The sequence below is a fragment of the Pantoea trifolii genome, assembly GCF_024506435.1.
GTDB classification, from domain to species: domain Bacteria; phylum Pseudomonadota; class Gammaproteobacteria; order Enterobacterales; family Enterobacteriaceae; genus Pantoea; species Pantoea trifolii.
Map to the genome: position 1 here is coordinate 1,148,215 of NZ_JANIET010000001.1, position 115,343 is coordinate 1,263,557.

The following is a 115,343-nucleotide window of genomic DNA, read 5'->3' on the forward strand; positions in this document are numbered from 1 at the left end:
CATCGGCCTGCGGGAACGCCACGCTGGTGCGCAGAATGCCGTCCTGATGCAGGTTATGCGTCAGCGGATAAAACACCGTGCTGCCATCGTGTCCGCGCGCGCCGACCAGCGATACTTCGCCGCTGAAATTAATGCCCTGCTCAACGATGCATTCGCCGTAGCACTCATCCGGTAGCGCATCGGTTTCATTGGCGCGCAAACGCCACTGACCACGGCCGTCATAGCCGCCGGTACGACGCTTCACAATCGCCAGTTCGCCCAATTTGCTGAACACGTTCGGCCACTCGGCTTTATCGGCCAGCAGCTGCCACGGCGCGGTGGCGAGGTTCAGTTGATCCAGCAGCTGTTTTTGCGTCAGGCGATCGGCCAGACGCGGGAAAATATCGCGATTCACAAAGGCCGGATGGCTCGCCAGTTCGCGGGTTAACGCGGTTTCCGGCCAGCGCTCAATCTCAGCGGTGATCACGCTTTCGGCGATCGGCAGCGCAGAAGGCTCCGCATCCAGACCCACCGGATACACCGCGATGCCCAGCGGTTCACCGGCCTGGCGCAGCATGCGGCCTAACTGACCATTTCCTAATACGCAAACCGGCTTCATGCTTCCTCCCGCGGATCCGGGTTGTTCAGCACTTCATCAGTCTGCGTTTGACGCCAGTTGGCGATGCGCGTTGACAGCGCGCTGTCGTGGATCGCCAGAATCTGCGCCGCCAGCAGGGCAGCGTTAGCGGCACCGGCTTTACCAATCGCCAGCGTTCCGACCGGAATACCGCGCGGCATCTGCACGATGGAGTAGAGGCTATCGACGCCGCTCAGCGCCGCGCTTTGCACTGGCACGCCCAGCACCGGCACCAGCGTTTTCGCGGCCAGCATGCCCGGCAAATGGGCAGCACCGCCGGCACCGGCGATGATCACCTGAAAACCGTTGTCGGCTGCGGTTTCCGCGAAGCTGAACAGTTTGTCGGGCGTACGGTGAGCTGAGACCACTTCAACGTGGAAGGGAACATCCAGGCTGTTAAGAATTTCCTCGGCGAACTGCATGGTAGCCCAGTCACTTTTGGAACCCATGACAATGGCGATACGGGCCGGGGTGGCGTTGGATGACATGCGGTCAACTCCTGTGAATATGCAAACGAACCTGGCCGGGCGGGCAGGCGAAGAAGGGCACAGAGAATAGCATGAGATGGCAGCAAGGAAAACGGTTGCGTAGGCGGAAAACGGGCATTGATGCCCGGATTTCAGAAGGGGAATTCGATCAGGCTGACGCCGTTGGCATCAAGCTGAATCATCGATCCGTTCTCATGCCAGGCACCCAGCACCGCGCGCTCGGCGTTTTTGCCGTGCAGCGTGAAGGTGTGAATGGCGGGACGATGGGTGTGGCCGTGAATCAGAATCGGCACCTGCTGGCGCGTCATCGCGGCTTCCACTGCGGACTGATTGACGTCCATGATGCTGACCGACTTGTGCTGATTCGCCTGCTTGCTGCCATTGCGCATGCGCGCGGCAATGCGCACGCGCAGACGCAGTGGCAACGCGAGGAACAGGCGCTGCAACCAGCGCTGATGCACTTTGGCGCGAAAACGCTGATAACCTTCATCGTCGGTGCACAAGGTATCGCCGTGCATGATCAACACGCGATGTCCGTAGAGATCGAGCACCTTTTCTTCCGGCAGCAACGTCATGCCAGAAGCGCGTGCAAAACGCTGGCCGAGCAGGAAATCGCGATTACCGTGGATAAAGAATTTAGGCACCGGCAGCGCCTTGAGCGCCGCAGCGATTTGCTGATGCAGCGGATTGGGATCGTCGTCGCCGATCCAGGCTTCAAACAGATCGCCGAGGATGTAAAGCGCATCGCAGGAACGCGCTTCTCCCTGCAAAAAATGCAGAAAACCGGCAGTAATTGCCGGTTCTTCATGACACAGATGCAGATCTGCGATAAACAGCGTGCGCGACATTACTCGCTAACAGTCACTTTCTGGATGACAACGTCTTCAACCGGAACGTCCTGATGCATGCCGCTGCGGCCGGTTTTCACCGCTTTGATTTTCTCAACCACGTCCATGCCTTCAACCACTTCAGCGAACACGCAGTAACCCCAGCCTTGCAGGCTTTCGTCACGGAAGTTCAGGAAGTCGTTGTCTGCCACGTTGATGAAGAACTGGGCAGTGGCAGAGTGTGGCGCCTGAGTACGCGCCATCGCCAGCGTGCCTTTGGTGTTTTTCAGGCCGTTGTTCGCTTCGTTGCGGATGTCTGCTTTGGTATCTTTCTGCTTCATGCCAGGCTCAAAACCGCCGCCCTGAATCATGAAACCGTTGATTACGCGATGGAAGATAGTGTTATCGTAAAAACCTTCCGCGCAGTATTCCAGGAAGTTCTTCACGGTAGCCGGCGCTTTGTCATCGAAAGTTTTAATTACGATATCGCCATGGTTCGTCTGGAAAGTGACCATTATTTTCTTCCTGTCAAGGTTGTCGTCAGTATCAACTGCCACGCCAGCAAGGCGGCGAGGCATTTTTGTAGACGCTTCTTATATCACAATTTCCAATAACGCGTCAGTAACCGGACGGCAGTTGGCAACCGAGCGATGCACAAGTCAGAAAAATACGGCACAATAACCGGCTACATTTTTATAATGTTCGAATCCCGCACACGTAATTAAAACGGAACCGTTCAATGCTAAAGATTTATAACACCCTGAGTCGACAGAAAGAGGAATTCAAACCCATCCATGCCGGTCAAATCGGTATGTACGTGTGTGGTATCACGGTTTACGACCTCTGTCATATCGGCCATGGGCGTACGTTTGTGGCATTCGACGTGGTGGCGCGTTATCTGCGTTACGTGGGCTATCAGCTGAAGTATGTGCGTAACATCACCGATATCGATGACAAAATCATCAAACGTGCCAATCAAAACGGGGAAAGCATTGAAACGCTGACCAACCGCATGATCGCCGAGATGCACAACGATTTCGCCGCGCTCGGCATTTTGCCGCCGGATCTGGAGCCGCGCGCCACCCGCCATATCGACGAGATTATCGAGCTGGTCGGCAGGCTGATTGAGCGTAAGCACGCGTACGTGGCGGACAACGGCGACGTGATGTTCGACGTGATGAGCGACAAAGAGTACGGCGTACTGTCGCGTCAGGATCTGGAGCAGCTGCAGGCCGGTGCACGCGTCGAAGTGGCGGATGTGAAGCGCAATCCGATGGACTTCGTGCTGTGGAAGATGTCTAAAGCCGACGAACCGGCGTGGAATTCGCCGTGGGGCAACGGTCGTCCAGGCTGGCACATCGAATGTTCAGCGATGAACTGCAAACAGCTTGGCACCCATTTCGACATTCATGGCGGCGGTTCAGATCTGATGTTCCCGCACCATGAAAACGAAGTGGCGCAATCCACCTGTGCGCACGATGGTCCGTATGTGAATTACTGGATGCACTCCGGCATGGTGATGGTTGATCGCGAGAAGATGTCGAAATCGCTGGATAACTTCTTCACCGTGCGCGATGTGTTGCAGCACTACGATGCCGAAACCGTGCGTTACTTCCTGATGTCGGGCCACTATCGCAGCCAGCTCAACTACGGCGAAGATAACCTCAATCAGGCGCGTGCCGCGCTCGAGCGCTTGTACACCGCGCTGCGTCATACCGATGCCAACGCCACGGCGGCGGGTGGCGAAGAGTTTGAAGCGCGTTTCCGCATCGCGATGGATGACGACTTCAACACGCCGGAAGCCTATTCGGTGTTGTTCGATATGGCGCGTGAAGTCAATCGTCTGAAGACCGAAGACAAAGTCTCCGCTGATGCGCTGGCGGCGAAACTGCGCCAGATCGCTAACGTGCTGGGCATTCTGCAGCAGGATCCCGAGCTGTTCCTGCAAAGCGGAGCGCAGGTGAATGACGATGAAGTGGCGAAAATCGAGCATTGGGTGAAAGCCCGTTCCGACGCGCGTGCGGCCAAAGATTGGGCGCAGGCGGATGTGGCGCGCGATAAGCTCAATGAGTTGGGCGTGATCGTTGAAGATGGGCCGCAAGGTTCCAGCTGGCGACGCAAATAACCGGAGAGGGCGAGAAATCGCCCTTTTTTATTATGGCGATTGAACAGATTCATATTCACGGCTTCCGCTCGGTGCGCGATCTGACGCTGCCGCTGCAGCAGCTCAACGTGGTCAGCGGCCCCAACGGCTGCGGCAAATCCAACCTGTATAAAGCGGTGCGACTGCTGCATGAAGCGGCGAGCGGACGCTTAGCGTTGGCGCTGGCGGAAGAGGGCGGCATCCAGAAAGCGATGTGGGCAGGCGGATTGCGGCGCGGAGATCGTCGGCACGATCCCAAGCGTTTGATCATGGCTGTGGTGATGGACGATATGGATTATCAGCTCGATATCGGTTTTCCTGAGCCGTCTCCGACGCTCTTTAGCCTTGATCCGCTGGTGAAAGAGGAGCGCATCTGGATGAGTGGTCAGCGACGTCGCCCTTCCTCGTGCATTTTGCAGCGGCAAAATCAAACCGCGTTTCTGCATAACGTCGAGGGTGAACGCGTGACCTATCCAGCGGTTTTGCACCCGGAAGAGTCGCTGTTTGGGCAACTGGGCGAACCGCATCTTTATCCCGAGCTTTCTCAGGTGCGCGAAAGGTTGCAGAAATGGCGCTTCTACCACGAGTTTGCCGTGTGGCCAGGTTCGCCAATTCGGGCACCGCAGATCGGTGTGCGTGCGCCGATTCTGGCGCATGATGGCAGTAATTTAGCTGCCGCGTGGGCGACAATTAATGAAGTCGGTCATCGCGAATTGCTGCATCAAGTGATGGCCGAAGCGTTCCCTGACACCGAATTTCACGTTGATGTGCAGAACGGGCGTTTTCAGATGCTGATGTCTCGGCGTGGGATTTTGCGTCCGCTGGAGAGCGCTGAGTTCTCGGATGGCACGTTGCGCTTTTTGTGTTTGGTGGTGGCGCTGCTCAGCCCGCGTCCGCCGGCGTTTATGGCGCTGAATGAACCGGAGAACAGTTTACATGAAGATTTGTTGCCCGCATTGGCGCGCCTGATTGCCGAAGCCAGCCAGTTCAGCCAACTGTGGATCACCAGCCATTCACCGAAACTGGCAACGCTGATTGCGCAGCATACGGCGGTGAACCATATCGAGCTGGCGCAAATCGAAGGGGAAACCCGCGTCTTGTAAGGTCGCCATTCATGGCGACCTTCCGGATGACTACGCTACAACCGTAATTTTAAAACCAGCAAACTCAACCTTCTGGCCTTCAACAATCTTGCAGCGCTTACGCGTTTCAACTGCGCCATCGACGCGCACTTCGCCTTCCGCGATCACGGCTTTCGCCTGCGCACCGCTTTGCACCCAACCTTCGAGTTTCAGCAGGTCGCACAAATCAACGTGGGCATGTTTACCGAGAGAAAAACTGGCCATTATGCCTCCTCAATGTCGTGAAATTCTTCACACGCTGTCAGCGTGTTTTGGATCAGGGTAGCGACCGTCATTGGACCGACGCCGCCTGGAACGGGCGTGATGTACGAAGCGCGCTCAGCAGCCGCTTCGAACTCCACATCGCCGACCACTTTGCCGCTGTCGAGACGGTTGATACCCACATCAATGACTACCGCGCCCGGCTTGATCCAGTCGCCCGGAATAAAGCCCGGCTTGCCGACCGCCACCACCAGCAGATCGGCGTGCTCAACGTGATGACGCAGATCTTTGGTGAAACGGTGCGTCACGGTGGTGGTGCAACCGGCGAGCAGCAGCTCCATGCTCATCGGACGGCCAACGATATTCGATGCGCCAACCACCACGGCGTTCAGGCCGTAAGTATCGATATTGTAGCGCTCCAGTAAGGTGACGATGCCGCGCGGCGTACACGGACGCAGCTTTGGCGCGCGCTGGCACAGACGACCGACGTTGTACGGATGGAAGCCATCCACGTCTTTGTCTGGAACGATGCGCTCCAGCACTTTGACGTTATCGATGCCAGCTGGCAGCGGCAACTGCACCAGAATGCCGTCGATATCGTTATCGTTGTTGAGCGTATCAATCAGCTCCAGCAGTTCGGCTTCGCTGGTGGTGGCGGGCAGATCGTAGGAGCGGGAGATGAAGCCCACTTCATCACAAGCACGACGTTTGCTGGCGACATAGATCTGTGAAGCCGGGTTTTCACCCACCAGCACAACTGCCAAACCGGGCGCACGTTTTCCGGCCGCCAGACGCTGCTGTACTTTTTCGGCAACCTCAAGGCGCACCTGCTGCGCAATCGTTTTACCGTCAATAATTTTTGCTGCCATCAGAGAGGAAATCCATCTGTAGAGGGTTAGATCGGGGATGGCGCCTATTCTGTCAGAAGCGCGTGCGGCTGTCAGGTAGAGATTCGCCATCAACGCCGCTTTCCCGATTTTTCGCCGTGGCGCCCGCCCGCGTTAGCGCTTATGATGCCCGGCAGTGAATGGGATGGATGACGTGATGATTTGGTTAATTCTCGCCACGCTGGCGGTGGTGTTCGTGGTAGGTTTTCAGCTGCTGACGGCCAGCTCGCGCCATGCGGTACAGGCGCTCAATAAACGGTTGCAACTGCCGCCGGTGCATATCGAATCGATGTTGTCGCTGATGGGCAAAGAGGCGGCAAAAGAGTTTACCGACTACATCGCGGGCGATAACGACACACATCTGCACAATGGCGCGGCGGTGCTGCTGATTTGGCAGGTGCTGATCGTCGATGGCAGCGACGAAAATAGGCAGCGCTGGCACGGCATTCTGAGCCGGGCTGGGTTTTCAGCGTTGATTTCACGGCAGCAGCTGTTGCTGGCGTTGGGGTTCTTGCGCCAACTGGAGCCGGACAGCCAGGAACTGCATGCGCTGCGCGACCAGTACAATGCGCACTTCACGCAGCAAGGGATTGAGCTGGAAGGCGAAACGGAGCAGGGCGGAAATCTAGTGTCGATGAGCGAGTGGCGCAAGCGGCATTAAGGGGTTTTGGTTAATCTGCCAGCACTCCGCTGCTCGTGGGAGGCAAAAACGTTGACGCGCGAGCCGCTGGACGTATAATCCGACCCAATCACTATGCGCCCTTAGCTCAGTTGGATAGAGCACCGGCCTTCTAAGCCGTAGGTCACAGGTTCGAATCCTGTAGGGCGTACCATCCCGAATTCTCCTCATCTTTGTCTCTTATTATTTTAAATTCATTCGTCGTTTATCCTTGTCATACAGTTCGCTAGCTGTATTATTTTGCCCAATCCCTTAGATCTACTCTTATATAAAGCAGTTATTGAAGTGCTATTCGCCAATGACCTTTATATATGGCAATCCTTTATACAATTGCCGCAATAGTAGAACTAACCACTTTGCCTTAACTCAGGTTGCATAATGTCCAATCATAATTTTTCTCAAACTGCCGCATTTCTCTGGTCGGTTGCCGACCTTCTTCGCGGAGATTTCAAACAGTCACTTTATGGTCGCATCATCCTGCCATTTACGTTGCTGCGTCGACTTGAGTGTGTGCTTGAGGAGAGTAAAGATGCAGTGTTGTCTCAGGCTGAAAAGCTTGAGTCAATGAAAGACTTGCCTGAAGACGCTAAGGAAAAGTTTCTGCTACGCGCAACTAATGGTCTGTCCTTTTTTAATACTTCTCCCATGAATCTAAGCAAGTTGGGCCAAAGCGATAACGCAGATAATTTGCTGAATTATGTCAAATGCTTTTCTAATGATGCACGTCAGATTTTCGAACAGTTCAAATTTAGCGAATATGTGAGTGAGTTAAAGCAAGCTAACCTACTGTTCAAAGTGGTCAAATTGTTTGCGGTAACTGATCTCAGCCCAAAAAGAATATCTAACCATGACATGGGATTGGTGTTTGAAGAGCTGATCCGCCGCTTCGCTGAAAGTTCCAATGAAACCGCCGGTGAGCACTTTACCCCACGTGATATTGTCCGTTTGACCACTTCTTTAGTGTTCATGGAAGATGACGACGCGCTAAGTAAGCCCGGCATTATCCGTACTATCTATGATCCTACTGCCGGAACCGGCGGGTTCTTATCTTCTGGTATGGAATATGTGCACGATCTCAATCCAGAAGCGGTAATGCGTGCCTTTGGCCAGGAACTCAATCCCGAATCTCATGCTATTTGTAAAGCCGATATGCTGATCAAGGGTCAGGATGTTAGCCGCATTAAGCTGGGTAATACCTTGTCAAATGATCAACTGCCTGCCGACCAGTTTGACTACATGCTGTCAAATCCTCCCTTCGGCGTGGATTGGAAAAAGATTGAAGGCGAGATTAACGATGAACATTCGCAGAAAGGCTTTAAGGGTCGTTTTGGACCGGGCCTGCCGCGTGTCTCCGATGGATCTCTACTGTTCCTGATGCATCTGCTTAGCAAAATGCGCGGCATCAACAATGCTGATGGCTCGATAAGCAACGGTGGCCGCATCGGTATTATCCTTAACGGCTCACCGCTATTTACCGGCGGTGCAGGTAGCGGTGAGAGCGAAATCCGCCGCTATATCTTGGAAGCCGATCTGCTGGAAGGCATCGTCGCGCTGCCAACGGATATGTTCTACAACACCGGTATCGCAACCTACGTCTGGATCCTGTCGAACAAGAAGTCCGCAGAACGCAAAGGCAAAGTGCAGCTGATCGATGGCACCAACCTGTGCGGAAAAATGCGTAAATCGCTGGGCTCAAAACGCAACTTGATGGGTGAAGACGATATCAAGCTGATTACGCAGACTTTCGGCGATTTCAAGGTCGTTGATGCGACCTCGCTGGATGAGCTTGGGCTAGAAAAAGCACCAGAGCAGAAATCTAACCGTGGCCGTCAGTCTGCCTCGGCTAAAACCGAAACAACGAAAACCTTCGCCAGCAAAATCTTTGGCACCACAGAGTTTGGTTATCGCCGCCTGACCATTGAACGCCCACTGCGTTTGTCTGCGCAGGTGACCGATGAAGCAATTGCAACCCTGCGCTTTGCACCGAAGCCGTTTAATGCACCGATGGAGCGTTTATACGAAGCGTTTTCTGCACAGTGGCAGGATGATAATTACGGTGATTTTTCAGCGATCGAAGCTGAAGCTCGCGTGATTATCAAAGCAGAGTTTGCTGAATTGAAAGAAAAGCAGATTAAGGATTTGCTGGACAGCAAGCTGTGGCTGGCGCAACGCACATTGATGGATAAGGCGCGGCAGATTCAGACTGCCTTGAATATTAAGGCGGGAGGCAAAACGCAGGTTAGCGATGACTTTAACCAGTTCCAGCTCACCCTGAAAGGTGCGATTAAAACTGCAGTCGTGAAGCTAGATAACAAAGAGAATAAACAGTTTATCGACGCTATCACCATTAAAAACCCGGCTGCCGAGCCGGTAGTGAAGAAGGTGCTGAAAGAGAATGCCCAGCCGCTCTACGGTGCGTTTGAGTACAAAAGTAAAGTTGTAGAGTTTGAGCAGGATGGCGATTTGCGTGATAACGAGAACGTACCGCTAAATCCGTATGTTGCCACCAGTGATCTGATTGAAAATTATTTCACAGCGGAAGTGCTACCGCATGTGGAGGATGCGTGGATTAATGCCGACAAGCGTGATGCGAAAGATGGTGAGGTTGGTATTGTTGGTTACGAGATTCCGTTTAACCGGCACTTCTATGTTTATCAGCCGCCACGCCCGCTGGAGGACATTGATGCAGATCTGGATGCGGTCAGCGCCGAGATTATGAAGCTGCTGCAGGAGGTGCATTCGTGATGTCTAAGTATAAGGCGTATCCGGAGTATATGGATTCTGGAATTGAATGGCTTGGGTCGATCCCTGACCATTGGAAAACTTTTTCCGGAAAACGAATGTTTAAAAGTGTGCGTATACCGGCTGAAAAGGGTGATGAGCAACTTGCGGCAAGCCAAAGGTATGGAGTTATTCCCCAGTCGCTAATGATGCAACTTAATGACTCAAAAGTGATGCTTGCATTAAAAGGAACTGATTCTTTTAGGCATGTTGCAGAAAATGATTTTGTTATAAGTCTACGTAGCTTTGAAGGAGGTATTGAGCATAGCCAGTACACTGGCTGTGTGTCACCTGCTTACACTGTACTGAAAAATTCTAAACCAATCAGTTACGGTTATTATCGTTATCTTTTTAAATGCATGCCTTTCATTGCTGCATTACAGTCGTCAACAGACAGTTTGAGAGATGGGAAATCAATTAATTATGAGCAGTTTAGCGCAATAGACCTACCACTAACTTCATTGTGTGAACAAAATACTATCGCCGCTTTTCTTGATTTCGAAACAGCAAAAATTGATAAGCTTATCGAGAAGCAAAAACAACTCATTGAACTGCTTAAAGAAAAACGTATGGCAGTTATTAGCCATGCCGTCACCAAAGGTCTAAATCCTGATGTGCCCATGAAAGATTCTGGTGTTGACTGGTTGGGGCAAGTTCCGGAGCACTGGATCGTACGTAGATTAAAACATACGGCAAGCCTACAATCTGGAATCCCTAAAGGAAAAGATCTCACAGGTAAAAAAAGTATTTCAGTACCTATGCTTCGTGTGGCCAATGTTCAAGATGGTTATCTTGACCTTGAAGATGTACATAACATAGATATTGAACCAAGTCAGTTGGGAAGATACTTACTTCGCAATGGTGATGTATTGATGAATGAGGGGGGGGATAATGACCAATTAGGTCGTGGAGCGGTATGGATGGCACCAATCAATAATTGCATTCATCAAAACCATGTGTTTTCAATTAGGCCTAAAAACATTGAATCAGAATGGCTAGATATGCTTACTCGAGCTGCTTATGCGAAATTTTATTTCTACCGAGTGGCGAAGCAAAGTACGAACCTTGCATCCATTTCGTCAACAAATATTAAAGAAACTCCATTGCTTATTCCTCCAGTAGAAGAAAGGAAGGAGATTCTAAAGTTTATTAAACTTCAACTCGAAAGATTAAAAGCGACTGAAGAACTAAGCATTGATCAAATTACCTTATTACGAGAACGCCGCACCGCCCTAATTTCCGCCGCCGTCACCGGAAAAATCGACGTGCGCGACTGGGTTGCACCCGACACGCAGGAAGTTGAGGAGCTACAGGAGACTACCGCATGAGCATGGACAGCACCAAGGAACTGATTTTTCAGGATGAAATGATTGCGCAGATGGTCGATCGTGGCTGGAGTGTTGGCAAAGCCGACGGCTACGATCGCGAGCGCGCGATCTATTCACAGGATGCGCTGACATTCGTGCAAACCACGCAGCCGCAGGAGTGGGAGAAGTTTGCCAAAATTTATCCCACCGACACCGAACGTCACTTCTTTGATGCGCTAGTGGCGCAACTCAAAAAAGCTGATATCAACGCTACCGATATGCTTTCACGCACTTACGGTACGCTCGGCGTATTACGTCACGGCATCAAGAGCCATAGCGCGCGTTTTTCGCTGTGTCAGTTCAAACCGGAACATAACCTCAATCCGGACACGCTGACGCGCTATAAACAAAACATCTGTCGTATTGTGCCCGAGCTGGTTTACAGCCCGCACGCTTCCAAAGCGGTATTTGAAGAGTCAGGCATAAAAGCGAAGAAGTGGCGTATTGATCTGGTGCTATTTGTGAATGGCCTGCCGATTGCCACGCTGGAACTAAAATCTGAATTTAAGCAGGCAGTACAAAACGCCATCACCCAATATAAGAAAACGCGCCTGCCAAAAGACCCCGGCACTAACAAAACGGAACCGCTGCTGACATTCAAACGCGGTGCGTTGGTGCACTTTGCCGTCAGCCAGTATGAAGTGTTTATGGCAACTAAACTCGACGGTGATAAAACCTTCTTTCTGCCGTTTAACAAAGGCACCAAAGAGGGCGGCGCGGGCAATGATATTCCGGAAAATGAAAATGACTACGCCACCAGCTATCTGTGGAATGAGGTCTTGCTGCCGGAAAATCTGCTGAAAATTCTTGCCAGCTTTGTGCATCTGCAAATTGAAGAGAAAGAAGACTGGCAGGGACTTAAGTATAAAAAAGAGAGTCTGATCTTTCCGCGCTATCACCAATGGGATGTGGTTAATAAACTGATCACGGCGGCAGCAGAGGAAGGGACAGGTAATAAATATCTGATTCAGCACAGTGCGGGTTCAGGTAAATCCAATTCCATCGCCTGGACCGCTCATCAGCTATCGCGGCTGTACGATGAGAAAGGTGAGAAGCAGTTCCACTCGGTGATTGTTGTCACTGACCGAACCGTGCTGGACGATCAGCTGCAGGACACAATCTACCAGTTTGAGCATCAGGATGGTGTGGTCGGGCGCATCAACAACAAAGAGGGAGATGGTTCAAAGTCGGAAAAGCTCGCTAGTGCGCTTGAAAACTCGCAGCCGATTATCATCGTCACTATTCAGACCTTCCCGTTTGTGCTCAAAGCGATTGAAAACAGTGTCAGCCTCAAGCTACGTAAATATGCGGTGATTGCCGATGAAGCGCACTCTTCGCAAAGTGGATCCACCGCGCGTCAGCTGAAAGAAGTGTTGATGACTGAAGAAGCGGATGACGATGTCGTGATGTCGTCAGAGGATATTCTTGATGCTACGGTTGCCGCGCGTAAAGGCAGCAGTAATCTCAACTACTATGCATTCACCGCTACGCCAAAACCGAAAACGCTGGAGCTTTTTGGCCGTCGCCCTAATCCACATGAGCCAGCCTCCAGAACCAATAAGCCAGAAGCGTTCCATGTTTACTCCATGCGTCAGGCTATTGAAGAAGGTTTTATTCTCGATGTTCTGAAGAATTACACCAATTACAAGGTGGCCTATAAGCTGCTGCAAAAGCTGGACGATCCGGACCGTGAAGTTGATAGCAAAAAAGCCAAAGTAAAACTCACCCAGTGGGTATCGCTGCATGAGCACAATATCTCGCAAAAGGTGAAGGTCATTGTTGAGCACTATCGTAAGCATGTGATGCATCTGCTGGGCGGACAGGCTAAAGCGATGGTGGTTACTAGCTCACGCAAAGCGGCGGTGCGCTACAAGCTGGCGTTTGATAAATACATCGCAGAAAACAACTACCAGAAAATTAACGCGATGGTTGCCTTCTCCGGTGAAATTGAGTTTGCCGAAAGCGATCATAACGCGCTTGCGCTCCTGAATCAGAAATTCACTGAAATCAATATGAACCCCGGCCTGAAAGGGTGGGATATGCGTAAAGCCTTTGATAGCGATGATTATCAAGTGATGCTGGTGGCAAACAAATTCCAGACCGGTTTTGACCAGCCCAAATTGTGTGCCATGTATGTGGACAAAGCATTAGGTGGAGTGGAATGCGTTCAGACACTTTCCCGACTGAACCGCACTTATCCGGGCAAAGCAGAATCAGGCACATTTGTACTCGATTTCTGGAATGAGCCAGATGAGATTCTTGAGGCTTTCCAACCGTATTACCAAACAGCGGAATTAACCGATGTTAGCGATCCGCAATTAGTGTTCGAGTTGTTCGACAAACTGCGCACCAGCGGGATTTTCCTTTGGAATGAAGTAGAGCAGTTCTGTGACGCATTTTTCACTAAGAATAAATCTAACGCAGCGATCAGTAACATTTGTAAGCCGGCAGTTGATCGTTGGAAGCTGCGTTATAGCTCAGCGATTGATGCTTATGTGCTGGCCAAAGAGATGTTTGAACGCACAAAAAAGACTGGCGACGTGGTGCTAATCACCAATGCAGAAAACAGTTTTAAAGCCTGCAAGCAGGAAAAAGACAAGCTGGATATCTTCAAAAAAGATCTCGGTAGTTTTGTTCGTTTCTACGAGTTTATGTCCCAGATTGTTGACTATGATGACAAAGATCTGGAAAAGCTAAGCCTGTTTGCTCGCCACTTGCGCCCAATGTTGCATGAACAGCGTATTGCAGAAGATGAGGTCGATCTCAGTAATGTTGAGATGAGCCATTATCGTTTGTCAAAGCTCCATGAGCAGCATCTGAAACTGCAAGAGGATGCCGAAGAGTACAAACTCAAACCCGGCAATGACATAGGCACTGCAAAGCCTAAGAACCCAAAAGAAGAGTTCCTTTCAAATATACTGGCGCGTCTGAATGACCTCTTTATTACTGACAATCTTAGCGATAAAGACATGATTAATTATGCTTTTGCCGTACGAGACAAGTTATCTGAGAACCAGGCGGTAATGACGCAAATTGCCAACAATACGCGCGAACAGGCAATGCTGGGAGATTTCCCGAAAGCGATTGATGATGCCGTAATGGATAGCAATGATGCGCATCAGGAGATGATGATTCAGTACTTGTCGAATCCGGAGCTTGCGAAAGGATTTGCCAGAGTGGTGTTTGATATGTTGAAAGGCGCTTAAAAGATGCGAGGCAGAATATTGCCTCGTTATCCTTAATACACTTGTTAATATGCTTGTAGAAAAAACAATTGGATATTTATTATGTTGAATCCTGTTTCTGAATGGGGCAGGTCAGAAGTTCAATCATAAAAGTGATGTAACATTTTCGTGTCTGTGCGCAAATATTTATTCTGCCAGTTCAGCTTCTGTTGTTGTTTTGTCTGAATATCAGCTTCCTCACGCAATTTTTGTTGCAGCCAGGGAGAAAATGTTCTGTAAAAAATTCTTGCTCTTCTGAACTTTTCAAACTGACTCATCATGAAAAGGATCCACAATACATTTAAAAAATAGGCGGAGATAGCGAGTACAATGAAAAACACTTGTTCACTTCCAGATGAGGTTTTACCTATATCTACAAATACAAATAGAGCAGTGAGAAGAATTAGCGAAATGATACTGATGAATGCGAGTTGAAAACCTCTTAACTTTCTGTATCGTTTATTGTAACTATTAAACGAGTCGTTCTGAATGTCCTCGATGCAAGGAGTTTTAATAAAACCTTGAAAATTTCGGTCTTCATAGCTGATGTTTCGCTCTCTGAGGAATGTCAAAAGTAGTTCGTTTATTTTTACCGAATACTGCATTCCTATTACATCATAAAGTGCCTTGGCAGCATTCTCAGTGGCTGTATTTATACTTTTTGCATATAGGTTAGAAATACAGGCAAGTGCTTTTGCTCTTTTTTCAGTGACTGTGGCCTTCTCAGCATAATGAATACCTGCCAACCTTTTTATGATGGGCCACGCTGCTTTTATTAACCCTGGGATAAGTACACCTAGAGATAATTTAAGAGACTCGGTGCTTATTAACGTTGAGAAATTGATTGTTGAGTTTATTTCTTCCATTCATTCACTCTCGATGTTTATGTTATTTAACGTGACTATTTCGCAGTTTTCCCACTTTGATGCGCACCGTTTCCGGCATCGCACTCAAATTATCCTCCCTCAACCCCAGCATCATATTGTATCCACTAAATAACCCGGCATCGCCCAGCCGCGGCATTGGCAGCAATCTAGTTGGAATCGTCAGCCAAAACCGCAAATCATAGTTACAGCCCAGATACGTGCTCAGTAGCGCCTTCACATCCTGCCTGAGCTGTCCGTCAGGCATCCAACCCTTTGCCTCATCAGGATCGTCTGTTGAAAGCTCAACCCGTGAGCAGTAATCAGCCACGCGGGTTTCATCGCCCAGTATCGGATTCTGATCAAGCGTCATGCCGCTGCGCATTGAAAGTCGGGCGCGTTTCGCCACTGGCATCGTCACTGGATGGTGTGCGAAAACCTCAACTTTGGTGTTCGGTGCCTGGCTGTTGATCACCGCTGCAATACCTTCAGCAGTGTGCGTGGTATGCAGCAATGGTTTCAGTATCGCCAGCAGGCGTGACGAAGGTTGGTCACCGCTGTGGGTGATCCCGGTTAAGGCCATCAGGCTTTGCGACACCCTATCTTTACCGCCTGGCTCAAAGGTTGCCGGATAGCTGTACTTGCGCCAGATGCGGTAAAACTGCGTCATCAACCGATGATTGAAGATATCCAGAAACGCCGCCATCGCATCAGCTCCGTCACGTCCCTGGTTGATGTCATCAATGATGCTGGTGGGCAGCGGCGAATCGACGCCGTACAAGCCGAAGAAGTTAGTTCTTACCGTCGGTATCGCATCCGGGTTGTCGGCGTCAATTTCCGTGCGTTTTAGCTCCCCGGCGGGAAAGCCCAGATGCGGATTGGGACGAAATCGCACCGGATCACTCTCTGGTGTGCGGCCTGTGCCGAGGCGGCTGCCGGCCGTCTGCTCCAGCAGCTGGCAGAAGCGGTAAAAGTTGTACCGCGCGGTCTGGTCATTGCCGTTATCGTCCAGCCAGAACGGTTTGTTGTTTTCGTCGCTCACATTAACACCCTGTTAATGCGGCGCTCCGGCCAGGCCCACTCGGTGCCCGAAGCGGTCAGCAGCACCGTCAGCTGGGTGAAGCGCACAACGCTGGCATACTGCGTCAGGAACTGCTCCAGCAGCTCGCAAAACAGGCGGGCATCGCCGGTGCCGCTGAACTGGGTTTCATCGAGCGCCACGCGAATACGCACCCCGTGCCAGTGATACGACGAGTTATAGTCCTGACGCCAGCTCACATGGCGAATACCGCTGATGCGACGGCGGTTGTTATCGTCATTGCTCCAGTCAAACAGCGCCAGCACGGCTCTGAGGCTCACAGCGTCGCTAATCATCTGGCTCAGGGCGCGCGGATGCAGCAGCGACATCACATGCCATTGAAACAGCTGCGTGGTTGGCGGGTAGTAAGGCATAGAAGGGGGATAACGCGTTGTGCATTGCAACGTCAGGTTGCCGGTTACCGCGCTTCCATCAAATACGGCTTTCTCCAGCGCCATACGCGGATAGTTACCATTGGTGCAGGTGATGTTCATAAACAGAGTGGCATCATCCTCGCTTCGGTCGGTCTCGCTTTCATCGCCGCCTAACATCAGCAGCGTTTCATAAAGACCGCTGACACCCCGCCAAATCCGTGTATGGAAATATCGCGCCGGCCAGGACTCTTTGCGTTGCAGCATGCCACCTTTTTGCCGGAAATGCCGATACGGCACATAATGCCGCTTTTCCAGTGTTTCGCTGGCGGCCACTTCATCAACACTGTAAATCTCTGTGTGCTGATCGCGCAGGCGGTGCGGGCGCAGACGATAATCGAGCACCGCAGGCTTCACCTTTAGCGGCTCGGCGTTCAGCGTAAACAGGTTAATCACCGGTACGCAGTGAATACGCAGCGCGTCCGCCGGCAGGGAAATATCACGCGGAAGTGGCTGACTAAGGTGAATATCGAGAATCACCTCGCGGCAGCTTTCGTTGAAGAGAAGTGTGTTGAGCCCCGAAAGAGTAAAAAAGGCGTAGCGAGCCGGAAAACTGAAATATTCCAGCAGCGGGCGCACTTCACCGCACAAGGCTGGGCTATCGCTTTCTGGCCAGACCGAGTGCCAGTGCTGTTGCCAGCGGGCACGGATGTCGCCGCTAAAGGGTTTTGGATCCCAGTTATCGCTGTGCGGCTGGCGAACAGTAATTTTTTCAATATGGTTGGTTAGGGCCTGATACATCAGCGACTGCACCGGGCGATCTCCGTGGATGTAGAGCGGGATATCGCTGAGATCGATTTGGGTCGGATCTGCCTGAGGGCTGAGGGAAAACCGCAGGGAGATCATCTGGTGTCCATCAGGATGGAAGGGCGTCGATATCTCGCCCAGCGTCAGCGGATGCAATTTCAGCGCATCGATCGTGCGATATGGGCAGCGCAAGCCAGTAATATCCATCGGTCGGGTCAGCAGCGTTGTGCCTTCCGGAAGCATCGCATCACGTACCTGAGCGACCATATCGGGCGTAAGTTCCACCACTGACATTGATGGCAGCGTGCGGTTCACCACAGGTAGCAGATGCCCGAGCAGCGGCTCCGTCAGCTCAGGAATATCGTCATCAATCTTGCGCCGCATCTGCGCCATCATCAGCGAGAAGCCTTGAAACAGTTGCTCGACCGAGTCATTCATCTTCAGAGATTTGCCGTCGACACCCAGCCGCCGTCCCGCCTCCGGATACTGCTCCGCAAACTCCTGCGCAGCAGCTTTCAGATAACGCATCTCGCTGTCGAAATATTTTAGAAAATCATGGTCGTTCATGGTTCACCTACTCAACCAGCGTGAGTGCCAGATAAATTACTGAGCAGAGTGAAGCCAACCACAACACCAGTAGTGAGATCATTGCCCGGTAAAACATGACTCTTGTTCCGTGCAGGCGATCTGCCAGAGAACGCGGGCGGGCAAATTTTTTCGGCCACAGCTGCGCCATGCCTCGGTCAAACTCAGCAAGATCTTCTTCATTATTGAGCAATGCGAAGAGGCGTTCATCGAGCCATAAACGCCAGCAGTAGTAGTGTGTGATGAAGAACAACAACATCAACGGCAGACTCAGCGCGGAGTAGAAAAGGCTGAGTATCAGCGCCAACGGCGGCAGTGTCAGAGCGGCAAAGTAGCGCCAGCTTGCCAGATGAATTTGCACAATTCGGTTGGTCATCATGATGTCTGACATAGCTGTTCCTTGCTGAATGTTTCGAGGATTGCAATGTGTGCGGGGGTGAGAACAATCTGCGGGCGTCGGGACTTAATGAGTTCAACGGCCTGAACGACAGAAGCTGCATGTCCTTCCGCCAGCAGCCACGCCGCAATCACTGTGGCACTGCGCGATAAACCCAGCGCGCAGCAAACCAACACCTTGTCATTTTCCCGGTGCAGTTGCTGGAGCTGTCTTACAGCAGTGCGCAAATGCGCAATGTCGGGCACCAGCAGATCCATTAGCGGATAGGCCTGCCATCGCTGTGCGTTCCGGTTGCCTTTGTGTAATTCTGCGGTCAGATCAAAAACGGCAAAATCTTGCTCCACCTTGCCCGGGAACCTGCCCAGCGCTACGCCAGCGACAATCTCATTACTTTGCGCGCTATGCCGGGAAAACCAGCAGCGGGAAATCCTCGCGCCTATCAGATAGGGTAAAAGCAGCAAGCGTGCGGAGAGAGATAAGTTACCGCAACTGCTTTTCTGGAATACCGTCACGCCCAACCCGGCATAGCCCGCAGCCACCGCCAGCAGCGCCATCGCAGGCCACAACAGTAAATAACCGCAGGGAATTGCGGCTCCAGCCATTAAAAACAGCATTCCACCCAGGCAGTATTTGCTTGCGAGACGTCGCGCGTGCAAAGTGGGCCGCTGCACGCGCCATTCTCCTTTAATCGGAATCAGGTAGCTGATGATGACCGCGACCACAATCCCGCTAATTACATCGATAAAATGGTGCTGCCAGGTGGTTAGTACGGAGACAGCAATCAGCAGGAACCAACTGGCCGCAACGATTCTCGCATTGCGATTTAGATGCTGGCGAAAGCGCAGCCAGAGCAGCCAGGTCAGAATAATGTGCAGCGAAGGGGCCTGGTTATAGGGTAAATCAAACTGTTCAAGCTGACGGAACAACCAGCCGAAGGCACCCTGGGTTTCCGGGCGTGTGAAGGTAAACGTCAGCGGGAAAAGTAAAAACGCTGCACAAGCCACCAGCGATGCTGCAAGCAGGCGATAGCCGTGACGCATCAGCTCTTGTCTTGATGTGCAGATGAACAGTGAAATACCGTAAAGCAGGTCGATGCTCCAGTAAGGCACGATAGTCCAGGGAACAAATGGAATCGACCGTTCCCAGGCAAACACCAGGCTTTTCACATCATCGCGGGTAGCGGTGAAGGTATTAACCTGCCCGTAGCTGAGAAAAAACAGGGGCCCCAGCAACATCAGCCAGCAAAGCCCCTGTTTCGAGGGGCTAAAAGGGCGTTGTGTCAGCAACGATTCAGTCATGCTATTTTCTTACCGCCAGCGACACGGTAAAGATGCCAAACTCATCAATTAGCTGGTGGCACTTCTCAAATCCAGCGTCTTCGACCAGCGTATCCATCTAATTCTGGCTGCGTACGCGCATCAACCAGGGAATACCGTTCTGGTGGCTGGTTAAGGTCCATGCGATGGTTTTCAACTGCGGATGCCACGGTTGCCCGGTATAAACCAGCACGCCGCCCGGCGGAATGGCTGCGGCTAACCCGGCCAACGATGTTTTGATTAATTGGTTGCTCGGGAACAGTTCATACAGGCCGGAGACAATGCCCAGCGTCGGCGCAGGCGCGAGTGTGGCGAGCGAGTCATAATCAAAGGCATTGCCTTTTTTAAACTGTGCGAGGTGGCCTAATTGACGCGCTTCAATCATCGCCTGGCCTTTTTCCACATTTAGATCGCTGTAATCGCGCAGCAGGATGCTCTCAATTCCCGGCTGTTTCTCCAGCGCATCAAGAACGTAGCGGCCATGTCCGGCGGCAATATCGACCACGCGAATCGGCAAATTGTGCTCTTGCAGTTTTGCTACGGCCTGCGCAATCACCTGCTGGATATTTTCTTTGCGCATGCGAATGCCGCGCCAGCCAATGCTGTTGAGGTACTGCCTGTCGATGATACGGCCAACAATGCCGGTGCCTTCAGGCGTGTTGCGGTAGACATAATCCAGCGTGCTGCCAGAGTCAAAGCCGGTTTCATATCCCAGACGCATGCCTTTAGACAGCCTGCCAATGGTTTTCATGCCAAAACTTAATGAAGCGTAAGACATGCCTTGTAGTGAGCTGCGCTTAGGTGGTGCCTGCAACTCACGGTACGCATCAGCGCCCGGACTCCACTGCTCTTCATGGCTGTAATCGAAGGTGTAAGGTGCAGCGTGGTAAAGCTGTTCGATAAATGGCTTCATTTTATCGAAAGCAAGCTGGCGATCCTTTTCACCCAGCGTGTCGTGATAAAAACCAGGCAAAATATGCTGCTCTTTAATGGCGCTACGCAGCCCCTGATAGAATTTTTTCTGCGGTTTGGTGTGCACCACAAAATCATCGCCGGAAATCAGCAACTGTGTTGGCACGGTGATGGCGGCAGAGTCAGAAACAATGCGCTCCGCCGTTTTATACAGATCCAGCAGAATATTCACGGCAATCTGACGGGTGATGAGTTTATCCTGCTCAAAGCTGCTAATGCGCTCTGGGTCGTGGCTGAGAAATTTCCCTTTGACGTAAGAGTTCACGTAAAACAGACCGCGAATACGTTGCAGCAAACCTAAACCCGCGCGTGCGAAAGGCACATACAGCTTCACCTTAAACGCTGGAGATGCCAGCACCATACCGCGAATTTTAGGCGCGTAATCATGCACCCATGTAGCAACCAGCACCGCGCCGACGCTTTGCGCAATCACAACAACATCTTCAATGCTCACCTTGGCTTGTTCAGCCACAAAGCGAACGAATTCATCGACGTCCTGCACTGAGCGAGCCAGGCTTGGGCTGTAACCTCGCTCTCCCGGCGAATGTCCGTGTCCACGCGCATCCCAGGCGTAAAAATGGGCATCCGGCATCAGCAACTCATCGACAACATGCTGCAAACGTCCTGAGTGCTCATGCCCGCGATGAAATAGCACAATCACTTTTTTGCTCTGCGCATCGTGCGCGGGCCAGTGGCGAAAATAGAGTGATTCACCGTCGCTGGTTGAAAAAGATCCTTCCTGAAATAAACGTGCTTCCTGGCTCATGATGATTTCCTTATGGCTTGCTGTTGTAATTCGACAAAACGATTTAATAACGCGCTTTTAAATTCGGCCTTGTTGTCCTGATAACGCAGCGGATCATCGATATAAATATCGATAAAGAACGGCACCGGTATTTTCTGACCTTTACCCATTGAGCGATCCAGCCCGTGCATATAGACCGGAATGATGGGCACATCCGGGCACTGCTGGCTGAGGTGCCACAGGCCAGATTTAATTTCTGAAAGTTTCCCCGGCTCGCCGCGTGTGCCTTCCGGGAAAATAATCACAATTTTCTTTTCTGCCAGTGCATCGACGCAGGCCTGCAACGGATTAGCCTGATGCGCCCCGCGATAGACCGGGATGATGCCAATCACTTTGAGCGCAAACCAACCCACCACTTTGTTTTTCAGGAAGTAATCAGCCGCAGCCACCGGCTGTACATTTACCAGCGTCGAGAGGGGGAACAATGTGAACAGCGTCAGCACATCCAGATGGCTGTTGTGGTTTGCCACAATGATCGCCGGGCCTGTTTTCGGTAGCTTCTTGCGGTTGGCCACGGCGACACCCAGCCAGATCCACACCACCGGATAGGCGATGCAAAGTGTAAAGATCCAGCGCAGCATTCGGTTCATGTGCGCCTCCTACACGTAGAAGTAGTAATAGAAGTGGAAGAACAGCGGCGCGGTGTAGATGAGTGAATCGAGTCGATCCAAAATGCCACCGTGTCCGGGCAGCAATTTGCCGGAATCCTTCACACCAAAGTCACGCTTGATCGCCGACATCACCACATCGCCGCAAAAGCCGCTTGCACCAATAATCAACCCTGCACCCAGCGAGTGGAGATAACTCATCGGTGTCAGCAGTGGTCCAAGAATCACAGCCAGCAACATGGTGGTAAAGATGCCACCCAGCAGACCGGCCAGCGTCTTATTCGGGCTGACTTTAGGCGTCACGCGAATCCTGCCCAGCGATTTTCCCCACAGATACTGGGCAATATCATTCAGCTCAGTCAGCGCAACGAGGAAGAATACCAGCAGCGCACCGGCGCTGGCATCAGCACCGGGTAAAGTCATCAGGTAGGCAACGTGACTCAGAGCGAACACGGTGGTCATCATGCCCCAGTGCATCACCGACGCAGAGTGCAGAAAACCTTTGGTATCACCGGCAATCACCATGCGAGCCGGCAGGAAAAGGAAGACGTAAACCGGGATAAAAATGATGAACATGCCGTACCAGGCCATGCCGGTCCAGAGATATTGCACCGGGATTGCGGCATACATCCACAGCAGCGGCATGCTGTCAGAACGCCGCGTGGGTGCTAGCGTCAGATACTCTTTTAACGACAGGAAGCTGATGAAGCCGAAAAAGGTTAGCGCCAGCCACTTCGGCGACAGCATTGCTAACGAGAACAGGCAGATAATGACCCACCAGCTATTAACGCGCTGCTGCAATTCCACCCAGTTGCGTTGTGGGCGGCACTTTCTCAGCACAAAAATAATCAGCGTTGCCAGAACGAGAACGCCGAAGATACCGCCCAGGCAGTAATAAAGCACGTGTCTGGAATCAGCCATTTTTCGCCTCCATCGCATTGCGGCAGCGATTCAGGCTGGTCCAACACAGCAACAGGGCGGCAAGGACAAACACTGCGTCAGCGTAGCCGACAGACTGCGGCCACAGCGCAATCACCAGGCCAAGAGCACCAAAGATAAATGCGCGGTCACTTTTGCCCAACGGACCACGGTAGCTACGGATGCCGTTCAGCGTCTGGCACATCACACCGCAAAATTCGCTCAGCCAGGAAAGTAGCACGACCAGCACAACCAACCAGTGAGAGATGCCTGTAACAAAGGCAAAAGCGAGGTAGAGTGCGGCATCGGAGATAATGTCACCCACCTCGTTGAGGATCGCCCCAAGGGTGGTTTGCTGATTGAATTCCCTGGCTAACATGCCATCAATGGCGTTTAACGCCATGCGGAAAAACAGGAAAACGGGCAGGGTGATAAAAAAGCGTGGGTCGGGGAAACACATCAACAATGCGCCCAATACCACAGAGGTGAGCATGGCAAACAACGTTACCTGGTTCGCAGTGATACCCTGCGCATGTAACCTGACGACCAGCGGTCTTAATAAATTCTGAAACTTCGGTTTTATTTCGTATAGCGTCACTTTGTGGCTCCTGCCGTTTAATTGAATAGTTACTTCAATAATTCCAAATTCAGGGTGTTATCCCTTACTTCAATCGTGCGTGGTGAATCCGGATCAAGCTCCTCACGGCTCAACACCCGTTTCCATGTGCCGCGCTCTCTGTCCGGTTGGCGGAACAGGCCCACGACCGCGACATACTGCGCCTGCTTCTCCATTGGCATATCCAGACTGACGCTTTGTCCCGGCATGACGCTGAGCTGCCGCTGCGCCACCAGACTCTCTTTCAGCACCCGATCTGGCTGTGCCAGCAGGCTGCTGTATTCGGCGTCATCGAAACGTTGACGTGTGCTGAGTTGCAAAATATTCAGACGCAAGGGCATCGACTGCTGGGCGTCGTCCTGATTGATCGCTGTACGCGCAGTGAAGGTCAGGTGCAGGGTGTTGACCTGGCGATAAAACACGGCATCAGCAATGCTTGCTGTGCCCTGTTTGGTTTTTTGCCACGCGCCACAGCTGCTCAGCAACGTTGCCGCGAGGCAAATCAGCAATACATGGGCGAAACGAACCCTCATTGTTCGCCTCCCTGATACGCATCTTCATTCTGCGTTGCGGAAATAAATATCCGCGCAGGCAGGCGGAAGCCACGCAGTTCGAGTAGCGCCAGCGGGCCGCTACCGAGTTCCGTGCGAATCTGATAGTTCAATGCCAGCCCGTCCGGCGTCGGCCAGAGAACACGATAAATGTTGCTGCCCAGATCGGTGATGCGGGCTTTATCCAGCAGGCGGATCAGGCCCCAGCTTCCCGGGTGATCGGCATAAATGCGGGTTCCGGTATGGGTGCTGCGCCAGGTCAGCGTGGTTTGTGGCTGCCAGCGATTGTCAGGCCAGTTCAGCGTTTGCCAGCTCTCTTCCTGGTTAAAATATTGCAGCTTCTGGCGATCCACCGTCAGCTCAGATTCCACTACGTCGCGGGAAGGTTTTGCCATCATCTGGAAATGCAGCTCCACATCTCCCCGGACAAATGCGGTGTTCGCGATGTGCGTCAGTTTATTCAGCGCGCTGAGAAAAGCAGGATCGAACGTCAGTCCCTGGCTGTTCATGGCATCCGGCACCCAGCGATCGCCTTCGAGCCGCAGCAGGCCACCGAGGCGACTGTTGACGAACTGCGCGATACGCCCGGTGTCGGTACGCATAAACTGCGCTAAATGCGGTAAGGAGACGTCGCTTTGTCGGTTAGCAAACGGGTAGCGGTCGGCAAACGATTGATCCCATGGCGTTACAACATCGTTCTGCCACTGGCTGTTGATGCTCTCAGCGGTGGGGCTGAGCACCTGCTCCCACGCCTGCACCATCGGCTCGACAAATATCGCCTGACCAAATCCGCTCCACTCCTGTCCGAGGCTGGCAGCAATCAAACTGCCGTAATCGCGGGTCTCAGCGAGATCAACGGCTTTGCCCTGAAACACCGTCAGTGCTAACGACTGCATCATGGCCTGCGGATCCGGCGCGTTGGTTACCTGCTGCAGTCGCAGACGAACACGGGTGACACGCGTCAGGAATGTTGGCAGGCTGAGGCTATCTTTAGCCGCGGCGCCGGTATCGGTCAGCGCCAGCAAAGGTCCAAAGGCGTCATCCATTGGGCCACGTGCACCTTGTGGTCTGGCGATGGCCTGGGTTTTGTCACTGCTGAGCAAATTCTTTGCAGAGCTCACCAGCGAATCGGTTAAATCGCCGCCTGTTTGCCCCGTCCGGCCCTGCACATTCAGCGTATTCATCAGCGCAATCAAAGGTGACTGGCGTATATCGGCCAGCAGGGTTAACTGTTCAATCGATTCCGACAGGCTCTCCGCCCGCTGCCATTGCAGGTTTTTGAGGAATTTCAGCCAGGCTCCGGCGTAATCGGAGAAATAGCGATCTGTCAGCCGCGCTTGCAGCGTTTCCGGAGAGACATCATTATTGCTGGCCGTTTTGTTATCACTCAGCACCCAGTCGATTTCATCGCGACGCACTTTCGCTGCTTGCTCAATCGCCGGTTGTACGGCTTCTTCCCACGCTTTGCGGGTAAAAACGCCGGGTACGGTTTCATTGGTATTGAACAACCTGCTGCTGTCGCTGCCGCTGACCATCTCACTGAGCGTCATATCAGCATAATCACGGGACACCTGCTCAATGAGCTTTTGATAGCGCGAGGTCTCCGCATTGCTGGCACCAATCTGACGCAGTAGCGCTGAGCGCATACTGCTGACCAGTCGCATATCCGGTTGTAACTGCCACTCTGGGTGCGCAGGCAGATTCGTCATCATAAAGACCAGCATAGCGCCGCCATTGTTGCGCCAGCTGGCGTCCTGAATGCCATCACGCAGTTGCCAGATCTTCATTAGCGTAGTGCTGAAAAACGCCGGATCGGATTGTTCGGGATGCACCAGCATCAGGTACGCCTTCAGCAAGTCATACATGCTTTTAGCATCATCGGCGCGCAGCGGACTGTCGGGCGGCAGGTTACGCCAGCCGCTCATCAGCGTAGTCAGGCGCTTGACGGATGCATTACGCAGCAGCGGCATTGCCGCCTGCTGCCATTGTTGCCACAGAGAATCCAACAGTTCGTCATTCTGGCTGAGGCCAAAACGCATATACCAGGGCGCACCATATTGCTGACGATGCTGCAGACGCTCGATCTCTTTTTGCAGCTCGCGCAAGGCGAAAAGTTGCTGCTGCAGCGGCTGACGGGAATCTGTTGCGGCGGCGGCAAGCTGCTGATCTGCCTGTATAAGGCGAATATTGGTAACCCAGGAAAACACCAGGCAGGCCATCCACATCATCAGCAGGCAGGAGCATATCCTCAGCAACGTTTTCCGCCATGAAGCACCGTTGGTGACCGGCCTGCGCCAGCGTAGCGCTAATAAATCCAGCCAGGCTTTTCCCGGCTGCCACGCATGACGCAATGAAGCGCTTCCGGTGGTCTCCGGCTGGCTGAGTACCACGCCAGCCAGCGGCAGCGCCCTTGCACCTGCGGAGAGCTGCGACAAGGTTTGTGTCAGGCGAGCAGATCCACCGCTGCGCAGCGTGTGCGCCAGTTCCAGTAAGAAACTATGCTGGCAATTACGCTCAGTCTGCAGCATGCCGCGTTCAACCAACTGGTGCTCAAGCTCATCCAGCGACTGACGGTAATCGTCCGCACTGTCACCTTGCGCGATGGTAAATCCGATCCCCTGCGCGGTGGCGCTATGCAGAGAGGGCGCGTGAATCTCCCACAGCCACAGCGGGATATCCTGGCCCAACAGGCTGTAACGCTTCTGCATCTGGCGAGCCGTGGTATCCAGCACATCCTGAGTCATTTCCGCTTCTGCGTTCACTACCCAGACCACCGCATCTGCCAGCTGGCAGCGAATTTTACGCAGCGCACGTAGCTGCGAGGGTAGCGGATCTTCCTGCGGGTTGCCGTGCCAGAGCAGCAAGGTGTTATGCCCCTCAAGCCAGTGCTGAGTTGTCAGGCCAGGGATACTCTGTTCAACCAGATGCTCATCGCCGACCACCAGCAGGATGCGTACCCGGCTGCGCCAGTGCCACCGGTACTGGTAGCGCATCTGGGTAATAATGTCCTGCACCCACTGATTTTCTGCAGGACGCTGTTTCTGTAAACCTACTGCGCCGGTTGCTTCACGCGCGTTAAGTCGAATAAGCCCGCGCCAGGCGAGAATAAACAGTGGACAGAACCACACCAGCGCCAGCCAGACCATCAATGACCAGAAAGCAATCTGGCGCGGCAGAGCCTCCGGCAGGTCAATGCTGCTGCCTGCGAAGTAATAGAGCCCTGCGCCAGTCAGCACCAACAGGGTTACAGCAAGCAAATAGCCACAAACCAGCCAGAACAACGAGTGCCGGGGATTAGTGCGGGAGGTTTCCACGGGGAATACAAACTCCTGTAATGTATTGAGATTCCATTTCTGCGGCGATCCAGCCGCAGGGGTGGCCGTTGAGCGCTGAGAGCAGCGCCAGCGATCGTAACGTAAACGGTGTTATTTGCCCGGCATGGCCGAGCCACGGGGCAAGTACGTGATCCAGCGCGGACCAACCGCCATCCAGTAACGCTTCCATGGCGGGGGCATCCGCTGCGATCACCGTATCCGGCGTATCACTTAATCCGGCATAACGGGAAAGCTGTGCGACGGCCAAAGTGGCCGTTTCACCCAACGCCGGCTGCCAGCGCTCCGAGCGATGCATCAGCGCAGTCCCCTGCGCCGAGCAGAGCCAGGCAAAGGCGGCTTCCCCGGCAACCGGAGTGCAATCAGACAATCCTTCGCCGCTTCCGGCACACAGCAGCAAAGCCGGAGCAGTAGTGGCGAAGAGATCGATAACGCTATCTGCGCCATCAATTGCACTGAGTCGAATAGTTTCCTCTGGCAACGTCATGCCCGCTGCCAGCAGCGTTTCGCGAAAGGCGAGCAGACTTGGGTCATCACCCAGCCAACAGAGATGCGTGATCGTGCGTGTTTCACCTGACTGACGCACATGCGGCACCAGGCGATTGGCGAGATAAGTCGCCAGCATGACAGGACGACTGCGCGCGCTGTTCAGCACCCGTGGGCAACGCAACTGAGCGTAACCTTCTGCGTTGATGTCCGGTTGCGGGGCGTCTGCTGGGTGCGACAACAGCGCCAGATGTTCGGATGCGTCTTCTCCGGCTGGCGTCACCAGCAACACAGCTTCTACCGGCAACGCGTGGCTGCGTTTTCGCCACCACGCATCCAGCGCCAGTGAGGTTTCTGCATAGTACGTCTGGCTGTTATCGGTGGATTGCAGCCAGATCAGCCAGCGCAGCGTCACCGCCAGCAACCAGCACAGCAGCGGCAAGACCAGCGTGCAGAACCAGAAAAGCGGCGAACGAGTCGGCTTTCCCTCCGGCCACAACAAAATGGTGGTCATCGCCGATATAAACAGCAGCACGGGCAGCGCCACCCACCAGCGCTGCCAGCGGGCCGGGTAAATGGTGGCGTAATCGGCATAAACCGGCGGTTGTTTCATCCGCAAACATCCATATCCGGCAGGGAACTGACCAGCGTGCAACCGCAGGCGCACTTATGCCCATCCAGCGCCACCGCTTTACCGTTTACGGTGCTGTTGGTTGCTCCCTGAATAATGGTGGTCATGCCGTGCTCGCCGCATTTCGCTTTGTCATTGACGCAGGCCACCGGCTTGCCAAACGCGTCAAAGCTCCCGCTGAGCACTTCACCACCGTAAGGTTTGAGCGTATCGCCCACGCGCACCAGCTTTTTAAGTGTCATACCACTCGCGCTCCCGATGATTTCAGCATATCGACGGCAGAGGTCATCATGGCCTGGTGCTGTTCGCTAATCACACTGGTGCGAGCCAGGGCAACTGCAGCGCCTGGTTGGGTGGTTGCCTCTGGTGGAGTGAGTGTTTGAACGACACCGGTCGCCATATCCTTCACTTTATAAGTCACATTGTTATAAGCGGTTTTCGGCTCGATAAAATAGATGACGTTACTGGAGGTTGGCGCGGCATTGATTACTTTGCCTTCGACGGAAATCAAACGGAGGTTCTTATTGGTCTGATTGCCGCAGTAAAGCATGCGATAGCGGAAATAACCGCCCCAGGGTTCACGTCCCCCCAGTGCACTTTGCATAAACCAGGCGCGGGAATCGTGAATTTGTTCATCGTAAAGGGCTAACAAGTCAGCACGCGGTTGAGTACGAATGCCGGTGCCCAGTTTATCGATAAACAATTGCGGATAACGACGATTGCCATCGGCTTTCATCTGCGCGTATTCCGCGTCTTCATCGTCACCGTTGATCAGGAAGATGGCGTGCTTGGGGATCACATCCAGAACGATCTGCGCAGTTTTATCTATCAAGCCACCATTAATGTCTCGCCGCCACAGCTTATAGTCGTGTTGGAATTCACGCGCAGCTTCACGGAGTTGATATTGGGCGTTAGTCGGATCAAGATCGGGTTTGCCCTGTAAACTTTCGTCCAGCGGCAAGCGGCTCTTTTTGGCCTCTGCTCGTCGTAAGTTAAGCGCTTTTACCGCTGCTTTATGATCTTCCGCTTCTTTTTTAAGCCCTTCAGGAGTTAGCTGAGGTGCTTTGTTAAAGAAACTGTTGGCAAACTTATCGCCCTGAGGAAGCATGCTGCCGTGAGCGTAGCGGCCAATGCGCCAGGCAGTGATCCAGCCAATCTGATCGATCAGCGCGCTTTCAAGTGTCTGAGAAAGTTGATAGGCGCGATAACCTTCCGATGTATCTCCAGCCTCTTCGCTGCCTTGCAGGGTGGTGTTGAGCAGGGTTTGACGCCAGATGTTGAAGCGTTTGGTTAATATAGGTGCAACAGCAAACTCAGTAACCGAATCACCAGACATAACGCGTGATGGAGATATGTCTTTAATTATTAAAGTTATTGATGAGGGGTGTACCAGCAATGGAGCGCCGGACTCGAATGCCGCAGCATACATATCGTGAAGAACGATTTGCGATAGAATTTCACCCGTGCCATTGCATGACTTTCCCTGATCCCCTAGAGGATAACCGCCGCCAACATCTGAGTGCATCCCAGGATAAATGACCTCCTGAGTATTGGCCGGGTAACTGCCATCAGGGCGGCGAACTGAGTCAAGAGGGAAGCATAAGCGCTGTTCGTGTGCGGCAACGAAATGTCGGCAACACTTAATCAATCCAGGGAATTTACGCTCATCAGGTAATTGCTGGCTATTATCCGCCCAGCCCATATGACCTGCAGCACCCGGCATAATATGAGCAGCCCCAACAGACGCCACCGTATCCAGTAATCCCAGAAACTCAATACTGATCGGTAAACCAGCAAGTTTCAGAGGATCGTTTTTAAACCTGGGGTCGGGTAACTGGGTTAACCAATTAACAAAGGTTCGTGCTTCAGCAGCTCCGCGAGAAAAACCGTAGATAAACAACTTTATGCCCAGAAGATGAGGCTGCTGGGTTTGCGCTGCCTGGCCTTCTAACGCCTTAAACAAGGGGTTAATCGCATTACGTCGATTCACTTCCCCTGAAAAAGCTCCGCGAGCCTGCATATTGGGCAGCATTCCTTTAGCCAGGCCATCATCAAGGCGTTTAGCCCCTTTAGTACCGGCATAAGTCAACGCATCCACTAATCTCAGCAACGCCCAGTTAATTCGATCCTCTCCACCTGCGGCGAAAGCCAGACCATCGTTGCTGTAATCCATTTCGCCAATTTTTGGGAATGGCGTGCCAACACCAGGAATGTAATAACGAAAATAGCCTTCACCATCAGCATTTTGATATGTCGCATGATACAACTTTGCGATATTGGTCGGATGCGTTGGTTTAGCTACACGCGTATCGTTCTCTTCATTATTTCCCGTGCCATCGAAAAATAAACTGATATGTAGGCTTCTACAGCAAGGGACGACGCCTTTCTTCCCAGTTTCTTCGCCAAGGGTGGCTCGATAATCAATTTCTTCTTGAATCTGCTTTTTATAATTGGCATTAACTTGCGCTTCCCTAAGCGACAAACGACCACTGTCAGGGAACTGCGGTGGTGCAAAACATGGCAGTGCTAAACTCATTTCACGGGACATGTCGCAGGCTCCTTCATGTTAATAGTCTCTTTAATCGGATAGCCAGATGTACCGTATCCAGAGCATGCGGTTGTCACCTTAACCTTATTGCAGGGCAAAAAGTGCACAGTTAGTCCACAGCGTTCCTTGCCATACTGCGGAATATTAACGATGGCGTTATGTTGCTTAAAACTGCTTTTAAGTTGTTTCTCCCAAACTAAATAATTGTCCCAATCTTTATAACTGGGTGGTGATGGTGCAGTATGAGGATCAACTTCCCAATCAACCCGAACTTTAAAATCAGGCGTCCATTTTTCAGGAAGCATGATGCAGCAATATCCCCCGCCTAAACCTGGAACGTGATATCCATTCACTGAAAAACCATTTATACCTTGTCCCTCGACATGGTTGACTGCACGAAGCTCGCCAGCTGTATAGCCATCATCACTGTTTGCCTGCGAGCAACCAGCCATCATCAATAAAATCAGTAGTGAGCAACTAACCGCAATTTTTTTCATGACGTTTCAATCCCTAAAATCAGCCAAATCACCAACGTAGCCAGACTTGCTTGCCCGCATTGCAATTGCCAAACAATCTGTAAAATGTGCTTCTCGCGAAAGAGTTGAAGTTGCCTGCTCCTTCATCAACATCTCGGCATCACTGATACATCCCATCAGCTCAACCTGCGCATCGCTTACACGATTCATTTCCGGGGCATCAGCAAGATGTCGGCCCGGGTTCCAGGTTCCGGTTTTCCACACCATCTCGTCATCACGATTCCGCCAGCTCCAGAACAGCGCAATATCAGTGAATGCCGCCTGCTGCTCTGGCGTCAGGACATGCTCAAGTAACGAGGGAAATACGCGATTATCGTAGTAGCGCAGTAAGCCGGTTTGTTCTTCCCAGTGAACCTGTGAAAGAGCCTGCAAATGGCTACTCAGCAGGTCGAATGCCAGTGGCGATATCAGCAAGGTCAAACGCGGCGTCGTGGAAAAGTGCTCAATCAGCTGTTCCAGCCAGCGCTGGTGGCTGCTGACGTTAAAATGCAATCGCATCACCAGCGGTGAATACTCTGGCGTTGCCGCTTCCGGCGTATTTTCAAACAGCTCAAACCAGCGTAACGGCGGGTTAATCTGGTTCAGTGCCTGCTGCAGCGGCTGTGCTGTGCCCGCCTGATCAACCAGCACATCGAGATAATCCTGACCGGCAGTTGCGCAAAGCGCGGTGGCCTGTTTCAACCATCCATTATTCATGTCCGTCATCGCTATCCCCTTGGCGCGAAAGCCAGCGCGGCTTCCTGCGCCTTTTTCAGGCACTCTTTGCACACGGATTTAGGCAAATCTGGCAGCGCTGTTTCTTCACTGGCAGGAGAATTCCAGGCATGGATGCCACGGATGCTGGTTTTACCCGGTGAATGAATTTGGATATCACCCTGCGGCGTAATCCTGATGGTTGCGCCGCCGCAACCCAGCACAATGCCGTTTTTCGCGGTTAGACGCAGTTCTCCCTGAACGGTTTGCACGCTGATATCTTTCATCGCCGTCAGTCCCAGGGTATCGCCGTGCGATTCCACCGTCAGTGGGCCTTGCCCCGATACCATGCGAATCCCTTCCTGTTGTGACAACAAAGAAATCGCCTGGCTGGCGTTGACCTGAATGCGTTTGCCGCTGGCAATGCTGGTTTCCGTCTGGCTTTGCAGATGCAGAGTACTGCCTGAGTTGAGCAGGATACTTTTGGGGCTGACAACGCCAATCCCTTCCGGTGCACTCAGCAACATGGCAGGGGATGTGAGCTGGTCGACGGCGGCCAGATAAGCCCTGAGATGCGTGGCATCAGGCTGGAGGTTATGGTGAGACTGAGTGATCGACTGCCAGTCGCTCATCTGGCTGATCGCACCTTTGACCAGGCTTACTGCAGATGTCATTTCCAGTACCGGCCCGGCCGCAGTGGTCTGCGCATCCGCCGTCAGGAACAGGCCCTTACCGGCTCGCAGCGTTCCGGTGCTGTCGGTGCGCAGTTCAAATCCTTCGCCGCGCTTGCTACGAGAACTGTCGACAATGTGGCCGAGTGAGAGCTGACTCTTACCGCCAAATTCCGTCGACAGTTTGACATGCTCATATCCACGGCGATCCTCAAATCGGAGTTTGTTATTCGCCGGAGTTCTCAGCACATTGCGTTGATAGTTATAGAGATTGACATGGTCTTCATGGCGAGAGTCATGTACCGAGCACAGAATATAAGGTCTGTCAGGATCGCCGTTGGTGAAGGCAATCATCACCTGTGTTCCGGCTATCAGCGGAAAGTGCCAGCCGTAGACATTGCCTGCATAGGGTTTCGCCAGCCGCACCGGTACGCTTTCAAAACCAGACTGCCAGGACTCGTTCAGATCGAACTGAAAACGCACCCGATAGCGGCCATGTTCATCAAGTTCTGCATATTGCGCATTTTCTACCGGGCTGGTGACGCGAGCCAGCAGCGTGCCTGCAATGTGCGGCCAGCTTTTCAATGGTGGGCGATAAGTGCTTTGCGGGCTAACGGGCACGGCGGTAAAGCGAATTACATAGGCGGTATCGCGCGAAATACGGTTTGATGAGGTAGAGACCACCAGCAGGCCATCCGGCGCATCCGGCCACGCTTTACCCTGTGGCGAGATCACCATGCCCGGACGGATATCCATGCCGTTGCTCATACCGTCGAAAGTGACCTGCTCGGTTATCAGGCGTTCCTGACGGCGTTTGGCAAACCATTGTCCCTGTTCAGGCAGAGCCTGGTACTCCTTGCCCAGCGACTGATAGTTTTCACCGTAGCGATACAGCTCTCCCGTAAGCGCAGGTTTATCAGGATCGGTTTCCGCCCGCGCCTGCATGTCATTTTGTGCATTGCAGTAATTCTCATCGTTGAGCCGTGTGCTAGCTGCAACGGATTGGCGATTGACTGAAATATCCCAGAGTGATTCCTGGCCGCCATCAAATAACCCTGACGGATGGCGAAAGACGATGCTTTGCTCAGCACCATAGGCCTGCGCGCTGTCACCCAGTACCAGCACATCGCGATGATTTTCTTCATCCCAGGTGAAGTAATAAAAGACACCAATGCGCGACAGATGACGCTCAATAAAGGCGAGATCGCTCTCGGCATATGAGATATAGAAATCGCGAATTGGATACTGAGTATTTAGGCGAAAGTGATAATCCAGCGAGGAATATTCCCAGCGTTTGAGGATATCCTCTACCGCACCCGGTACGCTTTTATGCTGGTAAACGGCATAGGTCAGGCTGTTTTTTAGCAGCGCAAGGCGCGATTCCAGCGTGACCACATAACGTGTTTGGTCAGCAGAGGATTCGCACTGCTGGAAAGCGGTCACTACACCGCGCAAAATGCGCGGTTCTACTGACTGCCAGGGTTGGCCATCAGGATAAAACAATAGCTGAGCAGTGCTGTTAATCAGAATATCAGCGGGAATATCGCGTGTAGCGCTGGTGAGTTCAATGCTGTACTTCCACGGCGAATTCAATGCCTCTTCACCGCTAAAGCGCAGCACCGATAACAGGATGTCGGGACGCTGATTTTTCAGCGTCTGAATGCTCAGTTGATAGTGGTTATATACCGGCGTCTTGCCACCCGTAATAACAAAATCCTTTTTGCCCATTTACAGATTCCTTCCTGAAATTTGTTTGCCCGAAGCCTACCCTTTGACTAACAGATATTGCAGATGACCATTCATGATGAAAGTGGCGGCAATAATGGCAACCAGCACACCGCTGCGAATAAGCCATGGAGAACGTTTCCAGAAAGATGTTTTATATTTTGAACGCTGGATAATTACCGCTGAGTCGGCAGATCCAATCTGCTGCGGCAACCGCGCTTTTAGCTGCTGCATCAGCGACTGGCGCTCCTCAATATCTTCCGTTCGGTATTTTCCGGCATACCCAAAATGCAGCATTCTGTAGTAACAGCTAACGGCGGCTTCAGCTGCTGCAGGTTCACGAAGTCGTTTTTTGATGCGTTCGTAGAAATGCTCACCACCATTGAGGTGCCCGAGAAAGTGCCCCTGCAAAGGTGTGCGTTTCCACCAGGTAGAGATATCAGTTTGCGGAAGGGTCATGATCAGTTCGTCGAGAAACACGCAGTGCGCAAATTTGATTTCTTCGCAGAGAGAGGCTGGTGCTCCCGCTGTAGTGAGTTGATCCTGAAGCTGTTGAATCATATTGAAGCAACGCTGGTAGAGCGCATCATCAATTGTGATCGATTGCCCATTGCGGACCGCGAGCGCCAATAGCCAGGTATCCTGCATCAGCGCATCGAGAGTATTGGCTGTGATGTTGTGTTGTGAAAACGTCATGGGCACCTTCCTGGTAACGCCTGAACATTGTTAATCCATTAACCCAATTACCATTTCAATCGGGGAATTGCTGTTGCTTACGCTGCTTACTTGGCTGAGAAAATGTGGACTATCTGCCTAAAAGGGCAGTCTCTAACTATCAACGGCACTGATGATATTACATTGAGTGATAGTTGATCAAACTAACAATTTGAGTTTATGAAACAGGATTCCAATTTTCTACCAGTTTATACACTCGATATTAAAAAAGAGCTTTAACGCGATTCGGTTACTGCGAATTTTATTTTAAGTATTGATTTATTTGTAATTAATAACGAAGGGATGCTGTTCTGTGTTAGTAATCATGCGGTGCGATGATGTGAATGCTAATGATGAAAATAACGATCGATGAAACGTGATTACGTTAACAGTTTTGGGAGGTTAGGGGGCAATATCCGGGACGATGAGGTCCATTAATCATTTAAGGGATTGAGGTAGGTTTGCATCGCTGAAGTTAGCTGGAAATCATCGCGGCAATAAACGCCATTGAACCACTGATAAATATTACTGCCGTTTGAATTAGTTCTTTTTAAGCATCAACCTCTCAATCAACTCATCCAACCCGCTCTCAACCAGCATCTCCACCGCATCGCTCCTCGTCGTTTCACTCAACCGCACTACCTGATCAATCTTCCTTAAAACCGACATTCGCAACGACAACGACACCGCTTTCTTTTTCTCTTTATCCAGAAATACCCGGCTGACGGTTTCGCTCTGTTGCAGTTCGGCATTGAGTTTGAGTGCTTCATTAATATGGCGCAGGCTTTTCTTATCGAGTTTGCCGGGTTCGGTCAATTGGTAGCAGTGGGTAAGGCGGCTGTATTTGATCTCCGCAAACCAGGATTCACGTAGCTCTTTTAGTGCGCGCGTCAACGTGGGTTCTGAACAGTTGAGCGAGGCGAGAATGCGGCTGGATGCGACCGGTTTGCCGCTGCTAAGCAGTGAGGCGAGCATAAATACGCGTGTCTGTCGGGTACTGAGTTGCATGGTCGATTGAGGCCTGCGTTAGTGATCAATGGTCTGTATCGCCCTCCTGGCAAACGGTTGTCGACAGTATCAGAGGGTATTTAAATATCAGGTAAATAGGGTCAGAAAATTCCTGCGTTTGGTTTTTGGTTTGGTGGTAACGCGGTGGGCATGAATGCCCACCCTACGGGGTTTGTCAGGTTACCAACATCAATGCGCCGTCAGCGCGAGCATCGGGTGCGATGCCGTATTCCTGCGCGCGGGCCAGAATAGCGGCGGCCCAGCGGCGATGCGTCGCTGGTTCGCACATCGCGCCCTGCGATTTAAATACCGCCTGGCTTGAGTTGAGGATGCGGAAGGCATCCGCCTGATCGCTGGCGGAAACCATCAGCATGTCCTGAATCTTGCCGATCTGGCTCGGGTGAATGGCGGTTTTGCCCACCAAACCGTGCGCGATATCCAGCGCCAGTTCCTGATCCATAATCTGCTGATCGTCGATGTGCTCGCACACCGGCGCAGTCAGCGCAAAATCCCGCGATGCGAACACCGCCACCAGCATTTTGATGGTGTAACCCATCGGGCTGTCATACAGCGTGAAGTGGCGCGAGCGGCGCAGCGACAGCACGTTCATCAAGTCGTTACCGCCGATGCGCAAGGCGATCACGCGCTCACGGCAGGCATGATGTTGCAGCATGAGGGCCAGCTCGCGCATCGCCACCACATCGAACACCTCTTCGGTTTCCAGCGTCGGCATCATGCACAGATGGCTCGGTTCGAGAATCTGCCACCACAGCGGTAAGGAATCGGCGGTGAATTTCGGCAACACAAAGCCGTCTATCGCGCTGAGGTTGAGATTTTCCACCAGCCACGCGCCCATCTCGCTGTTACGTGGACGGATAAACACCAGCGGCCACTGCGTGTTGCCATTGGCGCGCTGTTCGGCATTCAACACCTGCAGGATTTGCTGGAGATTGTGCAGCGCCTGCGGCAAATCCGCATCACTGACCGCATCTTCCAGGCAGATCACCAGCGAGCGCAGGCCACTGATTTTGTTGTGCAGAATGGCATCGACGATATCGCTGCGCACCGCCGGCATATACAGCGTCGCGCCCAAACGCCACGGAGAGAGTCGGCTGTTCATCACAGCACCTTTTTGATTATCGTCACGGCGCGGTATTGCCCAAGATCGGCACCCGCTTCTGTGATGGTCAGCCCTTTTTGTTGGGCAAGATAGACCAGCAACGCCACGTCAGGATCGTCCACCGAACGGACCAGCACCTGATCCGGCACGCGACGCAGCACGGCGCGCGTGGCTTCGGCGATGCCCGGCTTAATGCGGTTGATGCTGTTCACCTGATAACGCGCCGCCAGCATGGCGATCACCGCTTCACTTTGCGCTACTAGCTGTTGTTGATGTTGTGGATCCTGCTGACAAGCGGGCAGGGCGCTGACATCTAGCGATCGCGCGTATTCCGCCACGGTATTCACCAGCTGCTGGCTGCAATCGTATTGCGCCAGATGGTCGCACTGCACGCAGCCGTGCAAGCCTGCTTCTGACCACAATGAGCGCGAGATCAAACCCGACACCGGCGCGCCCATAATGCCAAACGGGATCAACCAGTCATCATCGCTGGCCGAAAGCCACGCCTTGCCGCACGGATCGGCCAGCACCACCAGGCGCGGTTGCGCCGGATAGCCGGGACGATGTTCGAGGCTGCGGATCAGCTCGCCGGTGATGGCGCCTTTGCCGGTCCAGCCATCAACGAACACAATGCCTGCGGTGCCGTGGCGCGCTTCGATGCTCTCCAGCGCAGCCTCATCAATCCCGCGATCGCGGATGATGCTGATGCCGTAATGGTACGATTCGCGGCCCATCGCGCGCAGCGCCTGTTGCAGCATCACGCCGAGCGGCACACCCGCGCGTACCAGGCTTACTAGCACAATCGGCATGTCGCCAAACTGGTGTGCCAGCGTCCGCGCCAGCATGGTGACTTCTTTCGCCAGGCGTCCGGCACCTGCGTCAAGCGCGCGGGAAAACAGCTCAAGGTGCCAGCGCGTCGGTTCCGGTTCCTGGCTCAACATCTCGGAATAGTGGCGCGCGCCGGATTGGATCAGCTGCTCTTTTTGCTCCACCGGCGTCATGTCGATCTCGACCGGCTTGAGCAGGAATTCGACGTCGCCGGCTTGGTACGATCCAGAGAAAGGCAGGTTATTCACCATCTGATTGTTCTCCGAATAGGGATTGGTTGATGCGTTCGGCAAACTGGCTTTGACGCGGAATGCCGTACCAGCTGCACAGCTTCATAAAGCGATGATCGCTGAGGCTGTCGCCGAGGCCAATCACCGGGAAAACGCCGCGCTCGCTGCGTAATTTTTCCAGCAGGTAGCTGACGGCTAAGCCTTTTTCCACCACGTTCGGCAGCCACGCGACGTTGTTGCTGTTGCGATGGATGTAATAGGCGGCGGTGGGGAAGCGTTGCTCGATTTCATCGGCGATGGCGTAAAGCTCCTCGAGGCGCGTGCTGTCGCGGTGCTTCATCACCAGATAGATCGGCGTGACGCCATATTCATAGTTAATGCGCGCCCAGCCGTTGATGTCACGCTCTGCCATCAGGTCGGTGATCGCCTGCTGCATTGAGAGCAGCGCCGGGCCGTACGGCGTCAGTTTTTCCAGCATGTGCGCGCGCCATGCGGCATCTTCCTCACCTTGCGGATTGAGGATTACCGCGCCATGCGTGGTCACCGCCCACGAACGGAATGGGATCTGCACGCGGGCGATCTCTTCGGTGCCGCGTGCGGTGACCGGGATCAAATCGGCTTGCGCGATCATCCAGTCGACCAGCATCGACTGCTCTTCGGTCATAAAGCTGCGCGGCTGCAGGCTGAGATCGAGCGCGCCGGTGCGGAACGGCTCGAGATCCAGCTCGTCCACCATTTTGCGGCGCGTCTGAAATAGCGTGTCGTCGAGGTCGGAAAAAATTACCGGTTTATTCATAGCTGATCACCTCCACCTGCGGCGCTACCCTGGCCAGTGCCGTGGTTAACAGCGGATCCACGCTGTCGATCGGCGTTTCGATGCACAGCAAAATGCGGTCAAACTGCTGATGCGCCACGTTGTAAACGAAGTTGGCGATGCCGAGACCGTAGTTATCACCGAAGGCGATAGCCGATTCGATGGCAAATCCAGCAGCGATCGGCGAGCGCGTGGTGGAGCTGTATTTCACCTCGGCGCCTTGTGCTGCCAGACGTTCGGCCAGCAGGAAGGGTTCCCAGACAAATTCGCTGCTGCCGAGCACGAGGATTTTTTCTCCCGGCTGCGCCTGAATCGCACGGCCAAAATCGCTCGCTGGCGCTTCCATGCCGAGTCGGCCCCAGCTTTGTTTGCCGGTGATTGGCACGGTGGCGGCATCGTTGAGCGCCACCGCGGGCATCGGCGGTAGCGCGGCGTCAGGATCCTGCTGCCAGTGCCAGTCGCCTTGCACCAGCGACACGCTGCGCACCGGCACCGGACAGCGCGCGGGTAGCGCATCGCCGCTCCAGTCGGTGAGCGTAACGGCGATAACCTGCTCGATCTGTTTTAAGCCGCCGTCGTTGCGCAGCGCGTCGAGCAGGTTAATGAAGGTGTTGCCGGTGGTCGCTTCGTCATCAATCATCACCAGCGTGCGCGCGTTAAGCACGCGCTGGCGCAGCTGCGCATCATCGGGCAGGTAGATCAGATGATCGGTGGCGTGGCTGTGATTCTCTTTAAACTCGCACAGCAAATCCGCCTGCTGCGGATGGCGCGTCGAGGTGAGATACACCGGTTCGCTCACGCGCTGGCGCACTTCATCAAATACGCCTGCGCCCAGGCCAACGGCGGTTTCTGCCATGCCGATAAACAGTACCGGACCGTCAGAAAGCGGCGGGAACTGCTCCGCCAGCTGGCGATAAACGGCGCGCATTTTCCATGGTGCGACCGGTATGTGGCGGCCAAGTACTTTACTGACGAACAGAAAAGCGCGCTTGGGATTGCGGCGCTCGGCGATCTCAAACAGATCGTCGATGGCGCTGATGCCGCCGGTTGGCGTGACGCTCAGCGTGCCGCATGAAAGCGTCCTGCTCCAAAGTGTGGTCATGGATAATTCCTCATTGAACCTGGTTGGACAGGACGGGGTTGTACGCCACCACATCGCTCAGCGCGCGGACGGTTGCTGGCGTGAAGTCGCGGCGGGCGTCATCGATCACCTGCTGCTGACTGATCAAGCCTAGCTGGCGCAGGGCAAACAAGCCGGGAAGATTTACGCCGCTGAAACGGGTGTAACCAATGCCGCCGGAAGGGCGCATATTGATCTCCAGTAATAGCGGTTTGCCGCTGGCATCATTGCGCGTCTGCACGTTAATCAATCCATCTGCGCCCATCGCGGCGGCGCAGGCTTGCGCCAGCTCAAAGGCTTCGCCGCTGTTCTCCAGATACTGCAGCGCACCTTCTTTGCGGCGCGCCACGGCGGCCAGCACCTTGCCGTTTTCCGCCAGCATATCAACCGAGTATTCCGGGCCTGGCAGATACGGCATCAGGACCAGCGGCTCCATGCTGTCGGCGGCTTCCAGCGCCTGTAAGTAATATTCGGCTTTCACCCGGCGCGCATCCGGATGGGTAAACGCCGCCATCGGCGAGACGCTTTCATCAAACTGCCAGAATCCCATGCCATAAATACCGGTAACCGGCTTAACGCACAGCGGCAAATCGCCAAAGGGTTTGCGGGCGATCAACTCGCGCAACTGTACGGGTGAATCAATGCGCAGTGAAGGCACCACCGGCAAATTCAGGCTTTTCATATGGTGGGCAAACGCGACTTTGTCATCGGCCAGATCCAGCATCGCGACATCGCGTGCGCCGGTGGTTAAGCGCGTACCGCTGGCTTCGATAGCGGCGCGATGGGCTTCAAACCAATGCGCATGTCGACCGGTATGGATCGCCTGAATGGCGTTTTTTTTGACGGTAGAAAGAATAAATTCGAGGCGCTGATTAATATCACCAGGTTCAATTAATGCATGATCCGCCAGAGAAAGTATTTCATTACGCGATTGGCGATGTGATGCATAAATCGATACGTTGTAGTTATGTTTTTTAGCTGTAGATGTAATGCCATTAATTATATCGCGTTGGGAGGATAAACCTTCCATTAGCCAAATTTTGTGAGACATTTCTAATTATTTCCGCAAGAGGCTGGTGGCTGGATTACAACTGACGAGTTTATTTCTCACCTCGAAACGAGTCAATCATAATATGATTTTTTAACCTAACGTAACCTTATGAATTTTAATGTAAAGAATTGTCATGTTTAGTGCATTGTCTCTTTGGGTTGAATTCTCTTAAGTTGTTCTTCTGCAACGCTTTATTGTGTTTCATAAAATTGCTGTGAAAATTAATGCTGAACATGAATATCATCATGATATGATTTTGCCCTCATGGAATTTGATGCAAAAATAAAACCCTTTTCAAACCTGTTTGAAGGAATTATGACATGGTTTCATTAAGCAAGAATCAGACGGTCTCACTCAGCAAAGAAACCGCTTCGCTGAATAAATTACATTTCGGCTTAGGCTGGGATCCAATTAAAAAGAAAGGCTTGTTAGGTAAGCTATTTGGCGGCGGCGGAGATTCAATCGATCTCGATGCCAGCTGCGTATTATTGGATCAATCCGGTAATGCCATTGATACCATCTGGTTCCGCGCATTAACCTCCAAATGTGGTGCGGTGAAACACAGCGGCGATAACCGTACCGGCGAAGGCGATGGCGACGATGAAGTGATCAACGTCGAGTTGTCACGTCTGCCCGCCAACGTTGAGTATCTGGCGTTTACCGTGAACAGCTTCCAGGGCCAAACCTTCAACGAAGTGGAAAATGCCTTCTGCCGCGTGGTTGATCAAAACGGCAAAGAGCTGGCGCGCTATGAGCTGACTGAGCAAGGTAGCCATACCGGCATCGTGATTGCTTCGCTGCACCGCAACGGCGGATTGTGGGACTTCACGGCGCATGGCCGCGCGAGCGCCGGTCGTACCATCGATGCGATGCAAAACGACATCGTTGCCGCAGTGGTGCGCTAATGAATATGACGCCGGGGAGCAATGCTCCCGTTCCCGCTAATCTGCTGACGGTGCGCGTGCTCGCTGGCGCCGCCGTTGATGCTTCCGCCTTTCGTCTGTTCGCCAGCGGCAAAGTCAATGGCGATGCCGATATGGTGTTCTACGGTCAGCCGGATAACGATGACCGTACCATCAGCCTGAAAAGCGAAGGGCACAACTCCGCCTTTTCTGTCGATCTCACTCGCTTGCGCCCGGACGTGCAGAAAGTGGCCTTCACCGTCACCTGTGACGGCGGCCGCAACGTATCGGGCTTGCAACGTCTGGCGATTCAGGTGGAGCAGGGCGGCAACGTGCTGCTGAGCGGTAACGTGGAGCTGGTGGGACGTCAGGAAGCGGCGTTGATCCTCGGCGAACTTTACCGCCGCAATAATGAGTGGAAATTCCGCTTTATTGCGCAGGGTTTCAACGGCGGCTTGCAGCCACTGGCGGAACATTTTGGTGTGGATGTGGCTGAACCCGCGCCTGCCCCAACGCCTGCGCCTGCACCGCAGGCGGCACCGGCTCCAGCACCGACACCCGCGCCGGCAAAAATCAATCTGAGCAAAGTGTCTCTTACCAAAGAGAAGCCAGCCATCAGCCTGACCAAGCGCGATAACTTCGGTGAGATCCGCATCAATCTGAACTGGCACCGTGAAACCAGTAGTGGCGGCGGGTTGCGCGGATTGTTCGGCGGCAACAAAGGCGTGGATCTCGATCTCGGCGCCTTCGTTGAGCTGCAAGACGGCTCGCGTGGTGTGATTCAGGCGCTGGGTGGCAATTTTGGCGCCATGCATGCCAAACCTTTCGTACACTTGCAGGGCGACGATCGTACCGGCGAAGTGACCGATGGCGAATGGCTGCACATCAACGGTCGCGAATGGAATCAGATTCGCGAAGTGTTGGTTTTCGCTTTCATCTATCAAGGTGCGGCGAGCTGGGACAAAACGGATGGCGTAGTGACGCTGCACATTCCAGACCAGCCACCGATTGAAACGCGTATGACGGAAGGAGAGAATCGCCGCAACATGTGTGCGATTGCTCGCCTGGTCAATGAGAACGGCAGTATCCGCGTCGAGCGTATCAATCAGTTCTTTAACGGGCATTCCGATATGGATAAAGCTTTCGGTTGGGGATTCAACTGGCGAGCCGGTTCCAAATAATTTCAGACAGAGGATTCACTATGAGCTTTTTCAACAAGGTTAAAGGCGCATTTAATTCCGGCCGCGATGAATTAACCAAACAGGTTAGCCGCTTTAAAAATAAGAAATTTATGCAAGGTACGGTGGCGGTTTGCGCACGCATTGCGGTCGCAGACGGCAGTGTGAGTGCGGAAGAGAAGCAGAAGATGATCGGTTTTCTGCGTGCCTCCGAAGAATTGAAAGTCTTTGATACCAATGAAGTGATTGAGTTCTTTAACAAGCTGGTGAGCAGCTTCGATTTCGATCTGGAAATTGGCAAGGGCGAAACCATGAAGTACATCATGGCGTTGAAAGATCAACCGGAAGCCGCGCAGTTGGCGATCCGCGTAGGTATTGCTGTCGGTAAGAGTGATGGTGATTTTGATGCTGACGAGCAGAAAGCGGTGCGCGAAATCGCCGTCGCTTTGGGCTTTGATCCAGCAATATTTGGTCTGTAATTTTTTATCTTTTAAGGGTTCATCATGGTGTCTACGCACATTGGCTTCCCAACTGAAACAGTCGCGGTTTTCATCGCGCTGTCAGTAGGAGCTATTTTTATCGACCTGTTCATGCACCGCGGCGACAAGCCGATTTCGCTGAAAAGCGCGGCGCTGTGGTCGGTGTTCTGGGTGGCGGTGGCGATGGGTTTCGCCGGCTTCCTTTATATTCATCACGGCGCTGAAGTTGCCAGCTTGTTCGTCACCGGTTACGCGCTGGAGAAAGTGCTCTCCGTCGATAACCTGTTCGTCATGATGGCGATCTTCTCGTGGTTTGCTGTTCCGGACCGCTACCGTCACCGCGTGCTCTACTGGGGCATCATCGGTGCCATCGTCTTCCGTGGCATCTTCGTGGCGATCGGTACCGGCTTGCTGAGCCTCGGCCCTTACGTCGAAATCGTGTTTGCGCTGATCGTCGCGTGGACGGCGGTGATGATGTTGAAAAGCGGCGACGACAGCGACGAGATCGAAGATTACTCGCAGCACCTTGCCTATCGCATGGTGAAGCGCTTCTTCCCAATCTGGCCAAAAATGCGTGGCAACGCCTTCCTGCTGAATCAGAAAGAAGTCGATGAAGAGCTGCAGAAACCAGAAAACAAAGACGTAGCGATTGGTCGCGGCAAGAAAGCGGCGCTGTATGCCACACCGTTGATGCTGTGTGTGGCGGTGGTTGAACTCTCTGACGTGATGTTCGCCTTTGACTCCGTGCCGGCGATTATCGCGGTAAGCCGTGAACCGCTGATCGTGTATAGCGCCATGATGTTCGCCATCCTCGGCTTGCGTACGCTGTACTTCGTACTTGAAGCATTGAAACAGTATCTGGTTCACCTCGAGAAAGCCGTTATCGTGCTGCTGTTCTTCATCGCGGTGAAACTGGGTCTGAATGCTACCGATCATATCTGGCATCACGGCTACAGCATCTCTGCTAGCGCCAGCCTGTTTGTGGTACTCGGCGTGTTGGCTGTCGGTATCGTACTCAGCGTGATGTTCCCCGGTAAACCTGAGGAAAAAGAAGAGAGCTGATCTTCTGCCCGTAATGTGTCTGAAAAATCATTAACCAAGAGGTAATTACAATGAGCGTTTCTCTTTCTAAAGGCGGTAACGTTTCGCTGAGCAAAGCGGCACCAACCATGAAAAACGTCCTCGTTGGCCTTGGCTGGGATGCACGTTCCACCGATGGTCAGGACTTTGACCTTGATGCGTCAGCGTTCTTGCTGTCCGCCAGCGGCAAAGTCCGTGGCGATGCTGACTTCATTTTCTATAACAACCTGGTCTCTTCCGACGGTTCTGTTTCGCACACCGGTGACAACCGTACCGGTGCCGGCGATGGCGATGATGAATCGCTGAAAATCAAACTGGATCTGATTCCAGCCGACGTCGACAAGATCGTGTTTGTGGTTACCATCCATGATGCGCAGACCCGTCGTCAGAGCTTTGGTCAGGTTTCCGGCGCGTTTATCCGCCTGGTGAACGATGACGATCGCAGTGAAGTGGCGCGTTACGATTTGACCGAAGATGCCTCCACCGAAACCGCGATGCTGTTTGGTGAGCTGTACCGTAACGGTACCGAGTGGAAATTCCGCGCGGTAGGCCAGGGGTATGCCGGCGGCCTCGCCTCGGTGTGTGCTCAGTACGGCATCAACGCATCTTAATTAACACGGGCAGCCACGCGCTGCCCGCATCATCCAATTAAAAGCAGGAGCTTTAAAATGGCAGTTTCTCTGGTAAAAGGCGGTAACGTTTCCCTGACTAAAGAAGCACCAACCATGAATGTTGCCATGGCGGGTCTGGGTTGGGATGCACGTGTAACAGATGGTCAGGACTTCGATCTTGATGCGTCAGTGTTTATGGTCGGTGACGACGGTAAAGTGCTGAGCGATGCCAGCTTCATCTTCTTCAACAACAAGCAGAGCGCTTGTGGTTCCGTTGAGCATCAGGGCGATAATCGCACCGGCGCCGGCGATGGCGATGACGAGCAGGTAAAAATTACCCTGTCTAAAGTACCGGCTGACGTGAAAAAGCTGGTCTTTGCGGTCACCATTTATGATGCAGAAGCGCGTAAGCAGAACTTCGGCATGGTGAGCAACAGCTTCATGCGTATCTTCAACAATGACAACGGCGCTGAAATCGCCCGTTTCGACCTGTCTGAAGATGCGTCTACTGAAACCGCGATGGTGTTCGGTGAGCTGTATCGCAACGGTGCTGAGTGGAAATTCAAAGCGGTTGGTCAGGGCTTCGCAGGCGGCCTGTCGGCGCTGGCTTCACAGCACGGCGTGAGCGTCTGATTTAAAGCATTGCTAACAAAGCCCCGGCTTGTCCGGGGCTTTTTGCTATTTAAATCGGTCGCCATGAATGGCGACTCTACGGATCCAGGCGCAGCATGCGCAGTTTTTCCAGCGGCACGCGGCGTTTTTTCCAGGTTGGATGGAAATGACGCCAGTGTGGATCCTGCGCGGCGGCCAGTAACTCAAAATCACCGCGCGTATCGCCCCAGGCGCGCAGGTGATAGTTATGCAGCGGGCCGTAGACGCTTTCCAGTCGCTTAACCTTTTGCCCACAGCGGCAGTTATGACCGGTAATCTTTCCGGTAAGAATGCCGTCCACCACTTCTAATTGGGTGCCGATCAGGTTGATGCCCAAACGCTCGGCGAAGGGTTCTAATACCATCGCAGGCGAGGCGGAACAGATGGTCACTTCCGCGCTGGAGTTCACTTCAGCGGCAACCGCTAACAGTCCGGCTGGACGCATCAACTTGTTCCAGTTGGCCGCGCAGAACAGTTGCGCCTGCTGGCGAATCCATTGCTCCTCCACGCCGGTTAAAAAAGTGTGAATCAACACTTCTTTTAACTCATCACGCGTGAGCTTTTTACGCATGCAGCGCAGCGTTGGCAGTGCCAGTCGGGCAATTTTGCGTGCGAACGCACGTTTGCCAAAGCTGAAGCGCAGAAAGGGGATAAAGCTGTCGTGAATGGTCAGCGTGCCGTCGAAATCGAAGACTGACAGAACCTGATTTTCACGCGCTAAGGAGGATTCCATGGACATGTTGTTCTCTTTTGTCGCAAGCCGTAATCAATGCAACGATGATAGCAAATGGCGGGACGATATTCTCATGTGGGAATGCGGCTACCGATAAACGGTAGCCGTTTGAAACGCTTACTCGCGGATTTTGCCCTCTTCTTCGCGGGTTTTACCCTCTTCGATAAACTCTTCGTCGATCTCTTCTGAGTTCTCGCGGTTATCGCGACCGGAAAGCAGATTCCAGCAGGCAATAAACAGCGCGGCGATCAGCGGACCAATGACAAAGCCGTTGATGCCATACACTTCCATGCCGCCCAGCGTGGAGATCAGGATCAGATAGTCCGGCATTTTGGTGTCTTTACCGACCAGCAGCGGACGCAGGATGTTATCCACCAGGCCAACCACCACCACGAAGAAGCCAATCAGGAACAGGGCTTTCCAGATGGCGCTGGTGGCGAAGAAGAAGATGGTTGCCGGGACCCAAACAATCGCGGAACCGACCGCCGGAATCAGCGACAGGAATGCCATCAAGGTGCCCCACAGCAAACTGCCGTCGATGCCGGTGATCCAGAAGGCGATGCCACCCAGTACACCTTGCACCACTGCAACCACCACCGTGCCTTTAACTGTGGCACGTGAGACCGCTGCGAACTTCATCATCAGGTGATGTTTCACGTAGGTTGAAAGCGGCAGCGCTTCCAGAATCAAATTCACCAGCCAGGCGCCATCTTTCAATAGGAAGAACAGCAGATAGAGCATCACGCCAAAGCCAACGGTAAAGGTGAAGGTCCCTTTGCCGATCAGGAACACGCTGCCCGCCATGTACTGGCCGCCTTTCAGCGCAAAACCAGAGAGCTTCTGCTGAATCTCCTGCGCGTTGTTCAGGTTGTTATCGGCGAGATAGTTACGCGCCCACGAAGGCAGATGCTGCAGCAGATCGGCAAACACCGCCGGGAACTGTGCAGAGTTGTTCTGCAGCTTGGTGTACACCGTGTTGACTTCAACCACCATCGAAGAGGTGATCAGCGCCAGCGGCGTGAACACAATCAGGCAGATAATCAGCAGCGTGGCAAACGCAGCCAAACCGTTACGATCGCCCATTTTACGACGCAACAGCGACTTCAGCGGATGGAAGATCACCGCCAGAATCGCGGCCCAGAAAATGGCAGAAAAATACGGTGTCAGCACATCAAAAAAGGCGTAGGTGACAAGCGCCAAAATCACGATAAAGAAGCCTAAATTAAGTCCTTTAATACGCATTACAGTGTCTCGTTAGTAGATAAGGCGATTGAACTATAGAACGCCTAGCGGGGAATGTAATGTTTTTAGGGCAGATGGTTCGCTTAAGCGCCTGACAAGCGCAGACCAACGATGTCCCGATTTGTCCGTCTGATGTCTGTTCACTGGCTGGTGCAGCGGCATTATTACGGTGATGATGGTGGCTGAAACTCACCGGAGGAAATCATGCTGGAACTACGTCCTAACTGCGAATGCTGCGATAAAGATCTGCCGCCGGAGTCACTTGATGCGCGCATCTGTTCGTTTGAATGCACCTTCTGCGTTGCCTGCGCGGAAGGCGCGCTGGCGCAGCGCTGCCCTAATTGCAGCGGTGAACTGGTGCGTCGACCGATTCGTCCTGCTGCGGCGTTAGCGCGTCATCCGGCGTCCTCAACGCGCCATTTATCTTCGTCATGAGATAGTGAGCGTGCAAACGAATATTCTGCCCATGTAAACGTTTACCCTAAATAGTTTATCAGGCTGCCTCGTGATATTTAAACGTGACGAAAGTAGGGGAATTTTGAGCACGATAGTAATCACCGCCGTGTATTAATGTTGGTTATAAACAATTGGGGCCTAATAAGGAGCAGTGATTGTTAAATACTCATCGGGTTGCGCGTGCGGCGTGCTGATATTTAAAAGGTTTAAGAAGTTAATGGTGTTGTTTTTAAAGGGATATCCACCATTCTTGATAGCATGGATTAGCTGCTTTAATGCCTTGTTATTCTGTCTTTGCCGAATCTGGTCAGAGCACAGACCTTATTTATCCTGAAACAACGTTCCTAAAATAATATTTTTTCTGTCATTTAATTTTTGCGTATTTTTCTGAAAAATAGTCCTTTTCAAAAGAAGTTTTCAATTTTAAATGGTATTGTTTGCTGGCAATGCTAGTGATGTGGCGTTGTGTGCTTCAGTTTTACCCTCACTTTTGCAGGGTTTACCCCTTTATGCAATTTATGGAAATTGAATTATCCTCCCGATCCTTGCGATCGGGTTTTTCTTTATATTCCCCGCTTTCTCTCCAATAAACGCGCATGCGTGCGTTCGATCCAGTTAATGTCAGAAAATACACAATCGTTAAGAAAGTGATAATTTGACGTAATTTCCTGTAAGTATCCGGTTTTTAAGAGTTTTGGAAATGCTTTTCTGTCTCCATTTAATCAATAGTAATGCTCAACGGCACAGCAACCGCCGTTATCCCTGGAGGCAACACCATGAAAAAAACAACACTGAGTCTCATTGCGTCATTTATTGCATGCAGCACACTGTTTTCTAGCGTCTCGCGGGCAGACGGCCCAGGTGACCAGCGCTGGCAGTCGCACGGCGGCGACCAGCATCAGGACCATGGACGCGGCCCGGATCGTGGCGGCGACCGCGGACCGGATCGCGGTGATCATCACGACCGTGGCCACGATCACGATCGCGGACCTGGCCCGGATCGTCACGACCATCACGCTGACCATCGGATGCCGGAAGGACATCGTGGCGGTGACCGCTTTGCCTGGGGCGGCCATGACTTCCGTCGCGGCTATCCGGCACCGCCGGAGTTTCGGGGGCCGCACTATCGCGTAGATGACTGGCGCGACCGTGGTCTGTATGAGCCACCGCGCGGTGAACATTGGGCTTACATCGATGGCAATTACGTGCTGGTGGCCGCAGCAACTGGCATCATCACCGCGATTCTGCTCAACGGCGCGTTCAACTAATCTTCCCCAGCGGATGGCTTCGGCCATCCGTCTTTCTCTCCGCTTTATCCGCTCACCAGGTTATTCTCTCTACGACCCGTTTTTCCTTTCGATACGTTAAGGAGTGATGATGACCGTGGTAAAAATGGTGGCGGTGGATAAAGACGGCACCTTTCTCGACGACAATAAACAGTACAATCGCGCACGTTTTAACGCCTGCTATCAGGAGATGAAGCAGCGCGGCATCAAGTTTGTGGTAGCCAGCGGCAACCAGTATTACCAACTCAAATCCTTCTTCCCGGAGATCGCCAGCGAAATTGCCTTCGTGGCGGAGAACGGCGCGTGGATTATCGATCGTGACGAAGAGCTATTCTGCGGCGAGTTCTCCCGCCAGGATATTGATGCAGTGCTGGATACGCTGCACAACGGTAATTATCCCGAACTGCGCTACATCCTGTGCGGACGCGACAGCGCGTACTACTTCGAAGGCCTCGATGAAAAGTGGCTGGTGAAAATGCGTCACTACTGTCATCGGCTGAAGGCGATTCGCAGCCTCGATGACGTCGCGGGCGATAAGCTGTTCAAGTTCGCGCTGAATCTGTCGGATGATTATGTGGAACCGCTGATGGCGGACATTGAGCGTCTGCATCAGGGAGCGGCGGCGGCCACGTCCAGCGGTCACGGATCGGTGGATTTGATTGTGCCCGGCAACCATAAAGGCCACGGCCTCGATCTGCTGGGCAAACGTTGGGGCATCGAACGCAGTGAAATTCTGGTGTTTGGCGATGGTGGTAACGATCTCGAAATGCTGCAGCAGTCTGGCTTCAGCTTTGCCATGGCGAACGCACCGCAGAAGGTCAAAGATGCGGCGCGCTTTGAAGCACCGAGCAATAACGACGAGGGCGTTTTACAGGTGATTGAGCAGATGCTGGCCGGCAAACCGCCGTTTGTCATTTAATCGTCATTTCTAGCTGAATTTATTCTTTGCTTTGCCGATATTCGATTGTGACGGAACGCACAATTCGCCGCTGAGCGGCACTTCTTATCTCAATCGTTAATGCAGTCGGTTAGAAAGGATAAATTATGTTGCCAACCCGTTTGGCTGCCCGCATGACGCTGGGTGGCCTGCTATTACTGTGCGTCACCACCGCAGTCGTATTTTCCGTTCTGTTGTTGCGCGGTCAGCCGCGCGTCATCGAAGCCAGCCATACGCTGATTGAGCAGGCCGGTAGCAATCTGGTCAGCCAATTAAATCAGCAGCTGGTGCGCATTGAAGGCGAGGCCGTCAGCATGGCGCGCCTTGCTGAAGTGTTGCCGCACGATGCCACGCTGTGGCAGCAAAGCTTCCCACAAATCATCAACAGCAGCGGCAATAAAACCATTGCCGGCGGCGGCGTGTGGCCGGAACCCGATGCGTTTAGCGCCGGTGTGCAACGTCGTAGCTTCTTCTGGGCGCGACAGGGTGATGGCGCGCTGGCCTATTCCGATGACTACAACCTGCCTGCGGGCAACGGCTATCAACAGGAAAGCTGGTACAGCGCGGTGCGTAACGGACCGCGCGATCGTTGCGGTTGGTCGGAGGTTTATCAGGATCCGGTATCCGGCGTGAAAATGGTGACCTGCAGCGTGCCGTACGCGGCGGGCGATCGTTTTGCCGGCGTGGCGACGCTGGATGTGCAACTGGATAATCTTGCGGGCTTTATGCAGCAGAAAGGGCAGGTGACGGGCGGTTATGCCTTTGCGCTCGATAGCGCGGGCAATCTGCTCTATTACCCAGGCCAGGATCTGAAATCGCTCACCACCTTAAGCAGCCTGGCGGAAAAATCCAGCTGGCTGGCGCCGCTGGCCGCACGTGTCGCTCAGTTAAAAGGCGATGGCAAGGTGTTGCAGCTGTCAGATTTCAATGACGACTACTTGCACACCAGCGCGCAGGTCACGCTGTTCCGCATGCCCGGCACCGGTTGGGTGATTGGCCTGGTGACACCTGAAAGTGCGGTTAGTGGCCTGGCACGTACCATGATGCGTGACATCTTTACCTTCCTGATCCCAGCGATGATCGTGCTGCTGCTGTTAACCTGGGCGTTTACCCAACGCATTGGTCAGCGCCTGAAAGCCACGCATGCGGCGCTGGATGAAATTGCCAATGGCGATGGCGATTTAACCCGTCGCCTGACCAAAAGTGGACGCGATGAGCTGGCGGATATCGCCGGTGCGTTCAACAGCTTTGTCGATAAGATCGCCGGCGTGATTACTCGCGTGCAGGGCAGCGGCGAAACGGTGGCGGCCAATGCATCAGGATTGGCGCACAGCAACACTGCGCTGTCAGAGAAAATTGCTGAGCAGGCTGCGGCGCTTGAGCAGAGCGCGGCGGCGATGGAGCAGCTCAACGCGACCGTGCAGCAAAACGCCGAAAATACCCGACTGGCTGATGCCGCCGCCGAACAGACCGCGCAGATTGCCCGCAGCAGCAGCGACGTGATGGGCGAAGTTGTAAGCACCATGGGCGCTATCCAATCCTCATCGCGCCGCGTGGCGGAGATCCTGACGGTGATCGATAGCATCGCGTTTCAAACCAACATCCTTGCGCTGAATGCGGCGGTGGAAGCAGCGCGCGCCGGTGAGCAGGGACGCGGATTTGCCGTGGTGGCCTCTGAAGTGCGCGCCTTAGCCCAGCGCAGCGCCACGGCGGCGCAGGAAATTAAAGCGCTGATTGCCGATTCCGACAGCAACGTATTGGCTGGCAGTAAGCTGGTGGAAGGCGCGGGGCAGCAGCTTTCGCAACTGGTCACCGACGTGCATAAAGTGAAGCAGGTGGTAAGCGAGATGCGCGTGGCCGGGGATGAGCAGAGCAAAGGTATCGCGGAAGTGACGCTGGCGGTATCGCAGATGGAGCGCGGTATTCAGCAAAACCTGATGCTGGTGACGCAAACCGCCGAAAATACCCAGGCGCTACGTGATGAAGCGGCGCAGCTGGCGCAAGAGATCGCAATGTTTAAAGTGGCTGAGCAGTAAAAAAATCGGGCAGCGTTGGCTGCCCGTTATCATTTAGACGATGCGCCAGGCGGCGGCGATCATCTCGGTCAACGTGGGGGCATCGTAGCTGATCCAACCGTTTTTGCTGTTGGCCCGCGACACAATCCAGTCGACGTCGGTGGCTGACAGCGTTGGGCCATCTAACCAGAACGGCACGATCGCCTGCTGCTTGATCCAGGCTTTCAACGCCAGCGCTGGCGGCGCGGGATCGTCCGGCAACAGCTGTTGACCGAGCTGCGCCATCAAACGTTGCTGCTCAGCATGCTCAGTTTCCGCCAGCACATCGAGGAACGGGAACAGTAAGCGTCCGCACACTTCGCCGTGATGGAACGGTTTGATCGCCCCCAGCTCTCCAGCAATACCGTGGATCACGCCCAATCCGGCAGTGCTCAGGCACACGCCTCCCAGCCACGACGCCATCATCATCGCTTCTCGTGCTGCATCACCACGCTCGTTATCACGGTTTAAATCCGGCCAGGCTTTGAAGAACAGTCGCAGACCATTGAGCGCGGTTTGTTGGGTAAACAGATTGCCTTTGCGCGACAGATAGGCTTCGAATAAATGGGTGAAGGCATCGATGGCGCAGCTTGCCAGCACGCTGTTTGGCGCGCCTTTTAGCAGGTCGGGATCGAGAATCGCGACCTGCGGCACAAAGACCGGATGGCGCAGCGACGCTTTGACCTGAATGTGCTGCTGATCGGTCACCACCGCGTTCTGCGTGGCTTCGCTGCCAGTGCCGGCCGTGGTAGGAATGGCGATCAGCGGCAAAGTCACCGCTTGCACTGGCGTATCACCGACTTTTTCCAGATAGCGTGCGGTATTCAGCGGGTGCTGCATCATCGCGCTGAAGGCTTTGGCCGCATCCAACACGCTGCCGCCGCCAATCGCCACCACACGATCAACATGGCCGCGCCAGCGCCGCACCCAACCATCAATTTCATCCGGCGAGGCTTCATGGCTGACGATCTCGTAACCGATAATCTGATCGTTGAGCGCGGCGCCCAGGCGCGCCCAGGCTGGACCGTTAAGGAATGATCGGCCGCAAAACAGCAGCGTCGGCTGGGTATTGGCCGCCAGCAGCGGTATCAGCTGGTCAATACTGCCGCGACCAAACAGGGTTTGTTGATTACTGTACAGCTCGATCAGATTCTCACTCACCTGCATGTCCTTCTTGTTTGGCGTAAAGACCCTAGTGTAACCAAAAGCCGTGACACTCCCGCTGCAAACATTCTGATAACGCGCCGGCAAAAAGTTGATCACCTTCGCAAAACAGAAATTCCGCCGCTGCGGCTGGTGCTTTGTACGCAATGTTACCCTTAACATGATACCCGTAACATTGCTCAGCAGGATGTTTTCCTGCGGCGCAGACTGTTGATTCTCATGTCCTCTGGGATAACCAAAATAAACCGCTGCCGGTGATTCACCGCGCGCAAAAGTGGAGAAAAATTATGCCATTACTCTATGTGGCGATTGGCGTAGCGTTACTGCTGCTGCTGATGATTCGTTTCAAACTGAACGGATTTATCGCGCTGATTCTGGTGGCGCTGGCCGTAGGCATGATGCAGGGCATGCCGGTCAACAAAGTTATCGTATCGATTAAAACCGGTGTCGGCGGCACCTTGGGCAGCCTCGCGCTAATCATGGGCTTCGGCGCGATGCTGGGTAAACTGCTGGCGGATTGCGGCGGAGCGCAGCGCATCGCCACCACGTTAATTGCTAAGTTCGGCGAGAAACACATTCAGTGGGCACTGGTGCTGACCGGCTTCACCGTCGGCTTTGCGCTGTTTTACGAAGTAGGTTTTGTACTGATGCTGCCGCTGGTATTTAGCATCGCCGCTTCCGCGCGCGTGCCATTGCTGTACGTCGGTGTGCCGATGGCGGCAGCACTTTCCGTTACGCACGGTTTCCTGCCACCGCATCCGGGTCCAACCGCGATTGCCACGCTGTTCAACGCCGATATGGGTAAAACGCTGCTGTTTGGAACGCTGCTGGGGATTCCAACCGTAATTCTTGCCGGTCCGGTTTATGCGCGCTTCCTGAAAGGCATTGATAAGCCGATTCCGGAAGGTTTGTGGAACCCGAAAACCTTTACTGAAGCTGAGATGCCTGGTTTTGGCGTCAGCGTCTGGACGGCATTGGTGCCGGTGGTGCTGATGGCATTGCGCGCAGTGGCGGAAATGCTGCTGCCGAAAGGTCATGTGTTGTTGCCGTATGCCGAGTTCTTTGGCGACCCAATCATGGCAACCCTGATTGCGGTGCTGATTGCCATCTTCACGTTCGGTCTGAACCGTGGCCGCAGCATGGATGAAGTGATGGGCACCATCACCGATTCGATCAAGATCATCGCGATGATGCTGTTAGTGATTGGCGGTGGCGGGGCGTTCAAACAGGTGCTGGTGGATAGCGGCGTCGATAAATATATCGCCAGCATGATGCATGAAACCAATTTGTCGCCGATCTTCATGGCGTGGTCGATTGCAGCCGTGCTGCGTATTGCGCTGGGCTCCGCAACCGTGGCGGCGATTACGGCAGGCGGGATTGTCGCACCGTTGATTGTCACCAGCGGCGCCAGCCCGGAGCTGATGGTGATTGCGGTCGGCTCCGGCAGCGTGATTTTCTCTCACGTCAACGATCCAGGCTTCTGGCTGTTTAAGGAGTATTTCAACCTGACCATCGGCGAAACTTTCCGTTCCTGGTCAGCACTGGAAACCATCATTTCAGTGTGCGGTTTGGTGGGCTGTTTACTGCTTGCCAACGTCATCTAAGCATTAAGGCTGAGGCATCGCGCCTCAGCCGCTTGCGGTTTACTGCGTTAAGGCGCGGAACGCCGCGAGTTCCTCTTGCGGCATACCTGCCTGTAACGCCGCGCCACAGATTTGCTCCCAGCTATTGCTATCCAGTGGAATGCCATCCCTTTCGCGTGCCACGCGGTTCTGCTCTTCCCACTCGCCGGGCACCTGAATCGGCGCATCGCCACTTTGCGGCGACTGTTTCACCCAATCAAGGAATGATTCTGCTTCTTCCTGCATCGCGGGCGCATCAAACGCATCCGGATTAACGATGATAGTGGTCATGCAGTTGAAAATGGCATCGTGGCTGGTGACCAGCGTCTCATCATGCGTGGTGCGGCCGCCCGACAGCGCGCCGCCGAGGATTTCGCACATGGTCGCCAGCGCATAACCTTTGTGCAGACCGAACGGCATCAGCGAACCATACGGCGCCTGATGCATCACGCCCGGTTCGGTGGTCGGCTGGCCCTGATGATCTATCAGATAACCTGGCGCGACCTGCTGCTCTTTGTTCCACGCTACCCGCGTTTTACCAAAGGCGATGCCGCTGGTGGCGAAATCGAGCAGCAGCGTTTTGGCATTGCGGCGCGGGAAAATGGCGCAGAAAGGATTGGTGCCGAAGCGACGATCGCTACCGTTAAACGGCGCCACCATCGGATCGCCCATCACGTTGACGAAGTGGAACGAGACAAAACCGGCGGCTGCACACTGTTCCGCCCAATGACCGATACGACCAATGTGGTGCGAATGGTGTAGACCAACTGCCGCAATGCCGAGTTTGGCGGCGCGCTCAATGCCGAGCTGCATCGCCTCAAACGCCGCGACCTGACCAAAACCGTTATTACCCTGTAGCGTCAACACCGCACCGGCGTCTTTTGCCACGCTGACATGTTGGTTAAGTTGCAGAAAACCCTGCGCCAGCGAATTCATGTAGCTCGGAATCATGCCAACGCCGTGTGAATCGTGGCCCGCCAGGTTCGCAGCCACCAAATGATCAGCGACCAGGCGCGCCTCTTCGGCATTGCTGCCCGCATGTGACCAAATGGCTTGAACAAACTGATGAAGACGGGAAGGGGGAATAAGATGCAGCGTACTCACGCGGTTAATCTCCTTATCATGAACGATATTGCATCCTGCGACGAAACCCGTGATAACCGCAAGTCAGCGATAAAGAAGTAAAGGGCCACAAGGTGTGGCCCAAAAACTCAGTGCGGCTGTTCAAAACCCGCTTTGACCATTTGATCACGTAACGCGCGGGTAATTTCTCGGTTCCCGCCGGTGACCGGATAAATGACGTTGTTGACGACATCGTCAAGATAATGCTCTTCAAACTCCTGCATGGTGAGTTGCGTGCCACCTTCATCATTTATCGCAATGCTGCCGCTGATGTGGTTGCCGTAATCCTTTGCCTTAAGGCTGTAACGCCCCATGCTGGTATTAATCGTGCTCATAAGAATCTCCTTGTTACGTAGGCATTGATAACAATTGAGGCCTCTTCAGGCGAAGTAAGTTTAGCCGATATACGGGCGCTGAGTACGGTAACAAGGGGCAGGGAAAGCGAATGCTGCGACCCGTCTCGCAGAAAATAATCTGCGCCAAACGAAACGAGAACATAGGGCTGTGACCACGCTCGCAGCGCCCAGCGAAAGCAGAATGATCATCTATAATGGTTAACAGACACGTTATTTTTCATACTTGAAGGAGCGAACAATGAAAATAATTCTGTGGGTCATCGCCATCATCTTCATCGTTGGATTACTGACAATTACAGGCGTCTTTAAACTGATTTTCTGACAATGACAGGCACCTGCGGGTGCCTGCATTTTTTATTCAGCATAGGATTTTTCACTGTCTTCACAGGACGCGACAGGCTGAATGAGATCGCGCAGATTTAGCGGTTTCTGACATCGTGCGCAGCAGGCACCATGATGATTTGGCAAATCGACCTTTTCACAGTCGCATAACGTGTAAAAAAATTTAGCGTAACCGCAGCGGCTACAACGAATAGTCATGTCAGTTTTTTCCCCATCTCCGTCCTGGAGTATCGAGATTTATCTTATTCGTCTGAGGAGTTCAATTGATAAATTTTATTAACTTATTCCGTATGTGAATTGTTTGCGCTAAGTCTCTGAAAGCTATCTTGTTGCATGTCGTTATCATTACAACAGGTTTGCACTTTATGACCATCCCCCGATAATACCTATCCGTTTATCTGGCGTTTCAATTTCGCGCCTCGCTTGAGGTAAAATTCGCCAACATCCAAGAATTCGCCTGGAGAGATTAAGTGACTTTTTTACTATTATCCTGGCAATTACGTTAGAAACTCGTCGTACAGGAAGCTGAAAAATTTGCCTTCGGATAATGAATTTTTCAGCATGACATAACAGGAAATTACGTTGTGAATCGGCACTTTTCTGCAGCTTTGTTTGGCTGCATTTTGACCTCATCGGTCTCATTTTCAGCATCAGCGGTAACCACGTCACAAGCCATCAAATCTGGCTGGAACACCTTTAGCGACAACGTCTCGCAAACCTGGTCGCAACCGCAGAATTATGATTTTTATCTGCCAGCGATTACCTGGCATAACCGCTGGACTTACGACGATGAACACATCGATAAGTACAACGAACGCCCGTGGGGCGCGGGTGCTGGCGTCTCGCGCTGGGATGAAAAAGGTAACTGGCACGGCCTGTATCTGATGGCGTTTAAAGACTCGTTTAACAAATGGGAGCCAATTGGTGGCTACGGTTGGGAAGCGACCTGGCGACCGCTTAACGATCAAAACTTCCATTTGGGGGCGGGATATACGGCGGGCGTAACGGCACGGGATAACTGGAAATATATTCCGGTTCCGCTGATATTGCCTTTAGCATCAATCGGATATGGTCCAGCCACTTTCCAAATGACTTATATTCCCGGCACTTACAATAACGGTAATGTCTATTTTGCCTGGCTGAGATTTGAGTTTTAAGCGTTGGTAGCGCGCAGAAAGTGTGATCGGCATGCAAAAAATCAATATTTATCACTTTTTCATCAAATCGCACTGGACAAATGTCACCGCAATTGCTGTACTAGACGTCGACACAGTTTAGTGTCCTTTTTTCATGTAAAGGTAATATAGATGTCTAAGATCAAAGGTAACGTAAAGTGGTTTAATGAGTCGAAAGGCTTCGGTTTCATTACTCCAGAAGATGGCAGCAAAGATGTATTCGTACATTTCTCTGCAATCAACAGCAACGGTTTCAAAACTCTGGCTGAAGGTCAGCGCGTTGAGTTCGAAATCACTGACGGTGCTAAAGGCCCATCAGCTGCTAACGTTATCGCACTGTAATTTAACAGTTCGAATTCTGAAAACCCGCCTTCTGGCGGGTTTTTTTTATGCTTAAATCAGCTCGCTGCTTTGTCTGCAGATAGATTCTGCGGCACATCTCACAGATAACTTCCGTAACACAGCCACACCAATGCTTACTTGCAGATTTTTATCCGGCAACGCTATATAACTGCTCAGGGAAAATGAGGAGGCAGGATGAACATACGTCAGGCACAGGCAAAAGACAGTTTTGCATTAAGCGCGTTGTTGACCGAATTAGGCTATAGCGCGACGGAAGGATTTATCGATTCGCGTTTGGCGCAGCTTATTGATCATCCCGATGAAACGTTGTTGGTCGCTGAACACGGCAATCAAGTACTAGGATTTCTGTCATTGCACTTTATTCCACAGCTGGCGTTGGCCGGCGATTTTGCCCGCATCAGCTACTTCTGTATTGCCGAAGGCGAGCGCAGCAAGGGCAGTGGACAGCAACTTTTGAATCACGCTGAACAGCTGGCGCGTTCACGTGGTTGCGATCGCATGGAAGTGCATTGCCACTCATCGCGTCTCAAAGCCAACCAGTTCTATGCGCGCGAAGGCTATGTGGAATCCCCGCGCTATCACATTAAAGCTCTGGGTTGAGATTTAGCTCGCGTCCGCTGGCAATCACAATGGCATCGGCGATGCTGTCGAGTTGTGCAAAAGGCAGCAACGCCGCACTGACGCGAATGAATTGCCGGCTGTTAATACTACAGCGTTCGCCGGGCAGCACGGCAATGCCTCGCGCGGCCAGCGTGATCATCGCGTACTGCTCCGATTCCACTGGAATCCACACGCTTAATCCATCGCGCTCCTCCAGCACCAAACCGCGTTTCGCCAGCGCTGCCAGTAATTGCTGGCGACGTTGCGCATAGGTGGCTTTGGCCTGCTGAATACGCTGCTGAGTCTGCTCGTCGTTGAGCATCCACGCCACGGCATCCTGCAAAATACGGCTGGTCCAGCTGACGCCAAAGTTGCGCCACGCTTGCAGACGCTTCACCATTTCCGCAGTGCCTGATAACACCGCCAGACGCAAATCTGGTCCATAAGCTTTGGAAAATGAGTGCACATGCAGCACGCGTTCGGGATAGTGGAAGCCGAGGCTAAACACCGGCCAGCGCGACAGATCACCAATGCCATCATCTTCCACGATGATGGTGCTGCTGTTAGCCAGCACACGTGCGAGCTCTGCACTGCGTCGCTGACTCACGCTGTGTCCGGTGGCTGAATGGGTGCGCGGCTGATAGATAAACATCGCCGGCGATTTCTGCATCAGCGTGCTCAGCGCCGAGGGAATTGGCCCTTGCTCATCGCACGGCAACGGCAAAATTTCAGCGCCAATGTTGTCTAAAATATCCAGTAATCGTGTGGCAGTAGGATCTTCAATCACCACACGATCGCCTGGAGACAGCAAGGTTTGCACAATCAGGTTCATGGCATCAAAACCACCGTCGGTCGCCAGCCAGGCTTCGGCGGGATAGGGCCAGCGCGGCGTCACGGCATCCTGCAATTGCGGTGAAATCGCCTCGCGCTGGTAGCTATTCAGTTGCGGTGAGCCAATGCCAGCCAGCATCGCCTGACGCAGATCCGGTAACAAGTCTGGATCTGGTGAAGCCATTGCCAGTGACGCCTGAACATTCTCACCGTAATTACCGATCTTCTCGAAACGAATCGGACGCGGCATTACGCTGTTGCCGCTCACCCACACACCGCTGCGACCTTTCCCCGCCAGCACTTTCTGCTTCTTCAGTTGCGCCCAGGCTGCGGAAACCGTTGCCGGACTCACGCCTAGTCGCTCAGCCAACTCACGCACCGCCGGCATTTGCATGCCAATTGTAATCTGCCCATCGCGAATCAGTGTTGATGCCGCATGCGTGATGCCTTTGACGGAGGCATCCGTGATCTGCTGGCTAAGCCACTCCAAATCCACACTTTGCGTCATAAGAAAATCCTTTGTTCAGTAACAAATAATAGATTGTTCAGATTAGTATTCGCGTTTTAGACTCAAATTCAAGCACTATTTGCTGCATAAATAATCACAGTCGCAGGGCTGGCAGAACAGACGGGGAAGGCATAACTATGGTAACCATCAGACTGGCGGTACGTGACTGGGATTACTTCACACCGCTGGCACTTGGCGATATCAAACCGGAAGGTTTCACGCTGGAGATCGATCGCGTTGGCACGTTGGTGGATAACCTCGCCAGCAGCGATAAATACGATGCCGGTGAAGTGTCGTTTAGCCGCTTTGCTCAGGCGCGGGCTAAAGGTGACACTTCGCTGCTGGGCCTGCCACACTTCCTGATGCGCGGTTTCCGCCAGCGCTGCATCATCACGTGCAGCGACAGCCCGATTACCACGCCAGCGCAGCTGAAAGGAAAAAAGATTGGCGTAACCGGCTGGCAGGATTCAGGCAACACCTGGACGCGCACCGTGCTGCGTGAAGCGGGCGTGGAGATTGATGATGCGTACTGGTTTGCCGGACGTTTGACCGAAGATCATCCGATTGTTGATCGTCTGGCCGGTTTTGGCCGCCCGGGCCGCATTGAACCGGCGCCAGGCGAGCGCCCCCTAATTGAACTGCTGAAGGCGGGCGAGCTGGATGCGGTCTTTACGCCCTTTATGCCGGAAGGTTTCTTCCTCGCCGATTCAGGTCTGCGCCAGTTGCAGGTGGATTTTGCCGCTGCTGAGCGCGACTATTTTAATCGCGTCGGTTATGTGCCGGGCATTCACTTGCTGGCGCTGAAGCCCGCTTTAGCCGAGGCGCATCCGTGGCTGCCGCAGGCGCTGAGCGACATCATTGACCGTTCATACCAGATGTGGATGAAGAAGCGCGAGAAATACGCCGACACCACGCCGTGGCTGCTGGACGATTTGCGGCGCACCGCGCAGGAATTACCCGCCAACTGGAATCAGAACGGATTTTCGGTTAACAAAAAGATGATTGCCGATTTTGCGAATGAGCTGTTCCAGCAAGGCCTAACCCAAACATTGCTGACGCCGGAAGCGATTTTCCCGGCTGCGGCGCGAGGAGAATAATGATGAAAGTAGCAATGGGGCAATTTGCCGTCAGCCGTGAATGGCAGGAAAACACTGATATCTGCATCGGATTGATGAACCAGGCGCTGGCGGGCGGCGCGGATCTGCTGGTGCTGCCGGAAGGCGTGCTGGCGCGTGATATCGCCGATCCCGATCTGGTGCTGAAAGCGGCGCAGCCGCTGGATGGTCCTTTCGTCACGCAGTTGCTGGCGGTTAGCAAAGGCAACAACCTGACCACCATGATGAGCGTGCACGTGCCGACAGAAGGGCAGAAGGCGCTCAACGTGCTGATCGCCATTCGTAACGGTGAAATCATCGCCAAATACGTGAAGCTGCACCTGTACGATGCCTTCGCCATGCAGGAGTCGCAGCGCGTGAATCCAGGGCGCGAGATTCCGCCGCTGGTTGACGTGGCTGGCATGAAAGTGGGGTTGATGACCTGCTACGACGTGCGCTTCCCGGAGTTGGCACGTCGCTTAGTGCTCGACGGCGCCGATGTGTTGGTGCTGCCGGCTGCATGGGTGAAAGGGCCGCTAAAAGAGATGCACTGGGAATTGCTGACCACCGCGCGTGCGCTGGAAAACACTTGCTACATGGTGGCGGTGGGCGAATGCGGTCCACGCAACATCGGCAACAGTCTGGTGATCGATCCGTTGGGCGTGGCGATCGCCAAAGCGCCGGAATCAGCCGCGCTGGTGTTTGCCGATCTCGATCCACAGCGCATCGCCTATGCACGCAGCGTACTGCCGGTGCTGGAGAATCGTTGTTTCGCTCGTCCCGAACTTAAACCACTTTGATCGCTGGGGAATCTGACTGATGAAAATTCTTGCTACCGCCATCGCGCTTTCATTGGGCCTGACGGCCTGTTTCGCTCAGGCGGCTGACGCTATTCCAACGCAAAAAGTGGATCAGGCACTGCACGATCGTCTGCCAGCAGAGATTAAAAGCAGCGGCAAAATGATCTCGGTGAACAACGGCTCCTTTCCTCCGTACGAGATCGTTAACGGTCCGCACTCAATGGATGGTGCCTCCGCCGATCTCACCGAAGCGCTGGCACAGCTGCTGGGCGTGAAGATTGAACATGCCACCGTCAGCGGTTTATCGGGCGTGCTCACCGGCATTAATTCTGGCCGTTACCAGATGGCGATTGGGCCGATTGGGGATTATCCGGATCGTCAGCAGAAGGTCGATTTTATCGACTTCGTACAGGAGTTCGTGGTGTTTGGCGTGCAGAAAGGCAATCCATCCAAGATTAACGGTCTGGAAGATACCTGCGGCAAACGCATTGCGGTGATGGCGGCGGGTTCAGCGGAGCAGGTGATTCGTAAGCAGTCCGATGCCTGTGTCGCGGCGGGTAAACCGGCGGTGGTGGTGCAATCCTTTACCGATCAACCCTCATCGATTTTAGCCGTGCGCTCAAAACGCTCCGATGCCTTCTTCTCATCGCAGGCGCCACTGACTTACTTTATCGAACAGGCTAACGGTCAGCTGGAGCTGTCGGGCAAAGGCCAGAAAAACGGCTTTGGCGACATTTTCCAGGGCACCGTGGTACCGAAGGGGTCGGAACTCGGCAATGTGGTGCTGGATGCTTACAAAGAGCTGTTCAGTAACGGCACCTACGCGGCCATCATGAAGAAGTGGAAGTTAGACGGCAACGTGTTGCAGCAACCGGGACGTAACCTGGCGCAAGGGGCAGCAAAATGAGTCCGGTCACCAACAATTCGCGAGCCAGGGATAAGGCCGACGTGCAGCAGCGCGATGTGGCTTTTGCCCGCAGTGCGCCCACTTATGGGCGCTGGATCTCATGGATTTTGGTGCTGGTTATTGCCGCAGACTTCCTCTGGCTGGTGGCGACCAACCCCAATTTTGAGTGGAACGTCGTGCTACAGTGGTTCACCGAAGGTTCGGTGATGAAAGGCCTGCAGGTTACGCTCGGCTTAACGGTGGTGTCGATGATTCTTGGCACGCTGCTGGGGCTGTTGCTGGGCGTGTGGCGTCTTTCGGATAACAAATTGCTGAGCGGCTTATCGTCGCTCTACATCTGGTTTTTCCGTGGTACGCCGCTGCTGGTGCAGCTGATCTTTTGGTACAACCTGTCGACGCTGTTTCCCACGATCTCGATCACTATTCCGTGGACGGATATCACCTTTGCCAGCTGGAATACCAACGATCTGATTACGCCATTGACCGCAGCGATTGCTGGACTGGCGCTTAATGAAGCGGCCTATATGGCCGAGATCATTCGCGCTGGCTTACTGTCAGTGGATAACGGTCAGGTTGAAACCACGCAGGCGTTTGGCATGAGCCGCAGCCGCGCGCTGCGCCGTGTCATCATTCCACAGGCGATGCGTTCGATCATTCCGCCAACCGGCAACCAGTTGATTAGCATGATCAAAGCGACCTCGCTGGTGAGTGTGATCGCCATGGGCGATCTGTTGTACTCGGTGCAGGCCGTGTATAACCGCACCTTTGAAATTATCCCGATGTTGATGGTCGCGGTGATCTGGTATCTGTTTATCACCTCGATTCTCAATGTCGGCCAGTCTGCCATCGAGCGTTACTACGCACGCGGCACTACCCGCACGGTGGTGAACAAACGTCGTGTTGCCGCTAACGAAGCCGCGCCAGCCGTCGCGCACCGTCTGAAGGAGGATGTATGAGTGACGTTCAGCCGCTGGTGCGTGCGCGTAATGTGCAGAAGAGTTATGGCGATAATGAGGTGCTGAAAGGCATCGATCTCGATGTGTTTCCCGGTGAAGTGGTGGTGATTCTCGGGCCATCGGGTTCGGGTAAATCTACCTTTTTGCGCTGCATTAATCATCTGGAAGACATGAATGCCGGTTCGATTATGGTGGGTGACGACCAGATCGGGTACGAGCTGAAGCGCGGTATTTTGCATCGCCTGTCGGCGCGTAAAATTGCTCATCAGCGTCAGAAAATCGGTATGGTGTTTCAGCAGTTCAACCTCTATCCGCATATGACGGTGCTGCAAAACATCATTGAAGCGCCGATTGGTGTGCACAAATTTGCGCGGCAGGACGCGCTCAAGCATGCCCGTGAACTGCTGGCGACCGTGGGATTGAGTGACAAAGCCGATGCCTGGCCGCGTCATCTGTCAGGGGGGCAACAGCAGCGTGTGGCGATTGCGCGTGCGCTGGCGATTAAACCGGCGCTGATGCTGTTCGATGAACCCACTTCGGCACTCGATCCGGAGTTAGTCGGCGAAGTGCTGGCCACCATGCGCACATTAGCCGATCAAGGTCTGACCATGATTGTGGTGACCCATGAAATTGGTTTCGCGCGTGAGGCGGCCGATCGCGTGGTGTTTATGGATGGTGGCGTGGTGGTGGAGCAGGGCAGTCCGGAGCAAGTGATTGGTAATCCGCAGCATCCGCGCACGCAGGCGTTTCTCAGCCGCTTTATTTAGGCGGTCTCACTCTGTTACAGATTGCAGTTGAGGCCGTTTATAAACTGCGCGTTAATAGTCAGGTCGGTTTTTCACATTGGTTGAAAGGTAAATTATGGAAGGTATCAGTATTGCCAAACTGCTGATCATCGGTGCGCTCATCGTACTGCTTTTTGGCACCAACAAGTTACGTTCACTGGGTGGCGATCTGGGTTCCGCAATCAAAGGCTTTAAGAAAGCCATGAAAGATGATGAATCCGGCGCATCCAAAAGCAGCGTTGAAGAAGCGCCTGCTGAACGTGTCAGCCACAAAGAGTAATCTCTGCGCCGAACGTCAATAAGTGTAAATATTTATTACGTTGATAAAAAACCAGACTGTTGTCAGTCTGGTTTTTGATTTTTTGCGTCTTAGTGCCAAACAATGCTGGCAACACCTTGTTCATGTAGATCAAACAAGCTGGTGTGAACCATTGATGGATAGGTAGTGATCCCATCCTGGGTTTGCCAGTCATCAAGCATCAGGTCAGTTAAAACCAACGGCAACAGTGACACTGGCGTTTCATCCTGTGGAGGGACCCAGTCGATTAGCGCCGCATCAATCATATCCAGCTGACCGTCCTCGATTGGCAACAGAATGATGCTGGGTTTGGCTTCGATGACAAATAGCCAGTCGATTTTGTTGCCAACCACGCCCTGCGCACTGGTCGGCATGGCACTGAACGTATGCTGAGCGGCGGGCAAATCCGCAGGCAGTGCAAACTGCCATTGACCGTCATCCGCAATCTCTTGGCTTCCAACCAGCACATCATCAATGTAGAAAAGCAAGATAGAACCTACAGGCGCATCACCACTGAATAGGGTATTGCCGTTTTTATCCTGTGTATTGCGGTTGATGGTTACTTCGCTCTCCACTGCGGCAAGCGTTGTGATCGTTACCCACGATGCTGGTTCGCTGGCAGGCTGTTCAGGCAATGCCAACAGTTCATGTATCGCCACGTCAATAAATTGCGGGTTGGATTCTGCTGCCCAGTTTGATGAAACTGGCATCGCAATCTCCGCCCCCAGCAGCTCAAAGTTCCATTGGTTTTCTGCATCATATGCAATCAATGAATGCGTCATGTGCAGGGTTGGGGACGGGGAGATTGCTGGCAGGATCGTCACTGCTGGCTGAGCAAGGGCCACTTCCGCGTTAACCCACGCCTTTTCAGGAAGCGGCAGTTGCAGATGCATCTCGTTGTAGCGATGCTCAATACTGATGGCGGTAGCGATAAAGGCATTGGCACAGGACGCGTGCGCTGACGTATAGGGATTGGTGATGTCTTTCGGCGTGGTGCGCATTTTTAGCGCCTCCAGGCTCTCTTCTGATGTGCCATATTGCCGCACTTCTGAGGATGGACCTGACACATCCGGTGCTCGTAGTACATCGAGCGCCTTTATATGAAAGGAAGTTTGCATAATCTGACCTTCAAAAAATACACTGAGAAAAAATGAACAGGCTCTTATGGCCTCAGCGGTTAAAGCGTCAGGTTTGCGACAAAGATTAAGTGGGTGTGGGGGGATTTTTGCGATTGCGCCCTATTAAGAACGCAATCGCGAGGAATATTACTTAACTTCCAGACCTTTGGCCTGCATATCGGCGTGATAAGACGAGCGCACAAACGGGCCGCAGGCAGCATGGGTGAAGCCCATCGCCATCGCTTCCTCTTTCATCCCATCAAACTCGGCTGGGCTAACGTAGCGCTGTACCGGCAAGTGGTGACGGCTCGGTTGCAGATACTGTCCCAGCGTCAGCATGGTGACGCCGTGGCGACGCAGATCGCGCATCACTTCAATGATCTCGGCATTGGTTTCGCCAAGGCCCACCATCAAACCCGATTTTGTCGGGATATCCGGATGTGCTTCTTTGAAACGCTCCAGCAGCTTCAGTGACCAATCGTAGTTGGCGCCTGGGCGGACCTGACGGTAAACGCGCGGCACGTTTTCCAGATTGTGGTTAAACACATCAGGTGGCGTCGCGGTGAGGATGTCCAGCGCGCGATCCATACGACCACGAAAGTCCGGCACCAGCGTTTCAATTTTGATGGTTGGGCTTTTTTCGCGAATCGCGCTGATGCAGTCGGCAAAGTGCTGAGCACCGCCGTCGCGCAGGTCATCACGATCCACCGAAGTAATCACCACATAACGCAGCGCCATATCGGCGATGGTTTGGGCCAGTTTCAGCGGTTCGTTGGCGTCAGGCATATTCGGACGGCCATGGGCCACGTCGCAGAATGGGCAGCGGCGGGTACAAATTGCGCCGAGGATCATAAAGGTCGCGGTGCCGTGGTTAAAACACTCGGCAAGGTTAGGGCAGGAGGCTTCTTCACACACTGAGTGCAGACCGTTTTTACGCATCGCGGCTTTGATGCCCTGAATGCGGCTGGAATCCGCAGGCAGTTTGATCTTCATCCATTCCGGCTTACGCAGAATTTCTTCACGCTCAACCATCACGGTTTTCACCGGGATTAGCGCCATTTTGTCGGCATCGCGATACTTGACGCCACGTTCCATCTGAATTGGTTTACTCATAAATCTGCAGGTTCCGGTCGGGATTGCGATTTGAAAGCTTCCTCACTCAAACTGAGAACCAGGCTTTCAACTTTTTTTGAAAATATGGCAAAAATTATATCATCTCGTCTGCCCATAAGCAGCCGATTAGCCAGTGCAAAAGTTACAATTTTGTAAATGCGCACGTACAGTCAAGGTCAGACTGCGGCATCACTTTGCCATTCCAGTTGGGTAAATCCGGTCAAACGGGCGAAATGCTGCACCAGACGCGGCTGCACATCGGCGGGCGTAACGCCCGGCTGCAGCTGGCTGAGCTGCGTCATCTGCATTCCGGCATAACCGCACGGATTGATGCGCAGGAAGGGCGCGAGATCCATCGCCACATTCAGCGCCAGGCCGTGAAACGAGCAGCCTTTACGGATGCGCAGCCCCAGCGAACAAATCTTGTCATCGCCCACGTACACGCCTGGCGCATCCGGTCGCGCACGGGCGCGGATGTTGTAGTCGGCTAGCGTGGCGATCACCGTTTCTTCCAGTGCTGTCACCAACTCACGCACGCCCATCTTGCGGCGTTTCACGTCGATCAGCACATACATCACCTGTTGGCCGGGGCCATGGTAGGTGACCTGGCCGCCGCGATCGCTTTGTACCACCGGAATATCGCCCGGCATCAGCAGATGTTCGGCTTTACCTGCCTGACCTTGGGTAAACACGGGATGATGTTCCACCAGCCAGATTTCATCGGCGGTGTTGCTGTCGCGTTGATCGGTAAAGTGATGCATCGCATCGGAGATGGGTTGCCAATCGCGCTGGCCGAGTTGACGAACAAGAAGCGTATTAGCTGACAAAGCAGAGATCCGGTAAAGAGTGGAAGGCAGAGTATAACGCTGGCAAAGCGGACTTTGCCAGCGCCAGAATTACAGCACCATACGCACGATTTCGATGTTGCCCAGCTCTTCGTACAGGGTTTCAACCTGCTCAATGTGGGTGGCGATGATGGTAATGGAAACCGAGTGATAGTTGCCTTTGCTGCTTGGCTTAACATCCGGTTTGTAATCGCCTGGCGCGTGGCGCTGCACCACTTCAACCACTTGATCAACCAGCTCCGGTTGCGCCAAACCCATCACTTTGTAGGTGAAAGGCGTAGGGAATTCGAGCAGTTCATTCAATTTGGTTTTCATACATTGACTCCGGTGCTTAAAAAAACAGGCTCCCGCCGAGGCGGGAGCAAAGATAGTAGCTTATTTGGGGGCAAATTGGCGTTTTTTCAAGCGCGCCTTAGCCAAACCAGTGGTGGAACATCAGTTTGATGTAATCGATGATGCGGCCGAAGAAACCGCCTTCTTTCACTTCGTTCAGCACCACCAGCGGACGCTGTTCAACGGTTTTGCCATCCAACTGGAAGTTGATGCTGCCCACGACCTGATTTTTCTGCAGCGGTGCGTGCAGTTCAGTGTTGTTCAGCACATAGCTGGCTTTCAGGTCTTTCATGCGGCCACGTGGGATGGTCAGATAGGCATCTTTTTCCACGCCCAGCTGAACACGATCGCTGTCACCGAACCACACGGGCTCAGACGCAAATTCTTTGCCTGCTTTCAGCGGTGCCACGGTTTCGAAGAAGCGGAAGCCCCACGTCAGCAATTTCTTGCTCTCGGTTTCACGGCCTTTATAAGTCCGACCGCCCATCACTGCGGAGATCAAACGCATCTGGCCTTCAGTGGCAGAGGCAACCAGGTTGTAGCCCGCTGCGTCTGTGTGACCAGTTTTGATGCCATCCACGTTCAGGCTGGTATCCCACAGCAAACCGTTGCGGTTAGTCTGCTTGATGTTGTTAAAGGTGAAATCTTTTTCACGGTAAACCGCGTACTCATCGGGCACGTCACGGATCAGCGCCTGGCCGATCAACGCCATATCGCGCGGCGAACTGTATTGGCCTTCGGCATCCAAACCGTGCACGGTCTGGAAGTGGGTGTTTTTCAGGCCCAATGCGCCAACGTAGTTGTTCATCAGGTTAACGAATGCGTCCTGGCTGCCGGCAACATAATCCGCCATCGCCACACAAGCGTCGTTACCTGATTGCAGCACGATGCCGCGCGTCAGCTGAGAAACCGGTACACGATCGCCAGGCTTTAGGAACATCAGGGATGAACCTTTGAATACCGGATTACCGGTTGCCCAGGCATCTTTGCCCACGGTCACGATGTCATCGTTATGGATTTTGCCCGCTTTGACCGCCTGACCAATAACGTAGCTGGTCATCATTTTGGTCAAACTTGCCGGATCGCGGCGTGCATCCGCGTTCTTTTCGGCCAGCACTTTGCCGGAGTTATAGTCGATCAGCACATAAGCTTCAGCATCAATGTCCGGTACGCCCGGAATCATAGTCTTAAGGTTAATATCGTCCGCAAAAGCGGCATGGCTGAGAGAAAGAGCGACCAGTGATCCCACTGTCAGGCGTTTCAGAAAACGAGAAGGTTTCAGCGTATTCATGTTCAGGACTACAACATCCGTGGGTTTAGAGTGAAAAAAGTGCCTAACTATAGCAAACGCCCGATCGGGCGACATCTTGCTTTGCAAATCAGTTTCAGCAGGAAATGTCACTGTCCGTTACATTGATGGACGGGCAGTGGTAATAAATGAGCTCATTTGCGCTTCAGTGTTTAGACGCTGCTGCAACGCGGCGGCTTCGGCACGGCTTTGATAGCCACCTAACTGAATACGATAGACGTTGCCATTGGCTTCAACGGCGCCCGGTACGCCAAAACGTTTACCCAGGCTTTCCGCCAGCTGGCGCGCCCGCGCTGGATCGTTAATCGCACCAACCTGCACCACATAACCGCTGCCAGCATGGGCATTCTGGCTGCTGGCAGGCGCGGCTACGGCTGGTGCGGGAGAGGTTGGTGCTGCTGGCGCGGCAACCGGCTCGCTGCCTTCCAGCACACCCGTGGCTAACGGCTGCGGCGCACCGAGAAAACCGCTGCTTTGCACTGGCGCACCCATGCTGTCACTGCTTTGCAAGGTGCTGTTATCTACGGCGCGCACATCTTGCGGTGCAGGCGCGGGTGCCGCATTGGCGCTACCGCCCATCATCACCATACCGCCGCCGAGGTCCGGACGCGCGGGCAGGGCATAGCTCTGTTTGGCGACGGTGGTTCCGATGGTGCCGGGACCAGAAACTGAGCCATCCGGAGCCACTTTGATGTAATCAACGCGCACGCGGGTATTGTTAGAGATATTCAGGCGATCGCCCGCCGCACGCGACAGGTCGATAATGCGGCCTGGCGTATAAGGACCGCGATCGTTAACGCGCACCACAATCTGGCGACCGTTGGCGAGGTTAGTGACGCGCACATAGCTCGGCAGCGGCAGCGTAGGGTGCGCGGCAGTCATGCCTTCCGGATCGTAAGATTCACCGATAGCAGTGCGATTACCCTGCGCTTCGTCACCGTACCAGGTGGCTAAACCCACTTCACTGTAGTTCGACGGATCTTTGATCACGCGGTAGTTTTTACCGTTGACGCTGTAATCCTGGCTGGTGGAAGGATTGATAGGTTCATAGCGTGGTTCCACGCCAGGAATTTCCACTACCGGGCCGTTATAGGCCGATTGCGGTGGCGCAGTATTATTCTGCGGTTCCGGTGTGGAACAGGCAGCCAGTACCAATGATGCCAGTGCAACCCCAAGCCAGTCCTTACGCATGTGCAGCCTCTTAAACGCTTTTAGATAACATTTTTCGATGAGTATGGATCGACATCACAATGCCAAATCCAGCCATTAACACAATCAATGCCGATCCGCCGTAGCTCACCAGCGGCAGCGGTACGCCAACCACCGGTAAGATACCACTTACCATGCCAATGTTAACGAAAACATAAACGAATAAAATCAGCATCAAACCGCCCGCCATCACGCGACCAAAGGTGGTCTGCGCACGCGCAGCGATAATCAGTCCGCGCATGATCAGCAGCAAATAGAGTACCAGCAATAACAACACGCCAACCAGGCCGAGTTCTTCCGCTAACACGGCAAAAATAAAGTCGGTATGACGCTCAGGCAGGAATTCCAGCTGCGATTGGGTGCCATGCAGCCAGCCTTTGCCGCGCAGGCCACCGGAACCGATAGCAATCTTCGACTGAATAATGTGATAACCGGCGCCGAGCGGGTCGCTTTCCGGGTCCAGCAGCATCATCACGCGGTCACGCTGATAATCGTGCATCAGGAAGAACCACAAAATCGGGATAAAGGCCGCCACCAGCAGCACGGCGATACCAATTAGCTTCCAGCTCATACCGGATAAAAACAGCACAAATAGACCGGAAGCGGCGATCAGAATCGACGTACCCAAGTCTGGCTGTGCCGCCACCAGCAGCGTTGGCATGAAAATCAACACCAGCGCGATGCCGGTGTTTTTCAGCGTCGGCGGACAGACATCGCGGTTAATAAAGCGCGCCACCATAAGTGGCACGGCAATCTTGGCGATCTCCGAGGGCTGGAAGCGCACAAAACCCAAATCGAGCCAGCGCTGTGCGCCTTTACTGATGTGGCCAAAGGCATCCACCGCGATCAGCAATATCACGCAGACAATATAGAGATAGGGCGCCCAGCTTTCATAGACGCGCGGCGGCACCTGCGCCAGCACCAGCATGATGACGATGCCCATGGCAATCTGCCCGAACTTACGCTCGGTCATGCCGGGATCCTGTCCGCTGGCGCTCCAGATGACAATGGCGCTGTAGGTCAGCAAGCTGAGAATGATCAGCATAAACAGCGGGTCGATATGGATGCGCGTCCAGATCGATCTTTTCTGCGGACTATCGTTCATGGACATTGTTATTCACCTTCGTAGCCGGGCGGCATCGGTGCGGCTTCTGGCAGCACGGTATTATTGTCGCCTAACATAATGTGGTCGAGAATCTGGCGCATCACGGTGCCAACAGCCGGACCTGCGCCGCCGTTTTCCAGAATCATGGTGACGGCCACGCGCGGCTTATCGTACGGCGCGTAAGCGGTCATTAATTTATGGTCGCGCAAGCGCTCTGCAATCTTGTGCGCGTTATAGACTTCATTTTCTTTCAGGCCGTAAACCTGTGCGGTACCGGATTTGGCGGCGATTTTGTAAGGCGCATCGGCAAAACTCTTGTGTGCCGTACCGTTGGCGCGGTTCGCTACGCCATACATGCCGTCTTTAGCAATTTCCCAGTAGCCTGAGTGAATGTCGCCAATCGGTGCATCCGGCGGCTGGCGATAGGGCACCATGGTTTGGCCTTCACGCGTGGCGCGCAGTAAGTGCGGCACCTTGATCACACCGTCGTTAATCAGAATCATCATCGCTTTGTTCATCTGAATCGGTGTCGCGGTCCAGTAGCCCTGACCAATACCCACCGGAATGGTGTCACCTTGATACCACGGTTTCTTAAAGCGCTTAAGCTTCCACTCGCGTGTAGGCATGTTGCCCGCGCTCTCCTGCGGCAGGTCAATGCCGGTGCGATGGCCGTAACCAAACTTAGTCATCCACTCCGACAGGCGATCGATGCCCATATCGTAGGCGACCTGATAGAAGAAGGTATCCGCTGATTCTTCCAGCGATTTGGTGACGTTCAGGCGGCCGTGGCCCCATTTTTTCCAGTCGCGATAGCGCTTTTCCGAGCCGGGCAGTTGCCACCAGCCGGGATCGAACAGGCTGGTGTTGCGGTTGATTACGCCTGCGCTCAGTGCCGACACGGCAACGTAAGGTTTCACCGTAGAAGCCGGTGGATAGGAAGCTTGCAGCGCACGGTTGTACAGCGGACGGTTTTCGTCGCTCAACAGTGCTTTGTAATCTTTGCTGGAGATGCCGTCGACAAACAGGTTCGGGTCATAGCTCGGCGTTGACACCAGCGCAAGGATTTCGCCGGTGCGCGGATCGCTTACCACCACCGCCGCGCGGCTGCCGGTGAGCAAGGTTTCGATGTATTGCTGCAGCTTGAGGTCAACCGTCAGATAAATATCGCGTCCGGCCTGCGGAGACTGCTCGTGCAGCTGGCGGATGACGCGGCCACGGTTGTTAACTTCAACCTCTTCATAACCGGTTTTACCGTGCAGCACATCTTCGTAATAGTTCTCGATGCCGAGCTTGCCGATATCATGGGTAGCCGCATAGTTCGGCCATTTGCCTTCCTGATCGAGGCGTGTGACATCGCGATCGTTAATTTTAGAGACGTAGCCCACCACGTGCGTCAGCGTCTGGCCGTAAGGATAGTAGCGGCGCTGATAGCCTTTTACTTCCACGCCAGGAAAACGGTACTGATTGACGGCAAAACGCGCTACCTGCACCTCGTTTAAACCGATTTTGACCGGAATCGAGGTAAAGCGGCGTGAGCGTTTGCGCTCTTTTTCAAACGCATCGATATCGTCGTCGGTCAGATCCAGCACCGGACGCAGATCCTGTAAGGTCTGCTTCAGGTTTTCGACCTTTTCCGGCATCAGTTCGGCCTGATAGATGGTGCGATTCAACGCCAGCGGCACGCCGTTACGATCAAAAATGATGCCGCGACTCGGCGCCACCGGCACCAGCTTGATGCGGTTTTCATTCGAACGGGTGCTGTAGTCGTCAAAGCGCAGAATTTGCAGGTGGTACATATTGACCACCAGAATGCTGGAGAGCAGCAGGATGCCAACAAAAGCCACCAATGCTCGGCGGACAAAAAGTTTCTGTTCGGCAGTGTAATCGCGAAAGGCGTTGCTCTGTAATTTCATCCGCTACATTTATTGTCTGGGGTTGTCAGGCGTTTATTCACGATGATAAGGATGATTCGTGGTGATGCTCCACGCACGATACAGGCTTTCCGCTACCAGCACACGCACCAGCGGATGTGGCAACGTGAGCGCTGACAGTGACCAGCTTTGTTCGGCAGCGGCCTTGCACGCGGGTGCCAGTCCTTCCGGACCGCCGATCAACAGGCTGACATCGCGGCCATCCAGTTTCCAGCGTTCAAGTTGCTGCGCCAACTGTGGGGTTTCCCAAGGCTGCCCGGGGATATCCAGCGTGACAATACGATTGCCTTTGCCAACGGCGGCCAGCATCGCTTCACCTTCTTTTTCCAGAATGCGTTTGATGTCGGCGTTCTTGCCGCGTTTGCCGGCAGTCACTTCGATCAGTTCAAACGGCATATCTTTCGGGAAGCGGCGCAGATACTCCATGAAACCGGTCTGAACCCAGTCGGGCATTTTAGTGCCGACGGCTACAAGCTGCAGTTTCACGTCTTAGCTCCAGAGTTTTTCCAGCTCGTACAGCTGGCGGCTCTCTGCTTCCATCACGTGCACAATTACGTCACCCAGGTCAACGACCACCCAATCGGAGGCGGTTTTGCTGTCAACACCCAGTGGCCTCAGGCCCGCAGTGCGCGATTCCTGCACCACATGATCGGCGATAGAAGCGACGTGACGTGTTGAAGTGCCGGTGCAAATAATCATGCAATCGGTGATGCTGGATTTGCCCTGAACATCAATAGCAATGATGTCCTGGCCTTTGAGATCATCAATCTTATCAATAACGAACTCTTGGAGTGCTTTACCTTGCAAAAGGTTCCCCTTAAAAACAGGTGATTACGGACGGGCTAACGATGCGAGAAAGGTAGCCGAAAATGAAGCGGCGCAGTATAGCATGCTGCCTTTAGCTGCGATATAAGCCAACGCTATCGATGTAGTCGATCACTGCATCTGGCAGTAAATCCGCGCAGGAGATCCCTGCATGGCGGCGCTGACGGATTTCGGTGGCGGAAATGTCGAGCAGCGGCGTATCGGCCAGCCAGATGTGTCCTGCAGGTGAGTGATGAAGCTGCTGCACATCATCGGCGAGATGCTCATCAAGCCATTGCTGCATCTCAGGCGTTTCCATCTGGGCGGCGTAACCCGGACGCTTACACACCAGCAAATGGCACAGCGACAGCAAATCTTGCCAGCGATGCCATTTGGCTAACGTTAGCAGAGAATCCTGGCCGATGATAAACCCGAGGGGCTGTTCTGTGCCGCGTTCCGCACGCAGTGCTTCCAGCGTAGCCACCGTCCAGGACGGCGTTGCACGCTCCAGTTCACGCGTATCGATATCAAACAGTGGGCGATCGGCGATGGCACAGCGCAGCATCTCAATGCGCTGTTGCGCACTGGCTTCCGGCTGCGGGCGATGCGGCGGCACGTTGTTGGGTAGCAATGTGACCTTTTTCAAACCCACTTGCTGGGCCAGCGCTTCTACCGGGCGGAGATGGCCGTAGTGAATCGGATCGAAGGTGCCGCCAAACAGGGCGTAGAGTTTAGACATCGGTAAAGCTCAGTGGGAAATCGCGGTGACACAGCAGCAGCGACAGCGTTTCCAGCTGTGGCCACAGGTTTTGGCCGTAATCCTGCTTCATGCTGAGTTCCAGCTCTGCCAGCAAATGCACCGCACGCTGTAAACGCTGCGCATCAAGACGCTGCAGCGCATCGGTAAACAGCGCGCGACGGTTTTGCCAGATACGTTGCTGATCCATTAGCGTGCGCAGCGCTTGTTTGGCCTGATTACGTTGCAGATGCAGCAGCGTGAGTAAATCGCGTTGCAGCGTGCGCAGCAGAATCACCGCTTCGCTGTCCTCTTTCTCCAGCTGATGCAGGATGTGCAGGGCGCGTTTGCTTTTTCCCGCCAGCAGCGCATCCACCCAATGGAACGGGGTAAAGTGCGCGGCATCGTTGACGGCTGCCTCGACGCGCGGCAGCGTCAATTTGCCATCCGGCCACAACAGCGATAAGCGTTCCAGCGCCTGCGACAGCGCCAGCAGATTCCCTTCATAGCAGTAGCAAAGCAGCTGGATCGCTGCATCATCAACGCTCAGCTTCATCGCTTTGGCACGACTCGCCACCCAGCGCGGCAGTTGCGCTTGTTCAGGCGTCTGGCACGGCACCAACACCGCCTGCGCGCTCAGCGCTTTAAACCAGGCGCTGTTTTCCTGTGCTTTGGTCAGTTTTGCCATGCGCAGCACCAGCAAAATATCGCTGTGTAGCAGCGTGGAGAGTTTCACCAACTGCTCGGCGATAGCGGAGTTTGGACCGTTTTCTGGCAGTTGCAGCGTCAGGGTTTGGCGTTGGGTAAACAGGCTGAGCGATTGGCAGCTAACGAAGATCGCATCCCAATCGGTTTGCGCATCAATGGTGATGCTGAAGTGCTCTTCAAATCCCTGTGCGCTGGCGGTAGCTCGGATCGCATCCGCGCTTTCCTGAATCAGCAGGGGTTCATTACCGGTGAGAAAATAACAGGCGCGCAGCCCCTCTCGGAGCTGCGCGCTCAGTTGTTCAGGATAAATCCTGATCATTGCAAACTGGTGGCTGAGGAAGAAGGGACTTCCGGCGAATCCTCGCCTGGTAATATCGCCTCAGGCTCGGTTAGCGTTGATTTGTTATTTATCTGTGCAGCATGCACCGTCAGCAATTTACGGACTAACTGCTCAGACGCACGCTGGCGCATTTCTTCCACGATCATTGTCTGCTCGGCATCCTTAGCCAGTGCGGCGTTCGGGTTGTCGAAGAAAGAACGATACACAGTCGTGCTGATCGGGTAGATACCTTTACCCGGCAGCAGAACCTGTGCTGTGACCGTCATCACCAGCGAGTATTCAGCAGTGGTACCGCTGATAAACACCGATGCGGTATCGCGACCCTGTCTCGCAGACCCAAGACGCAGAGTTGGGTATTTCGCGCTCGCTTCTTCGCTGTCTTCAACAATATTTACGTTATTGATACGCAGCTGCTGACGTACAGCTCGCGCCAGTGGGCCATAGGGATCGCCGCTCTGAACGATAAGGGTTTTCATCTCACTCGGCACCGAGGTGGTGCCGCGCGGGTGGAAACCACAGCCTGCGGTAATCAATACCGCAAGCAGGACAAACAGCCTGATAATCAGTTGTCGCACAGTTCCTCCTGAACTTAACCTACGACCAGGTTAAGCAGTTTGCCGGGGACATAAATCACTTTACGAATGGTGACGCCATCCAGATATTTCGCCACCAAATGCTCCTGCGCAGCACGCGCCTGCACCTGCTCCTGCGTGGCATCCGTCGCAACGGTAATCTTGCCGCGCACTTTGCCATTCACCTGCACCACGACCAGTAGCGAATCTTCCACCATGGCCGCTTCATCGGCTACCGGCCAGCTGGCTTCGTCAATGCTGCCTTCGCCGCCCAGCGCTTGCCACAATACAAAGCTGGCGTGCGGGGTGAACGGATAGAGCAGACGCGTCACAGCGACTAGCGCTTCCTGCAGCAGCGCGCGATCTTGCTCGCTCTCCTGCGGGGCACGGATCAGCTTGTTCATCAGTTCCATGATGGCGGCGATGGCGGTGTTGAACGTCTGACGACGACCCACGTCATCGGCCACTTTGGCGATGGTTTTGTGCAGATCGCGACGCAGCGCTTTCTGATCGTCATTCAGGCTGTTGACGTCCAGCGCCACGGTCGCGCCTTTGGCAATGTGTTCGTAAGCCAGTTTCCACACGCGCTTCAGGAAGCGGTTGGCACCTTCAACGCCCGATTCCTGCCACTCCAGCGTCATCTCTGCTGGCGAAGCAAACATCATGAACAGACGTACGGTATCTGCACCGTAACGCTCAACCATAAGCTGTGGATCGATGCCGTTGTTTTTCGACTTCGACATTTTACTCATGCCGGCGTAAACCACTTCACGACCTTCGTGGTCGATGGCTTTAATAATGCGGCCTTTCTCGTCGCGCTCAACGGTGACGTCAACCGGAGAAACCCAGTTGCGCTCGCCGTTCACGCCGAGGTAGTAGAACGCATCAGCCAGTACCATGCCCTGACACAGCAGGCGTTTGGCCGGCTCATCAGAGTTCACCAAGCCAGCATCACGCAGCAGCTTGTGATAGAAGCGGAAATACATCAGGTGCATGATGGCGTGTTCGATACCACCCACATACTGATCGACCGGCAGCCAGTAGTTCGCCGCCGCCGGATCCAGCATGCCTTCATGGTAGTTGGCGCAGGTATAGCGCGCGTAGTACCAGGATGACTCCATAAAGGTGTCGAAGGTGTCGGTTTCACGCAGCGCAGGTTGACCGTTAACGGTGGTTTTGGCCCATTCAGGATCGGCTTTGATTGGGCTGGTGATACCGTCCATCACTACGTCTTCTGGCAGGATGACCGGCAACTGATCTTCTGGCGTTGGCATCACGGTGCCATCTTCCAGCGTCACCATTGGGATTGGTGCACCCCAGTAACGCTGACGGGAAACGCCCCAGTCGCGCAGACGGTAATTTACTTTACGCTCGCCCACGCCTTTGGCTGCCAGCGCATCGGCGATGGCGTTGAAGCCCGCCTGATGATCCAGACCGTTGTATTCACCTGAGTTGAACAGTGCGCCTTTATCGGTCATCGCGGCAGCACTTACATCCGGTTCTGAACCGTCAAGATTCAGGATCACTGGCTTGATGTTCAGGTTGTATTTGGTGGCGAACTCCCAGTCACGCTGATCGTGGCCTGGAACGGCCATTACCGCGCCGGTGCCGTACTCCATTAATACGAAGTTAGCAACCCACACCGGAATCTCTTCACCGGTCAGCGGATGGATAGCAAACAGGCCGGTGGCCATGCCTTTTTTCTCCATCGTTGCCATATCAGCCTCGGCGACTTTGGTGGTACGGCATTCGTCGATGAATTCAGCCAGCGCAGGATGAGTGGCAGCCGCTTGCTGCGCCAGAGGATGACCTGCAGCTACTGCTACATAAGTAGCGCCCATAAAGGTGTCTGGACGGGTGGTGTAAACGGTCAGCTTCTCGGCGCTGTTGGCAACGTCAAAGGTGATTTCCACGCCTTCAGAACGGCCAATCCAGTTGCGCTGCATGGTTTTGACCTGTTCCGGCCAATCTTCCAGCTTGTCGAGGTCGTTAAGCAACTCTTCCGCATAGGCGGTGATTTTAACGAACCACTGTGGGATCTCTTTGCGCTCAACTTTGGTATCGCAGCGCCAGCAGCAGCCGTCGATAACCTGTTCGTTGGCCAGTACGGTTTGATCGTTCGGGCACCAGTTCACCGCAGAGGTCTTTTTGTAGACCATGTCTTTTTCATACAGCTTGGTGAAGAACCACTGTTCCCAGCGATAGTATTCTGGCTGGCAGGTCGCCAGTTCGCGGCTCCAGTCGTAGCCAAAGCCCAGCAATTTCAGCTGGTTCTTCATGTAGGCGATATTGTCGTAGGTCCACGGCGCAGGCGCAGTGTTGTTTTTTACCGCAGCGCCTTCCGCTGGCAGACCAAATGCATCCCAACCAATCGGCTGCAGGACGTTTTTGCCGAGCATACGCTGGTAGCGCGCAATCACATCGCCAATGGTGTAGTTACGCACGTGACCCATGTGCAGGCGGCCAGAAGGATAGGGCAGCATCGAAAGGCAGTAATATTTCTCTTTGCCTTCCTGCTCGGTCACTTTAAAGGTTTCGTTTTCGTCCCAGTGTTGTTGGACGCGGGATTCTATCTCTTCCGGGCGGTATTGCTCTTGCATGGCTGCCTGTGGTCCTTTGTGAAAATCGCTAAGCATACTTTTAGATCCGCATAGCATACCCATAAGGCTGCGCCTCAACAACTTTTCACGCCCTCGCAGGCCGGATTTCTGCCGAATGCGCCGCCGCTTTCACCCTTTTGTGATTTCTTCGGTTGCTGCCCATGCAATTGTGACAAAACCGCTAAACTTAACAGCAGTATCCGCAGCGAAAAGGAGAACAAAATGAATAACGTGGCGCAGGAATACCGTGCAACGATTGAAGCATTATCCCAGCGATTGGATCATGGCGAGCGCGATGTTGATGCGCTGGTGGCCGAGGCGCGGCAAAGTTTGCTGGCGAAAAAAACGCTGTCGCCCGCCGAGGTGAATGAAGTAATGCGCGCCGTGCGCCGCGATTTACACGAGTTTGCGCTGAGCTATCAGGAGTCTTCTGATGTGGTTGGCGATTCGGTGTTTTTGCGCGTGATTCGCGAAAGCCTGTGGAAAGAACTGGCGGATATCACCGATAAAAGTCAGTTGGAGTGGCGTGAAGTGTTTCAGGATTTGCGCCATCACGGCGTCTACCAGAGCGGCGAAGTGGTCGGCCTGGGGAATTTAGTCTGTGAGAAGTGCGGCTTCACGCGGGCGATTTATACGCCAGAGAGCTTAACGCGCTGCCCGGAGTGTGGGCACGATCAGTTCCAGCGTCAGCCGTTTGAACCCTGATGAAAGGTAGCCAGGTCGTCATTAATGACGACCCTACAAAAGTGAGGTGATTTTGTAGGGGGCGCATTAATGCGCACCTGGCTTGAGGATATTGAATCAGTGCAGAATCTTCGCCAGGAAGTCTTTGGCACGATCGGATTGCGGGTTGTTAAAGAAGTCATCCTTATTGGTGTCTTCGATAATTTTCCCTTCATCCATAAAGATCACGCGGTTGGCGACTTTGCGTGCAAAGCCCATCTCATGCGTCACCACCATCATGGTCATGCCTTCATTGGCTAATTCAACCATCACGTCCAACACTTCGTTGATCATTTCAGGATCAAGCGCTGACGTCGGCTCATCAAACAGCATCGCCACCGGATCCATACATAACGCACGCGCGATTGCCACGCGCTGCTGCTGACCACCAGAAAGCTGACCAGGGAACTTATCCGCGTGCGCAGAGAGCCCGACGCGTTTTAGCAGGCCTTGGGCTTTCTCACGCGAGGCCGCTTTGTCACGCTTCAGCACTTTAACCTGCGCCAGCGTCAGGTTCTCAATGATGCTGAGATGCGGGAACAGCTCGAAGTGCTGAAACACCATGCCGACTTTGCTACGTAACTGAGCAAGGTTGGTTTTTTTGTTGTTCACTTCGGTGCCGGTCACCTGAATGCTGCCCTTTTGAATCGGCTCCAGGCCGTTCACGGTTTTAATCAGCGTTGATTTACCTGAGCCAGACGGACCGCAGACCACCACCACTTCACCTTTTTTCACTTCGGTGGAGCAGTCGGTCAGCACCTGAAAGTGCCCATACCACTTTGAAACATTTTTCAGGCTAATCATTTAAACCGTCCTCTTTCTTTTCAGATAGGTAACCAACAGCGAAGCGCTCAGGCTGATCACGAAGTAGACCAGACCAGCAAACAAAATCATTTCAACCTGGGTTCCGTCACGCTCACCAATGGTGGACGCGGTGCGGAAGAAATCAGCCAGGCTCAGTACATAGACCAGCGAGGTATCCTGAAACAGCACGATGCCTTGGGTTAGCAGTAGCGGCACCATAGCGCGGAACGCCTGCGGCAGCACGATGAGTTTCATCGATTGCCAATGCGTCATGCCAAGCGCCAGTGCGGCATTGGATTGGCCGCGAGAGATGCTCTGAATACCGGCACGGATGATTTCCGAATAGTACGCCGCTTCAAAGAGCGCAAATGCCACCATGGCGGAAATCAGGCGGATATCCGATTTAGGCGATAAGCCCAGCACCTGCTGCAGGAATGCGGGCACCACCAGATAAAACCACAGCAGCACCATCACCAAAGGTACGGAGCGGAACAGGTTGACGTACAGCTTGGCAAACCAGCGTACCGGTGCGATTGGCGACAAGCGCATCACCGCCAAAATCGTGCCCCAGATAATGCCAAACACCACGGCAATCGCGGTGATCTTGAAGGTAATGATCAAGCCATTCCATAGGTAAGGCAGGCTGGGAACAATCGAACTCCAGTCAAACTCGTACATTATTTGCCTCCCATATTGCCAGGCAGGCGAATTTTGCGTTCTACCACACTCATAATCAGCATGATCACCAGATTAATGCCGACGTACGCCAGAGTGATGGCGGTAAAGGATTCATAGGCATGCGCGGAGTAATCCAGCAGCTTGCCGGCCTGCGCGGCCATATCCACCAAACCGATGGTCGAGGCGATCGCCGAGTTCTTCACCAGGTTAAGCATTTCCGAGGTCATCGGCGGCACAATCACGCGATACGCATTCGGCAACAGCACATAGCGGTAGGTTTGCGGCAGCGTCAGGCCCATCGCTAAGCCTGCATTTTTCTGACCACGTGGCAGCGACTGAATCGCGGCGCGCACCTGTTCACACACGCGTGCGGCGGTGAACAAGCCGAGACAGATGGTGGAAGAGAGGAAGAACTGAATGTTCGGATCCAGCTCCGACTTAAACCACATGCCCAGCTTTTCGCCCACCAGTTCTGGCGCCACCAGATACCAGAAGAAGAACTGCACAATCAGCGGGATATTACGGAACAGTTCCACGTAGCAGGTGCCAATCGCCGCCAGCAGGCGGTTGGGCACGGTACGCAGAATGCCAAATAAGGAACCTACCAGGAAGGCGATAATCCAGGCGCAGCAGGACACCGCAATGGTGACCTGAAAACCGGACCACAGCCAGCCGAGGTAAGTCGTATTGCCGAACGGGGCCTGTTCAAGAAAAATGCCCCAGTTCCAATCGATACCCATAACGAGCTCCGGTAAAAAAAGGGTAGCGAGGCTACCCATAAGATTGTTGAGCGGTGTCTTGCATCCTGCTTCAGGGGAACGGCCTGTTACAGTCTGTCTGTCCGCACCGCATGTTCAGCAATCGAGAGGGCAGCGGGGCTGCCCTTGTTGTCGTTGTTAATTCAGAGTGCTTTGTCGTTCGGTGCTTTGAACAGGGCCTGCATATCGCTTGAAAGTTCGAAGTTCAGGTTCAGATTCTTCGGTGGAATCGGCTGTTTGAACCAGGTTTCAAACCATTTTGAGGCTTCGCCAGAGGTCTGCGCTTTAGCAATGGTTTCATCCATCAGCTGTTTGAACTGTGGATCCTGATTGCGCAGCATGCAGCCGTAAGCTTCTTTCGATTGCGGCGTACCCACGATATCCCAGTTGTCTGGCTTCTTGGCTTTGGCACGTTCACCCGCCAGCAGCGCGTCATCCATCATGAAGGCCACAGCACGACCGGTCTCCAGCGTACGGAAAGAATCGCCATGGTCTTTCGCGCTAATGATGCGCATATCCATTTTCTGCTCGTCGTTCAGCTTGTGCAGCAGAACTTCAGAGGTGGTTCCGGAGGTCACGACAACGGTTTTTCCCTTCAAATCAGGGAAATCTTTGATGTCGCCGCCTTTTTTCACCAGCAGACGCGTACCGATGATGAATACGGTGTCAGAGAATGCCGCTTGCTTCTGGCGTTCCAGGTTGTTGGTGGTAGAACCGCACTCAAAATCGTAAGTCCCGTTCTGCAACAGGGGAATACGGTTCTGCGAGGTAATCGGCAGCATTTTAATCTGCAAATCAGGCTTATTCAGTTTGGCCTTGATAGCCGCGATGATGGCGTTTGAATAATCCTGTGAATAGCCAACCACTTTTTGCTGGTTGTCATAGTAAGAAAAGGGAACTGATGATTCACGATGCCCAACGACGATCACGCCGCTATCATTGATTTTTTTCAGGGTACCAGTGAGATCTTCCGCCTGGGCCGCTCCCGCTGCTGCTCCCAACAGCAAAAGAGATAATGCCACTTTGCGTATCTGCATGTTCCAACTCCTTCGTATGGATGTCGCGCAGAACATAAACTGCGCAGATTGTGATGTTGTGTGTATTTCGTGCTGCTTTTTTAGTTATCCCATAGCGCAACTGCACGCAGGATAGTGATTAACATAGCGAATTGTTAACGCAATGAAACAAAAAAGTTTCTTTTTTGCGAGCCGCTCCGCACCAATAAAAGGCAAAAATTCACCGATGCGCTAATAGAGTGCGCATCATTGCCATAAATTAGTGCGTCAAGGTTGCACTACGCTGACAAAAGCCGATGTTTGCGAAAATCACTGAAATAAATAGCAATGATCGTGCCAGCACGATGAATAAGTGTAAAAAGCCAGCAGAGAATCGGGGAAAGCACAATGGAAGGAAGAGAAAACAGCGCATAAAAAAGGCGAAGTATTCACTTCGCCTGTTTGCATAGCAGCCTGAACTAGTGACGACGGCGCAGAATGGCCACCACAATGCCAATCAATGTCAGCATCCACACCGGCCAGATGCCTGCTTTGGCATACGGCGTTTCGCCGGTTGTTGGCGTCACTTTAGCTTCCAGCACATCACGGGTGAACTGTGGCAACGCTTTCTCCACCTCACCGTTGGCATTCACCACCGCTGTGACACCGTTATTGGTGGAGCGCAGTAACGGACGTCCCAGCTCCAGTGCGCGCATGCGTGCCATCTGGAAATGCTGCCACGGCCCGATGGAGTGACCGAACCAGGCATCGTTGGAGACGGTTAGCAGGAAGTTGGTATCGGGACGGAAGTTAGCGCGCACTTGTTCGCCCAGCACAATCTCATAGCAGATAGCGCTGGTCAGGTTATAACCCGACACTTTTAGCTGCGGCTGGACATAGGCGCCACGGCTGAAAGAGGACATCGGCAAATCGAAAAACGGCGCCAGCGGACGCAGCAACGCTTCCAGCGGCACAAACTCACCAAATGGCACCAGATGATTCTTCTGATAGCGGTTCTGGCTCTGATAGCTGTAAGGCTGCTCGCCACCCAGTACAATCACCGAGTTGTAGTCGTGATAGCGGTTATCGCCTTCCACCCGCGAATCCACGATACCGGTAATCAGTGAGCTGCCGCGTGCGCGCAGGTCAGCGTCCAGCGCTCGAAGGAACGGCTGCTGGTTGCTTTCTAAATCGGTTATCGCTGATTCGGGCCAGATAATGATCGGCGCTTTGCCGATAAACGGCTGGCTGTATGAGGTATAAACGCGCAGCGTGTTCAGCAGTTGCTGCGGATCCCACTTCATCGACTGCGGAATATTGCCTTGCACCATCGCAACATCAACGCTGCGTTCCGGCAGCGGCTGATACCACTGCAACATGCGCAGCGGCCACGGCAATAACAGCAGTAGCGCGGCGGCAATCAAACTTTTCACGGTACGATGATGAAGCGCGTGCACCAGCAGGCCCGCGATCACCATCAACAGGAAGGTAATGGTCTCCACACCCGCCAGCGGCGCGAGGCCTTTTAGCGGCCCATCAATCTGGCTGTAGCCAAACTGCAGCCACGGAAAACCGGTGAGCACCCAACCGCGCAGGAACTCGCTAATTTGCCACAGTGACGGTGCCGCTAAAGCCAAACGCCAGATTGTGGCGCGCGGCCAGAAACGGTTGAGCACGAGGGCAAACAGCATTGGATAAAGCGACAGATAGGCCGCGAGCAGAATCACCAGGAAGATGTTCACCGGGCCGGGCATGCCGCCAAAGGTGGCGATGCTGACGTAAACCCAGTTGATGCCGCTGCCAAACAGTCCAAAGCCCCAAACAAAGCCGATCGCTGCTGCCTGCGCAGTGCGACGTTCCAGCAGCAACAGTTGCAGACCAAACAGTGAAATTAACGCTGCGGGCCAGAAATCGTAGGGGGAAAAGGAAAGGGTGCCAATGGCACCCGTAATTAACGCCAGCAGCAGGCGAACCCGCTGCTGCGAGTAAAGAGAGGCTAAAGCCATAAAATTATTCGTCTTCCAGTTGCGGTTGTGGTGAGTCTTCGGGAATTTTTACATGCACCTGGATGATACGGCGGCTGTCAGCCATGGCGACTTTGAACTGATAGCCATCAATGACAATACTTTCGCCGCGAGCGGGAAGGTGGCCGAATCCCTGCATGACCAATCCGCCAATGGTATCGACTTCGTCATCGCTGAAATCGGTGCCAAAGACCTCATTAAAATCTTCAATTTGCGTTAAGGCGCGCATGGTATAGGTGTAACGATTGAGCTGGCGGATATCACGATCTTCTTCATCGTCATACTCATCTTCAATTTCGCCGACAATCAGCTCAAGAATATCTTCAATCGTCACCAGACCCGAGACGCCACCAAATTCATCAATCACAATCGCCATGTGATAACGCTGCGAGCGGAACTCCTTCAGCATGCGATCGACGCGCTTGCTTTCCGGTACCACCACGGCGGGACGCAGCACTTTTTCGATGCTGAACGGCTCAGACGCGCTGGCCATAAACGGCAGCAGGTCTTTGGCCATCAAAATGCCTTCAACGTGATCTTTGTCTTCGCTGATCACCGGGAAGCGTGAATGCGCGGATTCAATAATCACCGCAAGGCACTCTTCCAGAGTTTGGTTGCGTTTCAGGGTGATCATTTGCGAGCGTGGGATCATGATGTCGCGCACGCGCTGTTCGGCAATATCCAGCACCCCTTCGAGCATGTCGCGGGTGTCCTGATCGATCAGCTCTTTTTGCTCAGAATCGCGGATTAACCCCAGCAGTTCATCACGGTTTTTAGGTTCACCGTGAAACAGTTGGTTGATTAACAGGGAGAAAAATCCCTTTTTACTACTGGGTGCGTCGCTGTTTTGAGAATGGTCGTCGCTCATGGCGTTTTTATTTAGTTCTCTCTAATGAGGGATTGGGGCTGCCGGCATCCGCGCCAGCAGCGCAATAACCTGAACCAGCGGCTCAGGCGTCTTCTTTCTCCGAAATGTACGGATCAGGATAACCAAGAGCAAGCATTATCTCGGTCTCCAGCGCCTCCATCTCTTCGGCTTCTTCATCTTCGATATGGTCGTAACCCAGCAGATGCAGCGTACCGTGCACCACCATATGCGCCCAGTGCGCTTCGACGGTTTTGCCTTGTTCAGCAGCCTCTTGCTCGACAACCTGACGGCAAATAATCAGATCGCCGAGCAACGGCAGTTCAATCCCCGGCGGTGCTTCAAACGGGAATGACAGCACGTTGGTCGGCTTATCTTTGCCGCGATAAGTCAGATTAAGCTCATTACTCTCAGCTTCATCCACCAGACGAATCGTGACTTCGCTTTCTGGTTGAAACGGCGTTACCGCCGCTTCCAGCCAGCGTTGAAAATCACTCTCTGCCGGCAGATGGTTTTCATCAGTACAGGCCAGTTGTAAATCAAGAATCACCGCGCTCATGAACGCTCCTGCGGGCTGGTTTGGCTGGCAAGCTGCGCTGCAATAGCTTCGCGTTTGCGCTCTTCTGCCTGTTGATCACGGCGTTTCTGGTCGGCGGTTTCCCAGGCTTCATAAGCATTCACGATGCGTGCGACAACCGGATGACGCACCACGTCTTCGCTGTGGAAAAAGTTAAAGCTAATTTCATCGACTTCTGCCAGCACTTCAATGGCGTGGCGCAGGCCGGATTTGGTACTGCGCGGCAAGTCAATCTGCGTGATGTCGCCGGTAATGACCGCTTTGGAATTGAAGCCGATACGCGTCAGGAACATCTTCATCTGCTCGATGGTGGTGTTCTGGCTCTCATCGAGAATCACAAAGGCGTCGTTGAGCGTACGTCCGCGCATATAGGCCAGCGGAGCCACTTCAATCACGTTGCGCTCAATCAGCTTCTCTACACGTTCAAAGCCGAGCATTTCGAACAGCGCGTCGTACAGCGGGCGCAGATAGGGATCGACCTTCTGGCTGAGATCGCCGGGCAGGAAGCCGAGTTTTTCCCCGGCTTCAACCGCTGGGCGCGTCAGCAGAATACGGCGAATCTCCTGACGTTCCAGCGCATCCACTGCCGCAGCGACCGCCAGATAGGTTTTACCGGTACCGGCCGGGCCGATACCAAAGGTGATGTCGTGCGCGAAGATATTGGCGATGTACTGCGCCTGATTAGGCGTACGCGGTTTGATCACCCCGCGTTTGGTCTTGATGTTCACCGCTTTGCCGAATTCCGGCACGCTCTCAGCGCTCTGTTCCAGCACGCGGCTCTCTTTGATCGCCAGGTGAATCTGGTCCGGTTCGATATCTTTAATCTGACCGCGCATCGGGGCGGTATCAACGTACAGCGTGCGCAGAATATTGACGGCAGCGTCCACGCACAGCGAGCGGCCAGTGAGTGTAAACTGGTTATCGCGGCGTTTGATTTCAAGGCCCAAACGGCGCTCCAGCTGTTTCACATTGTCATCCATCGGACCGCACAAGCTCATCAGTCGTTGGTTATCTGCCGGTTCAAGGGCGATTTCACGCGTTTCGATATTCAAATGAATCCTTAAGGTCACTCAGGGCCAGTTGAAAAAGTGTGCCGGATGCTGAAGAGCAATCTCTCAACATCTTTAGGGAATTATTTATGGCGCTACGCCGAGGCGCAAGCTTCAGAAACGATATTTGGGCAGCACTTGTGGAAAGCAAGGGCTTTGGGATGAAACAGGCGACAGCGCGTTGTGCGCTGTCGCTCAACGTTCGAGGTTTCAAGGCTGGAACATGCCGACGCCGATGTCGTTCTCTTTTCGGGTACGAGCAATCACCGAAGCCGGGCTTTCGGCCACACGTAGCGCCATTTGATCTTCGGTGCGCACCAGCACGCCGCGCAGGGAGCTGGCATAGACATCAACAATTTCAACATCAACAAACTTACCGATCATTTCTACCGGCGCTTCAAAGTTCACCACGCGGTTATTATCGGTGCGGCCGGTCAGCTCCATCACATTCTTACGTGAAATGCCTTCCACCAGCACGCGCTGTGTGGTGCCCAGCATGCGGCGGCTCCACGCCATCACCTGCTGATTGATGCGGTCCTGCAGAATGAAGAGGCGCTGCTTTTTCTCCTCTTCTGTCACATCGTCGGGCAGATCGGCGGCCGGTGTGCCCGGTCGCATGGAGTAGATAAAGCTGAAGCTAACATCGAAATTCACTTCGCCAACCAGTTTCATGGTCTGCTCAAAATCCTGCTGCGTTTCGCCGGGGAATCCAATGATGAAATCCGAGCTTAGCTGGATATCCGGACGCGCAGCTTTCAACTTGCGGATAATCGCTTTGTACTCGAGTGCGGTGTGCGCGCGCTTCATCAGCGTCAGGATGCGATCTGAGCCGCTTTGAACCGGCAGGTGCAGGAAACTCGCCAGCTCTGGCGTATCGCGGTAAACCTCGATGATGTCATCGGTAAATTCAATCGGATGGCTGGTAGTGAAGCGAATTCGGTCAATGCCGTCGATCGCCGCCACTAAGCGCAGCAATTCCGCGAAGGTGCAGATGTCGCCATCAAAAGTGGCACCGCGATAGGCGTTGACGTTCTGGCCCAGCAGGTTAACTTCACGTACGCCCTGAGCGGCAAGCTGCGCGATTTCCAGCAGAATATCGTCGCTTGGGCGGCTGACTTCCTCGCCACGGGTGTAAGGCACCACGCAGAAAGTACAATATTTATTGCAGCCTTCCATGATCGATACGAAGGCAGTTGGGCCATCGGCGCGCGGTTCTGGCAGGCGGTCAAACTTCTCGATTTCCGGAAAGCTGATGTCAACAACCGGGCTTTTGCTGCCGCGCACGGTGTTGATCATCTCCGGCAGGCGATGCAACGTTTGCGGGCCAAAGACGATATCGACGTAACTGGCGCGCTGACGCAGGCGTTCACCTTCCTGTGAGGCGACACAGCCACCCACGCCGATAATCAGATCGGGATTGGTTGCTTTCAGCTTTTTCCAACGGCCTAACAGAGCAAAAACCTTCTCCTGCGCCTTTTCACGGATAGAGCAGGTGTTGAGCAGCAGAACATCCGCCTCTTCAGCTTCCTCGGTAAGGGTGTAGCCGTGCGTACTGTTCAGCAGATCGGCCATCTTCGATGAATCGTATTCATTCATCTGACAGCCCCAGGTTTTGATGTGCAGTTTTTTGGTCATCGAACTAGCCATTGATTCAAGCGAAGTGCAGGGCGCGTATTGTAATGCTTCGACGCTGTTGTTACCAGGCTTCACGCATCTGCATCGCATCACGTGGCTAATTTCCGGTACACTTTAGCTATCAACGTGATGCTGGAAGGCCTCACGGCAAAAAGAAGGATTAGAGTCGATGCAGGATTCACATTTTGATGTGGTGATCGTGGGCGGTGGCATGGTCGGTGCGGCGCTGGCATGTGGTCTGGCGCAGCAGCAGTTCCGCGTAGCGGTGATTGAACGTGCGGAACCCGCAATCTTTGATGCCAGCAGCGAGCCGGATGTGCGCATCTCCGCCATTGGTGCCTCGTCGGTGGCGTTGTTGCAGCAACTGGATGTCTGGTCGCGCGTGCAGGCGATGCGTTGTGCACCTTATCGCCAGCTGGAAACCTGGGAGTGGCAAAACGCACATGTGAAGTTTGATGCGGCGTCGCTTGGGCTGCCTGAGCTGGGCTTTATGGTGGAAAACAGCGTGCTGCAACGTGCGCTGTGGGAAAAAATGCAGGAAGAGGGGATCAAGCTGATCTGCCCGGCGAGTTTACAGGGCTTGCAGCCGCATCGCGCCGGCTGGCATGTGCAACTGGATAACGGTCAAACGCTGGATGCGCGTTTAGTGGTCGGCGCAGATGGCGCCAACTCGCGTGTGCGGCAGTTAGCGGGCATTGGCGTACGGGGTTGGAACTATGCGCAATCCTGCATGCTGATCAGCGTGGAGTGCGAGCAGGATGCTGGCGATTCCACCTGGCAGCAGTTTACGCCACAAGGGCCGCGCGCTTTCCTGCCGCTGTTTGATCGTCGTGCTTCGCTGGTGTGGTACGACGCGCCCGCGCGCATCCGTCAGCTGCAAAGTTTGCCACTCCAGCAACTGGAGAAAGAGATTTATGCCCACTTCCCAGCTCGTGTTGGGCGTATTCGGGTGAAAACCGCCGCCTCTTTCCCGCTGGTGCGACGCCATGCCACACGTTATGTGATGCCGGGTTTGGCGCTGGTGGGCGATGCGGCGCACACCATCAATCCGCTGGCCGGGCAGGGCGTTAATCTGGGATATCGGGATGTGGATGCGTTGATCACGACGTTGGTCGAAGCGCGCAACCAGGCTGAACTCTGGTCATCGGACGCTGTGCTACAGCGCTATCATCGCCAGCGTTATAAGGACAACTTGCTGATGCAGGGCGGGATGGATCTGTTCTACTTCACCTTCAGCAATAAACTGCCGCCGCTGCGCTTTGCGCGAAACCTGGCGCTGATTGCGGCGGAGAATGCTGGAGCGTTGAAACGCAAGGTGCTGCGTTACGCATTAGGTTTGTGATCGTAGGGAGCGCATTTATGCGCTCCTGATTAATCCCCGAACGCAGAAAACAATAAAGCCCGCATAAGCGGGCTTTATTGTGCAATTTGGCTGGGGTGCAGGGATTCGAACCCCGGAATGCTGGTATCAGAAACCAGTGCCTTACCGCTTGGCGACACCCCAATAGGTGTTTGATCAAATTGTCTTTTTATGGCTGGGGTGCAGGGATTCGAACCCCGGAATGCTGGTATCAGAAACCAGAGCCTTACCGCTTGGCGACACCCCAATAATTTGGTGGCTACGACGGGATTTGAACCTGTGACCCCATCATTATGAGTGATGTGCTCTAACCAGCTGAGCTACGTAGCCTTGGTACTGCTTACTGCGTCCGACGATGGCTGGGATACCTGGATTCGAACCAGGGAATGCCGGTATCAAAAACCGGTGCCTTACCGCTTGGCGATATCCCATTCGTCGATTTTGTATCCACAACATAATCCGGATTGGCTGGGGTACCAGGATTCGAACCTGGGAATGCTGGTATCAAAAACCAGTGCCTTACCGCTTGGCGATACCCCATCCGGCTGCCGAAGACTGAAATGGTGCGGGAGGCGAGACTTGAACTCGCACACCTTGCGGCGCTAGAACCTAAATCTAGTGCGTCTACCAATTTCGCCACTCCCGCAAAAAGATGGTGGCTACGACGGGATTTGAACCTGTGACCCCATCATTATGAGTGATGTGCTCTAACCAGCTGAGCTACGTAGCCATCTTTTTCGCGTAACCTTCATCGGCGTTGCGGGGCGCATTATGCGTATTGAGTCTTGTAGCGTCAACAATTTTTTTGCCGTTTTTCGCCTTAAAACGCCTGTTTGTCTGGCTTGTAACCAGGCTGGTGATTTATTCGGCAAATTTCAAAGGTTGTACGATAGATTGCATAAAAAAGGGGCTCGAATGAGCCCCTTATCTTATTGAGTAAAAACCTTATTTGTACGCGGACTGATGCACGCCAACGGCACGACCTGAAGGGTCATCCATTGATTTAAAGGCTTCATCCCACTCAATCGCTTTAGCAGAAGAGCAGGCCACCGATGGACCGCCCGGCACACACTCAGCAGCGCTGGCGATCGGGAACAACTCTTCAAAGATCTCGCGATACAGATACGCTTCTTTCGAGTTCGGCGTGTTGTACGGGAAGCGGAAGTGCGCAGTCGACAGCTGTTGGTCAGTGATTTGCTTCGCCGCCACTTCTTTCAACGTATCGATCCAGCTGTAGCCAACACCGTCTGAGAACTGCTCTTTCTGGCGCCACGCCACACTTTCTGGCAGATAAGAAGAGAAGCATTCACGCAGGATGTGTTTTTCCATCTTACCGTTGCTGCCGCACAACTTGTCTGCCGGATTGATGCGCATCGCCACGTCGAGGAATTTCTTGTCGAGGAACGGCACACGCGCTTCCACGCCCCATGCGGACATCGCTTTGTTGGCGCGAGCACAGTCAAACATGTGCAGAGCCAGCAGTTTACGCACGTTCTCTTCGTGGAATTCTTTGGCATTTGGCGCTTTATGGAAATAGAGGTAGCCGCCAAAGACTTCATCTGCACCTTCACCGGACAACACCATTTTGATGCCCATCGCTTTGATCTTACGCGACATTAAATACATCGGCGTAGAGGCGCGAATGGTGGTCACATCATAGGTTTCGATGTGGTAAATCACGTCACGAATCGCATCCAGACCTTCCTGCACGGTGAAATGGATTTCGTGGTGCACGGTGCCAAGATGTTCTGCGACCGATTTCGCCGCTTTCAGGTCTGGAGAACCTTCCAGGCCAACCGCGAAGGAGTGCAGCTGCGGCCACCATGCATCGGTTTTATCCGCATCTTCTACGCGTTTGGCAGCAAAGCGTTTGGTCACGGCAGAGATGATGGATGAGTCCAGACCGCCGGACAGCAGCACGCCGTAAGGCACGTCAGACATCAGGTGACTTTTTACGGATTCTTCCAGAGCATGCTTCAATTCGGCGGCATCTGTGGTGTTGTGTTCAACGGCGGAATATTCCATCCAGTCACGCTGCCAGTAACGACGGATTTCACCATCGGCGCTCGACATGTAGCTTCCCGGCGGGAATTCTTTGATGCTGCGGCACACCGGTACCAGTGCTTTCATCTCGGAAGCGACATACAGATTGCCGTGCTCGTCGTTGCCCATATACAGCGGGATAATGCCGATATGGTCGCGGCCAATCAGATATTGTTGCTTCACGCTGTCCCACAGGATGAAGGCGAACATGCCTTGCAGTTCGTCGAGGAAATCGACGCCTTTTTCCTGATACAGCGCGAGGATAACTTCACAGTCAGAACCGGTCTGGAAAGCGTAACGATCGCTCAATTCAGCACGCAGCGCCTGATGGTTGTAAATTTCGCCGTTAACAGCCAGTACGTGGGTGTGGTCAGCGTTATACAGCGGCTGTGCGCCGTTGTTAACGTCAACAATCGACAGACGCTCATGCACCAGAATGGCTTTATCATCTGCATAAACACCTGACCAATCCGGGCCGCGGTGACGCATCAGACGAGAAGATTCCAGCGCTTTCTTGCGCAGCTCAATAGGATCGCTTTTCAGATCCAGCACACCAAAAATTGAACACATAACTGACTCCTGATCTCACCTTGTGGCGAAGTTATTTCTACGTTTGTCCGGCAGCCTTGACTGCGTGATGCATAAGAAAATGCGCTAAATGGTGGTGTTAGCGCAAGCAAAATTGCGATTCTTTGATAAAAATAATGTTGATGAGCGAGTAATATTGAATATTATTCAATTAATTCGTTGTTATTTTAGATGCCATCTAATGAAATGGCTTTTTTGTTCATTTTGTGGTCACGCTGCGAGCAACAAAGTCAGGCTTAACCCCATGAAAAAACAAAAGCCCTGCAAGAGCAGGGCTATAAGAAGAGGTGATGGCTGGGATCAGAACAGGTCGATATCAGCAACCGAAGGATAAATCCAATCCGGGCGGAAAGGCATCGCATCAATATCACTCAGCGTTGATACGCCAGACAGCACCAGAATGGTTTCCAGACCCGCCTGGAAGCCGGCCAGAATGTCTGTGCGCAGGTTATCGCCGACAATGACCGTCTCTTCCGAATGCGCATGCATCTTGTTTAACGCCGCGCGCATGATGTACGGACTCGGCTTGCCGACATAAAACGGTTTACGGCCGGAAATGGTTTCGATGCCAGCGCACAGCGCACCGCAAGCCGGAACAAAGCCACGCGCGTGGGTATCAGGATTAGTAGCGATAAAACGGGCGCCATTGGCCACGAAGAAAGCGGCTTTATGCATCATCTCCCAGTTGAAGGAGCGCGTTTCACCAACGATAACGAAATCTGGATTGACGTCGGTGATGGTGAAGCCGGCTTTATACAGTTCATGAATCAGCGCACCTTCGCCAATCACGTAGGCTTTTTTCCCTTCCTGGCGGCGCAGGAAATCGGCGGTGGCCATCGCCGAGGTGTAAAACACCGAATCGGGAACGTCAATGCCGGCGTTGGCAAAGCGGTTCGCCAGATCCAGCGCGGTTTGCGAAGGATAGTTGGTCAACACCACCAACGGCATATCCTTCGCCAGGATGCGCTGCAGAAATTCGTTCGCGCCAGGAACGGCGGTATTGTCGTGCATCAACACGCCGTCGATGTCACAGATTACGCTTTTAATCGTCATAGATTGCATCCGGTCGGGCCCGCTAAACAAGCAGGCTGGTGATTACTCTTCCAGCAGATGTTGCAGCAAAATGCCATTCAGCATAGCGCGTTTTGCCAGCGCAAAGGCGCCAATCGCTGAGCGATGATCGAGCTCGGATCGCACCACCGGCAAGTTTTTACGGAAGGCAGGCAGCGTCTGCGTATTGATACATCCTTCAATGGCAGGAAACAGCACTTTATCGGCCTCGGTGATTTCACCGGCCAACACCACTTTTTGTGGATTGAACAAGTTGATGGCGATAGCAATCGCCTTTCCTAAATAGCGGCCGACATATTCAATCACTTCACACGCCAGCGCGTCGCCGTGGTTAGCGGCGCGGCAAATCTGCGGCATCAGACAGTCATTCAAGGTTAATGAACTGGGATAGCCTTGGTTCAACAGGTGGCGCACGCGGTTTTCAATCGCACCGTTCGCTGCAATGGTTTCCAGGCAGCCAAAGTTGCCGCAGTGGCAACGTTCACCCAATGGATCAACCTGAATATGGCCAATCTCGCCGACGTTACCGTTACTGCCGAGGAAAATATGGCCGTTGGCGATGATTCCGGCACCGGTTCCGCGATGCAAACGCACCAGAATGGAGTCTGCGCAATCGCGACTTGCACCGAAGTAGTGCTCGGCCAGCGCCAGGCTGCGAATGTCATGGCCCACAAAGCTGGTGACGTTAAAGCGTTTTTTCAGGCTGGAAACCAGCGGCCAGTGACTTACCGCGATGTGCGGCATATAGCGAATGATGCCGTTAATGGGATCGACCAAACCTGGCAGAATCACTGAGATGGCAATCAGCTCATGAATCTTCCGCTGATGCGCCGCCATAAAGGCGCTGATGGCATTGAGCAGCGCATTCTCCAGCGTTTCCTGGGTGCGCTCCGGCAGCGGATAATCTTCCTGCGCCAGCGATTTCCCACTCAGATCAAACAGCGTCAGCGTGGCGTCATTACGCCCTAAGCGCACGCCGATAGTATGAAAATGCCGGGTTTCAGTAATGATGGAGATGGCGCGACGCCCCCCGGTGGAAGCTTGTTGTTCCACCTCTTTGATGAGGCCGCGCTCGATGAGCTGACGGGTAATTTTGGTGACACTGGCGGGCGCAAGCTGACTGTGTTCGGCAATCTGAATGCGCGAAATCGGCCCCTGTTGATCGATTAGCCGATAGACGGCTGCACTATTAAGTTGTTTAACAAGATCAACATTTCCTATTTGAGACTGGCCGCCAGTGGTCATTCAATGCTTACTCGCTGAGGACGTTGTCTCCGTTGACGAACGTCTTAGTGATTTGATAATCGCGGGTAAAGACAGTCAGGTTGGCGACTTTTCCTGCTTCGACCGTGCCTAACTGCTTCTCCACACCCATCGCCTGCGCCGGATAAAGCGTCGCCATACGCAGCGCTTCATCAAGAGCGATACCGCAATGTTCAACGCTGTTCTGCACCGCTTCAATCATGGTCAAAGCAGAACCGCTGAGCGTACCGTTCTCGTCAACGCACAGGCCATCGCGATAGTATATTGTTTTGCCTGCAAAAATGAATTGATCAATCGACGCGCCCGCCGGTGCTGTGGCATCCGTCACTAACACCAGTTTGTCGCCTTTAATGCGTTTTGCATTGCGCACATTAGCGTAATGGACATGTAAACCATCCGCAATGATGCCGCAGTATACATCAGGCGAATCAAACAGCGCACCGATCAGACCTGGCTCACGTCCGGCAAAGGTTGGCATAGCATTATAAAGATGCGTGGCAAAACTGACGCCCGCGCTGAAGCCAATTTTTGCTTCTTCATAAGTTGCGTTGGAGTGACCGGCTGAAACAATGATGCCGGCATTGCGCAGCTTACGAATCACTTCGCTGCCTGCATTTTCAGGTGCCAGCGTGACTTTAGTAATGACATCGGCATTGGCGCACAGGAAATCTACCAGCTCGGCATCCGGCAAACGAATCAGTTCAGGATTATGCGTGCCTTTCTTGGCTTTATTCAGCCACGGACCTTCCAGATGGAGGCCGATGGCCTGATTCTGATGCTTTTCCAGATAGGCGCGCATGGTTTCGACGGCGCGTTTCATCAGCGCATCGGTGCTGGTAATCAGCGTCGGCAGATAGCTGGTGCAGCCTGACTTCTCGTTGGCGCGCTGCATGATCTCCAGCGTTTCAACGCTCAGTGCATTGATGTCATCGTTGAACTGCACGCCACCGCAGCCGTTGAGCTGCAAATCAATAAAACCAGGAGCGATAAACGCACCAGCCACATCCTGCTGTGCAATTGCCGCGTCCAGGGCATCACGCGGACACACGCGCTCAATCAGGCCATCCGCAATCACAACCGCATGATTGTCCAGAATTTCATGGCCGGTAAAAATCCGGCCGTTCACTAATGCGTACATCGTTTCTCTCTCCCGGCTAAGCCTGCTGCCTGAACGCAGCAGGTTTTGTTACAACGTGTTCTCACACACCTTTCATATTTTCCGCTTCCATTTCGCGGAAATATTTCACGGTTTTCACTTTCAATTCCATGGTTGCTGGCTCGTCACAGACCACGACAGATTTGGCATGCAGCTGCAGGCAGCTGATGGTCCACATGTGGTTGACGTTACCTTCAACCGCCGCCTGCAGCGCTTGCGCTTTCAGATGGCCGGTAACCAGAATCATCACTTCTTCGGCATCCAGCAGCGTACCGACACCGACCGTCAGGGCGTATTTCGGCACCTGATCCACATCACCGTTAAAGAAACGTGAGTTTGCTATGCGCGTGTCGTGCGTCAGGGTTTTGATGCGGGTACGTGAGGAGAGTGAAGAAGCCGGTTCGTTAAAGGCGATGTGACCATCGTTGCCTACGCCACCCATAAACAGGTTAATTTTGCCGTAAGCGCGGATCTTCTCTTCGTATTGGCGACATTCTGCGTCAATATCTTCGGCATTGCCATTCAGAAGATTGATATTTTTCGGTTGAATATCAACATGATCGAAAAAGTTACGGTACATAAAGCTGTGGTAACTTTCCGGATGCTCTTTTGACAGGCCAACGTACTCATCCATATTGAAGGTGACAACGTGCTCGAAACTAACCTGGCCCGCTTTGTGCATGTCAATCAGGTGCTTGTACGCTTCCAGTGGTGTTCCACCGGTTGGCAGACCCAGCACGAAAGGACGTTCTGCGCTAGGCTTAAACGCATTAATGCGGTTAACAATGTGGCGTGCAGCCCATTTACCCACTTGGGTCGGTGTGGCCAACGGGATCAGTCTCATGTCTTCACCTCAATTAAGATTGGAAATGTGGAGTTGCCGTTTCTCTGACAGTTTTCTGCTTTAAGCGTAATGCGTTTAAGCGTAGCCATCCGGGAAAAGTGCGACTCGATATTTTTCATCATAAAATAAGTTTGTGGTGCTGGCTAGCATTTCGCATTATCAAACCACCATTTTGGTGATTAAAGTCACAGTTGTAGTGGTTTTAATTTGCGAGGCGAATTAATTTGTCTTTACACTGCGCCTCGTGGTGAAAAGTGTCATCAAGGTACCGGGCGACGGGATAATAAAATCAACCTGCGCCACGGCAAAACGCCAGTCTCATAGGGGGAGAATAAGGTGAGTGTATTAGGATATCTGCAAAAGGTCGGCCGCGCGCTTATGGTGCCGGTAGCGACTCTGCCGGCAGCGGCAATCTTGATGGGTGTTGGATATTGGATCGATCCAGATAGCTGGGGCGCAGGTAATGCGCTGGCGGCACTGCTGATCAAATCCGGTTCGGCGATCATCGACAACATGTCCGTGCTGTTTGCCATTGGTGTGGCATACGGTATGTCAAAAGATAAAGATGGTGCAGCAGCGTTAACCGGCTTCGTCGGCTTCCTGGTGGTGACCACACTCTGTTCACCGGCTGCGGTAGCGATGATTCAGAAAATACCGGTGGAGCAAGTGCCTGCCGCCTTCGGTAAAATCAATAACCAGTTTGTTGGTATCCTGGTGGGTATTCTCTCTGCTGAGGTTTATAACCGCTTCAGCCATGTTGAGCTGCCAAAAGCGCTGTCATTCTTCAGCGGCCGCCGTCTGGTGCCGATCCTTGTCTCCTTCCTGATGATCGTCGTCGCCTTCGTACTGATGTACATCTGGCCGATCATTTTCGGTGGACTGGTAAGCTTTGGTGAGCACATCCAAAAAATGGGTTCAATCGGTGCGGGCGTCTATGCCTTCTTTAACCGTCTGCTGATTCCTGTTGGCCTGCATCACGCACTGAACTCGGTATTCTGGTTCGACGTTGCTGGCATTAACGATATTCCTAAATTCCTCGGCGGCGCGCAGTCTATCGCTGAAGGTACCGGTATCCCAGGCATCACCGGTCGTTATCAGGCGGGCTTCTTCCCAATCATGATGTTCGGTCTCCCAGGTGCAGCGCTGGCAATTTACCACTGCGCACGCCCAGAAAACCGCGCCAAAGTCGGCGGTATCATGCTGGCGGCGGCTTTTGCAGCCTTCTTTACCGGTATCACCGAACCGCTGGAATTCTCCTTCATGTTCGTGGCGCCGGTGCTGTATGTGATTCACGCGGCACTGACAGGTCTTTCTGTGTTCATCGCCGCGAGCATGCAGTGGATTGCCGGTTTCGGCTTCAGTGCGGGTCTGGTGGATATGGTGCTGTCAACGCGTAACCCGCTGGCGGTGCACTGGTGGATGCTGATCCCACAAGGTTTGGTGTTCTTCGTTATCTACTACGCGGTGTTCCGCTTCACCATCCAGAAATTCAACCTGATGACGCCGGGCCGCGAACTCTCTGCGGGCGATGAAACTGATGGTTATGACGTCAATGTCGATAACAGCGGCAACGGTGAAAGCCAAACTGAATCGCTGGCACGTCGTTACATTGCGGCGGTGGGTGGCTCAGAAAACCTGACCCACATCGATGCCTGTATCACTCGTCTGCGTTTGAACGTTAAAGATTCTGCGCAGGTTAATGAAGGTGTGGCTAAGCGTCTCGGTGCTTCCGGTGTGATTCGTCTGAACAAACAAAGCGTGCAGGTCATCGTCGGTACTCAGGCGGAAAGCATTGCGATGGCAATGAAAACTGTCCTGAGCAAAGGTCCGGTTGCGGCATCTGCTGCCGCGTCAACGGCTGCGCCTGCTGCGGCTGTGAAATCACAGGCGGTGCTTAACCGCGAAAAACCTGTGATTGCTACGCTGCTGGCACCAGTAACCGGTGACATTGTTGCGCTGGAAAATGTGCCTGACGAAGCGTTCGCCAGTAAGGCAGTCGGCGATGGTCTGGCGATCAAACCAACCGGTAAAACTGTGGTTGCGCCAACCGCCGGAACCGTAGTGAAAATCTTCAATACTAACCATGCGTTCTGCCTCGAAGCGGAAAACGGTGTCGAGATCGTCGTGCACATGGGGCTGGATACGGTGGCACTGGAAGGTAAAGGCTTCACGCGTCTGGTTGAAGAGGGCACAACGGTCACTGCAGGTCAGCCAATCCTGGAAATGGATTTAGACTTCCTCAATGCCAACGCCCGCTCGATGATCAGTCCGGTTGTGGTTAGCAACAGCGATGATTTCGCTGGTCTTAATTTACTGGCAACCGGTTCAGTGGTTGCAGGCCAAACCCCGCTTTACGAGGTTAAAGGCTAAGTCCTTGTGATTGAGCCAGAAGGCAGGAAGCGATTCCTGCCTTTTTTGTTTTAAAACGACCAACAAACGGTTGTTTCCCTCCTGTGCTTTGTGGATCATACTCCGTTACTTCGTGGTACAAATCACCCGTTATAGTTTTTGAGGATTTTGAGATGAGTGAGGCTGAAGCCCGCCCAACGAACTTTATTCGTCAGATCATCGACGAAGATTTGGCGAGCGGTAAGCACAACAGTGTGCATACCCGTTTCCCGCCTGAGCCCAATGGTTATCTGCATATTGGCCATGCGAAATCTATCTGCCTGAACTTTGGTATCGCGCAAGACTACCAAGGTCAGTGCAATCTGCGTTTCGACGACACTAACCCAGTAAAAGAAGATCTGGAGTTTGTTGAATCCATTAAGCGTGATGTGCAATGGCTGGGCTTTGAGTGGAGCGGCAACATTCGTTACTCCTCAGACTACTTCGACCAACTGTTCAACTATGCGGTTGAGCTGATCAACAAAGGCCTGGCCTATGTTGATGAACTGTCAGCAGATGAGATCCGTGAATATCGCGGTTCCCTGACGGCACCGGGCAAAAACAGTCCGTATCGCGATCGCAGCGTGGAAGAGAACCTAGCGCTGTTCCAGAAGATGCGCGATGGCGGTTTCGAAGAGGGAAAAGCCTGTCTGCGTGCCAAAATCGACATGGCGTCCAGTTTCATCGTGATGCGTGATCCAGTGCTGTATCGCATTAAGTTTGCCGATCACCATCAGACTGGCAGCAAGTGGTGCATCTATCCGATGTACGACTTCACCCATTGCATTTCGGATGCGATTGAAGGCATTACGCACTCACTCTGTACGCTGGAGTTCCAGGACAACCGTCGTCTGTACGATTGGGTGCTGGATAACATCACCATTCCGGTTCATCCACGGCAGTACGAATTTTCACGCCTGAATCTGGAATACGCGGTGATGTCGAAGCGTAAACTGACTCAGCTGGTGAGCGAGAAGGTTGTCGAAGGCTGGGACGATCCGCGCATGCTGACCGTATCTGGTCTGCGTCGTCGTGGTTACAGCGCCGCTTCCATCCGTGAATTCTGCCGCCGTATTGGTGTGACCAAACAGGACAATATCGTGGAGATGGCTTCACTGGAATCGTGCATTCGTGACGATCTTAATGAAAACGCACCGCGTGCGATGGCCGTAATGGATCCGCTTAAAGTGGTGATCGAGAACCTGCCTGCCGGTCACGAAGAGATCATCAGCATGCCGAATCATCCGAATAAACCGGAGATGGGCACGCGTGAAGTGCCATTCAGTCGTGAAGTGTGGATCGATCGCGCGGATTTCCGTGAAGAAGCCAACAAGCAGTACAAACGTCTGGTACTGGGCAAAGAAGTGCGTCTGCGTAATGCATACGTGATCCGTGCCGAGCGAGTAGCGAAGGATGATGAGGGCAATATCACTTGCATCTATTGTACCTGCGACGTTGATACGCTGAGCAAAGATCCGGCCGATGGCCGCAAAGTGAAAGGCGTTATCCATTGGGTTTCTGCGATTCACGCGCTGCCAGCGGAATTCCGCCTGTACGATCGTCTTTTCAGTGTGCCAAATCCGGGCGCGGCGGAGGATTTCCTCACCACCATCAACCCGAACTCACTGGAAATCAAACAGGGCTTCGTGGAGCCAGGTTTGCGTGCAGCCGATCCAATGGCGCCGTACCAGTTTGAACGTGAAGGCTATTTCTGTGCGGATAGCGTCTATTCACAGCCATCCAAACTGGTGTTTAACCGCACCGTTGGTTTACGTGATACCTGGGCAAAAATCGGCGATTAATATTTTTGTCGCAAGCACGATATGATCATGAAAGGGCGAGCAATCGCCCTTTTTTATTGTCTCGATTTAACCAGATACGACCTTTTATGCTGCTCCCTGCAATTAGCCATTAATTCCTTATTTGCGACTATTCTGACTTTAGCAAAATTAAACCATTTGCCAGTGTGAAAAACTTTTTTTCAGGTAGGCTATGCGCTCTCAGCCGTTGCTCTGCGGGTAATCAAAGGATAAAAAATGACAAGTCTCGCCCTGGAAGCCAAACATAGCGTGGTGGTTTTACATCAGCTTATCGAACGTATTTTTAATCAGGCAGAAGGCAGTGATGACAGCATTGATCTGTTCTTGTCGTACTTTCATCCCGACTTCAAAATGGTCACGCCACAGGGTAAACAGCTTGATCTTAATGAGATGGAAACACTGTTTCGCCAGTTGCAGGGACAGCGTGAAGGGATGCGAATTGCCACCAGTGAGCACGCCATCATTTCGCAGCAAAGTGAGGAAGTCACGATTCAGTATCGTGAATTGCAGATGATGAATGGCACCAATCAGAGCCGCATTTCTCTGGCGGTGCTGGATTGCAGCACCGCCATTCCGCGCTGGCGCTACTTGCAGGAAACGCTCGTTGCCTGATTTCAGATATAAAAAAACCGGCTTAAGCCGGTTTTTTTATACTGCATAGCACACTCAATTACTTATCGTGGAGCGTATCGTCTTCGCGGCAGTCTCCCAGAGCACAGTGACCATACAGGTACAGGCTGTGGTTGCTAAGCTTGATGCCGTGGCGAGTAGCAATTTCACGCTGACGCGTTTCGATTGATTCATCGCTGAATTCGATAACTTTGCCACAATCCAGGCAGATCAAATGATCGTGATGATGTTGCTGAGTCAGTTCGAAGACAGACTTACCGCCTTCAAAGTTATGACGGGTTACGATGCCCGCGTCGTCAAACTGGTTAAGAACGCGATAAACCGTTGCCAGACCAATCTCTTCGCCCATATCGATCAGGCGCTTATACAAATCTTCCGCACTGACGTGATGGGACTCGGGGCCGGGTCCCTGAAGCACTTCCAGAATTTTCAGTCTGGGTAGCGTGACTTTCAGGCCAGCCTTCTTCAATGCGGAGTTGTTGTCAGTCATGCGGATATTGTCCTGTTACTTTGCTAGTCACTTGCGGCGCAGGGGCCTTGAATGTTTAGGTCAACGCGCATTCTCATTTGCGTCTCATTATAGAACTCAAGCAGTGAAATGAAAACCAAGGCAACGTCCTTAATCACCAAAGGTTGTAAGGATAACGTCACTAATGTCTTCAGGACGCTTGGGTTTTGGATTCCATTTCACTCAGCCTCATTCTACTGCCAGAGGAATAAGCGGATGACCATTGCGGGTATTCTACAGATTTGCGGGGAAAAGTTAAAAAACCGTAGCTATTATTTTTATAGGAAATTCCGTTGCCCGATGTGAGGCAGCGCGCACATCGGGCAGAGCAGGGAATTAAGCTTCAATAATCTCTTTCAGCTGCAACTCGTCGAAGATCTGCTTCACCCATTTCTCAACACGTTCGTTGGTCAATTCTGGTTGACGATCTTCATCAATTGCCAGACCGAGGAAGTTTTTGTCATCGGCGAGGCCTTTAGAGGCTTCGAAGTGATAGCCTTCGGTTGGCCAGTGACCCACAATCACCGCACCGTTAGGCTCGATGATGTCACGGATGGTGCCCATCGCGTCACAGAAGTATTCGGCGTAATCCTCCTGATCGCCACAACCAAACAGCGCTACCAGCTTGCCATTGAAATCAATCTCTTCCAGCGTCGGGAAGAAATCATCCCAGTCGCACTGCGCTTCGCCGTAATACCAGGTTGGAATGCCCAGCAGCAGGATGTCGAACGCATCGAGATCTTCTTTGGTGCTCTTAGCAATGTCATGCACTTCGGCGACATCTTTACCCAGTTGTTTCTGGATCATCTTTGCAATGTTTTCAGTGTTGCCGGTATCGCTGCCGAAGAAAATGCCTACGATTGCCATGGGTTAGGTAACCTCTTGAATCCTGATTGTGAAAGTAAGTCAGTTGACTGCACAGTTATGCGAATAATAGCAGACCGGTAAAAAGTGCGGAACTTGTAAAGCCGTGACTTTGTGTTCCAGCGTGCGGTCTTCGCGCGTTAAGACAGTTTGAGCTGTGCCAGCAGCATTTGTTCAATCAATTCGCTGCGACTGATGTTTTGCTGATCGGCCAGCGTGCTGAGCGCGTCAACCGCCTCGCTCGACATCTTCAGCTCAACACGACGCAGCCCACGCACTTTATCGCGCTTGAGCTGGTTGCGTTTGTTGATGCGTAACTGTTCATCACGCGTCAGCGGGCTGGTTTTCGGGCGACCAGGACGCCGCTCGTCTGCGAAGAGATCAAGCGTCGTGCGGTCTGTCTGTTCTTTTGCCATGGTTTGTAAAACTGAGTGGGCGCGAACGGCGGAAAGGCGCTGCGCGATTAAAACATTATCGGCCCGACCACGGTGAAAAAATATCCGTGGCAAATTTTTAGCGCGACATCATACTCCAGCGCCTTCCCTGACGCCAACCCTAAAGCGCAAGCGGCAAGCTTTTGCTTTTACAGGTTAAAAAAACGCCGAACGGCGCGTAACACCGCATCGGGTTTCTCGGCGTGCACCCAATGTCCAGCGCCGCTGATCACATGTGCATGCGCCTGCGGGAACTGACGCAGCAGCGCATCGCGATGCTGATTATCCAGATAAGGCGAGTCGCCGCCGCGGATAAACAGTGCCGGATGCGGCCACGCAGGAATCTCTTCCCAGCCGGAAATGGTGCTGTAGTTATCCCACAGCACCGGCACATTAAAGCGCCATTCGCCCTCTGCGAAAGATTTGAGGATGAACTGGATCACGCCTTCTTCATCAATATGCTGACGCATTACTTCAGCGGCTTCGCTGCGGCGCGTGACGCCCGCGGCGCTCACGGCCCGAATAGCGGCAAAAATTTCGTCATGGCGGCGCGTTTGGTAATCAACGGGCGCGATATCGATCATCACCATTTTTTCGATACGTTCCGGCGCGATGGCACTGAGCGCCATGGCGATTTTGCCGCCCATCGAGTGTCCTATCACACCCGCGCGATCGATATGGTGCGCATCCAGCGTTTCGACGATGTCCTGCGCCATCACGTGATAATTCATCTCATCGCTGCGTGCCGACAAGCCGTGGTTGCGCACATCAACCTGCAGCGTCGGACGTGCGTCACGCACCCCACGCGCCAGCACGCCAAGGTTATCAAGGCTGCCAAAAAGACCATGGATCAATAGAATCGGTGTGGCGTCGGGGGCAGATTGTTCAGTTTGCAGACGGGCGTTCAAAATCATGGCTAAAGTTCTTACGGTTGTGACCTTGGCTTAGGTTATCATGGATTCACCTGTCCAGCAGTCAGGCCGGAAGGCATTAGGGCATATTCCGACTTTTGCCTGGAAACGTTGCCAACGCTATCGGCTGCCACGGATTTAACTTTATAATCCTTATGTTAGAACCCGCTCACGTTTTGCACGACTGGATTTTGCTAAGGCCGTTGCATTAATGCGTGGTTCTGTCATTTGCCAGAATCGTACGGAAAAAGATGAAAACGATTGAAGTTGACGAAGAACTCTACCGTTATATTGCCAGCCACACGCAGCACATTGGTGAAAGCGCCTCTGATATTTTGCGCCGCATGTTGAAGTTCACCGCTGGACAGGGCGCACCTGCTGCGCCTGCCGCTGGTGTATCAGTGAAAGAAGCGCAACCTGCCAGCCGCGAAGCGCGTCCTCAGGATCGCGTCCGTGCGGTACGTGAGCTGCTGCTCTCCGATGAATATGCCGAGCAGAATAAGGCGGTTAACCGCTTCATGTTGGTACTGTCAACGCTCTATCGTCTTGATCCGGCGGCGTTTGCTGAAGCGACTGCCTCGCTGCAGGGCCGTACCCGCGTCTACTTTGCGGGCGACGAGCACACGCTGCTGCAAAATGGCACCCATACCAAGCCGAAGCACGTTCCCGGCACGCCGTACTGGGTGATCACGAATACCAATACAGGTCGCAAATGCAGCATGGTGGAACACATCATGCTGGCTATGCAGTTCCCACAGGAACTGACAGAGAAAGTTCGCGGCACCATTTAACTGAAGCGTCAGGGAGAAGCGCCAATGGCCAATCACCCCCGTGCCGGGCAGCCTGCCCAGCAGAGCGATTTGATTAACGTTGCACAATTAACCTCGCAGTATTACGTCCTGAAGCCCGATGTGGCGAATCCGGATCATGCGGTGAAATTTGGCACTTCAGGCCACCGCGGCAGCGCGGGACGCCAAAGCTTCAACGAACAGCACATTTTGGCGATCGCGCAGGCGATTGCTGAAGAGCGCAAAAAGAATGGCATCACCGGTCCATGCTACGTCGGTAAAGACACGCATGCGCTGTCTGAGCCGGCGATTCTGTCGGTGCTGGAAGTGCTGGCCGCTAACGGCGTGGACGTGATTGTGCAGCAGGACAACGGCTATACGCCAACGCCTGCTATCTCTAATGCGATTCTTGAGCACAACAAACGCGGCGGCGCGCAGGCGGACGGCATTGTTATCACGCCTTCGCACAACCCACCGGAAGATGGCGGTATCAAATATAATCCGCCAAACGGTGGCCCGGCTGATACCAACGTCACCAAAGTGGTGGAAGATCGCGCTAACCAGCTGATCAAAGGCGAGCTGAAAGACGTGAAACGTCTGCCGCTGGATCAGGCATGGGCGAGCGGTCACATCGTTGAGCAGGATCTGATCCAGCCGTATGTTGAAGGTCTGGCGCAGGTGATTGACTTCGCCGCCATCCAGAAAGCCGGCCTGAAAATTGGCGTCGATCCATTAGGCGGCTCCGGTATTGCTTACTGGCAGCGCATTGCTGAGCACTACAAGCTGGATCTGACCATCGTTAACGATGCGATCGACCAGACTTTCCGCTTCATGCATCTGGATAAAGATGGTGTGGTGCGTATGGACTGCTCATCTGAATGCGCGATGGCCGGCTTGCTGGCATACAAAGACAAATTCGACCTGGCCTTTGGTAACGATCCCGATTACGACCGCCATGGCATCGTCACGCCTGCGGGTCTGATGAATCCGAACCACTATCTGGCGGTGGCGATCAACTACCTGTTCCAGCATCGTCCACAGTGGGGCAAAGAGGTTGCTGTTGGTAAAACTCTGGTTTCCAGCGCAATGATCGACCGCGTCGTCAACGACATTGGCCGCAAGCTGGTAGAAGTACCGGTTGGGTTCAAATGGTTCGTTGATGGTCTGTTCGATGGCAGCTTCGGTTTCGGCGGTGAAGAGAGCGCGGGCGCATCCTTCCTGCGTTTCGATGGCTCAGCCTGGTCAACCGATAAAGACGGCATCATTATGTGTCTGCTGGCCGCTGAAATCACCGCGGTCACCGGCAAGAACCCGCAGCAGCATTATGACGAGCTGGCAGAGCGCTTTGGTGCGCCAAGCTATAACCGTCTGCAGGCTCCGGCGACTTCGGCACAGAAAGCGGCGCTGTCTAAGCTGTCACCAGAAATGGTGAGCGCTGATACGCTGGCGGGTGATCCGATCACCGCACGCCTGACTGCCGCGCCGGGTAACGGTGCGTCAATCGGTGGTCTGAAAGTGATGACTGAAAACGGCTGGTTTGCCGCGCGTCCATCAGGTACAGAAGACGCTTACAAAATCTACTGCGAAAGCTTCCTGGGTGCTGAACATCGTCAGCAAATCGAGAAAGAAGCGGTTGAGATTGTTAGCGAAGTACTGAAAAACGCCTGATTGGGCAATTAAGAAAAAGGCCGCTTAGCGGCCTTTTTTTATGGCATAAATCGGTAGCCGATACCGGTTTCGGTCAGCAAATGGCTGGGCTGGGTGGGATTCGCTTCCAGCTTCTGCCGCAAGTGGCCCATATAGATGCGCAAATAGTGGCTGTGCTCCACCGCATTCGGGCCCCAAACCTGATTCAGCAATTGACGCTGAGTCAGCACTTTTCCGGCATTATTCAGCAGTAAGCTCAGCAGACGAAATTCGGTCGGCGTCAAATGCACTTCATGTTGGTTGCGCAGCACGCGGCGCGCCGCCAAATCGACGCTCACTTCGCCAAATGTTACAATCGGTTCAGGCTGGCTGCTTTGATGGCGACGCAGCGCCACACGCACACGCGCCAGCAGTTCACCAATGCCAAACGGCTTGGTGAGGTAATCATCCGCACCGGCATCCAGCGCATCAATCTTATCCTGCTCATCGCTACGCGCAGACAGCACAATCACCGGCATGCTGCTCCACTGGCGCACTTCACGGATAAAGTCATTGCCATCACCATCCGGCAAGCCGAGATCGAGGATCACCAGATCGGGCTTACGCGTTGCCGCTTCAATCAGGCCGCGCTGCAGTTGCTCCGCTTCCACAATTTTCAGGCCTTCGCTCTCCAGCGCCAGGCGCACGAAACGGCGAATCTCTTTTTCATCTTCCACTATCAAGATGGTCGTCACGCTGCCTCCAGCGGCAAAAAAGTTAACGCACCACTTTAGCAATAAAGCAGCCCGGCGTCCGTCACGAAGTTTTTAACTTGAAGAGATCGTGGAATTCACAATTTTGTAACTAAGTTTCATCACAACACATATTGATGAAAAAAAGCGCAAATATAGTGGTCGGATGAGTAGTAAAATTACACAACAACGGGTAATATCTGAACCAGATCACATTTCAACGCAATGTTTACCACAAGGGGGCCAAAAAATGGATCGATCATATCCACTGTATAAAATCGTACTGCGCCGCGTGCTGGTGGTAGCAATCGGTTTGCTGGCGCTGCCAGTGATGTTATTCCGCTCGGATCGCGCGCGTTTGTACAGTTACCTGCATCGTATGTGGTGCAAAACCAGCACTAAACCGGTTTGGCTGGCGCAGTCGGAAGCGGCTGCCGGCATTCACTGGTAAGCGATTTCAGCGCAGTATTAACCCGGCGACTTCCCGCGAAGCGCCGGGTTTTTTTATCGATAATTTTCCTGCCCACCGCGCGTTCCCGCTGTTATCCCCGCGCATTTCAGCTACACTTAAAACCTCTACAAGATTTCTGAGGTTGTACAAGTATGAGCGAGAAAATTCCTGTTGGTATCAGCGCTTGCCTGCTCGGAGATAATGTCCGATTTGATGGCGGCCACAAACGTTTTGCCTTCGCCACGGACGAACTCGTGCCATTTGTGCGCTTTGAACCTGTATGTCCCGAAATGGCGATTGGCTTACCGACGCCCCGTCCGGCTTTGCGGCTGGTAAAAGAGAGCGATGAAAATATCCATCTCTGTTTCAGTAAAGAGGGCGGCGAAGAGGTGACAGAACAGATGCAGCGCTGGTCTGCTGAGCGGGTGAAGTCGCTGCATCATCTGTGCGGCTACATTCTGTGTGCCAAATCGCCAAGCTGTGGATTGGAACGCGTCCGCGTTTACGAGCCTGAAACCAACAACAACCGTAAAGCAGGCACCGGCATGTTTACTACATTTCTGCAGAAAGAGATGCCGTGGCTGCCGCTGGAAGAGGATGGTCGTCTGCACGATGACGCTATCCGTGAAAACTTTATTGGCCGCGTTTACGCGCTGCATGAATTCAACGAAATGTGGCGCAGCGGATTATCTCGCCACAAGCTGATGGCCTTTCACAGTCGCTACAAACTGCTGCTGCTTTCTCACGCGCAGGATGAGTATCGCGAAATGGGGCGGTTTGTCGCGGCGATGGATCAGTGGGATTCGCTGCAGGATTACGCCTTTGAGTACCGCAATCGCCTGATGCACCTGATGTCACATCAGGCATCGCGACGTAATCACACCAACGTGCTGATGCATGTACAAGGCTACTTCCGTCCGCAACTGAGTTCGCCGCAGCGGCAGGAGCTGGCGCAACTGATTGATCGTTATCGTCAGGGCGTACAGCCGCTGTTAGCACCGATCACCATGCTGAAACACTACATGGCGGAATACCCGCATCCGTGGCTGGCACAGCAGCGCTACTTTGATCCTTATCCGGAAGCGCTGCGTTTGCGCTACGGCCAATAATATCGGGGCTTTATGACCACCCATTTAGTTTGGCTGCGTAACGATCTGCGCATCAATGACAACATGGCGCTGGCCGCTGCCTGCCGCGATAGCCAGGCCAACGTGATTGCGCTGTTTATCGCCACACCGCAGCAGTGGCAGCAGCACCACATGGCGCCAAAGCAGGCGGCGTTCATCCAGCAAAATCTCCTTTTGTTGCAGGCATCGCTGGCCGAACGCGGCATTCCTTTGCACTACCATCAGTGTGATGACTTTGCCGCTTCGATTGATTATCTGGTGGAATTTTGCCAGCAGCAGCAAGTTGATGCGCTGTTCTACAACTATCAGTACGAAATCAACGAACGAGAACGCGATGTGCAGGCGGAGAAACGTCTGGATGCGCAGAGCGTGATTTGTCAGGGATTCGACGACAGCCTGCTGTTGCCGCCGGGCAGCGTGCAAACCGGCAGCAACACCATGTTCAAGGTATTCACGCCGTTCAGCAGAGCTTTTGTTCGTCGCCTGCACCAAAGCTTGCCTGAGTGCTATCACGCGCCGAAAGCGCGTGACGGCGCGCCCATCAGCATCAAAAAGAAGATCCCCGCCTTTGATTATCCCTGTGAAGCTTTTGATGAAACCGTGTTTCCGGCGGGTGAAGAGGCCGCGTTAAAACAGCTGCGCCACTTCGCCAAACAGGCGGTGCAAGATTATCCAGATCAACGTGATTTGCCGGCCATTGACGGTACCAGCCGGTTATCGGCCTATCTGGCGATTGGCGTGTTGTCGCCGCGTCAGTGTCTGCATCGCGTATTAAAAGAGCATCCCGATGCGCTCAACGAAGGCAAGGCTTTTACCTGGCTGAACGAACTGATATGGCGCGAATTCTATCGTCATCTGATGGTGGCATTTCCCGCGCTGTGTAAGCATCAGCCGTTTGTCGACTGGACGCGCAACGTGGATTGGCAGCAAAACGAAGCACATCTCAAAGCCTGGCAACAGGGCAAAACCGGCTATCCGATTGTTGATGCGGCCATGCGTCAGCTCAACACGCTCGGCTGGATGCATAATCGCTTGCGCATGATTACCGCCAGTTTCCTGGTGAAGGACCTATTGATCGACTGGCGTGAAGGTGAGCGTTATTTCATGCAGCAACTGATCGATGGCGATCTGGCCGCCAACAACGGCGGCTGGCAGTGGGCCGCGTCAACCGGCACCGATGCCGCGCCCTATTTTCGTATCTTCAATCCCACTACGCAGGGAGAGCGCTTCGATAAACAGGGCGCGTTTATCCGTGAGTGGCTGCCGGAATTAAAGGAAGTGCCCGATAGCGATATCCATCAGCCGCAGGTGTGGGCGCAGAAAAATAACAAGAAACTCGATTATCCCGCGCCAATCGTGGAACATAAGGACGCACGTAAAAAGACACTAGACGCCTTTGAGCGCGCTCGCAGCGCGGCTTGAGGCGGTCAGGGAGCCGTAATGAATAATGTCGAGTTAGAACAGATCGTCAATCAGCAGCTGAATAACAGCGCCTTCAGCGACTATGCGCCGAACGGTTTGCAGGTGGAAGGGCGCGCCGAGGTGAAAAACCTCATCACCGGCGTCACCGCCTGCCAGGCGCTGCTGGATGAAGCGGTGAAGCGCAACGCTGATGCGGTGCTGGTGCATCACGGATACTTCTGGAAAAGCGAAGCGCCGGTGATTAAAGGCATGAAGCGCCAGCGTCTGCGTACGCTGTTAGCCAATGATATCAACCTGTATGGCTGGCATCTGCCGCTGGACGCGCACCCCGAGTTAGGTAATAACGCGCAGCTGGCGCGCCTGTTTGATATTGAAGTCAAAGGCGAGATTCAACCGCTGGTGCCGTGGGGCGAGCTGGCAGAACCAGTGAGTGGCGCGGCGCTGGCGCAGAAAATTGCCCAGCGATTAGGTCGCACACCGCTGCACTGCGGCGATAACGCGCCGGCATTGATCAAGCGCGTTGCCTGGTGCAGCGGCGGCGGTCAGGGTTTTATCGATAGCGCGGCAGCCTTTGGCGTTGATGCCTTTATTACCGGTGAAGTTTCTGAGCAAACCATCCACAGCGCGCGCGAACAAGGTTTGCACTTCTTTGCCGCTGGTCACCACGCGACCGAACGTGGCGGCATCAAGGCGCTGGGCGAATGGTTAGCCGCCCATCATGGCCTTAATGTGACCTTTATCGACATCGATAATCCTGCCTGATTCTTCCATTCTCACGCCCTTAACCTGCGTTAAGGGCGCAAATCTGTTGACACATCTCTGTCACTTTCGCATAACTTATGGCCTTTACGCATAAACGTGATGCCCGGTCGCCATGAATGGCGACCCAACGTTATGTTTTGAATTTGACCAGGAGGTTGTTTTTGCAACGAGCACGTTGTTATCTGCTAGGTGAGCGCGCGGTGGTGCTGGAACTGGAACCGCCGGTTTCGTTGACCAGCCAGCAGCGCATCTGGGGATTGTGTCAGCGACTGCAGCAGCACGAGCAGGTAGAGGAAGTGATTCCTGGAATGAACAACCTGACGTTGCTGCTGCGCGATCCGCAACTCAATGCATTGGACGCCATTGAGCGTTTACAGCGCTGGTGGGAAGAGAGCGAAGCGCAGCTGCCGGAATCGCGCCGCGTTGAAATCCCGGTGGTGTACGGCGGCGCAGGCGGGCCCGATCTGCAGGTGGTGGCGGATCGCGCCAACATGACGCCAAAGCAAGCGGTAGAACTGCACAGCAGCATCGATTACGTGGTCTATTTCATTGGCTTCCAGCCGGGTTTCCCCTATCTCGGCGGCCTGGATGAGCGTTTACACACGCCGCGCCGCGCGGAACCGCGCGTGATTGTGCCAAGCGGCTCAGTGGGCATCGGCGGCAGCCAAACCGGCATCTATCCTTTAGCCGCGCCTGGCGGTTGGCAACTGATTGGTCACACACCGCTTAGCCTGTTCGATCCACTTCAGCATCCACCGACACTGTTACGCCCCGGCGATAGCGTGCGCTTTGTGCCGCAGCAGGAGGGCGTATGTTAAAAATTCTCCGTGCGGGCATGATGACCTCGCTGCAAGACCACGGCCGCACCGGCTTCCGCCAATACGGTATCAGCGTAGGCGGCGCGCTCGATCAACCGGCAATGCGCACCGCCAACATGTTGGTGGGCAACCCCGAGCAGAGCGCGGTGCTGGAAATCGTGCTGGGACAATTTAAAGCGCAGTTTACCCGCGATGGCTGGTTTGCGTTGGCTGGCGCGGGCTGTAATGCCGATCTGGATGGCAAACCGGTCTGGACCGGCTGGCGTCTGCCGGTAAAAAAAGGGCAGGTGCTGACGCTGGCAACGCCAACGCGTGGTATGCGCAGTTATCTGGCGGTCAACGGTGGTTTTGCCGTACCAGAAATGCTTGGTTCGGTGAGTACCGATCTCAAGGCGGCGTTTGGTGGCTGGCAGGGACGTAAACTGCAGGATGGCGACGAACTGCCGCTGGGTAAACCGACGCGCGACTTCAAAGATAAAGCCGGCGTGCGGCAGCTGCTGTGGGGCAACCGCATCCGCGCCTTAGCGGGCCCGGAATATAATGAGTTCTCGCGTGAAGCGCAGCAGGGTTTTTGGCGCAGTCCGTGGAAGCTCAGTCCGCAAAGT

108 protein-coding genes, 8 tRNA genes and 1 pseudogene (2 of these 117 only partly in view) are annotated in these 115,343 nt (G+C 53.6%); 41 read left to right on the forward strand and 76 right to left on the reverse strand.

Annotation, left to right across the window (positions count from 1 at the left end; translation table 11 throughout):
• The 4 genes from purK to ppiB form a co-directional block, all read right to left on the reverse strand.
• A protein-coding gene (purK, locus tag NQH49_RS05235; RefSeq protein WP_256695843.1) for a 5-(carboxyamino)imidazole ribonucleotide synthase crosses the window boundary here: on the reverse strand, positions 1-598 show its 5' portion. Its footprint begins 467 nt before the window's first position; the window shows 598 of its 1,065 coding nt (coding positions 1-598); the start codon lies at positions 596-598; its stop codon lies off the left edge, out of view.
• Complete coding sequence (purE, locus tag NQH49_RS05240) at positions 595-1,104, reverse strand: 5-(carboxyamino)imidazole ribonucleotide mutase (RefSeq protein ID WP_256695844.1); 510 nt, start codon at positions 1,102-1,104, stop codon at positions 595-597. The genes purK and purE overlap by 4 nt, the downstream gene beginning before the upstream one ends.
• A 131-nt stretch (positions 1,105-1,235) precedes the next feature.
• The gene (gene lpxH / locus NQH49_RS05245) at positions 1,236-1,952 is read right to left on the reverse strand and encodes a UDP-2,3-diacylglucosamine diphosphatase (RefSeq protein WP_256695845.1); all 717 of its coding nucleotides are present in this window, start codon (positions 1,950-1,952) and stop codon (positions 1,236-1,238) included.
• Positions 1,952-2,446: a peptidylprolyl isomerase B gene (gene ppiB, locus NQH49_RS05250; RefSeq protein WP_008103818.1), complete on the reverse strand. Its 495-nt coding sequence runs from the start codon at positions 2,444-2,446 to the stop codon at positions 1,952-1,954. Before ppiB ends, lpxH begins: the two co-directional genes overlap by 1 nt.
• 224 nt (positions 2,447-2,670) lie before the next feature.
• On the opposite strand from ppiB, the gene cysS reads away from it, so the two are divergent.
• A complete protein-coding gene (gene cysS, locus NQH49_RS05255; RefSeq protein ID WP_256695846.1) occupies positions 2,671-4,056 on the forward strand; it encodes a cysteine--tRNA ligase in 1,386 nt (461 codons plus the stop codon).
• 32 nt (positions 4,057-4,088) lie between these two features.
• Positions 4,089-5,177: an AAA family ATPase gene (locus NQH49_RS05260; RefSeq protein WP_256695848.1), complete on the forward strand. Its 1,089-nt coding sequence runs from the start codon at positions 4,089-4,091 to the stop codon at positions 5,175-5,177.
• 30 nt (positions 5,178-5,207) lie between these two features.
• Here the strand turns inward: NQH49_RS05260 and ybcJ are convergent, their stop codons facing one another.
• A complete protein-coding gene (gene ybcJ, locus NQH49_RS05265) occupies positions 5,208-5,420 on the reverse strand; it encodes a ribosome-associated protein YbcJ (RefSeq protein WP_007890771.1) in 213 nt (70 codons plus the stop codon).
• On the reverse strand, positions 5,420-6,286 hold the full coding sequence (gene folD / locus NQH49_RS05270) for a bifunctional methylenetetrahydrofolate dehydrogenase/methenyltetrahydrofolate cyclohydrolase FolD (protein WP_036648219.1): 867 nt from the start codon (positions 6,284-6,286) through the stop codon (positions 5,420-5,422). Before folD ends, ybcJ begins: the two co-directional genes overlap by 1 nt.
• A gap of 175 nt (positions 6,287-6,461) precedes the next feature.
• Between folD and NQH49_RS05275 the strand changes: the two genes are divergently transcribed.
• From NQH49_RS05275 to NQH49_RS05295, 5 genes are all read left to right on the forward strand, one after another.
• A complete protein-coding gene (locus NQH49_RS05275; protein ID WP_192236681.1) occupies positions 6,462-6,965 on the forward strand; it encodes a DUF1198 family protein in 504 nt (167 codons plus the stop codon).
• A gap of 95 nt (positions 6,966-7,060) precedes the next feature.
• Positions 7,061-7,137: transfer RNA gene (locus tag NQH49_RS05280), tRNA-Arg, on the forward strand.
• A 224-nt stretch (positions 7,138-7,361) separates the two neighbouring features.
• Complete coding sequence (locus tag NQH49_RS05285) at positions 7,362-9,728, forward strand: type I restriction-modification system subunit M (protein WP_256695850.1); 2,367 nt, start codon at positions 7,362-7,364, stop codon at positions 9,726-9,728.
• Positions 9,728-11,092 (forward strand): restriction endonuclease subunit S, encoded by a 1,365-nt coding sequence (locus NQH49_RS05290; protein ID WP_256695852.1) that lies wholly within the window; start codon positions 9,728-9,730, stop codon positions 11,090-11,092. Before NQH49_RS05285 ends, NQH49_RS05290 begins: the two co-directional genes overlap by 1 nt.
• On the forward strand, positions 11,089-14,337 hold the full coding sequence (locus tag NQH49_RS05295) for a type I restriction endonuclease subunit R (RefSeq protein WP_256695853.1): 3,249 nt from the start codon (positions 11,089-11,091) through the stop codon (positions 14,335-14,337). Before NQH49_RS05290 ends, NQH49_RS05295 begins: the two co-directional genes overlap by 4 nt.
• 119 nt (positions 14,338-14,456) lie before the next feature.
• On the opposite strand, the gene NQH49_RS05300 is transcribed toward NQH49_RS05295, so the two are convergent.
• The 24 genes and pseudogenes from NQH49_RS05300 to NQH49_RS05415 form a co-directional block, all read right to left on the reverse strand.
• On the reverse strand, positions 14,457-15,221 hold the full coding sequence (locus NQH49_RS05300) for a hypothetical protein (protein ID WP_256695854.1): 765 nt from the start codon (positions 15,219-15,221) through the stop codon (positions 14,457-14,459).
• A 22-nt stretch (positions 15,222-15,243) separates the two neighbouring features.
• Complete coding sequence (gene tssG, locus NQH49_RS05305; RefSeq protein ID WP_256695855.1) at positions 15,244-16,260, reverse strand: type VI secretion system baseplate subunit TssG; 1,017 nt, start codon at positions 16,258-16,260, stop codon at positions 15,244-15,246.
• Positions 16,257-18,041, reverse strand: a complete 1,785-nt coding sequence (gene tssF / locus NQH49_RS05310) for a type VI secretion system baseplate subunit TssF (RefSeq protein WP_256695856.1) — start codon at positions 18,039-18,041, stop codon at positions 16,257-16,259. Before tssF ends, tssG begins: the two co-directional genes overlap by 4 nt.
• A gap of 7 nt (positions 18,042-18,048) precedes the next feature.
• Positions 18,049-18,450, reverse strand: a complete 402-nt coding sequence (locus tag NQH49_RS05315) for a hypothetical protein (RefSeq protein WP_256695858.1) — start codon at positions 18,448-18,450, stop codon at positions 18,049-18,051.
• Positions 18,435-19,754, reverse strand: coding sequence for a phosphatase PAP2/dual specificity phosphatase family protein (locus tag NQH49_RS05320; RefSeq protein ID WP_256695859.1), 1,320 nt, complete (start codon positions 19,752-19,754; stop codon positions 18,435-18,437). Before NQH49_RS05320 ends, NQH49_RS05315 begins: the two co-directional genes overlap by 16 nt.
• A 1-nt stretch (position 19,755) precedes the next feature.
• Positions 19,756-21,510 (reverse strand): annotated as a pseudogene (locus NQH49_RS05325) (bifunctional alpha/beta hydrolase/class I SAM-dependent methyltransferase).
• Positions 21,507-22,139, reverse strand: a complete 633-nt coding sequence (locus tag NQH49_RS05330) for a lysophospholipid acyltransferase family protein (protein ID WP_008103789.1) — start codon at positions 22,137-22,139, stop codon at positions 21,507-21,509. Before NQH49_RS05330 ends, NQH49_RS05325 begins: the two are co-directional and overlap by 4 nt.
• Before the next feature lie 9 nt (positions 22,140-22,148).
• Positions 22,149-23,078, reverse strand: coding sequence for a phosphatidate cytidylyltransferase (locus tag NQH49_RS05335; RefSeq protein WP_256695861.1), 930 nt, complete (start codon positions 23,076-23,078; stop codon positions 22,149-22,151).
• Positions 23,071-23,673: a CDP-alcohol phosphatidyltransferase family protein gene (locus NQH49_RS05340; protein WP_256695862.1), complete on the reverse strand. Its 603-nt coding sequence runs from the start codon at positions 23,671-23,673 to the stop codon at positions 23,071-23,073. Before NQH49_RS05340 ends, NQH49_RS05335 begins: the two co-directional genes overlap by 8 nt.
• Positions 23,674-23,702: 29 nt before the next feature.
• On the reverse strand, positions 23,703-24,224 hold the full coding sequence (gene tssJ, locus NQH49_RS05345) for a type VI secretion system lipoprotein TssJ (RefSeq protein WP_256695863.1): 522 nt from the start codon (positions 24,222-24,224) through the stop codon (positions 23,703-23,705).
• Positions 24,221-27,556 carry an ImcF-related family protein gene (locus NQH49_RS05350; RefSeq protein ID WP_256695864.1) on the reverse strand — a complete coding sequence of 1,112 codons (3,336 nt, stop codon included), beginning with the start codon at positions 27,554-27,556 and terminating at the stop codon, positions 24,221-24,223. The genes tssJ and NQH49_RS05350 overlap by 4 nt, the downstream gene beginning before the upstream one ends.
• Positions 27,537-28,673 carry a KPHS_23130 family T6SS system protein gene (locus tag NQH49_RS05355; RefSeq protein WP_256695865.1) on the reverse strand — a complete coding sequence of 379 codons (1,137 nt, stop codon included), beginning with the start codon at positions 28,671-28,673 and terminating at the stop codon, positions 27,537-27,539. The genes NQH49_RS05350 and NQH49_RS05355 overlap by 20 nt, the downstream gene beginning before the upstream one ends.
• Positions 28,670-28,933, reverse strand: a complete 264-nt coding sequence (locus NQH49_RS05360; protein ID WP_256695867.1) for a PAAR domain-containing protein — start codon at positions 28,931-28,933, stop codon at positions 28,670-28,672. Before NQH49_RS05360 ends, NQH49_RS05355 begins: the two co-directional genes overlap by 4 nt.
• A complete protein-coding gene (locus NQH49_RS05365; protein ID WP_256695868.1) occupies positions 28,930-31,239 on the reverse strand; it encodes a Tle1 family T6SS lipase effector in 2,310 nt (769 codons plus the stop codon). The genes NQH49_RS05360 and NQH49_RS05365 overlap by 4 nt, the downstream gene beginning before the upstream one ends.
• Complete coding sequence (locus NQH49_RS05370) at positions 31,224-31,736, reverse strand: Tli1a family immunity protein (protein WP_256695869.1); 513 nt, start codon at positions 31,734-31,736, stop codon at positions 31,224-31,226. The genes NQH49_RS05365 and NQH49_RS05370 overlap by 16 nt, the downstream gene beginning before the upstream one ends.
• Positions 31,737-31,742: 6 nt before the next feature.
• Entirely contained in the window at positions 31,743-32,480 is a 738-nt protein-coding gene (locus NQH49_RS05375; protein ID WP_256695870.1) for a toxin Tle1 chaperone Tla1, read from the reverse strand.
• Between the two features lie 2 nt (positions 32,481-32,482).
• Positions 32,483-34,867, reverse strand: coding sequence for a type VI secretion system Vgr family protein (locus tag NQH49_RS05380; protein WP_256695871.1), 2,385 nt, complete (start codon positions 34,865-34,867; stop codon positions 32,483-32,485).
• A gap of 36 nt (positions 34,868-34,903) precedes the next feature.
• On the reverse strand, positions 34,904-35,560 hold the full coding sequence (tssL, locus tag NQH49_RS05385; protein WP_256695872.1) for a type VI secretion system protein TssL, short form: 657 nt from the start codon (positions 35,558-35,560) through the stop codon (positions 34,904-34,906).
• Between the two features lie 558 nt (positions 35,561-36,118).
• Positions 36,119-36,586, reverse strand: a complete 468-nt coding sequence (locus NQH49_RS05390) for a tellurium resistance protein TerW (RefSeq protein ID WP_256695873.1) — start codon at positions 36,584-36,586, stop codon at positions 36,119-36,121.
• 175 nt (positions 36,587-36,761) lie between these two features.
• Positions 36,762-37,706 carry an HpcH/HpaI aldolase/citrate lyase family protein gene (locus NQH49_RS05395; protein WP_256695874.1) on the reverse strand — a complete coding sequence of 315 codons (945 nt, stop codon included), beginning with the start codon at positions 37,704-37,706 and terminating at the stop codon, positions 36,762-36,764.
• Complete coding sequence (locus NQH49_RS05400) at positions 37,706-38,785, reverse strand: cysteine protease StiP family protein (RefSeq protein WP_256695876.1); 1,080 nt, start codon at positions 38,783-38,785, stop codon at positions 37,706-37,708. Before NQH49_RS05400 ends, NQH49_RS05395 begins: the two co-directional genes overlap by 1 nt.
• Positions 38,775-39,560: an HAD family hydrolase gene (locus tag NQH49_RS05405; protein ID WP_256695877.1), complete on the reverse strand. Its 786-nt coding sequence runs from the start codon at positions 39,558-39,560 to the stop codon at positions 38,775-38,777. The genes NQH49_RS05400 and NQH49_RS05405 overlap by 11 nt, the downstream gene beginning before the upstream one ends.
• Entirely contained in the window at positions 39,553-40,680 is a 1,128-nt protein-coding gene (locus NQH49_RS05410) for a phosphoribosyltransferase domain-containing protein (protein ID WP_256695878.1), read from the reverse strand. Before NQH49_RS05410 ends, NQH49_RS05405 begins: the two co-directional genes overlap by 8 nt.
• A gap of 10 nt (positions 40,681-40,690) precedes the next feature.
• Positions 40,691-41,749, reverse strand: a complete 1,059-nt coding sequence (locus NQH49_RS05415) for an ATP-grasp domain-containing protein (RefSeq protein ID WP_256695879.1) — start codon at positions 41,747-41,749, stop codon at positions 40,691-40,693.
• Positions 41,750-42,069: 320 nt separating this feature from the next.
• On the opposite strand from NQH49_RS05415, the gene NQH49_RS05420 reads away from it, so the two are divergent.
• From NQH49_RS05420 to NQH49_RS05445, 6 genes are read left to right on the forward strand one after another with little or no spacing between them, the layout of a single operon-like run.
• Positions 42,070-42,654 carry a TerD family protein gene (locus tag NQH49_RS05420; RefSeq protein WP_256695880.1) on the forward strand — a complete coding sequence of 195 codons (585 nt, stop codon included), beginning with the start codon at positions 42,070-42,072 and terminating at the stop codon, positions 42,652-42,654.
• Positions 42,654-43,832 (forward strand): TerD family protein, encoded by a 1,179-nt coding sequence (locus NQH49_RS05425; RefSeq protein WP_256695881.1) that lies wholly within the window; start codon positions 42,654-42,656, stop codon positions 43,830-43,832. Before NQH49_RS05420 ends, NQH49_RS05425 begins: the two co-directional genes overlap by 1 nt.
• A 20-nt stretch (positions 43,833-43,852) precedes the next feature.
• A complete protein-coding gene (locus tag NQH49_RS05430) occupies positions 43,853-44,308 on the forward strand; it encodes a tellurite resistance TerB family protein (protein ID WP_008103747.1) in 456 nt (151 codons plus the stop codon).
• Between the two features lie 24 nt (positions 44,309-44,332).
• The gene (locus NQH49_RS05435; protein ID WP_008103746.1) at positions 44,333-45,370 is read left to right on the forward strand and encodes a TerC/Alx family metal homeostasis membrane protein; all 1,038 of its coding nucleotides are present in this window, start codon (positions 44,333-44,335) and stop codon (positions 45,368-45,370) included.
• A 50-nt stretch (positions 45,371-45,420) separates the two neighbouring features.
• On the forward strand, positions 45,421-45,999 hold the full coding sequence (locus NQH49_RS05440) for a TerD family protein (protein WP_061717414.1): 579 nt from the start codon (positions 45,421-45,423) through the stop codon (positions 45,997-45,999).
• A 57-nt stretch (positions 46,000-46,056) separates the two neighbouring features.
• The gene (locus NQH49_RS05445) at positions 46,057-46,632 is read left to right on the forward strand and encodes a TerD family protein (protein WP_008103742.1); all 576 of its coding nucleotides are present in this window, start codon (positions 46,057-46,059) and stop codon (positions 46,630-46,632) included.
• A 76-nt stretch (positions 46,633-46,708) separates the two neighbouring features.
• Here NQH49_RS05445 and NQH49_RS05450 read toward each other — a convergent pair whose 3' ends face one another.
• Together NQH49_RS05450 and NQH49_RS05455 are read right to left on the reverse strand one after the other, a co-directional pair.
• Positions 46,709-47,389 carry an HAD family hydrolase gene (locus NQH49_RS05450; RefSeq protein ID WP_256695882.1) on the reverse strand — a complete coding sequence of 227 codons (681 nt, stop codon included), beginning with the start codon at positions 47,387-47,389 and terminating at the stop codon, positions 46,709-46,711.
• 111 nt (positions 47,390-47,500) lie between these two features.
• Positions 47,501-48,625, reverse strand: a complete 1,125-nt coding sequence (locus NQH49_RS05455; RefSeq protein ID WP_256695883.1) for an AI-2E family transporter — start codon at positions 48,623-48,625, stop codon at positions 47,501-47,503.
• A gap of 204 nt (positions 48,626-48,829) precedes the next feature.
• Here NQH49_RS05455 and NQH49_RS05460 point away from each other — a divergent pair, with 204 nt between their 5' ends.
• The 4 genes from NQH49_RS05460 to NQH49_RS05475 all read left to right on the forward strand — a co-directional run bounded on the left by NQH49_RS05460 (position 48,830) and on the right by NQH49_RS05475 (position 53,340).
• Positions 48,830-49,060 (forward strand): DUF1272 domain-containing protein, encoded by a 231-nt coding sequence (locus NQH49_RS05460; RefSeq protein WP_256695884.1) that lies wholly within the window; start codon positions 48,830-48,832, stop codon positions 49,058-49,060.
• Positions 49,061-49,857: 797 nt separating this feature from the next.
• On the forward strand, positions 49,858-50,349 hold the full coding sequence (locus NQH49_RS05465) for an RcnB family protein (protein ID WP_256695885.1): 492 nt from the start codon (positions 49,858-49,860) through the stop codon (positions 50,347-50,349).
• Between the two features lie 109 nt (positions 50,350-50,458).
• Positions 50,459-51,286, forward strand: a complete 828-nt coding sequence (locus tag NQH49_RS05470; protein ID WP_256695886.1) for a Cof-type HAD-IIB family hydrolase — start codon at positions 50,459-50,461, stop codon at positions 51,284-51,286.
• A gap of 125 nt (positions 51,287-51,411) precedes the next feature.
• Positions 51,412-53,340 (forward strand): methyl-accepting chemotaxis protein, encoded by a 1,929-nt coding sequence (locus NQH49_RS05475; protein WP_256695887.1) that lies wholly within the window; start codon positions 51,412-51,414, stop codon positions 53,338-53,340.
• A gap of 33 nt (positions 53,341-53,373) precedes the next feature.
• Here the strand turns inward: NQH49_RS05475 and NQH49_RS05480 are convergent, their stop codons facing one another.
• Positions 53,374-54,684 carry an iron-containing alcohol dehydrogenase gene (locus tag NQH49_RS05480; protein ID WP_256695888.1) on the reverse strand — a complete coding sequence of 437 codons (1,311 nt, stop codon included), beginning with the start codon at positions 54,682-54,684 and terminating at the stop codon, positions 53,374-53,376.
• A 125-nt stretch (positions 54,685-54,809) separates the two neighbouring features.
• Here NQH49_RS05480 and gntT point away from each other — a divergent pair, with 125 nt between their 5' ends.
• Positions 54,810-56,126, forward strand: a complete 1,317-nt coding sequence (gene gntT / locus NQH49_RS05485) for a gluconate transporter (RefSeq protein WP_256695889.1) — start codon at positions 54,810-54,812, stop codon at positions 56,124-56,126.
• A gap of 39 nt (positions 56,127-56,165) precedes the next feature.
• Here gntT and NQH49_RS05490 read toward each other — a convergent pair whose 3' ends face one another.
• Complete coding sequence (locus NQH49_RS05490; RefSeq protein ID WP_256695890.1) at positions 56,166-57,248, reverse strand: malate/lactate/ureidoglycolate dehydrogenase; 1,083 nt, start codon at positions 57,246-57,248, stop codon at positions 56,166-56,168.
• 107 nt (positions 57,249-57,355) lie between these two features.
• Positions 57,356-57,601 (reverse strand): hypothetical protein, encoded by a 246-nt coding sequence (locus NQH49_RS05495; RefSeq protein WP_008103719.1) that lies wholly within the window; start codon positions 57,599-57,601, stop codon positions 57,356-57,358.
• A 259-nt stretch (positions 57,602-57,860) separates the two neighbouring features.
• Here NQH49_RS05495 and NQH49_RS23560 point away from each other — a divergent pair, with 259 nt between their 5' ends.
• The 4 genes from NQH49_RS23560 to NQH49_RS05510 all read left to right on the forward strand — a co-directional run bounded on the left by NQH49_RS23560 (position 57,861) and on the right by NQH49_RS05510 (position 60,102).
• Positions 57,861-57,944 carry a small membrane protein YohP gene (locus NQH49_RS23560; protein WP_085982349.1) on the forward strand — a complete coding sequence of 28 codons (84 nt, stop codon included), beginning with the start codon at positions 57,861-57,863 and terminating at the stop codon, positions 57,942-57,944.
• Positions 57,945-58,548: 604 nt separating this feature from the next.
• Entirely contained in the window at positions 58,549-59,121 is a 573-nt protein-coding gene (pagP, locus tag NQH49_RS05500; RefSeq protein WP_372340019.1) for a lipid IV(A) palmitoyltransferase PagP, read from the forward strand.
• 150 nt (positions 59,122-59,271) lie between these two features.
• Positions 59,272-59,481 carry a transcription antiterminator/RNA stability regulator CspE gene (gene cspE, locus NQH49_RS05505; protein ID WP_007890714.1) on the forward strand — a complete coding sequence of 70 codons (210 nt, stop codon included), beginning with the start codon at positions 59,272-59,274 and terminating at the stop codon, positions 59,479-59,481.
• Positions 59,482-59,676: 195 nt separating this feature from the next.
• Positions 59,677-60,102 (forward strand): GNAT family N-acetyltransferase, encoded by a 426-nt coding sequence (locus NQH49_RS05510; protein ID WP_256695891.1) that lies wholly within the window; start codon positions 59,677-59,679, stop codon positions 60,100-60,102.
• Here the strand turns inward: NQH49_RS05510 and NQH49_RS05515 are convergent.
• Positions 60,086-61,441, reverse strand: a complete 1,356-nt coding sequence (locus NQH49_RS05515; RefSeq protein ID WP_256695892.1) for an aminotransferase-like domain-containing protein — start codon at positions 61,439-61,441, stop codon at positions 60,086-60,088. The genes NQH49_RS05510 and NQH49_RS05515 overlap by 17 nt on opposite strands.
• Before the next feature lie 137 nt (positions 61,442-61,578).
• Between NQH49_RS05515 and NQH49_RS05520 the strand changes: the two genes are divergently transcribed.
• From NQH49_RS05520 to tatE, 6 genes are all read left to right on the forward strand, one after another.
• Positions 61,579-62,538: an ABC transporter substrate-binding protein gene (locus NQH49_RS05520; RefSeq protein ID WP_256695893.1), complete on the forward strand. Its 960-nt coding sequence runs from the start codon at positions 61,579-61,581 to the stop codon at positions 62,536-62,538.
• Positions 62,539-62,540: 2 nt separating this feature from the next.
• Positions 62,541-63,335, forward strand: coding sequence for a deaminated glutathione amidase (locus tag NQH49_RS05525; protein ID WP_256698380.1), 795 nt, complete (start codon positions 62,541-62,543; stop codon positions 63,333-63,335).
• A gap of 19 nt (positions 63,336-63,354) precedes the next feature.
• Positions 63,355-64,242 (forward strand): ABC transporter substrate-binding protein, encoded by an 888-nt coding sequence (locus NQH49_RS05530; protein WP_256695894.1) that lies wholly within the window; start codon positions 63,355-63,357, stop codon positions 64,240-64,242.
• Entirely contained in the window at positions 64,239-65,198 is a 960-nt protein-coding gene (locus NQH49_RS05535; RefSeq protein ID WP_256695895.1) for an amino acid ABC transporter permease, read from the forward strand. The genes NQH49_RS05530 and NQH49_RS05535 overlap by 4 nt, the downstream gene beginning before the upstream one ends.
• Positions 65,195-65,965: an amino acid ABC transporter ATP-binding protein gene (locus tag NQH49_RS05540; RefSeq protein WP_256695896.1), complete on the forward strand. Its 771-nt coding sequence runs from the start codon at positions 65,195-65,197 to the stop codon at positions 65,963-65,965. Before NQH49_RS05535 ends, NQH49_RS05540 begins: the two co-directional genes overlap by 4 nt.
• A gap of 94 nt (positions 65,966-66,059) precedes the next feature.
• Entirely contained in the window at positions 66,060-66,263 is a 204-nt protein-coding gene (gene tatE, locus NQH49_RS05545; protein WP_256695897.1) for a twin-arginine translocase subunit TatE, read from the forward strand.
• Positions 66,264-66,352: 89 nt separating this feature from the next.
• Here the strand turns inward: tatE and NQH49_RS05550 are convergent, their stop codons facing one another.
• From NQH49_RS05550 to leuS, 14 genes are all read right to left on the reverse strand, one after another.
• Positions 66,353-67,399: a hypothetical protein gene (locus tag NQH49_RS05550; RefSeq protein ID WP_256695898.1), complete on the reverse strand. Its 1,047-nt coding sequence runs from the start codon at positions 67,397-67,399 to the stop codon at positions 66,353-66,355.
• 147 nt (positions 67,400-67,546) lie between these two features.
• A complete protein-coding gene (lipA, locus tag NQH49_RS05555; protein WP_256695899.1) occupies positions 67,547-68,512 on the reverse strand; it encodes a lipoyl synthase in 966 nt (321 codons plus the stop codon).
• Positions 68,513-68,688: 176 nt separating this feature from the next.
• A complete protein-coding gene (gene lipB, locus NQH49_RS05560) occupies positions 68,689-69,339 on the reverse strand; it encodes a lipoyl(octanoyl) transferase LipB (RefSeq protein ID WP_256695900.1) in 651 nt (216 codons plus the stop codon).
• A gap of 69 nt (positions 69,340-69,408) precedes the next feature.
• Positions 69,409-69,672: a DUF493 family protein YbeD gene (gene ybeD, locus NQH49_RS05565; protein WP_008103691.1), complete on the reverse strand. Its 264-nt coding sequence runs from the start codon at positions 69,670-69,672 to the stop codon at positions 69,409-69,411.
• Between the two features lie 97 nt (positions 69,673-69,769).
• On the reverse strand, positions 69,770-70,981 hold the full coding sequence (gene dacA, locus NQH49_RS05570) for a D-alanyl-D-alanine carboxypeptidase DacA (protein ID WP_256695901.1): 1,212 nt from the start codon (positions 70,979-70,981) through the stop codon (positions 69,770-69,772).
• A gap of 117 nt (positions 70,982-71,098) precedes the next feature.
• The gene (rlpA, locus tag NQH49_RS05575; protein WP_256695902.1) at positions 71,099-72,190 is read right to left on the reverse strand and encodes an endolytic peptidoglycan transglycosylase RlpA; all 1,092 of its coding nucleotides are present in this window, start codon (positions 72,188-72,190) and stop codon (positions 71,099-71,101) included.
• 10 nt (positions 72,191-72,200) lie between these two features.
• Complete coding sequence (gene mrdB / locus NQH49_RS05580; RefSeq protein ID WP_036648258.1) at positions 72,201-73,313, reverse strand: peptidoglycan glycosyltransferase MrdB; 1,113 nt, start codon at positions 73,311-73,313, stop codon at positions 72,201-72,203.
• An 8-nt stretch (positions 73,314-73,321) separates the two neighbouring features.
• Positions 73,322-75,226 carry a peptidoglycan DD-transpeptidase MrdA gene (gene mrdA / locus NQH49_RS05585; RefSeq protein WP_256695903.1) on the reverse strand — a complete coding sequence of 635 codons (1,905 nt, stop codon included), beginning with the start codon at positions 75,224-75,226 and terminating at the stop codon, positions 73,322-73,324.
• A gap of 33 nt (positions 75,227-75,259) precedes the next feature.
• The gene (gene rlmH, locus NQH49_RS05590; protein WP_008103678.1) at positions 75,260-75,730 is read right to left on the reverse strand and encodes a 23S rRNA (pseudouridine(1915)-N(3))-methyltransferase RlmH; all 471 of its coding nucleotides are present in this window, start codon (positions 75,728-75,730) and stop codon (positions 75,260-75,262) included.
• A 3-nt stretch (positions 75,731-75,733) separates the two neighbouring features.
• Positions 75,734-76,051, reverse strand: a complete 318-nt coding sequence (gene rsfS, locus NQH49_RS05595; RefSeq protein ID WP_061717393.1) for a ribosome silencing factor — start codon at positions 76,049-76,051, stop codon at positions 75,734-75,736.
• Between the two features lie 91 nt (positions 76,052-76,142).
• A complete protein-coding gene (gene nadD, locus NQH49_RS05600; RefSeq protein WP_256695904.1) occupies positions 76,143-76,787 on the reverse strand; it encodes a nicotinate-nucleotide adenylyltransferase in 645 nt (214 codons plus the stop codon).
• Entirely contained in the window at positions 76,780-77,811 is a 1,032-nt protein-coding gene (gene holA, locus NQH49_RS05605; protein ID WP_256695905.1) for a DNA polymerase III subunit delta, read from the reverse strand. The genes nadD and holA overlap by 8 nt, the downstream gene beginning before the upstream one ends.
• Entirely contained in the window at positions 77,808-78,407 is a 600-nt protein-coding gene (gene lptE / locus NQH49_RS05610; protein ID WP_256695906.1) for an LPS assembly lipoprotein LptE, read from the reverse strand. Before lptE ends, holA begins: the two co-directional genes overlap by 4 nt.
• Before the next feature lie 14 nt (positions 78,408-78,421).
• Positions 78,422-81,004 carry a leucine--tRNA ligase gene (gene leuS, locus NQH49_RS05615; protein WP_256695908.1) on the reverse strand — a complete coding sequence of 861 codons (2,583 nt, stop codon included), beginning with the start codon at positions 81,002-81,004 and terminating at the stop codon, positions 78,422-78,424.
• Positions 81,005-81,226: 222 nt separating this feature from the next.
• Between leuS and NQH49_RS05620 the strand changes: the two genes are divergently transcribed.
• Positions 81,227-81,709, forward strand: coding sequence for a zinc ribbon-containing protein (locus NQH49_RS05620; protein ID WP_007890691.1), 483 nt, complete (start codon positions 81,227-81,229; stop codon positions 81,707-81,709).
• A gap of 96 nt (positions 81,710-81,805) precedes the next feature.
• Here NQH49_RS05620 and NQH49_RS05625 read toward each other — a convergent pair whose 3' ends face one another.
• The 9 genes from NQH49_RS05625 to miaB form a co-directional block, all read right to left on the reverse strand.
• Complete coding sequence (locus NQH49_RS05625) at positions 81,806-82,531, reverse strand: amino acid ABC transporter ATP-binding protein (RefSeq protein ID WP_008103661.1); 726 nt, start codon at positions 82,529-82,531, stop codon at positions 81,806-81,808.
• Positions 82,532-83,209: a glutamate/aspartate ABC transporter permease GltK gene (gltK, locus tag NQH49_RS05630; RefSeq protein ID WP_007890689.1), complete on the reverse strand. Its 678-nt coding sequence runs from the start codon at positions 83,207-83,209 to the stop codon at positions 82,532-82,534.
• Complete coding sequence (locus tag NQH49_RS05635; protein WP_008103659.1) at positions 83,209-83,949, reverse strand: amino acid ABC transporter permease; 741 nt, start codon at positions 83,947-83,949, stop codon at positions 83,209-83,211. Before NQH49_RS05635 ends, gltK begins: the two co-directional genes overlap by 1 nt.
• 161 nt (positions 83,950-84,110) lie before the next feature.
• Positions 84,111-85,004, reverse strand: coding sequence for a glutamate/aspartate ABC transporter substrate-binding protein (locus tag NQH49_RS05640; RefSeq protein ID WP_061717387.1), 894 nt, complete (start codon positions 85,002-85,004; stop codon positions 84,111-84,113).
• 437 nt (positions 85,005-85,441) lie between these two features.
• Positions 85,442-86,968: an apolipoprotein N-acyltransferase gene (lnt, locus tag NQH49_RS05645; RefSeq protein ID WP_256695909.1), complete on the reverse strand. Its 1,527-nt coding sequence runs from the start codon at positions 86,966-86,968 to the stop codon at positions 85,442-85,444.
• Between the two features lie 4 nt (positions 86,969-86,972).
• Positions 86,973-87,854, reverse strand: coding sequence for a CNNM family magnesium/cobalt transport protein CorC (corC, locus tag NQH49_RS05650; protein WP_256695911.1), 882 nt, complete (start codon positions 87,852-87,854; stop codon positions 86,973-86,975).
• An 82-nt stretch (positions 87,855-87,936) separates the two neighbouring features.
• Entirely contained in the window at positions 87,937-88,410 is a 474-nt protein-coding gene (gene ybeY / locus NQH49_RS05655; RefSeq protein WP_256695912.1) for an rRNA maturation RNase YbeY, read from the reverse strand.
• Positions 88,407-89,480, reverse strand: a complete 1,074-nt coding sequence (locus tag NQH49_RS05660) for a PhoH family protein (RefSeq protein WP_008103649.1) — start codon at positions 89,478-89,480, stop codon at positions 88,407-88,409. Before NQH49_RS05660 ends, ybeY begins: the two co-directional genes overlap by 4 nt.
• Before the next feature lie 207 nt (positions 89,481-89,687).
• Positions 89,688-91,112 carry a tRNA (N6-isopentenyl adenosine(37)-C2)-methylthiotransferase MiaB gene (gene miaB, locus NQH49_RS05665; RefSeq protein WP_008103648.1) on the reverse strand — a complete coding sequence of 475 codons (1,425 nt, stop codon included), beginning with the start codon at positions 91,110-91,112 and terminating at the stop codon, positions 89,688-89,690.
• A 169-nt stretch (positions 91,113-91,281) separates the two neighbouring features.
• Here miaB and ubiF point away from each other — a divergent pair, with 169 nt between their 5' ends.
• The gene (gene ubiF, locus NQH49_RS05670) at positions 91,282-92,454 is read left to right on the forward strand and encodes a 3-demethoxyubiquinol 3-hydroxylase (protein WP_256695913.1); all 1,173 of its coding nucleotides are present in this window, start codon (positions 91,282-91,284) and stop codon (positions 92,452-92,454) included.
• An 87-nt stretch (positions 92,455-92,541) separates the two neighbouring features.
• On the opposite strand, the gene NQH49_RS05675 is transcribed toward ubiF, so the two are convergent.
• The 12 genes from NQH49_RS05675 to nagB all read right to left on the reverse strand — a co-directional run bounded on the left by NQH49_RS05675 (position 92,542) and on the right by nagB (position 99,437).
• Positions 92,542-92,616, reverse strand: a tRNA-Gln gene (locus NQH49_RS05675).
• Between the two features lie 28 nt (positions 92,617-92,644).
• A tRNA-Gln gene (locus NQH49_RS05680) sits at positions 92,645-92,719 on the reverse strand.
• A 6-nt stretch (positions 92,720-92,725) separates the two neighbouring features.
• Positions 92,726-92,802 (reverse strand) — tRNA-Met (locus tag NQH49_RS05685).
• 26 nt (positions 92,803-92,828) lie between these two features.
• A tRNA-Gln gene (locus tag NQH49_RS05690) sits at positions 92,829-92,903 on the reverse strand.
• A 34-nt stretch (positions 92,904-92,937) separates the two neighbouring features.
• Positions 92,938-93,012, reverse strand: a tRNA-Gln gene (locus tag NQH49_RS05695).
• Positions 93,013-93,033: 21 nt separating this feature from the next.
• Positions 93,034-93,118, reverse strand: a tRNA-Leu gene (locus tag NQH49_RS05700).
• Between the two features lie 7 nt (positions 93,119-93,125).
• Positions 93,126-93,202, reverse strand: a tRNA-Met gene (locus tag NQH49_RS05705).
• Positions 93,203-93,417: 215 nt separating this feature from the next.
• Positions 93,418-95,085, reverse strand: a complete 1,668-nt coding sequence (asnB, locus tag NQH49_RS05710; RefSeq protein WP_256695914.1) for an asparagine synthase B — start codon at positions 95,083-95,085, stop codon at positions 93,418-93,420.
• Between the two features lie 318 nt (positions 95,086-95,403).
• Positions 95,404-96,156: an HAD-IIA family hydrolase gene (locus NQH49_RS05715; RefSeq protein WP_036649098.1), complete on the reverse strand. Its 753-nt coding sequence runs from the start codon at positions 96,154-96,156 to the stop codon at positions 95,404-95,406.
• Between the two features lie 42 nt (positions 96,157-96,198).
• Entirely contained in the window at positions 96,199-97,419 is a 1,221-nt protein-coding gene (nagC, locus tag NQH49_RS05720) for a DNA-binding transcriptional regulator NagC (RefSeq protein ID WP_256695915.1), read from the reverse strand.
• Positions 97,420-97,426: 7 nt separating this feature from the next.
• Complete coding sequence (gene nagA, locus NQH49_RS05725; RefSeq protein WP_256695916.1) at positions 97,427-98,575, reverse strand: N-acetylglucosamine-6-phosphate deacetylase; 1,149 nt, start codon at positions 98,573-98,575, stop codon at positions 97,427-97,429.
• A gap of 61 nt (positions 98,576-98,636) precedes the next feature.
• On the reverse strand, positions 98,637-99,437 hold the full coding sequence (gene nagB, locus NQH49_RS05730) for a glucosamine-6-phosphate deaminase (protein ID WP_256695918.1): 801 nt from the start codon (positions 99,435-99,437) through the stop codon (positions 98,637-98,639).
• A gap of 336 nt (positions 99,438-99,773) precedes the next feature.
• Here nagB and nagE point away from each other — a divergent pair, with 336 nt between their 5' ends.
• From nagE to NQH49_RS05745, 3 genes are all read left to right on the forward strand, one after another.
• A complete protein-coding gene (gene nagE / locus NQH49_RS05735) occupies positions 99,774-101,807 on the forward strand; it encodes an N-acetylglucosamine-specific PTS transporter subunit IIBC (RefSeq protein WP_256695919.1) in 2,034 nt (677 codons plus the stop codon).
• A gap of 152 nt (positions 101,808-101,959) precedes the next feature.
• The gene (gene glnS / locus NQH49_RS05740; protein WP_256695920.1) at positions 101,960-103,627 is read left to right on the forward strand and encodes a glutamine--tRNA ligase; all 1,668 of its coding nucleotides are present in this window, start codon (positions 101,960-101,962) and stop codon (positions 103,625-103,627) included.
• 234 nt (positions 103,628-103,861) lie between these two features.
• Positions 103,862-104,257 (forward strand): hypothetical protein, encoded by a 396-nt coding sequence (locus NQH49_RS05745; protein ID WP_061717378.1) that lies wholly within the window; start codon positions 103,862-103,864, stop codon positions 104,255-104,257.
• A 58-nt stretch (positions 104,258-104,315) separates the two neighbouring features.
• On the opposite strand, the gene fur is transcribed toward NQH49_RS05745, so the two are convergent.
• The 4 genes from fur to ybfF form a co-directional block, all read right to left on the reverse strand.
• Entirely contained in the window at positions 104,316-104,765 is a 450-nt protein-coding gene (gene fur / locus NQH49_RS05750) for a ferric iron uptake transcriptional regulator (RefSeq protein ID WP_007890672.1), read from the reverse strand.
• A 354-nt stretch (positions 104,766-105,119) separates the two neighbouring features.
• Positions 105,120-105,650 (reverse strand): flavodoxin FldA, encoded by a 531-nt coding sequence (fldA, locus tag NQH49_RS05755; RefSeq protein WP_008107028.1) that lies wholly within the window; start codon positions 105,648-105,650, stop codon positions 105,120-105,122.
• A gap of 137 nt (positions 105,651-105,787) precedes the next feature.
• Positions 105,788-106,063 carry a LexA regulated protein gene (ybfE, locus tag NQH49_RS05760; RefSeq protein ID WP_007890670.1) on the reverse strand — a complete coding sequence of 92 codons (276 nt, stop codon included), beginning with the start codon at positions 106,061-106,063 and terminating at the stop codon, positions 105,788-105,790.
• 167 nt (positions 106,064-106,230) lie between these two features.
• Positions 106,231-106,995, reverse strand: coding sequence for an esterase (gene ybfF / locus NQH49_RS05765; protein WP_256695921.1), 765 nt, complete (start codon positions 106,993-106,995; stop codon positions 106,231-106,233).
• A gap of 248 nt (positions 106,996-107,243) precedes the next feature.
• Between ybfF and seqA the strand changes: the two genes are divergently transcribed.
• Both seqA and pgm read left to right on the forward strand, forming a co-directional pair.
• Positions 107,244-107,783 (forward strand): replication initiation negative regulator SeqA, encoded by a 540-nt coding sequence (seqA, locus tag NQH49_RS05770; RefSeq protein WP_256695922.1) that lies wholly within the window; start codon positions 107,244-107,246, stop codon positions 107,781-107,783.
• A 24-nt stretch (positions 107,784-107,807) separates the two neighbouring features.
• Complete coding sequence (gene pgm, locus NQH49_RS05775; RefSeq protein ID WP_256695923.1) at positions 107,808-109,448, forward strand: phosphoglucomutase (alpha-D-glucose-1,6-bisphosphate-dependent); 1,641 nt, start codon at positions 107,808-107,810, stop codon at positions 109,446-109,448.
• Between the two features lie 38 nt (positions 109,449-109,486).
• Here pgm and kdpE read toward each other — a convergent pair whose 3' ends face one another.
• Positions 109,487-110,161, reverse strand: a complete 675-nt coding sequence (gene kdpE, locus NQH49_RS05780) for a two-component system response regulator KdpE (RefSeq protein WP_256695924.1) — start codon at positions 110,159-110,161, stop codon at positions 109,487-109,489.
• A gap of 247 nt (positions 110,162-110,408) precedes the next feature.
• Here kdpE and NQH49_RS05785 point away from each other — a divergent pair, with 247 nt between their 5' ends.
• From NQH49_RS05785 to pxpC, 6 genes are all read left to right on the forward strand, one after another.
• Complete coding sequence (locus NQH49_RS05785) at positions 110,409-110,609, forward strand: YbfA family protein (protein ID WP_256695926.1); 201 nt, start codon at positions 110,409-110,411, stop codon at positions 110,607-110,609.
• Between the two features lie 152 nt (positions 110,610-110,761).
• The gene (locus NQH49_RS05790) at positions 110,762-111,718 is read left to right on the forward strand and encodes a YbgA family protein (RefSeq protein WP_256695927.1); all 957 of its coding nucleotides are present in this window, start codon (positions 110,762-110,764) and stop codon (positions 111,716-111,718) included.
• Positions 111,719-111,730: 12 nt separating this feature from the next.
• Complete coding sequence (gene phrB / locus NQH49_RS05795; RefSeq protein WP_256695928.1) at positions 111,731-113,158, forward strand: deoxyribodipyrimidine photo-lyase; 1,428 nt, start codon at positions 111,731-111,733, stop codon at positions 113,156-113,158.
• An 18-nt stretch (positions 113,159-113,176) separates the two neighbouring features.
• On the forward strand, positions 113,177-113,920 hold the full coding sequence (locus NQH49_RS05800) for a type 2 GTP cyclohydrolase I (RefSeq protein WP_256695929.1): 744 nt from the start codon (positions 113,177-113,179) through the stop codon (positions 113,918-113,920).
• 161 nt (positions 113,921-114,081) lie between these two features.
• Positions 114,082-114,738, forward strand: a complete 657-nt coding sequence (pxpB, locus tag NQH49_RS05805) for a 5-oxoprolinase subunit PxpB (protein ID WP_256695930.1) — start codon at positions 114,082-114,084, stop codon at positions 114,736-114,738.
• Positions 114,732-115,343: the 5' portion of a 5-oxoprolinase subunit PxpC gene (gene pxpC / locus NQH49_RS05810; RefSeq protein ID WP_256695931.1), read on the forward strand. Its footprint extends 321 nt past the window's final position; the window shows 612 of its 933 coding nt (coding positions 1-612); it begins with the start codon at positions 114,732-114,734; its stop codon lies beyond the right edge, outside the window. Before pxpB ends, pxpC begins: the two co-directional genes overlap by 7 nt.

What these genes read in the sequence shown, in the direction of transcription:
- purE (WP_256695844.1), bottom strand. Translation starts at nt 1,104, where the DNA reads ATGTCATCCAACGCCACCCCGGCCCGTATCGCCATTGTCATGGGTTCC.
- lpxH (WP_256695845.1), bottom strand. Translation starts at nt 1,952, where the DNA reads ATGTCGCGCACGCTGTTTATCGCAGATCTGCATCTGTGTCATGAAGAA.
- ppiB (WP_008103818.1), bottom strand. Translation starts at nt 2,446, where the DNA reads ATGGTCACTTTCCAGACGAACCATGGCGATATCGTAATTAAAACTTTC.
- cysS (WP_256695846.1), top strand. Translation starts at nt 2,671, where the DNA reads ATGCTAAAGATTTATAACACCCTGAGTCGACAGAAAGAGGAATTCAAA.
- NQH49_RS05260 (WP_256695848.1), top strand. Translation starts at nt 4,089, where the DNA reads ATGGCGATTGAACAGATTCATATTCACGGCTTCCGCTCGGTGCGCGAT.
- ybcJ (WP_007890771.1), bottom strand. Translation starts at nt 5,420, where the DNA reads ATGGCCAGTTTTTCTCTCGGTAAACATGCCCACGTTGATTTGTGCGAC.
- folD (WP_036648219.1), bottom strand. Translation starts at nt 6,286, where the DNA reads ATGGCAGCAAAAATTATTGACGGTAAAACGATTGCGCAGCAGGTGCGC.
- NQH49_RS05275 (WP_192236681.1), top strand. Translation starts at nt 6,462, where the DNA reads ATGATTTGGTTAATTCTCGCCACGCTGGCGGTGGTGTTCGTGGTAGGT.
- NQH49_RS05285 (WP_256695850.1), top strand. Translation starts at nt 7,362, where the DNA reads ATGTCCAATCATAATTTTTCTCAAACTGCCGCATTTCTCTGGTCGGTT.
- NQH49_RS05290 (WP_256695852.1), top strand. Translation starts at nt 9,728, where the DNA reads ATGTCTAAGTATAAGGCGTATCCGGAGTATATGGATTCTGGAATTGAA.
- NQH49_RS05295 (WP_256695853.1), top strand. Translation starts at nt 11,089, where the DNA reads ATGAGCATGGACAGCACCAAGGAACTGATTTTTCAGGATGAAATGATT.
- NQH49_RS05300 (WP_256695854.1), bottom strand. Translation starts at nt 15,221, where the DNA reads ATGGAAGAAATAAACTCAACAATCAATTTCTCAACGTTAATAAGCACC.
- tssF (WP_256695856.1), bottom strand. Translation starts at nt 18,041, where the DNA reads ATGAACGACCATGATTTTCTAAAATATTTCGACAGCGAGATGCGTTAT.
- NQH49_RS05315 (WP_256695858.1), bottom strand. Translation starts at nt 18,450, where the DNA reads ATGTCAGACATCATGATGACCAACCGAATTGTGCAAATTCATCTGGCA.
- NQH49_RS05320 (WP_256695859.1), bottom strand. Translation starts at nt 19,754, where the DNA reads ATGACTGAATCGTTGCTGACACAACGCCCTTTTAGCCCCTCGAAACAG.
- NQH49_RS05330 (WP_008103789.1), bottom strand. Translation starts at nt 22,139, where the DNA reads ATGAACCGAATGCTGCGCTGGATCTTTACACTTTGCATCGCCTATCCG.
- NQH49_RS05335 (WP_256695861.1), bottom strand. Translation starts at nt 23,078, where the DNA reads ATGGCTGATTCCAGACACGTGCTTTATTACTGCCTGGGCGGTATCTTC.
- tssJ (WP_256695863.1), bottom strand. Translation starts at nt 24,224, where the DNA reads ATGAGGGTTCGTTTCGCCCATGTATTGCTGATTTGCCTCGCGGCAACG.
- NQH49_RS05355 (WP_256695865.1), bottom strand. Translation starts at nt 28,673, where the DNA reads ATGAAACAACCGCCGGTTTATGCCGATTACGCCACCATTTACCCGGCC.
- NQH49_RS05360 (WP_256695867.1), bottom strand. Translation starts at nt 28,933, where the DNA reads ATGACACTTAAAAAGCTGGTGCGCGTGGGCGATACGCTCAAACCTTAC.
- NQH49_RS05365 (WP_256695868.1), bottom strand. Translation starts at nt 31,239, where the DNA reads ATGTCCCGTGAAATGAGTTTAGCACTGCCATGTTTTGCACCACCGCAG.
- NQH49_RS05370 (WP_256695869.1), bottom strand. Translation starts at nt 31,736, where the DNA reads ATGAAAAAAATTGCGGTTAGTTGCTCACTACTGATTTTATTGATGATG.
- NQH49_RS05375 (WP_256695870.1), bottom strand. Translation starts at nt 32,480, where the DNA reads ATGACGGACATGAATAATGGATGGTTGAAACAGGCCACCGCGCTTTGC.
- NQH49_RS05380 (WP_256695871.1), bottom strand. Translation starts at nt 34,867, where the DNA reads ATGGGCAAAAAGGATTTTGTTATTACGGGTGGCAAGACGCCGGTATAT.
- tssL (WP_256695872.1), bottom strand. Translation starts at nt 35,560, where the DNA reads ATGACGTTTTCACAACACAACATCACAGCCAATACTCTCGATGCGCTG.
- NQH49_RS05390 (WP_256695873.1), bottom strand. Translation starts at nt 36,586, where the DNA reads ATGCAACTCAGTACCCGACAGACACGCGTATTTATGCTCGCCTCACTG.
- NQH49_RS05395 (WP_256695874.1), bottom strand. Translation starts at nt 37,706, where the DNA reads ATGAACAGCCGACTCTCTCCGTGGCGTTTGGGCGCGACGCTGTATATG.
- NQH49_RS05400 (WP_256695876.1), bottom strand. Translation starts at nt 38,785, where the DNA reads ATGGTGAATAACCTGCCTTTCTCTGGATCGTACCAAGCCGGCGACGTC.
- NQH49_RS05405 (WP_256695877.1), bottom strand. Translation starts at nt 39,560, where the DNA reads ATGAATAAACCGGTAATTTTTTCCGACCTCGACGACACGCTATTTCAG.
- NQH49_RS05410 (WP_256695878.1), bottom strand. Translation starts at nt 40,680, where the DNA reads ATGACCACACTTTGGAGCAGGACGCTTTCATGCGGCACGCTGAGCGTC.
- NQH49_RS05415 (WP_256695879.1), bottom strand. Translation starts at nt 41,749, where the DNA reads ATGTCTCACAAAATTTGGCTAATGGAAGGTTTATCCTCCCAACGCGAT.
- NQH49_RS05420 (WP_256695880.1), top strand. Translation starts at nt 42,070, where the DNA reads ATGGTTTCATTAAGCAAGAATCAGACGGTCTCACTCAGCAAAGAAACC.
- NQH49_RS05425 (WP_256695881.1), top strand. Translation starts at nt 42,654, where the DNA reads ATGAATATGACGCCGGGGAGCAATGCTCCCGTTCCCGCTAATCTGCTG.
- NQH49_RS05430 (WP_008103747.1), top strand. Translation starts at nt 43,853, where the DNA reads ATGAGCTTTTTCAACAAGGTTAAAGGCGCATTTAATTCCGGCCGCGAT.
- NQH49_RS05435 (WP_008103746.1), top strand. Translation starts at nt 44,333, where the DNA reads ATGGTGTCTACGCACATTGGCTTCCCAACTGAAACAGTCGCGGTTTTC.
- NQH49_RS05440 (WP_061717414.1), top strand. Translation starts at nt 45,421, where the DNA reads ATGAGCGTTTCTCTTTCTAAAGGCGGTAACGTTTCGCTGAGCAAAGCG.
- NQH49_RS05445 (WP_008103742.1), top strand. Translation starts at nt 46,057, where the DNA reads ATGGCAGTTTCTCTGGTAAAAGGCGGTAACGTTTCCCTGACTAAAGAA.
- NQH49_RS05450 (WP_256695882.1), bottom strand. Translation starts at nt 47,389, where the DNA reads ATGTCCATGGAATCCTCCTTAGCGCGTGAAAATCAGGTTCTGTCAGTC.
- NQH49_RS05455 (WP_256695883.1), bottom strand. Translation starts at nt 48,625, where the DNA reads ATGCGTATTAAAGGACTTAATTTAGGCTTCTTTATCGTGATTTTGGCG.
- NQH49_RS05460 (WP_256695884.1), top strand. Translation starts at nt 48,830, where the DNA reads ATGCTGGAACTACGTCCTAACTGCGAATGCTGCGATAAAGATCTGCCG.
- NQH49_RS05465 (WP_256695885.1), top strand. Translation starts at nt 49,858, where the DNA reads ATGAAAAAAACAACACTGAGTCTCATTGCGTCATTTATTGCATGCAGC.
- NQH49_RS05470 (WP_256695886.1), top strand. Translation starts at nt 50,459, where the DNA reads ATGACCGTGGTAAAAATGGTGGCGGTGGATAAAGACGGCACCTTTCTC.
- NQH49_RS05475 (WP_256695887.1), top strand. Translation starts at nt 51,412, where the DNA reads ATGTTGCCAACCCGTTTGGCTGCCCGCATGACGCTGGGTGGCCTGCTA.
- NQH49_RS05480 (WP_256695888.1), bottom strand. Translation starts at nt 54,684, where the DNA reads ATGTTAAGGGTAACATTGCGTACAAAGCACCAGCCGCAGCGGCGGAAT.
- gntT (WP_256695889.1), top strand. Translation starts at nt 54,810, where the DNA reads ATGCCATTACTCTATGTGGCGATTGGCGTAGCGTTACTGCTGCTGCTG.
- NQH49_RS05495 (WP_008103719.1), bottom strand. Translation starts at nt 57,601, where the DNA reads ATGAGCACGATTAATACCAGCATGGGGCGTTACAGCCTTAAGGCAAAG.
- NQH49_RS23560 (WP_085982349.1), top strand. Translation starts at nt 57,861, where the DNA reads ATGAAAATAATTCTGTGGGTCATCGCCATCATCTTCATCGTTGGATTA.
- cspE (WP_007890714.1), top strand. Translation starts at nt 59,272, where the DNA reads ATGTCTAAGATCAAAGGTAACGTAAAGTGGTTTAATGAGTCGAAAGGC.
- NQH49_RS05510 (WP_256695891.1), top strand. Translation starts at nt 59,677, where the DNA reads ATGAACATACGTCAGGCACAGGCAAAAGACAGTTTTGCATTAAGCGCG.
- NQH49_RS05515 (WP_256695892.1), bottom strand. Translation starts at nt 61,441, where the DNA reads ATGACGCAAAGTGTGGATTTGGAGTGGCTTAGCCAGCAGATCACGGAT.
- NQH49_RS05520 (WP_256695893.1), top strand. Translation starts at nt 61,579, where the DNA reads ATGGTAACCATCAGACTGGCGGTACGTGACTGGGATTACTTCACACCG.
- NQH49_RS05525 (WP_256698380.1), top strand. Translation starts at nt 62,541, where the DNA reads ATGAAAGTAGCAATGGGGCAATTTGCCGTCAGCCGTGAATGGCAGGAA.
- NQH49_RS05530 (WP_256695894.1), top strand. Translation starts at nt 63,355, where the DNA reads ATGAAAATTCTTGCTACCGCCATCGCGCTTTCATTGGGCCTGACGGCC.
- NQH49_RS05535 (WP_256695895.1), top strand. Translation starts at nt 64,239, where the DNA reads ATGAGTCCGGTCACCAACAATTCGCGAGCCAGGGATAAGGCCGACGTG.
- NQH49_RS05540 (WP_256695896.1), top strand. Translation starts at nt 65,195, where the DNA reads ATGAGTGACGTTCAGCCGCTGGTGCGTGCGCGTAATGTGCAGAAGAGT.
- tatE (WP_256695897.1), top strand. Translation starts at nt 66,060, where the DNA reads ATGGAAGGTATCAGTATTGCCAAACTGCTGATCATCGGTGCGCTCATC.
- NQH49_RS05550 (WP_256695898.1), bottom strand. Translation starts at nt 67,399, where the DNA reads ATGCAAACTTCCTTTCATATAAAGGCGCTCGATGTACTACGAGCACCG.
- lipA (WP_256695899.1), bottom strand. Translation starts at nt 68,512, where the DNA reads ATGAGTAAACCAATTCAGATGGAACGTGGCGTCAAGTATCGCGATGCC.
- ybeD (WP_008103691.1), bottom strand. Translation starts at nt 69,672, where the DNA reads ATGAAAACCAAATTGAATGAACTGCTCGAATTCCCTACGCCTTTCACC.
- dacA (WP_256695901.1), bottom strand. Translation starts at nt 70,981, where the DNA reads ATGAATACGCTGAAACCTTCTCGTTTTCTGAAACGCCTGACAGTGGGA.
- rlpA (WP_256695902.1), bottom strand. Translation starts at nt 72,190, where the DNA reads ATGCGTAAGGACTGGCTTGGGGTTGCACTGGCATCATTGGTACTGGCT.
- mrdB (WP_036648258.1), bottom strand. Translation starts at nt 73,313, where the DNA reads ATGAACGATAGTCCGCAGAAAAGATCGATCTGGACGCGCATCCATATC.
- mrdA (WP_256695903.1), bottom strand. Translation starts at nt 75,226, where the DNA reads ATGAAATTACAGAGCAACGCCTTTCGCGATTACACTGCCGAACAGAAA.
- nadD (WP_256695904.1), bottom strand. Translation starts at nt 76,787, where the DNA reads ATGTCTAAACTCTACGCCCTGTTTGGCGGCACCTTCGATCCGATTCAC.
- holA (WP_256695905.1), bottom strand. Translation starts at nt 77,811, where the DNA reads ATGATCAGGATTTATCCTGAACAACTGAGCGCGCAGCTCCGAGAGGGG.
- leuS (WP_256695908.1), bottom strand. Translation starts at nt 81,004, where the DNA reads ATGCAAGAGCAATACCGCCCGGAAGAGATAGAATCCCGCGTCCAACAA.
- NQH49_RS05620 (WP_007890691.1), top strand. Translation starts at nt 81,227, where the DNA reads ATGAATAACGTGGCGCAGGAATACCGTGCAACGATTGAAGCATTATCC.
- NQH49_RS05625 (WP_008103661.1), bottom strand. Translation starts at nt 82,531, where the DNA reads ATGATTAGCCTGAAAAATGTTTCAAAGTGGTATGGGCACTTTCAGGTG.
- gltK (WP_007890689.1), bottom strand. Translation starts at nt 83,209, where the DNA reads ATGTACGAGTTTGACTGGAGTTCGATTGTTCCCAGCCTGCCTTACCTA.
- NQH49_RS05635 (WP_008103659.1), bottom strand. Translation starts at nt 83,949, where the DNA reads ATGGGTATCGATTGGAACTGGGGCATTTTTCTTGAACAGGCCCCGTTC.
- NQH49_RS05640 (WP_061717387.1), bottom strand. Translation starts at nt 85,004, where the DNA reads ATGCAGATACGCAAAGTGGCATTATCTCTTTTGCTGTTGGGAGCAGCA.
- lnt (WP_256695909.1), bottom strand. Translation starts at nt 86,968, where the DNA reads ATGGCTTTAGCCTCTCTTTACTCGCAGCAGCGGGTTCGCCTGCTGCTG.
- corC (WP_256695911.1), bottom strand. Translation starts at nt 87,854, where the DNA reads ATGAGCGACGACCATTCTCAAAACAGCGACGCACCCAGTAGTAAAAAG.
- ybeY (WP_256695912.1), bottom strand. Translation starts at nt 88,410, where the DNA reads ATGAGCGCGGTGATTCTTGATTTACAACTGGCCTGTACTGATGAAAAC.
- miaB (WP_008103648.1), bottom strand. Translation starts at nt 91,112, where the DNA reads ATGACCAAAAAACTGCACATCAAAACCTGGGGCTGTCAGATGAATGAA.
- ubiF (WP_256695913.1), top strand. Translation starts at nt 91,282, where the DNA reads ATGCAGGATTCACATTTTGATGTGGTGATCGTGGGCGGTGGCATGGTC.
- asnB (WP_256695914.1), bottom strand. Translation starts at nt 95,085, where the DNA reads ATGTGTTCAATTTTTGGTGTGCTGGATCTGAAAAGCGATCCTATTGAG.
- NQH49_RS05715 (WP_036649098.1), bottom strand. Translation starts at nt 96,156, where the DNA reads ATGACGATTAAAAGCGTAATCTGTGACATCGACGGCGTGTTGATGCAC.
- nagC (WP_256695915.1), bottom strand. Translation starts at nt 97,419, where the DNA reads ATGACCACTGGCGGCCAGTCTCAAATAGGAAATGTTGATCTTGTTAAA.
- nagA (WP_256695916.1), bottom strand. Translation starts at nt 98,575, where the DNA reads ATGTACGCATTAGTGAACGGCCGGATTTTTACCGGCCATGAAATTCTG.
- nagB (WP_256695918.1), bottom strand. Translation starts at nt 99,437, where the DNA reads ATGAGACTGATCCCGTTGGCCACACCGACCCAAGTGGGTAAATGGGCT.
- glnS (WP_256695920.1), top strand. Translation starts at nt 101,960, where the DNA reads ATGAGTGAGGCTGAAGCCCGCCCAACGAACTTTATTCGTCAGATCATC.
- NQH49_RS05745 (WP_061717378.1), top strand. Translation starts at nt 103,862, where the DNA reads ATGACAAGTCTCGCCCTGGAAGCCAAACATAGCGTGGTGGTTTTACAT.
- fur (WP_007890672.1), bottom strand. Translation starts at nt 104,765, where the DNA reads ATGACTGACAACAACTCCGCATTGAAGAAGGCTGGCCTGAAAGTCACG.
- fldA (WP_008107028.1), bottom strand. Translation starts at nt 105,650, where the DNA reads ATGGCAATCGTAGGCATTTTCTTCGGCAGCGATACCGGCAACACTGAA.
- ybfE (WP_007890670.1), bottom strand. Translation starts at nt 106,063, where the DNA reads ATGGCAAAAGAACAGACAGACCGCACGACGCTTGATCTCTTCGCAGAC.
- ybfF (WP_256695921.1), bottom strand. Translation starts at nt 106,995, where the DNA reads ATGATTTTGAACGCCCGTCTGCAAACTGAACAATCTGCCCCCGACGCC.
- seqA (WP_256695922.1), top strand. Translation starts at nt 107,244, where the DNA reads ATGAAAACGATTGAAGTTGACGAAGAACTCTACCGTTATATTGCCAGC.
- pgm (WP_256695923.1), top strand. Translation starts at nt 107,808, where the DNA reads ATGGCCAATCACCCCCGTGCCGGGCAGCCTGCCCAGCAGAGCGATTTG.
- NQH49_RS05785 (WP_256695926.1), top strand. Translation starts at nt 110,409, where the DNA reads ATGGATCGATCATATCCACTGTATAAAATCGTACTGCGCCGCGTGCTG.
- NQH49_RS05790 (WP_256695927.1), top strand. Translation starts at nt 110,762, where the DNA reads ATGAGCGAGAAAATTCCTGTTGGTATCAGCGCTTGCCTGCTCGGAGAT.
- phrB (WP_256695928.1), top strand. Translation starts at nt 111,731, where the DNA reads ATGACCACCCATTTAGTTTGGCTGCGTAACGATCTGCGCATCAATGAC.
- NQH49_RS05800 (WP_256695929.1), top strand. Translation starts at nt 113,177, where the DNA reads ATGAATAATGTCGAGTTAGAACAGATCGTCAATCAGCAGCTGAATAAC.